A 113,607-nucleotide genomic window follows, 5' to 3' on the forward strand; every position below is an offset into this window, starting at 1 on the left:
ACGCCGTAACCACGGGAAACCCTGCCGTGACCAGGGGTCACCCGACTTTGCAATAGCCCTGCAGCGGAGACGGTCCGCGATTATGCCGGCCACGGTGAGGGCAGCGTCGGGGTTGTCACGGAGGAATGCCATGAACTCGTTTCGGTGGATGACGCGGATCACCGACGGGCGGCAGGCGGTAGCCGTCGCCGTCCTCGGTGTCTCGTTCAATGCGGATATCTCGCCGATGATGTCGCCGGAGACACGGATCGACAGCAGGGCGTGCCGACCGTCGGTCAATCCAGCGGTGACCTTGACCAGTGCGTCCTCCAGCAGGATCACATAGGACTCTTCAGCACCCTCCCGGAGAATGACCTGCGCTTCCTTGACGGAGCGCCGTACCCCGACCGACAGGAGGCGTACGCGCGTCGACGGTTGCAGCCGGGCCAGGAGGGTCCCCGGCGGCGACGGGGCGTTCTTCTCCATCTGCACCTCCTCGCGGCCCGAGAGCCATCATTCACGTTCAGCTTCAAGTTCGCTACTGTCCGAAGCGCGACTCAAGACGAGGTTCCTGCCACACCGGTGACGACCAGCAAGCTGCCGGCAAAGCCGACCGCCACCAGAAACCAGGGCATACAGTTCTTGATCAAGAGGTACTTGGTCAGGGCGATACGGGCGAGGACGGCTGCGAGGTCCCATGCCTCGTCTCGATGTTGTTGTACGCAGGCGGCCGACGGGCGCCCGCCAGCCGAAACGAGGTCCGGAAACCCGAACCGGTTGGCACCTCCCACACCGGTAATGCGCGGTTGGAACGCCATCGCAAGCCGGCAGGTGGCGACCACCATGGCGCCGAGCATGCCGGCCGCGAGGCAGACCGAGATCGCCACGACCGCAGGGGCGCCGTCGAGCATCGTCGGCAGTGCCTGGTCGGCGACCGTCGCCGCGATGGCACCTTCGATCGACAGCAGGGCCAGTGCCTTCGCGTCAGCGTGTTTGATCGATGTCTGCAGTGAGGCCACTATGGTCAAACTAACTTGCAGATCGCGCCACGCGTCCGGGCCGACGCCGCTGCTCGCCCTCTTCATCCGCTCCATACATCGAGTGAACGTGAGACCGGCGGGAGCCACAGTGTCGGAGCACCACTTGTCGCCCATTCGACTGTCGCGCTGATTCCATCCTTTTATGGGATCCCCATCGCCGCCGTTCTGTAGAGATGAGCATCGAACGGTTTGTCGCCCAGTAGGAGATGGAGAGCATGCCTTATCAAGGATCCAGACCGACGTGTCCTGGTCGCCGTGGACATGGAGTCCTACAGCCGTCGAGACAACGTCCTGCAGTACCGCGCGCAGCTGACCTTTCAGGAGGTCATGGCTGCTGCGTGCAGCGAGGTGGGCTTCGATCGCGCCAGTTGGCAGATCCAGCAGGGTGGAGACGGGGAACTCGCCGTCCTCCCGCAGGGGACAAGTGAACGGGCGGTCCTGGCCCGGCTGACCCCGGTTCTTGACCGACTGTGGTGCGCCGCCAGCTGGGGCGACGGCTGCGCCGACTGCGGGAGGAGGCGGCCCGCACCGAGCAGGAGGTGGAGCGGGCGAAGGTCTGTTCGCGTACGACGTTGTGGCGCATCGAGAACGGCAAGTTTCCGGTCAAGATGAACACCGTTCGCGGTCTGTGCTGGTTCTACGGTGCCGACCCGGAGACGACGGACGCGCTGACCCGGCTCGCCGCCGCCAGTGATGATCACGGGTGGTGGGAGTCGCACGGCGACGCCGTACCAGATTGGTTCCGCCTGTACGTCGGCCTCGAAGCCGCCGCCACCGAGATCCACAACTACAACCCGGAGCTGATCCACGGCCTGCTGCAGACGCCGGACTACATGCGTGCGGTCTTCCGCGCCGCCGACCCGCAGGCGACCGAGCAGAAGATCGAAGGTCAGGTGTCGCTGCGGCTGGACCGGCAGATCTCCTACTACGACCGCGAGCAGCCGGCCCGGATCGTCGCGGTCCTCGGTGCGGGTGCGCTGGCCCGCGAGGTCGGCGGACCGGCGGTGATGGCCGAGCAGCGCGCCCACCTGGCCGGGCTGGGTCGACGGGTACGGGTGGAGATCCGCATCCTACCCTGGTCGGCGGGTGCGCATGCGGCACCGTCGAATTTTCCGGCTGATCCGTGAGCAGTCGGTCCCGATCGAGGAGCACCTGCGATGAAGCCCGACACCCCCTGGTTCACCTCCAGCCGCAGCGGTGGCAACGGCGGCGAGTGCGTCGAGGCCCGCCGGCACGCCGGCCACGCCGAGGTACGCGACAGCAAGGACCGCACCGGCCCCACCCTCACCTTCACCACCCGCCACTGGGGCACCTTCACCACCGCCCTACAAACCGGCACCCTCCCCCACTGACCGCTACCGACCGCCCTGTCCCCCACCCCTTCCCGGGGTGGGGGACCGTCATCCTCCTGACGCTGGTGACGCGTAAACGTGCTTGACCCCGACCGCACCTGGGACGAAGCGAGCTACTCTGCACTGGGCAGGACGCCCGACCGGACAGAGCTGCTCGACGGCTGCTTGTGGACCAGCTCCGCACCGAGCAAGCGTCACCAGCAGCTTTCCTTCCTGCTGATGTCCGCGCTGTATCCGGCGGCCCGGTCTGCCGGCCTTAAGGCGTACGAGGCGATCAACGTCAGATTGCGTACCGATCGGATCGTGATTCCGGACCTCGTCGTCGCAGACACTGACAGCGAGGGATCCATTACCGACGCGGCTGAGGTCCTGCTCATCTGCGAGATCACGTCTCCGAGCAACGCCGCCACCGATCGACTGCTCAAGCTGCAGTTGTACGCCGCCGCCCGAATCTCGTGGTATCTGCTGGTTGAGCCAGAGTTGCCGAATCCGTCGGCGGTGACACTCCGGCTCTTCCGGCTCGACAACGAGCACTACGTCGAGCACCTGACCGCGACCAAGGACGACGTGTTGACCACCGATCAACCGTTTCAGTTCACCCTCGACACGGCCGCACCGCTCGACGAGTAGACACCCGGCCGGCCGAGCTATGGCGGTGGCCAGGTTCGGATTGGTTCACTGGGTCCAGACGGTGCCCCGTGCCTGGAATTCGAGGGCTCCCTCTACCCGGATGGCGACGTCCGCACCCAGCAGGCGCTTCACCAGGTGCAGCCCCAGGTCCAGGCCGGAAGTGATTCCGGCGGCGGTGACGAGGTCGCCGTCGTCGACCACGCGGGCGTTCTTGACGATGCCGCCGCGCGAGGTCAGCTGCTGCTTCGCGACGGTGTGCGTGGTGCAGGGGCGGCCGTCAACCAGGCCGGCCACGGCGAGGAGCACCGCGCCGGTACACAACGACGACATGATGAGCCTCGACCGGGGAGCCGCCGCCAGCGCGCTGGGCAGCGCCCCGTTTTCGATCTCCGCCCAAATACCGGGCTCGCCGGGTCGCCCGCCACCGGGCACGATGATCACGTCGGCCGCCTCGGGCTGCCAACCGCGCTTGACCCGTACCTCGGTGCCGAACGCTGCGGTGACCAGGCGTGGCCGACCGTGCACCATGTAGTTGACGTCGATCTCTCGCTCGCTGTACCAGCCGGCCAGCGAGAACACTTCCTTTGGGACGATTCGGGTACTGCCTGGCCGGCGGGTACGCCGTACAAGCTCACGGCTTCGTCGACCGCATGTCCAAAGACGTAGACCTGTTCACCACGATGCCTGCGGCCTCAGACTTCCCAGCTGCGGTTGCCGCCGTAGCGGCGGCGCTGCGCGCTGATGACCTTGACGTGACCGCCGAGCGGGAGGGCCCGTCCTTTGCCCGGCTCGGTAGCCGACGTCGAGACCGCAAGTACCAGCACTGTCGAGCGGGGAATCGACTGGCGCACATATCCGCCAGTCCAGCTCGCGATCGGTCCGGTCCTTCACCCGCAGATGCGGTGGCGAACAAGCTGTGTGCGCTCTTCGGACGCGCCGAGGTACGTGACTACATCGACGTATATGGCGTGTTACGGGACGGACGCTACTCTGGCAGCGAGATGCTGCGCGATCACGACCCAGGCTTCGATCGGCAGGTCTTCGCGGAAGCGCTCCGTGCAGTGCGCCGCTTCCCAGATTCGGCGTTCGACCCGTACCGGTTGAGCCCCGACGAGATCGTCACGCTGTGCAATCATTTGCTGGCCTGGGCCGACGAAATTGCCTGTCTCAACCAGTAACACCTATTCCTGCAGCTCGGATAGGGCCCTCCGACCAGCGCGGCGGAGCAGCCATCGCGGCTTGCCGCCAGCCAGCGCCACGACACTCACCTGCCGCACCACCCCAAGCACCGCGACTTCAGCGGAAGCCGGCCGCCAGGAACGCCCCGAGGCCGAGCAGCGCCAACGGCAACGCCGTGGCGAGGCTGAGGATCCGGCTGCGGGTGGTCCGACCAGCCAGGACGATCACCAGTACGCCGAGCACCGCCCGAACCACGACATGCGGGATCTGCTCGCTGCCGTAGCTGGGGTCACCGATCCGGGCCGCCTCCAACGCCGCCTCGGTACAGCACACCGCTCCCGGCAGGGCTGTACCGATGGTCTGCCGCCAGCCCGATCCGCGTGCCCAGACACCGCCGACACCGAAGACCACTCCGGCGAGGGCCCCGAAGGCCATCCAGAGCAGAGATGTCGGCGCCCACAGCAGCCACCAGTCGTCGCCCTGGATCAGCGCCGCCGCAACGTAGTAGGCGGGTACGGCGATCACCAGTCAGGCGGCAGCACCGGCAGCAGCCCGCAGCCACCCGGTACGGACCCAGTAGCCGAAGAAGAACGCGGCGACCGCCCACACCGCAGACGAGTTCCCCAGGTCGGCAAGCGGCCACCAAGGCATGAACTTGATCCATACGAAGTCGACGAAGCCCAACAGGAAGCCGCCGAGCACCGCGACGAGCGCGACGCGCCGATTGTCCGGATACATGCTGCCGGACCATACCGTGCCGCAAGCACGGGCGCTCCTCCTGCAGCGGGCACCCGCCGCACCGCCACCTGCCCACTCCGACGTCGCCACGCAACGCCCAGCTGCGGACACCCGCCGACAGCCCCACCGGCCCGCACCCCGTCTCCTGCCGCTGTCACCACCCGCCGTTACCCGGTCGTTGGCCGAGTTAGCAGACCGACCTGCGCTGCTGTGTCCGGGCGAGCAAGCGTGGTGAGATCAGGCGATGATGCGACCTCTGCTCGACGCCGGACACCGGCTGTACGCCCGCCGGCTGCGCGCCCAGCTCACCGCCGGCGAGCTGCCCCGCCACCTCGCCATGGTGATGGACGGCAACCGGCGATGGGCCCGGCAGATGGGCTTCGACGACCCCAAGGTCGGCCACCGGCACGGTGCCGAACACCTCGACGAGGTGCTGAGCTGGTGTGCCGAGATCGGCATCCGGCACGTCACGGTGTTCGTCGCCTCCGTCGACAACGTCCGCAAACGCGCCTCCGACGAGGTCGACAACCTGATGGGCATGATCGAAACCGTCGTCACGGATCGGCTGACCCGCGACGGCAACATCTGGCAGCTGCACCTGGCCGGTCGGCTTGAGGTGCTGCCCGACTCGACCCGGCACGCGCTGAAGCTCGCCGAGGAGGCGACCCGGCAGCGGGAGACCGGCCACCACTTGACCGTGGCCATCGGCTACGACGGCCGGGAGGAGATCGTCAACGCCGTACGGTCGCTGTTGGACGACCAGGCACGGTGCGGGGCGACGCTGGACGACATCGCGCAGCGACTGACCGCCGACCAGATCGCCGCCCACCTGTACACCAGTGGGCAACCGGACCCGGATCTCGTCATCCGCACCAGCGGAGAACGACGGGTGTCCGGCTTCCTGCTGTGGCAGGCCGCTCACTCCGAGCTGCACTTCTGCGACGTCTACTGGCCTGGCTTCCGCAAGATCGACCTGCTGCGGGCGCTGCGCTCGTACGCCGCCCGCAAGCGGAAACCCTGACCGCTACCGCCAGGTCGGCTCCAGGCGGACCAGGCCGAAGCCGCAGCCGCGCTGCACACCGACCCCGCTGTACGGTGCCAGCCGCATCAGCCGGTCCACCGCCCCGACCAGGGCGGTCGGCCCGTCGCAGACGTAGCGGATGCGACCCAGGAAGCCCGACACCGTACGCCCGTTGACCTTGACCACGTCGCTGGCGCCGTCGATGTCGCTCACCCACAGCGTGTCCCGGTCCGGCCGCTCCCCGGCCCGCCGATGCCCGGCCCACCGACACCCGGGAGCGGAAGCACCAGCTCCGGCAGCCCGGCCGGGGCGTTCGCCCGCCACACCGCACGCAGCCCGGCCACCTGCCGCGCCCCGGTAACGAGCGCGCCGACCTGACCACCGAACCGGATCACCGCCCCCGTCGCCGCCCCGGCCCGCAGCTGAGGGCGGGGGTCGAGACAGGATCAAGTGAAGGCCAGATACCTCAACCGGCGGTTGATAGGTACCTGGCCTTCACTTGATCCTGCGCATGGTGTGGCGGGTTGGTCGGTCAGGCGGGTGGGTCGAGGCGGGCCAGGTGCTCGGCGGACAGTTCGAGGTCGGCGGCGGCCGCCGAGTCACGGATCGTCTCCGGACGCGACGCCCCAGGGATCGGGACCACGACCGGCGCCTTCGCCAGCAGCCAGGCCAGGCAGACCTGCTGCGGGCTGACCCCGTACTCCTTCGCGACCTGCGCGAACGCCGCGAACCGCGACCCCAGGTCGGCGGCGCTGGCGATGCCGCCGAGCGGGCTCCACGGCAGGAACGCGATGCCCAACTCGGCGCAGAGCGTCAGCTCCGGCTCGCTGGAGCGGAAGGCCGGGGAGAACTGATTCTGTACGCTGACCAGCCGGCCGCCGAGGATGTCGTTGGCGAGCCGGATCTGCTCCGGGTCGGCGTTGGAGATGCCGGCGAGCCGGATCTTCCCGGCATCGAGCAGGTCCCGGATGGCGCCGATCGAGTCCGCGTACGGCACGGTGGGGTCGGGCCGGTGGAACTGGTAGAGGCCGATCGCTTCGACGCCGAGCCGTTTCAGCGACGCCTCGCAGGCGCTCTTCAGGTACTCGGGCGAGCCGTTCTTGGTCCACGAGCCGTCGCCGGGCCGCAGGTGGCCGCCCTTCGTGGCGATCAGCACGTCGGATGTGTCACCGCCGAAGGTCGCCACGGCGCGGGCGATCAGCGACTCGTTGTGGCCGACGTCGTCGGCGTACAGGTGATAGGCGTCGGCGGTGTCGATCAGGGTGACACCGGCGTCCAGCGCGGCGTGGATCGTGGCGATCGACCGCTGCTCGTCAGGCCGGCCCTCGATGGACATCGGCATGCCGCCGAGGCCGATCGCCCCGACGGCGACGTCACCGATGTGACGGGTGTGCATGAGGTCTCCTCTGCGGGATGGTCCGTGGGCGCGGTTGTCGTACCCCACGCGCCCCGGGTTCCACCCTCTTACCCTGCGGTTAAGCTGTCCAACAGAAGGATCCGATCTCGGCGATCAGTTTAGGTGATGAATCGTGGAGCTGCGTCAGCTCGAGTACTTCGTGGCGGTCGCCGAGGAGCGGCACTTCACCCGGGCCGCCGAGCGGATGCACGTCGCGCAGTCCGGCCTGTCGGCCTCCATCCGCTCGCTGGAGCGTGAACTGAGGGCCAGCCTGTTCGTCCGCAACACCCGCAGCGTCGAGCTGACCAACGAGGGCCGGGCGCTGCTCACCCAGGCCCGGCACGCCCTGGCCAACGTCGCCGCTGCCAAGGACGCGGTGGCCGAGGTTCGGGGGCTGCTGCGCGGCAACCTGGCGGTCGGCACCCTGCAGTGTCTGGGCGCTGTCGACCTGCCGGCGGCACTGGCCCGGTTCCACGCCGCCCACCCCGGCGTCGAGATCCGACTCCGCCAGGGCGGGTCACCGGACCTGGTCGAACGGGTCCGCACCGGCGACCTCGACCTGGCGTTCGTGTCGACGCCGGCCAGCGCGCCGACCGGCGTCACGCTGGCCCCGATCCGGGCCGAGCCGATGGTGCTGGCCTGCGGGCCGGAGCATCCGCTGGGCGATTGCGCCGAGGTCGACCTGGGTGAGCTGTCCGGCGGGACCTTCGTCGACTTCTCCCCCGGCTGGATCAGCCGGGACGTCGTCGACCAGGCAATGGTCGCCGCCGGCGTCGACCGGCGGGTCGCCTTCGAGGTCAACGACGTGCACTGGCTGCTCGACCTGGTCAGTCACGGGCTGGGCGTCGCCGTCGTACCGCAGTTCTTCACCACCAAGCAGACCGCCGCGCGCTTCGTGCCGATCACCGACCCGCCGCACTGGAACGTCGCGGTGGCCACCGCGAGCGGCCGACACCCGAGCACCGCCGCGACCGCACTGCTGTCCATCGACGGCCTCCGCCCCCGATCCTGACCCGGGGTGGTCGTCCGCCACGCCACCCGATCGAGCACGCCACCCGATCGAGGGAACCCACATGGTTGTCTCGGAGCCGGTTTGACGACAACGGCGGTTCCCTCGACTTCACGCACCGACGTTCCGGGCTCGGAAGCCACAGCCACCGTCGCAAGCCACAGCCACCGTCGCATACTGTCGGTCGTGGAAGCCACAAAACCGACATCCCCGGCCATGCCCGCCGCACCAGGCATGAAGGTCTCTCGCCTCGAATTGTTCTACGACCTGGTCTTCGTGTTCGCCTTCATCCACGTGACCACTGCCTCGGTCGAGGATCTCGAACCGTTCGGACTGGTGGCGATCTTTCTGCTCCTGTCGGTGCTCTGGCTGGTCTGGTCCCGGTTCGCCCTGCTGGGAAACAATCTCCGGGCCGACTGGGGAATGATGCCGATCCACGGCTTCACCATCATGGCGATCGTCTTCATCGCGGTGGCGACGCTGCCCGGCATCGGCGACGAACCGCCGCAGGCACAGCCCGGCGTTCCACAAATCATTCCCGGCGAGTTCATCTTCCCCACCTGCTACCTGCTGATCTGGTTGCTGGAAGCCGCGGCGCTGCGCGGCGCCGCGAGGAGGCACCCCGAACTGCTGGGCACCTGGTGGAGGGACACACCGCTGCTGGCCGCCAGCACCGCGCTGCTGTTCGCCGCCGCGGTGGTACCGCTGTTGGGGTGGCCCGGCGAGGGCACCGTCACGCTCCTTCTGCTCTGGATGCTCGGCGTCGGTGTCGCGTACCTGACCACCGTCCGCCTCGAACCATTCGCCGTGGTCTCCGCCGGACACTGGACGGAACGGCATGCGCAGATCGTCCTCATCGGGTTCGGTGAGGCGCTGCTGTCGCTCGGGCTCGGCTCCGGCGCCTCGATCGGGGCGCCGGGCACCGTCCCGGTGATCACCGCGACGCTGCTCGGCATCGCCCTGATCTGCGCCCTGTGGTGGGCCTACTTCGACACCCGGTCGTACGCCGCCGAGCAGGTGCTGCACCACACCCATGGGGTACGCCGCGACCGGCTCGCCCGCGACGCGTACACCCTGCTGCACCTGCCCATGTTGTTCGGCATCATCCTGCTGTCCCTCGGGTTGAAGCAGACGCTGGCCTTCCTCGCCGGGGCGTCGTCGACCGACCACGACGCCCCGCTCGAGCCGATCCACCTGCGCGCGCTCTACGGCGGGGTCCTGCTCTACCTGGTGGCGTTGTCGGCCTTCCAGCTGCGGACCGTCCGCAGCGTCGCCGCCAGTCTGGCCGTCCCCGTCCTGCTGCTCGCCGCGCTGCTGCCGGTGGTCCACCGGGTCCCGGCGTTCGCGGCGCTGCTGCTGCTCACCGCGATCACCGTCGCCGGGATCACCGCCGACAGCCGGCGGTCCGGGGCCTGGCGGCGCCAGCTGCGCGAACACCGGCTCGCCGAGCAGCAGGCCCTGGAACGTGAGGAGAGCGGGTGGCGACGCCGCCACGGGTGACGGCCGTGGCGGCACCTGCGGTGTGCGCCACGGGTCGCTATTCCCCACCGGCCACGGAACTGACGGCGATCTGCCGTCCGGCGGCGATGGTCCGGATGACGCCGACCATGTCGATGGCTCCGTCGCCACGGCCGACCGCGTCGGCGTAGAGCGCCCGGCACAGCTCGCTGAGCGGGACGCCTGCCCCAGCCACGGCGGCCGCGTCGACGATGAGCTCGGCGTTCATCTGCACGTCGGCGATGGCCGCCTGCGCGGAGAGGTCGTCGGCGACCAGCTTCGCGGTCTTGACCCGGGAGATCGGCGAGGACATCTGACCGGCATCGAGGATGCCACGCAGCAACTCCCGATCGAGACCGTGCCGGTCGGCGAAGTGGAACGCCTCGGCGAGACCGGTCACGAGGGCGATCAGGAAGACGTTGGCGGCGAGCTTCATCGTGAGTCCGGACGGCACCGGTCCGCAGACGGTGACCTGCGCGCACATCGGGTCGAGCAGCGCGACGGTGCGCCGGACGACGTCGGGGCGGCCCGCCACCATCGCGACCAGTTTGCCGTCCTCCGCCGGGCGGCGGGAGCCGGAGACCGGGGCTTCGACGTAGTGTCCGCCAGCGCTTTCGACCTCGTCGGCCAGTGCCTTGGAGTACTCGGGGGAAAGGGTTCCCATGTTGACGATCGTGCGTCCGGCGACGAGGTGGGCGATGCCGCCGGGGACGTCACGGAGGACCTGATCCACGGCGGCCGCGTTGCGCAGCATCACGATCACCGTGTCGCACTGCGCGAACACCTCCGGGACGTTCGCAGCGGTGCGGGCGCCGGCGACCGCGAGTTCGTCGTCGGACTTCGGGGTACGGCTCCACACGGTCAGCCCGACACCGCTGCGGGCGAGCCGGCGGGCCATGGGCAGCCCCATGATGCCAAGGCCGAGAAACCCGACCCGGCCGAGCGGGGCACCGGCACCGCCACCAGGCAGCGGCTCGCCGGTCGACGACTCACCGGTCAGCGATTTGGCGAACCAGTGGTGCGCGTACGGCTCATCGTTGAACGGGGCCACCTCGTCGTACCCGGCGGCCCGGTACAGGCCGATCGCCTCGGTGAGGGTCCGGTTGGTTTCCAGTCGGGCGACGCCCGCTCCGAGCGTCACGGCGGCGTCCTCGGCCGCGGCGAGGAGCCGTCGCCCGATCCCCAGACCGCGCAGTTCGGACGACACCCAGAGCCGGCGAATCTCCGCAGTCGCGTCGGCCACCCGGGTGACGCCGACGCATCCGACGGGTCGACTCCTGAACGTGGCGAGCAGGAACAGCCCGGAGGGTGGACGTAGGACATCATCGGTGGTCGGCCGGGTCCGCTCAGGCCGGAACCCGCCGTCGAAACGGTCGTCGAGCGTACGGCGGTACGCGTCGACCGCCCACCGCGCCGGTTCCGATGCCGGGTCGGCGGCGGCGATAGCGACCGTGGACGCGGCGAACAGGCGGCGTACGGTCTCGGTCGCGGTAGCGAGCTCGTCGCGTTGGTGTTCGGTCAGTGGCGCCAGGATCGTCCCGACGAGTTCGTCGGAGAGCTGATCCAGCACCGCCAGCTCCGCCATCCCCGACGGGGTGAGGGTGGCCCGGCGGACCCGGCTGTCGTGTTCCGAAGGGGAAACGACGACCAGTCCTTCCTGCTCGAGTGCGCGCAGCTGCCGGCTGGTGTAACCGGAGTCGAGTCCGAGGCGGCTGCGCAGCTCACGGACCTCGATGCCGTCGGTGCCGATCTCCCACAGCAGACGATCGAGGCTGAGCGGTCGGTCGCGTGCCAGGTAGCGGTCCTCCAGCACGCCGAGTCGTTCGGTGACGTCGCGGTTGAACGCGCGGATGGTCTGGATCCGAGATTCCAAGCTCACAATCTCTGACTATAGTCAGAGATATCTCCGCTGCCGTCTACCGGGGCGTGTCCAAGGGGATACCCCGGCCGACCGTTGACACAGATCGGTGGCCGCCATGGCTTGAAGGGCCACTACAGCCCGGCCGTCACGATCACCTGATCCATCCGGTCGGGGGATGCGATCGGCGTGCAGCCGGCCGCTGACCCGAGGAAACCAGCCATGGAATCCAAGCACCGCGCGACGGCGTACGCGCTCGGCCTGGCCGCCGCGCTGGCATCGGTGACGTACGGTGGCCTACCGGCCGCAGCCACAAGCGGCACACCCGGCCGACCGTCGGGCAGCGCAGTCTCGTCCTGATCAGGCTCGTCGGCGGTTGGCCGCAGTTGGCAACGGGCACCAACCACTTGCCCGCCGGGTCATCGGTGGCGACGTATCCCAACTACCCGGGGTCGAACGACAGTCCCACCCAGACCGTCGCGTTCCGCATCGTGGTGACCGAGGACTGCACCGGGTTCCGCCGCTGGCCCGACGAGCGACAACCGACCGGCAAGGACCGGTCGGTACCCGGTGTCAGGTGGGGCGGCCCAGATCGAGGTGCGGGATCGTGAACTGCGCACCGAGCTGGAAGTAGATCGGCCACACATGCCGCGGCCAGCGGTACTGCCGGGCCGACCAGATGCCGAGCCCGACCGAGATCTCCTGCGGCAGTTGCGCGCCGAGCAGGACGATCGCCTCCGGAGCGGCGGCGGCCTGATCCGCCACCCACTGGGCCGCCGCGGCGACGATCGCCGGATAGTCCGCCCACCGGTGCTGGGTCTCGCCGGGCGGCGGCAGGTAACGCCACTCCCGTAGCTCCGTCGACACCATCGCCGGCAGTCCCAGCCCGACCGCGTCGTGCAGCTCGAAGACGACCGGTTCGCGGCTGCCTGCCGCCGCGTCGTCGTGGGCGGCCCGGTCGGTGACGTCCACTGGCAGGCTCGGCAGCAGCCCGAACCGGTTGTGGTTGGTTCGCAGCACCAGCAGCAGCACCTCCGGCACCGACACCAGTGCGGTCCCCGGCGCGATATCGGGCACCGGCTCCTGCCCGGCCGCCGGGTCCGGCTGACCGTTGCGGCTGATCTGCAGCCGCACCTGGTGACGTCGCACGTTCAACTCGCCGAACAGCCCGTCGCCGGGGCGCTCGATCTGCTGCTGGAACGAATGTCCGTCGTCCTGCAGCGGTCGTGCCCGCACCGGCCCCTGCCGGCCGAAGCTGTCCCGCTGGCGGACCCGCACCGCCCGTCCCCGGCTGAACGCCGTCGTCCGCTGTCCGAAGGCGACCGCCACTGGCCACGGTGCCCACACGAACAGCGACCGGTCCAAGGCGGCGTCCCGGCCGTCCGGGTCGTGGTTGGCGACCTGGAAGTGCCGGACCACGGCGTCCATGTCACGGCCCCAGCGGGTCGCCTCCTCACCGTGCGGCCACACCGCCGTCCGGTCGAAGCTGCGCAGCGGCGGCACCGGCCGGAACACCGCGAACTGGTCCCGTACCTCGCTCAGGAAGCCTTCCTTCTGCTCCGGGGTCCACTCGGCGGCCGTCTCATTGACGACGTACGCGATGCCCCGGGTCTCCCGCAGCCGGTTGCGCCACCACCACAGCGCCGCGCCACCGGCGACCGCCGCCACCCCCAGACAGAGGAAGACGACCAGCCACCAGACCCGGTCCCGCCCCTGCGACCGGCCCTCGGCGGCCAGGTCAGGCGCGATCCCGCCGGCCGCGCTGAACGCGGCGGTGCCGACGGTGAAGAAGACGCCGATGAACCCGGTGCCGGCCGGACCCGCCAGCCACCTCGCGAAACGTGCCACAAACACGGTACGGCGGGCGCGTTGCGCCACTGTCGGCCGATTCCGCTCTACCTCAGACAAGGTCACCTCGCCGCTTTTCCACCGGTACGGTCAGCCGACCGTAACCACTGGATCGGCGTACGCAAGCCCCCGGCCGGATCTTCCGCCGCTGACGGGGCGGAAGATGGGCGAGATCACACCGGTCCGACCGGATGCCCGGTCGGACCGGCTGCGGCCAGAAACGCCGCAGGCGCTCCGACGCCGGAGTGCGGACGCTACAGCGGCCAGAGGATGGTCGGCAAGCCGGTGCCGGTCACCACGAACCCGATGGCGACGGACTGCCCCGGCGCAAGGGATCCGTTCCAGCTTGTGTTGATCAGCGTGTAATGCGGAGTGGTCGTCGCCACCTGGGTACTCCACGCACTGGAGATGGTCGACCCGGCCGGCAGCGTGAACGCCACCTCCCAACCGGTGATCGGCACGGTGAAGTCGTTCGTGACCACGATCTCGGCGACATAACCGGACGACCAGGAACTTGTCTGGGTAAATGTTGCCGTCGTCGCCTGCGCCGACGGCGCGAAGAACAATGTCGCGTAAACACCGATTGCCAGTGCCGCAACGAAGCCGAGCAGCTTCCGCATTGAGACCACCACCACCATCCACTAGTTCTGCCAAGTGACATGACCCTACGACCTTACATAGCCGCATTTCAATGCCACTTCTTGCGGCATAAAGCGATGCGCGAATCGCATGACAGACCGGGTCACCGTAGGATATATGCGAGTTTCATCCACGTATTCCGTAGGGCACCGAAAGCCCGTCGGGAGTCGACTGCCCACCAAACAGCGCGTTTGAACGATGGGCGTCTATGGCTAGTGGGCGGCAGCGGCAGTGCTGAAAGTCCGAGCCGCGGGCAAAACCGGCGCGGCGGCAGCACTCGCCGCAGTGACCGCTGCGGGCGTCCTGACCGCCCACCGTCGATGGCCGCGACGCCGACATCACCGTCAACACCGGCTCGTCGCACCAGACGATCGACGGGTTCGGTGCCGCCACCCCGATCTTCAGCAGCGGCGGCGACCAATGGACGACCAGCGACACCCAGACGCTCGTCGGCATGGGCCAGGGGCAGCTCGGTCTGTCGATCGTCCGGACCGTCGTGTCACCCGACGTCGAGAAATGCGCACTCCATCCGCGACCACGGTGCCGCCGTCCGGGACACCGAGCTGATGGTCGGTGAGTCGCTGAGGTTCAACCGCGCCTACAGCGACCCCACGCTGTACGACGCCGCCGCGCGCCCAGCGGGTTCACCCTCAACGGCGCCGCCTGCGGCTGAGCCCGGCGTGACGCGCCTGAGCCGTGCGCCGGCCACCTGCGACAACGAATCCACTCGGAGGTCGGACATGGACCGGTAATCGATCTAGCTTACTGTCAGCGCAGCGTCCACCCCGGGCCTCGCCCTTCGGCACCGGACCTGGTCGCACTGACCGAAAGGGAATCAATGCGCTGGCTTCAGACATCACGACGGCGCCTGCTGTCCGCCGCCGTCCTCATAGCTCTGCCCGCCGCTCTGGCGGTCGCCCAGTCACCGGCCACCGCCAGGCCGCTACCCTCGCCCAGCGGATCGGCGTTCGACACGCAACTGCTCGCCAAGGCCACCCCGGACGAGTGCTTCGCCGGTATCGGCCTGCCCTACCCGGCCGGCCCGGCGTGCGAGTCCGGCCAGGCCAAGGTCAACCAGGCGTACGTGTGGTCACTCACCCAGGCGCACGACCGGCTGTGGTTCGGCACCGGGTCGAACGTCAACTGCATCGTTACCGGGGCGACGCTCTCCCTGCCGAATCCCCGGATGACCGACGACTACGTGTGCGAGTTCGCCGAGAGCCAGGTCGCCAAGGAAAATCCGATCATGCCGGTCAGCGTCGGTGACCACCGGCAGCCCCGGGCGTACGTCTACGACCTGGCCTCCGGCACGTTGACCGAGAAGACCAGTGACATCACCTCCGCGTCGCCCGACGATCTGTCCCGGCTGCGCCGCACACTGGGTCTTCGGGCCGGCGGTACCCATCAGGGCGTGGTGCTGCTGGCCGGGCCGGCGCTCGGGGCCACGGTGAGCATGTTCGCTTTTGACACGGTGACCGGCGACTATCTCGGCTCGGCCAACTTCACCCAGTACGGCAACATCCGCAACTTCCTGGTCGCCGACGGCGTGCTGTACGCCGGGGTCGGTGTCGGCCCCAACGGTCGCGACGGCGGGCACATCCTGCGCTGGGCGGGTGACCGTACCGACCCGTTCAACTTCGTCGAGGTCGGGCAGTTGCCGGCGCAGGTCGCCGACCTGGAGTTGCACGGCGGCCGGGTCTTCGTCAGCACCTGGTCGGCCGCTGGCAGCGGGTCGGCCGGCGCGCGTACGGCCGAGAGCGGACGGTCCGGCCGCATCGGTGTCACCGACGAGCCAGACCCGGGCATCGCCGGGGTGTGGATGAGTCCTCCGCTGGCCGCCGCCGAGCCCGGTCTGACCCCGGACGACACCGCCGGGTGGACGCAGGTGTGGAGTGCCGCGTCCTACGAGCCGGATCCGGTGATCGCCGGCTCGTACGGACTCGGCGCGCTGGCCTCGTACCGTGGATATCTCTACTGGGGCACGATGCATGTGCCGATGAAGTCGACCGCGATGGTGGCCGAGGCGTACCCGCCGGTGGACGAGCTGGCGGCCCGCACGACGCTGGAGCGGTCGCAGCGGGCAGTGAGCATCTTCCGGGGCAAGCGGTTCGGCACCGCGACGCAGCGGGTCGATCTGTTGTACGGCGAGGCGGTGCTGCCGGCGTACGACGCCGACGCCAACGACGGCGCCGGTGCCTGGCGGTGGGCGCTGACCGGCTACCGGCCCCGGTACGGCCACATGGGCTTCGGCAACATCTACAACAACTACACCTGGACGATGGCGGTGTCCGGTGGCCGGCTGTTCGTCGGGACGATGGACTGGAGCTACCTCGCCAAGGACCTGCTGCCGCAGACCGCGGCCGGGATGGGCTATCCGGCGGCGGCCACCGCGTCGACCGCCGGGCCCGACCCGATCACCATCGACCCGCAGCGGTACGGCGGCGACCTGTGGATGTTCGGCTCGACGCTGCGGCCGGCAACGGCGGTCGACACGCAGGGACTGGCCGGCAACTACCTCAACTACGGCATCCGCACGATGGTGGCCGACGGATCGACGTTGTACCTGGGCATGGCGAACCCGATGAATCTACGGACCGATCCGACCGACGACGTGCCGGAGGGCGGCTGGGAGTTGATCAAACTGACCCCGGCTGCTTCCTGACCACGATCGACTCACTCCTCAGTGGGCACGCACCGCTCTACCTCGGGCGGTGCGTGCCCACTGTCGGTGGCCTAATTGACTGTTCGCTCATACCGCTCATGCGCTGGCAGTCGAGGTGCGCGGATCGCGGAACAACCGACGGCGAAAGTGGAGTGCGCCAATGCATCGCCCTAGGCTTTGGCGGTCCGGCCGCCGTACCGATGGAGGCAGAATGGTCAGCACCCGACGCACACTCGCCGGCACCACCGTGGCCGGCACCATGGTCGACAACGAGCTCTGGACGCCGTGGCGTTGCGAGCGGACCTGGCCCAGCAGCGATCCGGTCGACGTCAGCGGCGTCATCAGCTTCGGCGACTCACCGGCCGCCGAGCTGACCCAAATCGACCCCGAGGACGGCGAGATCACCGTGGTCGCCGTCGATGTGTGGGTTGACGAGCAGTACCAGCCACGTCGGGTGAAGCTCGTCATGGGCACGAAGAACGACATCACGATGAACTACCGACTACGGCAGGGCGGTCACCGTCGAGGCCCCGCCGGCCGACGAGACGGCGGACTTCGCCGAGACGATGCAGGACCTGCAAGACCTCGCCGACGAGCTCGGCGGCTGACCAGCGACGCGAGGCGCAACAGCGACGGCGACGGACCGACCGGGTCCCGGTCGGTCCGTCGCCGTTTCGGCTAGAGGTTCAGCGTCCAGCTGTCCAGGTAGCCGGTGTCCAGGCTGGCCGAGTCCTGCACCCGCAGCTTCCAGACTCCGTTGGCCACCTCACCGGACAGGTCCCGGGTGTAGGTCTGGAAGATGTTGTCGGTGCTGCCGCCCGACCGGCTGTGCAGCACGTTGATGCTGCCGTCCGGGGCGATCAGCGACACGGTCAGGTCACCGATCCAGGTGTGGAAGATGTTCACCTCGATGGTGCTGGTCAAGCTGGCGTTGCCAGGGCAGCCGGTGATGGTGATCGAACTCTCCACCGTACTGTTGTCGTTGATCGCGACGTCGGTCGAGTTGGTCTGCGAGCAGCCGGGCGGGCTGTTTACGGTGAGGGTGAACGGCGCCGACTGCGCCGTCTCCGGCCCGGTGCCCACCACGGTCAGCGGAAAGACGCCGGTGCCGACCCCGGTGGTGGTGGCGATGGTCAGCGTCGCCGACCCGCCGGAGGTGACCGACGGCGGGCTGAAGATGGCGGTCGCACCGCTCGGCAGCCCGGTGACACCGAGGGTGACGGTGTGCGGGGCTCCGATCACGGTGGTGGTGCTGACCGTCGCGGTCACCGAATCGCCCGGGTCGACCGCACCACTGGTCGGGGTGACCGCGAGGGTGAAGTCCTGGGTGGGCGGCTCGACGTCGCCGATGTACAGCAACTTGTTCGGTGATCCGCTGCCCGGGTTGCTGACTGCGTTGCTGGTGGCGTCGTCGACCAGCAGGTCACGGATCTGCTGCGGGGTATAGCCGGGGTTGGCCGCCAATGCCAGCGCTGCCGCCCCGGCGACGTGCGGGGCGGCCATCGAGGTGCCACTGATCGTGTTGGTGGCGCTGTTGGTGGTGTGCCAGGCCGAGGTGATGCTGCTGCCCGGGGCGAAAATGTCCAGGCAGGTGCCCCAGTTGGAGTAGCTGGCCCGGGCATCCGTGCTGGTGGTGGCGCCGACGGTGATGGCGTCGGGGGTGGCGGCCGGCGAGTAGTTGCAGGCGTTTGCGTTGCTGTTGCCGGCGGCGAGCGAGTAGACAACGCCGTCGGCGATGGAGCGGGTGACCGCGTCGTTGACTCCCTGGTCGAAGCCGCCGCCGAGGCTCATGTTGGCCACCGCCGGTTCGCCCGCGGCGTGGTCGGCGGTGACCCAGTCGATGCCGGCGATGACCCCGGCGTAGGTGCCGCCGCCGCTGTTGTTCAGCACCCGGACCCCCACCAGGGTGACATCCTTGGCCACCCCGTACGCGGTGCCGCCGACCGTGCCGGCGACGTGGGTGCCGTGCCCGTTGCCGTCGTCGGCGCTGCCGCCGTCGACCGCGTCGAAGCCGGTGACGGCCCGCCCGCCGAAGTCGTTGTGGGCGAACCGGATGCCGGTGTCGATGATGTACGCGGTGACACCGGATCCGGAGTTCGGGTAGGTGTAGCTGTCGTCGAGCGGCAACGCGGTCTGGTCGATGCGGTCCAGGCCCCAGGACGGGGTGGGGGTCTGGGTGGCGGCGAGGGTGACGGTGCGGTTCTGCTGGACGTAGTCGACCGCCGGGTGGGCGGCGAGGCGCTTGGCGGCCTTCTCGGTCAGCCGGGCCTCGAAGCCGCGCAGCGCGGTCGAGTAGGTGCGGGCCACCGCGCCGTCGTGCTTTGCGGCGAGAGTGCGTGCGGTACGCCCGACCCCGACGCTGTCCACTTTGCTCTCGTCGAAGACTACGACGTACGAGCCTGCGACGGTGTTCTCACCGCCCGCGTAGAGGATCTGGCCTTCCGCTGGTTCGGCGTTGGCCGGCGCGGCGAACGCCAGCGCGGCGGTCGCTACTGCGATGGTGGTAAGCCCGAGGCGCCAGCGGCGCCGGGGTGGCCGGGAGAGTGTCATCTCCCGCCTCCTTTCGATGCACGGCCGACCTGTTTGTGACAGACCGACCGGGTAACCGGGGTACCTGACTGACACAGATGTTAGGCGCAAAACAGATTGATGTAGAGGTATGTCATTCTGTCTTGTGCTCCCGTACGCTGGCACCTTTTGCCGATACCGCCAGAACTCCGCATCACTCGACATTGCATTGATGTCCATCGACATGGAGTCGACGCTGACCAGACTGGAATCAGTCGCCACCCGGTCGGTGGCCGGTCGGAAAATCGGAAGTGCCCGACTTCGGGCCGGAGCCGGGCCGGAGCCGGCCCGCGTCGGGACAGAAATCAGCCGATCGAAGGGTGTACGCCGGCGGCGTGCAGCACGGCGTGGTTGTTCTCCCGCAACTGGGCGAACGCCTCGACTTCGTCGACGAACGTGTCCCGCCGCACCGACGCCAAGGTGCCGGCGACGACCGCCGCCAGGTCGACGTCGGCCCGGTAGACGTACGACGCGTTGCCCTGCAAGGTGGCCTGCCAGGCCGCTGGGTCACCGGTCAGCCAGGCCGTCGCCACCCCACCCGGGTTTCGGACGATTATCCGCTCGCCGGCCCCGGCCAGGCCGAGCCGCGACCAGACCGCCCGGGAGGCGACGACGCCCGAACCGCACGACGGGGTCAGCCCGGCGCCCCGCTCGTACGTCTGCACGTAGATCTCGCCGTGGTCGAGCGGGAACACGAACGACAGGTTCGCCCCACGCGGTACCAGGTCAGTGGCGGCGGTGATCCGCTCCCCGGTAGCGACCAGCTCGGCCTCGTCGAACTTCTCCACCACCGCGACCAGGTGGTCGTTCGGTACGGAGAGTGCGGTCAGTCCGTACGTGGGGTGCAGCGCCGGCAGCGGGGTGTCGACGTGCGGCTGCGCCACGGCGACCACCGGCTCGGCGGGATCGAAATCCACCTTCGGCATCTCGACCGCGGTCTGCCGGACTCCTTCCGGCGTCGACTCGGCCCGCAGCACCACGAAGTCGCTGTCCCCGGCCCGGACCACCGCCCGCTCGGCGTCGCGGGTGTCCAGCACCAGCCGTCCGACGCAGCGCATCCCGTTGCCGCACAGCTTGGCGAACGAGCCGTCCGGGTTGAAGAACATTGCCTGCGGCACCGCCGGGCCGAAATCGACGAAGTAGACGCCGTCGCCGCCGCCGAGCGGCCCAGACCGGTCACAGAGCCGGCGGACCAGGTGCGGCACGTCCGCCTCGGCCGCGTAGTCGCCCGGCCGGCCCTCGACGACCAGGATGTCGTTCTGCGAGCCGTGCGCCTTCAGAATCGGCAGGCCTGACCTCATCCGTACGCACTCCCCCGCTGTCACTCGCCGCCGCGACCGGCCGGCACCGGCGACCAGTCTACGGTTGCGCCACCGTGAACGCCGTCGCGACCTACCGGTATCTGAACCCGTCCGCCCGTCGCCGAGGTGGCCCGCACCCGCTACCACCGGCCCATCGACCCGGCCAGCCTCGACCCGGTGGTCACCGGCGGCCGCGACCGGCTGCGGTTCGAGTCCTTCTCCGGCTGCTGCGGGGTGTACGCCCGCCTCGACGTCACCCCGGACGACCTGACGGCGTCTATGATGGACAGTTTGGTCGTGGAGCGGAAGGTGCCGCTGCCCGCCGCTGGCTACGCGGCTTCGCCGAGGTGCAGGTGATCGCGGCGGGGACGGACCTGCGGGCGAAGATCCCGGCCGCCGAGGCTGCGACGTTGCTGCGCCGGCTGCCCGGTGCCGGCGACCGGTCGGTGCTGTGGGTGTACGGACCGCCGGTGGCCGCCGGCGCGGCACCGGCGGCCACCGTGTGAGAGCTGGACCTGGCCGGGATGGGCCTGTCGCTGACCCTGTCACCGGAGCCGGCCCGGCGTTTCTCCGGCGAGGGCGGCGTCCTGCCCGCCCTGGCCGGCGACGAGGTCGCCGACGACGCCGAGCTGATCGGCGAACTGCTCGACTGGGATCCGAGCATCGACGTCGGCGCGCTGGCCGAGGCGTCCGGCCTGGCCGCCGCCCAGGGTGCGCGCGGCGCTGAAGCTGCTCGGCACCGCCGGTCGGGTCGGCTACGACGTCACCCGGGCCGGCTCCAACCGGCTGGTCGCCGCCTCCCGGTAGCCGGCTGGCGGCGACCGCCGGTCACCGCACCGTCGGGGTCAGTCCTCAGCCCGCCAGCGGTAGTACTCCTTGGCGACCGCGTCCACCGGGCCGCGCCAGGCGTCCTGGTTGTACGGGCTGATGTACGGGCTCAACTCTTCCATGATCTTGCCGAACTTCGGCTTGTCGTGGATCCGCGCGTCGTCGGCGGTGTGCGGGACCGAACGTTCCAGCAGATGCACGTAGACGTCGTCGATCGAGTAGAGCCAGCGTGCGGTCACGCTCATCTCGACCGGCAACGTGCCGGCGTCGGATTCGGTGAAGATCCGGGCGACGTTGTCCTCCGCGCCGGGCTTGATCCGCCCGACGATCACGGTCAGATGCCGGCCGGCCGGGTCCGGGCCGGCCCCTCCCGCCGGGCTGCTCCCCTCCGCAGCCCAGCGGTAGAACTCCTTGGCCACCGAGTGCGACGGGTTCTGCCAGTTGCGCGGGTACGGGGTGACGTACGGGCCGATCGCCTCGGCGATCTCCTTGAACGCCGGCAGCCCCCGGGTCTGCCCGGAGACCGCCGGGTCCTCGTTGCGTTCGACGATGTGGATGTAGAGGTCGTGGTGGGACAGCAGGATGCGCCCGATGACGCCGAAGTCCTGCGGCCGGGTGGCCTTGTCGTAGTGGCCGAAAGTCTTGGCGATCTTGTTCTCGCTGCCCGGCACCATGCGGCAGACGATCACGTTGCGGAAGACCATGACAACTCCTCGCAGAACGGTGGGGATCAGCCGGGTCGGTTCGCCCGGTGACCGGTGGTGGGTCAGCCGGCGGCGGTGAACCGGACCGGCAGCTCGAGCAGCCCGCGAAACGGCGAGGCTGCCGGGAGTCGACGCAGTTCGGCGGCGGGTACGGCCAGCCGCAGGTCCGGCAGCCGGCGCAGCAGCCCGCCGATACCGGTCCGGGCCTCGATGCGGGCCAGCGAAACCCCCAGGCAGTAGTGCACCCCGTGGCCGAAGCCCAGATGGGGTCCGCGTTCGCTGGTCACGTCGAGGCGGTCGGGGTCGGTGAAGTGGTCCGGGTCGCGGTTGGCCGAGTTGAGCACCACCCCGACCGCTGCCCCGCGGGGGATGCGGACACCGTCGTACTCGACGTCCTCGGTGGCCACCCGAGGGCTGGCGATCGGCAGCGGGCCGTCGAAGCGCAGCAGCTCCTCGACGGCCGCCGGCAGCAGCTCGGGCCGGGCCCGCAGCAGCTCGTACTGTCCAGGGTTGGTCAACAAAGCCAGCATGGCGTTGCCGAGGAAGTCGGCGGTGGTCTGGTGACCGGCAAACAGCAGCAGGAACGCGGTGGAGACCAGCTCCCGTTCGGTGAGCGCCCCACCGTGGTCGCAGGCGTCGATCAAGGCGGTCAGCATGTCGTCGGCCGGCGTCGCGCGTTTGGCCCGGACCAGCCCGGTCAGGTAGTCGTGCAGCTGTGCCTGTACCTGCTGCACCGCCGCCCGCTCCTGGTCGGGCGGTCGACTGGCCGAGCCGGAGGTCCGGATCACCTGGGTCCAGCCGAGCACCTGTTCGTGGTCGGGTTTCGGCACGCCGAGCAGCTCGCAGATCACCACCATCGGCAGCGGTACGGCGAACTCGTGCATCAGGTCCGCCTCGCCTCTCGGCGCGAACTTGTCGAGCAGATCGTCGACGACCTGGCCGATCCGGGGCCGCAGGGCCTCGATCCGCCGGGGCGCGAACGCCTGCGACACCAGCCGCCGCAGCCGACTGTGCTCCGGCGGATCCGAGTTGAGCATGTTCTTGTTCAGGCCCTCCGAGTTGGGCCCGAAGAACCGCAGGTAGTGGCCTTCCGGGCCGTACAGGTCCTTGGACAGCCGAGGGTCGGTCAACGCCGCCCGCGCGTCGTCGTAGCGGGTGATCAGATAGGAGTCGAACCGAGGTGAGGCGACCAACCGGACCGGGCACTGCGCACGCATCCGGGCGTAGGTGGGGTACGGGTCGGCGGCGTAACCGTCGGTGTAGAACTCCGCCGCCGGGACGGCTGGCTCGTTGGACCCGACCGGCTCGGCCGGTCGTGGGTCGGCGGTCATCGCGGCTCCTTTCGTTCGCTCGGCACGCTGTGCAGCACCTGGTAGGTGTGCCGCTGCGCGGATTCACGCAACTCCCGGATCACCCGCAGCAGCCGGTCGCGCTGCGCACTGCGGCCGAACGCGTCGAGGCGTTCCCGGTCCGCCCAGTCGGTGATGATCAGGTAGCTACGGGGATCGTCGGCGTCGCGGACCAGGTCCTGGCGCAGGCAACCGTCGAGCATGCGAATCTGATCGGCGATGGCCTGCCACTCGGTCTCGAACCGCCGCTCGCACCCGGGGCGGGTTCGCATCGACAGCACGGCACGGACTGGGCCGGCCGGGTCTATCTGGTCTGTCCGGCCCGTCTGGCCCGTGTGGTTCGGGGAAGCGGCGGTCACCGGGCACCGCCGTTGAACACCAGGTGCAGGTGGTGGCGTAGTGCCTCGACGTTGATCGGCTGGCTGCGGAAACCGACGTAGCCGTCCGGCCGGATCAGGTAGGCGGCGGCGCCGGCGGTGCCGTACCCGGCCCGGAACCCACCGGCGGCGTCGTGCAGCACCGGTGGATGGTCCGCTGGCGGGGCTGGCGTGTCCGGGCTGAGCAGCAGGTAGACCTCGACCTCGCCGTACGTCCGCTCCGGCAGGTCGGCGCTGAGCTTGTCGATGGCGGCCAGAGTGGCCTCGTCCGCTGTCCGGTCGGCGTAGAGCAGCAGGGTGTGCCGGGTCCCCCGGGTCAGCTCGTGCAGCCGCATCGGATGCCCGACACCGCGCCGACGCAGGCCGGACACGTCGGGAGCGCGCTCCCCCGGGGCCGGGCCGGTGCGCAGCGCGTCCACGGTGGCCAGCGACTCGCCGACCAGTGGACTGTCGGCGTAGCTGACCAGCATCGACATCTCCTGCAGGAACTGCCGTTCGAGGTCCTCACGCTCCAACTCGTCGGTGAAGGCCAGCCGCACCGCCCGCCCGACGACCTCCTCCCCCTGTGGTCGACGCTCGATCTCGTAGCTGTCCAGCAGGCCGGGCGCGGCGACACCACGGACCGCCAGCGCCAGCTTCCACGCCAGGTTCCAGGCGTCCTGAATGCCGGTGTTCATGCCCTGGCCGCCGGCTGGTGGGTGCAGGTGGGCGGCATCGCCGGCGACGAAGATCCGCCCATCGCGGTAGCGGTCGACGATGCCGTGACTGATCCGGAAAATCGACGACCACCGCAGGTTGGCCGCGGTCGTACCGGCCGGCGCGAGCTGGTCCAGCACTGCCTGCACGTCGGCGAGGGTCGGTTCGCCGAGTTCGGCGCTGAACCCGGGCGGGGCGTTCTCGCCGCAGGTAGCGGCGAAGTAGCGCGGCGGCGCCATCGTCGCGATCCGGTAGCGGGATTCACCCCGCAGCGGTACGCAGACGAGCATGTTGTCCAGCTGGCCGTCGGTCTCGTGGATGAACCGCAGCAGGTGGTTGGCGGGCATGTCCCAGCCCACGTCGACGTCGCCGAGCATGAACAGTTGCGGGAAGCGGCCCAGCCCGCCGGTAAAGGTGAGGCCGAGTAGTTGGCGTACCCGGCTGTGCGCGCCGTCGGCACCGACGAGGAACTTGGCGCGGACCGTTTCGGTGCCGCCGTCGGCGTGGGCGAGGTTGGCGGTGACCCCGTCGTCGTCGCTGGTGAAGTCGACCAGTTCGGTGCCGCGCCGGGGCCGTACGCCGAGGGTGGCGAGCCGGTCGGTGAGAATCCGTTCCGTTTCGTACTGCGGCAGCCCGAGGTGCGCGTACGGCAGCCCGGGCAGCTCCCAGCTGCCCCGGTGCACCTGGTGCCCGTTGACGAAGACCGCCTGACCGACCAGCCAGCTGCCGGCGTTCATGGCCTCTCGGTCGACGCCCTGGTCCGCCCAAATCTCCATGGTGCGGCAGTGCACCCCGATCGCCTTGTCTGCCTGGTCCGGTGGGCTGGTCAGTCTGTCGATGATCTGGCAGTCGACACCCCGGCGGGCCAGTTCGATCGCCGTGGTCAGCCCGGTCGGCCCGGCGCCGACCACCAGCACGTCGGTGCTGTGTGCCGGTGCCGCTGGCGGGTCGTTCGACGGGTCGGCGGGGTGGAAGATCCGGGGCCGGATCCCGACGAGGAACTCCGCGATCGGACCGGCTTCGGCCCGCTCGTGGTCGGGGTCGGAGATCCATCGGCGGAACTGCTCCTGACTGCGCCACTCGGCGAAGATGTGGTGCACCGGGGTGCCGGGTTCGCGCAGCAGCTCCTCGCGCAGGTAGCCATCCACTCCGGACATGCGGGTGACGACCTCGACGTGCCCACGGTGAAATTCGTCGATCCGGTCGACGGGAACGACGATCGCCACGTCGACATAGATCCGGGCGTCGGTGCCGGCCCGGCCGTGCATCACCCGGTAGCTGCCGACGGCAGGCGGTTCGCAGGCGGCCTGTACGGCGTCGGCCCACCGCCGGGCGACGGGTCCGTCGAGATAGTCGCGCAGCGCGGCGTCGTCCGCCCACTCGGTGACCACGACGAAGGTACCCGGATCGGTGGCGTCGACGAGCAGCTGGCGTAGTCGGTTCCCGGGCATCGCACCGATGTCGTCGGCGACGGCGCGCCACGCCGACGCCACAACCGTCTCAAATCCGCTGCGGGCGCGGACCCGGAGCATCGTCCTGATCATTTGGTCCCCCTGAACGGCGTGCGGTGGACCTGACCTTCGCCAACACCGCGTCACCCGACCGTCAACACGGCACGGGGCACTGTGGGCGGCCGGTGACGCGCCAGCGACCCATCGGGGGAACGATCTACAGGTGTGCGCTCAGCCGGCCGCATCGGCGGTGAACAGCGCCGCCTGTTGCGGGTGCAGCAGCGGTGCGGGCAGTCCGACCTCGGCCAGCACCCGGCCGGGCAGGGTCACCTCACCGGGGTGCAGCCAGGCCGGCGGCCGCACCTGCAGCGTCGCCGGCGCCGGGCCGATCCGCAGTGGGCTCACCCGGTAGCGACGCTGCGGGTCGAGGCCGGGCAGCCGCAGCGGCACCGGCAACGCCGACCGCGCCGCGTCGAGCGCCACCAGGGCGTACACGCCGGTGTGCCGGTCGGCGTCGACGACCCCGTACAGCTGCCGGGCCGGATCGGGGCTGTCGGCGCGCACCAGCGTCCCGGTGTGCAGCAGTGGCCGCAACCGCCGGTACGCGGCGACCCACTCGGCGACGTCGGCGCGCTCGGCGTCGGTCGCGGAGGTCAGGTCCCATTCGATGCCGGCGTGTCCGAACAGCGCGGTGGCCAGCCGGAAGCCCAGATCGGTGGCCCGGCCGGTGACGTGCGCGGTGCCGGCACCCAGATGCCCGCCGAGATACTCCAGCGGCATCAGCACGCTGGTCCAACGCAGGATCCGCTGCCGGTCGAGCGGGTCGTTGGTGTCGGAGGTCCAGAACCGGTCGACCAATTCACCGATGCCCAGATCGATGCGGCCGCCACCGGAGGCGCAACTTTCAATCTCCAGGTCAGGGTGGGCCACCCGCAGGTCGGCCAGGAGCCGGTAGAGCGCCGTGGTCTGCCGGTGCGCGCCGGCTGCGGCGAGCAGGTCCCGGTTGTGGTCCCACTTGAGGTAAGCGATCGGGTACGCCTCGAGCAGCGCGCCAAGCCGCCCCCGTAGATACCGGTAGGCGTCCGGGTTGCCCAGATCGAGCACCCGCTGGTGCCGCCAGGTCGGAGCGTGCGCCGGCCCGAGCAGCCACTCGGGGTGGACGCGGCCCAGCTCGGAGTTAGGGCTGACCATCTCCGGTTCCACCCACAGCCCGAAGTCCATGCCCCGGGAGCGGACCCGGTCGACCAGCGGCCCCAGACCAGCCGGCCAGCGCTGCGGATCGACGGCCCAGTCGCCGAGCGCCCGCCGCTCGTCGACCCGACCGGTAAACCAGCCGTCGTCGAGGACGAATCGTTCGACGCCGACCTGCGCGGCGGCGTCCACCAGCCGGGTCAGCCGGTCGAGATCGTGGTCGAAGTAGACCGCTTCCCAGGTGTTGAGCACCACCGGCCGAGGCCCGCGCAGCGGCCGGCGGGCCCGGATCCAGCCGTGCAGCCGCGTGGAGAGACCGTCGAGGCCGTCGGCGGAAAAAGCGGCGACCGTCCACGGGGTGGTGTACTTGCCGTCGGGCGGCAGGATCAGCTCGCCGGGGGCGAGCAGTTCACCGGCGCCGAGCAGGCTGTGCCCGGTTGCCTGGCGTTCGGCGTACAGCTGCTTGTCGCCGCTCCACGCCAGGTGCACCGCCCACACCCGGCCATGCCGGAACCCGAAGCCGGCGGTGCCGGCGACCATCAGGAACGGGTCGTCGTGCCCGGGCCGGCCATGGCGGGTCTGCCGCATCCATGTACCGTCGCGCAGCCGGCCGCGCTGCGGACGTCGCTCGTGGGCCCACAGCCCGGTGAAGTCCAGCACCTCCGCAGCCTGCTCCGGCACTGGCAGCACCACGTCCGACGCGGCCAGGTGCAGGTCGACCTCAGAGGTGTTGCGTACCTGGTGGCGGATCCGTAGAACGCCCTGGTCGCTCAGCGAGACATCGGTGCTCACCCGCAACCCGTTGGCGGCGCAGTCACAGTCGACCACCAGATCGCGGGGGCCGGTCCGGCTGACCGCTCGCAGCCGCAGGTCGTCAACGGGCCGCCCGGACCCGGACCAGTGTCCGGCGATGCCGGGCCGGCCGGTCCAGCCCTGGCCCGGGGTGGGCAGCAGGGTCAACCGCAGCGGCTGATCGACCGCGCTGGGCGGCACCGGCGGGACCGCCGCGTCGGCCAGGTCGGTCAACTCGCCCTCGGTCAGGTCGCCAAGGTCGCCGCCCCAGTGCAGGACGACCGGTGGGTGCGGGCCACGGGCGTCCAGCACGAGGCTGGTGCCCGCGGCCCGCAGGTACATGATCAAACGGTTACTCCGTGACCGGGATGGACTGCGACTTCAGGGTATCCACCGTCGAGGCCTGGGCGGCGGTCAGTGCGTCCAGCAGGGTGCCCTGACCGGAGACCGCCGCCTTGAAGCCATCGGAGGCGTCAGCGTAGGTCTGGGTCATCGTCGGGCCCCAGACGAAGTCCGCGGCAACCTGTTGCGACGCCTCGGCGAAGACCTCGTAGATCGGCTGGCCGCCGTAGAACTCCACGCCTTCGCGCAGCGCCGGCAGCTGGGTACCGGCGGTGGTGGCCGGGTAGATGTTCGCTTCTGCGTTGAGCAGGGTCAACGCCTCCTCGGAGGTGTTCAACCAGAGTGCGAACTGAGCTGCCTCGTAGACGTGCTCGCTGCCTTGGAACACGGCGATGGATGAACCTCCCCAGTTGCCGGCTACCTGCTCGCCAGCATTCCACTGCGGCATCGGCGCGACCGCCCACTTGCCGGCGGTGTCCGGCGCACCGGAGCTGATCGAGTTGGCGCCCCACACCGCTGATACCCAGGTCCAGACGGAACCGCTGTTGTAGGCGTTGTCCCACTCGGTGGTCCACGGCGGCTCGGCCGAGACGAGGTCTCGGTCGATGAGGTCCTGCCAGAACTCGGCGACCTGGGTGGTCTGCGGGTCGGTCAGGTCTACCGTCCACTGATCGCCGTCGTTGGCGAACCAGCGGCCGCCGGCCTGCCACGCCAGGCCGGCGAACTGGTTGATGTCGCTCTGCGAGAAGTTGGTGATGTAGCCGCCTGCTGCGCGGACTGTCTCGGCGGCGGCCGCGTACTCGGCCCAGGTGGTCGGCACCTCGATGTCGTTGGCCTCGAACAGGTCCGCTCGGTAGAACAGGGCCATCGGTCCGGCGTCCTGCGGTACGGCGTACGCCGAACCCTCCTCGCCGAAGCTGACCTGCCCCCAGGTCCAGTCGACGAACTGGTCCCGGGCGTCGAGCACGATGTCGCAGGCACCTAGGTCGACCAGGCCGTCCTGCACCCTGAAGCTGGGCAACGCGTCGTACTCAATCTGGCCCAGGTCCGGCGCGTTGCCGGCCCGCAGCTGATTGAAGAAGTTCTGGTAGGTGCCGCCGTTGCCGTTCGGCCCGGTCTGCACGTTGACCTGGATGTCGGGGTTCTGCTCGTTCCAGACCTCGACCACCTGCTCGATGCCGGGGATCCAGGAGGTGAAGTCGAGGGTGACCGGGCCTTCGGCCGGGCTGCAGTCGGCGCCGGAACCGGAATCGCCGGAATCGCCGGAGGAGCAGGCGACCAGCGCCAGCGTGCTGGCGAGCAGTACGCCGACTGTCGAGGCGGGGAATCTCATCGAAATCCTTCTCTCATTATCGGTGGATGGACGGGGGTCCGGCGAAAGGCGGGGTCACTTGACCGAGCCCGCCCCGAGGCCGGTCCGCCAGAACCGTTGGAGCAGCAGGAACGCCGCGACCAGCGGCACGATCGACAGCAACGCGCCGACGAGCACCAGACCACGCAGTTCGGGCAACTGGTTGACCTGGGTGTTCCAGGTGTAGAGGCCGAGGGTGACCGGGAACAGCCGCTCGTCGCCGAGCATGATCAGCGGCAGCAGAAAATTGCTCCAGACCGCGACGAAGTGGAACAGGAAGATGGTGACCAGTGCGGGCAGCATCAGCCGGGTGGCGACGGTGAAGAAGGTCCGTACCTCACCAGCGCCGTCGAGGCGGGCCGCTTCCAGCAGATCGTCCGGCACGCTCGCGGCGGCGTAGATCCGGGCCAGGTAGACCCCGAACGGGTTGACCAGGCTGGGCAGGAACACCGACCAGAAGGTGTTGGTCGCCTCGAACCGGCTGAAGATCAGAAACAGTGGCAGGGCGAGCGCGGTCGCCGGCACCAGCACGCCGCCGAGCACCACGTTGAACAGCGTCTCCCGGCCGGGAAACCGGTACTTGGCCAGGGCGTACCCGCACATCGCGGCGAGCAGAGTGCCGATCAGGGCGGCGCCGCCGGTGTAGGCGAGGCTGTTGAGAATCCACCGGGGGAACACTCCGTCGCGGTAGGTCAGCACCTCGGCAACGTTGTCGACCAGCGCGAAGTCGTCGAACCACAGGGGCGCCCCCTGAGTGACCCGCCCGCCGGGTTTCGCCGAAGCGACCAACAGCCACCAGATCGGCACCAGGAAGTACGCGGTGCAGACCAGCATCACCAGGGTGGCGGCGGACCGCGACAGCATCGAACTCCGCAGCGGCGTACCGCCAGGCGAGTGGCCGGCGGGGGTGCGGGCTGGGGCGCTCATCGCACGCCCCGACGCTGGGTGAACTTCAGGAACGTGAAGGACAGCGCGAAGGTCGCCAAGGCGAGCACCACCGAGAAGGCCGCAGCCAGGTTGAAGTTGGGGATCGACGAAGTGGAGTAGACGGTCAGGTTCGGGGTGTAGGTGCTGGACACCGCCGAGCTGAAGGTCCGGAACACCTGCGGTTCGGCCAGCAGCTGCAGGGTGCCGATGATGGAGAAGACGGTGGTCAGCACGATCGCCGGCATCACCATCGGAATCTTGATCGACCAGGCGATCCGGGCCGGGCCGGCACCGTCGAGCCGCGCCGCCTCGTAGATTTCCGGCGGGATCGCCAGCAGCGACGAGTAGATGATCAGCATGTTGTAACCGACGTAGACCCAGGTCACGACGTTGGCGATGGACCACAGCACCAGGTCCGCGCCGAGCAGGTCCGCCCGACCGGTGACGGCGGTGAACGGCGACAGGTTGGGCGAGTACAGGAAGCCCCACATGATCGCCGCGACGACGCCGGGCACCGCGTACGGCACGAAGAAGGCGAGCCGGAAGAAGCGCCGACCGCGGACCAGACCCGAGTCGAGCAGCAGGGCCAGCAGCAGGGCGAGGCCGAGCATCACCGGCACCTGCACCGCGCCGAACAGCAGCACCCGGCCGATCGAGAACCAGAAGGGGCTGTCGGTGAGCACCCGCTGGTACTGGGCGAGCCCGCCGAAGACCTCCCGGGCCGGACCGAAGGTGCCGGTGCGTTCAACCACGTACAGAGACTGGACCACGGCATAGCCGATGGGGACGGCGTAGAACAGCGCGAAAAGCGCCCCGAACGGCACCACGAATATCGCGATGGCGCGCTTGTGCGGTACGGGTGCCCGGCGACGGCCGGTCGCCGTCGACCGCACCGTACGGAATCTGCTCACCGAGCCGGCTCCTCTCTGACCACCCGGACCTCGCCGGGGCCGACCCGCAGCTGCCCGTCGACCGGGGTCCCGGTGACGAGCTCGTAGCCGCTGGCGGCGTGGCGAATTTCCCGACGGCCGTGGTTGACGACGAACAGGTAGCTGCGGTCGGTACCGACGCGCCGGACCACCTCGACCGAGCCGTCGTTCTCCGGACCGTGCGGGGTCACCCCGGCCCTGTCGGCGGCGGTACGCAGCACGTCCCGCAGCCCATCGGAGGCCAGCGCGGTCGCCACGTACCAGGCGGTGCCGGCGCCGTGGGCGTTGCGGGTGACGGCCGGGGTGCCGGGCAGCGGGCCGTCTGCGTACCGGGCGAGGGGCGCGGCGGTGGTGGTTCGCAACCGCTCGGTCCACCACCGGGCGCGGGCTCCGTTGTCCAGGGTGACCTCGACACCGGGCAGCAGCGGGACGAACTCCTCGCCGACCACGCCGAGCAGCTCGCGGAAGGCACCGGGGTAGCCGCCGAGGCGGATCCGGTCGTGTTCGTCGACGATGCCGCTGTAGAAGGTCACCAGCAGGTGGCCGCCCGCGTCGACGTACTCGGCCAGCGCGGCGGCCTGCTCATCGGTCACCAGGTGCAGACACGGCACGACGACCAGCCGGTAGCCGGCGAGGTCGACGTCCGGCGCGACGACGTCGCAGGTCACGCCGAGCTCCCGCAGGCCGGTGTAGGCGGCGTGCACCTGGTCGAGGTAGCGGATCTCGGTCGACGGGCGGGCCGGACCGTCGGCGGACCACCAGGACTCCCAGCTGAACAGCAGGGCCGCGTCGGAGCGCACCCGAGTGCCGGCGACCTCACCGACGCGGTCCAAGACCTCCGACAGCCGCAGCACCTCCCGCCAGGTGGTGGTGTCGGTGCCGGCGTGCGGCAGCATCGCCGAGTGGTACTTCTCAGCCCCGGCGGCGGAGGCCCGCCACTGGAAGAAGCAGATCGCGTCGGCGCCCCGGGCGACGTGGGTGAGCGAGTTGCGGATCATCTGGCCTGGCTCCTTGGCGAGGTTCCAGGGCTGCCAGTTGACCGCGCCGGTCGCCTGCTCCATCAGCATCCACGACGCTCCCCCGGCTAGCCCACGGCTGAGGTCGGCGGCGAAGGACAGTTCCGCGACCGGGTCGCCGAGCCGGTGGTCCAGATAGTGGTCGTTGGCCACGACGTCCAGGTCAGGCGCCCAGGACCAGTAGTCTAGATCTCTGATATGGGCGGTTACCATCAGATTCGTGGTGATCGGCGCGGTGCTGTGCCGGCGCAGCACCGCCGCTTCGGCGCGGTAGTGCTCCAGCAACTGCGCGGAGCTGAACCGGTGAAAGTCCAGTAGCTGCGCCGGATTGGGCACTGACAGGTTCGCCCGGGGTGGTTCCACCTCGTCCCAGTCGCCGTAGCGCTGACTCCAGAAGGCCGTGCCCCAGGCGTCGTTGAGCGTGTCAAGGCTGTCGTAGCGCTTTCGCAGCCAGCTCCGGAAGGCGACCGCGCTGGCCTCGTCGTAGCACAGCGCGTTGTGGCAGCCAAGCTCGTTGGACACGTGCCACAGCGCCAACGCGGGGTGCCCGCCGTAGCGTTGGGCGACCTGCTCAACCAGCGCCAGGGCGTGCCTGCGGAACACCGGCGAGCTGGGGCACCACGCCTGCCGACCACCGGGGAACCGGGTGGTGCCGTCAGCTGCCTGCGGCAGCAGCTCGGGGTGCCGGGTGGTCAGCCAGGGTGGCGGGGAAGCAGTGCCGGTGCCGAGGTTGAGTTTGATGCCGGCGTCGTGCAGCAGGCCGATCACCTCGTCGAGGGCGGCAAAGTCGTACTCGCCCGGCCGGGGCTCGATGCTCGACCAACCGAAGATGTTGATGGCTACGAGGCCGATGCCGGCCTGACGCATCAGCGCCACATCCTCGCGCCACACCGCTGCCGGCCACTGCTCCGGGTTGTAGTCGCAGCCCAGCGTGATGCCGCGGATCGACGGCAGCAGTGGTGCGGCCGGCCGGTCACGGGGCGGTTTCATCGGGGTGTCCTCGCTGCCGGAACGAACTGACTCTGTGCACGTGCACACATTTCGCCGGGCGAACAGTCGGCGAACGAATGTGTGAACGTGCACACGTTAAGGGCGCGTTCCGTCGCAGGTCAAGGGCCGGCCGCTACAGTGTTCGACGTGAACCGGCCGAGACCGACGACGAAGCGGGCGACCGTGCACGACGTCGCCGCAAGCGCCGGTGTGTCCCGGGGCACGGTCAGCCGGGTCCTCAACGGCGGCTACGTCTCCCCCGCCGCCCGCGCCGCGATCCTCGCCGCCATCGCCGAGGTCGGCTACGTCCCCAACACCGCCGCCCGTAACCTGGTCACCCAGCGTTCCCAGGCAGTCGGCTTCATCGTGCTCGAACCGCACTCGTTGTTCATGGAGGACCCGAACATCGGAGCCCTCATGCTGGGCGCCAACGCGGTGCTCTCCGTCGCCGAGTATCAGATGGTCAACCTGGTGGTCGACTCTGACCGGGACACCAAACGGGTTGCTCGCTACCTCAGCGGCGGCTTCGTCGACGGCGCGCTGATCGTCTCGGCCCGCGCGCACGACCCGATCACCCGGGTCGTCACCAACCTGAAGCTGCCGGCCACCTTCGTCGGGCATCCGCCCGACCTGGCGCAGGAGATCCCGTTCGTCGGCGTCGACAACGTCGGCTCAGCGCGCGAGATCACCACCCGCCTGGCCGCCACCGGCCGGCGACGGATCGGCATGATCGCTGCTGCCCTGAACCGGGACTCCGGTGCCGACCGGCTCACCGGCTTCCGCCAGGCTCTCGGCGACCGGTTCGACTCCCGCCTGGTTGCCGAGGTCCCCTTCTACGACTATTCGTGCGGCGTCAACGGCATGCGGGCCCTCCTGGATCGGGCACCCGACCTCGACGGCATCTTCGCCGCCTCGGATGTGGTCGCCGCCGGAGCGATCCAGACCCTGCGTGAGGCCGGCCGGACCGTGCCGGCCGATGTCGGGGTCGTCGGATTCGACGACAGCGCCTGGGCGCTACGCACTAACCCGCTGCTGTCCACCGTGCACCAGCCGGCGAAAGAGATCGGCGCCCGCGCCGCCGACCTGGTGCTGCACCAGATCGACGGCAACTCCATCGCATCCGGCGGGACGCTGCTGCCGACCCCCGTCGTATGGCGCGAGTCCGCCTGAGCGGCGTCACCCGGAACCGAACCCGGTTGCGCGTTTCCAGGCATCGCGGGCACCGATCGACAGCGAAACGCTCGCCGCACCGGCATCCGCAACCGGGAATTGACGATGATCCGTGCTACAAACTCATCTGGCACCTAGCAGTGCAGTGCAAATGCGAAAGGGGCAACCTCGTTGAGAATCACTCGATTTTCCACAGGCGGCAAAGGCGGGGCCCACCGCGCCGTCGAACCACGCTCGGTCGGCAACCGGAAACGGAGGATCGCGCTCGGTTCGGTGGTCGCCGCAGCCCTCCTGGGCGGTGCCACGATCGCACCGCAGGCGTACGCGACGACGACCTTCGACGGGCCGGGCATCCGCACCGACGTGGTGGATGCCGTCACCGGTGAGCCGGTGACCGGCATCTGCGTATTCGCCGTTCCGGTATTCACGTTCAGCTTTCCTGCCGTCTGTCCGACCCGCAGCGACTCGCGGGGCCTGGTGAATGTCTCGGTTCCCGGTCCGGGTTCATACAATCTGTTCGCGCTGCCCGACTCGGGTAGCCAGTACGGCGCCCAGTGGGTCAGCCAGGTCGGCGGCACCGGCACCCAGAAAGATGCGCGGTGGTTCACCTTCTCCGCCGACGAGGTGCGGCCCGGACCGACGATCCGCCTGGACCCGCGCTCGATGATCGTCGGCACGGTGCTGGGCGCGGATGACGAGACCGTGACGAACGGTACGGTCGGCGTCGTCGCGCCGGTCGCCGACGGTTCACGGGATCCGCGCTACTCGCCGATCGGCGACAAGGGAGCGTTCGTCATCGACTGGCTGGGGCCGTACGAGTGGCCGCTGCTGTTCAACGCCGACGGTTACCCGTACCAGTGGAGTGGACACGTCGGCAACCGGCTGCGCGCCGATCTGGTCACGGCGGACGTCAACGCCCCGCCGTACGCGTACCAGATGGAGGCTGGCACCTCGGTGAGCGTTGAGACCGCCGACTCGCCGCAGGTTCCGGGCAAGCTGACACTCCTCAATGTCAGCACAAAGGACCCGGTCGGGCTCGCCGAGCTGGCCGACAGGGCGACCGGGGCGTCACTCCTGGTCCTACCGCGACAGCAAGTCAAGATCCACTGCGTCTGCGATGGAGAGCACCGCTGGCATGGCGGTACCGACTTCAGTAGCGCCACCGGGGAACCGATTCGCGCCAACGGTCCGCAGAGCATCACCTTCGCCCCACCTGCCTGATCCATCATCGATCGTCCGGCTGCGGCCTGCTGCTCCATCGTGGAGCAGCGGGCCGCAGTCCGCTAGACAGCAGGTCATAGTTACCCTGGAGAGTCAGTTGACTACGTGAAGTACACTTAGCTGTCTACGATCTTCCAACCATGGGGAGGGCGTACGACATGCGGTGGTGGGCAAAGCTGGTTCTGACGGTCGCGATGCTGACCACGGCGGCGGGATGCGCGCCCGCTGTCCGGTCCGATATCGGAGATGGCGACCTGACCAACAACTGGGCTAGGATCGCGACACCGAAAGTGTTCGTACCACAGGCCGGCGAGTGCCATCCGATCTCCGCCGGTACCGTCGGCCAGGGCACCGAGTACAGACCCGTCGACTGCGGACAGTCCCACGAGGTGGAGACGGTCTTCGTCGGGATCTTCACCGGGGTGCACGGCGTAGCGGACCACTCCCCCGCCCCCGGCTCGTCCAGCCGGCGGGCCGCCCGTACCGACTGCGACCAGCGGGTCCACGAATTCCTCGGCGACGACTGGCAGGCCGGCCGGCTCCGGCTCGAAGTCGTCGTCCCGTCCACCACGTCCTGGAACGGCGGCGCCCGCTGGTACCGGTGCGACGTCGGCGAGGTGGTCAGCATGCAGGACCGCACCTTCGTCGCCCGCACCGGGAGCCTCGCCGGCGCCCTCGACCAGCCGAACCCGCTGCGCTGGGGCTGCTTCAACCCGAGCGCCAACGCCGCCGGCGACGTCGGAATCCTCAAACCGGTGGCCTGCACCGAACCGCACCAGAGCGAATTCGCCGGGCTGTACCTGGAAGCCGACCTGCCCTACGACGACTTCGCCGCGAACGCCGACCAGGTACACGAACGGTGCCGCCGAGTCGTCGCCAATTACGCCGGCCTACCCGTCGACGACGACCTGCGACACCGCTTCGGCACCATCTACGACTACCCGTTCAAGGACGAGTGGGACGACGGCAACCTCGCCGTACGCTGCCTGCTCTGGCGCGACCAACCACCGCTGACCCGATCGGTACGCGACGGCGGCACCGCCGCCCTGCCGGTCCGTCAGGGCTGACCGACCCGACGCAGCAACGCCACGAACATCGCGTCGGTGCCGTGTCGGTGCGGCCACAGCTGCACCGACGGCCCGGCGCCGAGCCCCGGCATACCCGCCGGGAGCAATGGCCGGGCGTCGACGAAATCCACCGGTACGCCGGACCTACGGGCCGCCTCGGTCACCGACACGTGCGTCTCCACCCGGTGTGGTGAGCACGTCACGTAGGCCACCACGCCACCCGGCCGGACCGCCCGCAGCCCGGCGGCGAGCAGCTCCCGCTGCAACCGGGTCAACGGCGGCAGGTCCGACGGCTGACGCCGCCAGCGCGACTCGGGACGGCGGCGCAGCGAGCCGAGCCCGGTGCACGGCGCGTCCACCAGTACCCGGTCGAACGACGACTCGGGCAGCTCCGTCCCGGCACCCACCTGACGACCGTCGGCGACGTGCACCGCCACCGGCAGCCCGCGTACCGCCTGCTCCACCAGCCGGGCCCGGTGCTCGGCGACCTCCACTGCGGTCACCTCGGCGCCGCGACCGGCGGCCAACCCGCCGAGCAGCGCTGCCTTGCCCCCCGGCCCGGCACACAGGTCCAGCCACCGCCGGTCCGAACCGGACACCTCGGCGTCGGCCAACGCCGCGGCCACCAGCTGCGAGCCTTCGTCCTGCACGTGCGCCCGGCCCTGACGGACCGCCGACACCTCGCCCGGCGCGCCGCCGGGCAGATAGACGGTGTACGGCGAGAACGCGCCCGGTGCCCCGCCGGTGGCGTCCGCCAGCTCGACCGCGTCGACCCGGCCCGGTCGGGCACACAGGTGCACCGGTGGCGGCTCGTTGTCCTCGATCAGCAGCCGGGTCGTCTCGGTCAGGCCGTCGGCGGACTCCTCACCGAGTGCCTCCGCGAACGCCCGGACGATCCACGGCGGATGATGGTAGGTCACCGCCAGGTGGCCGACCGGGTCGGCCTGCTCGTCCGGTGCCAGCTCCGCGAGCCAGTCGTCCAGGTCCCGGGTGGCGATCTCCCGCAGTACGGCGTTGGCGAACCCGACCGCTCCCGGCGCCACGTCGTGCACCAGATCCACCGTGGCCGACACCGCAGCGTGCGCCGGAACCCGGGTACGCAGCAGCTGGTACGCGCCCAGCCGCAGCGCGTCACGGGCCGGCGGATCGATCCGGTCCACCTCCCGCCCGGCCGCACGGGCGATGATCAGATCGAGGGTGCCGACCATTCGCAGCGTGCCGTAGACCAACTCGGTGGCGAAAGCGGCGTCACGCCCCCGCAGCTCCCGCTCCCGCAGGATTGTCGGCAACACCAGATTGGCGTAGGCGTCATCGCGGTACACCGCCGCGACGGCATCGTACGCCGCGTCCCGCGCCGGGTCGGCCCGTCGGCGGCGGCCACGCTGCCCACGGTCACGCTGCCCACGGTCGCCCCGACCGTTCGCGATTGCGGGGCTCACTCGCTGCGCTCGCTCATTCCTCGCGCTCACCCGAAGAACTCGCCGGTGGTGATGCGGGTGCCGCGCGCCCAGTCCGCCGCCGACATGGCCTTCTTGCCGGCGGCCCGGACCTCGCCGAGCGCGACCGGCACGGTGGCCGTGCCGACCAGCAAGCGGCTACGTTCGGCCAGCGCCTCCCCCGGCTTCAACTCCGGGCCGTCCGGCACCGGCCGGACCGGCCCGAGTTTGACCCGCTCGTCGCGGAACGTGGTCCAGGCGCCCGGCGCCGGGGTGCCGGCCCGCACCCGCCGGTCCACCGCGAACGCCGGATCGGTCCACCGCACCCGGACGTCGTCGACGGACAGCTTCGGGGCCAGTGACACCCCGTCACCCGGCTGCGGCACCGCCCGGGCGGTGCCGGCGGCGATCCCGTCAAGCACCGCGACCAGCAACTGCGCGCCGCTGGACGCCAGCCGCTGCAGCAGGTCGCCGGCGGTGTCCGTGTGGCCGACCTGGTCGGTCACCGTGCCGAACACCGGGCCGGTGTCCAGACCCTCCTCCAGCTGGAACACGCTCGCGCCGGTCACCTCGTCGCCGTGCAGCACCGCATGCTGCACCGGAGCCGCCCCACGCCAGGCCGGCAGCAGGGAAAAATGCAGGTTGATCCAGCCGTGGGCGGGGATGGCCAGCGCGGTCGGCGGGACCAGGGCACCGTAGGCGACGACTGGTACACAGTCCGGGGCCAGCTCGGTCAGCCTGCTGAGGAACTCCGGCTCCCGTGGGCGTTGCGGGGTCAGCACCTCGATCCCCCGCTCGTCGGCCCAGACGCCGGCCGCGGAGCGGACCAGCCGGCGGCCCCGCCCGGCAGGAGCGTCCGGCCGGGTGACCACCGCGACGAGGTCGTGGTCGCTGGCGGCGATCGCGTCCAGCGCGGGGACGGCGATCGCCGGAGTACCGGCGAAGACAAGTCGCATCGCCGTCACCCGCCCAGACCGAACGGGCTGGTCGCCGCACCCGGCCGGAACAGGCCACCGGGTGAGCGGTGCGGACTGACCTTCACCGTCGGCGGCGCTGCGGCGTCGTACCAGTCGGCTTCGCGGATTGCCTTCATCGCCTCCTTGCGGGTGACGGCGTCGAGCCGGTCCAGGAACAGCACCCCGTCGAGGTGGTCCGTCTCGTGCTGGACGCAGCGGGCCAGTAGACCGCTACCGACGATCTGCATCGGGTCGCCGTACTCGTTGAAGCCCTTCGCGACGACGTTCTGTCGACGTTTGGTGTCGAAGTAGAGCCCCGGGATGGACAGGCAGCCCTCCGGGCCGTCCTGCTCCTCCTCGTCGGGGAAGTCCAGCACCGGGTTGACCAGGTGGCCCAGCAGGTCGTCGACGTGGAACGTGAAAACCCGCAGCCCGACTCCGAGCTGCGGCGCGGCGAGGCCGGCACCATTCTGATCGGTCATGCTGTCGGTCAGATCGGCGACGAGCCCGCGCAGCTCGGCGTCGAAGTCGACCACGGGCTCGGCCGCAGTGCGCAGCACCGGGTCGCCGAAGAGTCGGATGGGCTGGACGGTCACGCGGTCAGGCTCCTTGTCGTGGGCAAACAGTGCCTCCAGTCTACGGGCGCACGCCGGACGCCGTGACGGACGCGGTAGTCACTCGGGCGACCGTGACTGTCCCGCACCGGGTTTGCTGGAGGCATCAAAACCTCGTCATCGCCAAGATGGTCAAGGCCACCGCGAACGCCTATCTGGCCACCCGCATCTCGTTCATCGACGCCGTAGCCGAGATGAGCGCCGCTGTAGGTGCCAACATCAGCGACCTCGCCGACGCAATCGGCCACGACGCCCGGATCGGCCATCACTACCTCACCCCCGGACTCGGCCTTGGTGGCGGCTGCCTGCCCAAGGACCTCCACGCCTTCACCCAACAGGCCACCGCCGCCGACATCACTCCGGCCGTGAAATGCACCGCCTCCGGGGCGCCGGTCGGCCAATGACCCGGACCGGCCAACCTCATCACCTCGGCGGTCACCGCAGCCAGCCTCGACACACTGTCCGTATCGGGAACGAACACCACCGGCATCCCCCACCGGCCACCCTCGACCGGCGGCGTGTCCCGGTAGTGCGTCCCAGACAGGACCGCGTCACGACCCTGAACGAATAACCGGTCGAACGCCGCCGCGTAGGAGGCATCCGCCGCCGCCCTGTCCGAACCCCATGATTGCCTCGTCCTCGTCACCCGGCGCAGCCTACGCCGCCAAGCCCATACCCAGACGAACTCCCGTGCACGTCCCTCGTCTGGCCAAAGCCAGCTAGAGCAGGTCGAGCGGGTCGATCTGGATGCGTACCGGCTGGCTGGCCCGGCGGGCGGTGCGGGTGCCGGCCGCCACCCGTAGCTGCCGGGCCAGCTCGGCCGCCTGCGACCGGCGGACCCGGATCAGCATCCGTTCCTGGCCGTCGGTCGCCGGCACCGGACCGAGCAGTTCGGCGCTGTCCGGCATCCGCAACGCGGCCAGCAGTTCGGCCACCGCCTCGGCCGGGCCGGTCACGCTGGCCATCCGGGCCGCTGGCGGGAAACCCAGCTCCCGCCGGTCGGCCAGCTCGCGGGCGGCGAACCAGCCGGGATCCCAGCGCAGCAGTGCCTGCACCGGGGCGAGCCCACCGTCGGCGACCACCACCACCTGGCCGCCGTCGGCCGCCGGCCGGGCCAGCGCGGCGGCGGACAGCCAGCGACGTAGGGTCTCCTCCGCCGCCCGCAGGTCGGCCCGGGTCAGCAACGCCCAGGTGTCCAGCAGCAGTACGGCGCCGTAGCCACCGGCGGCCACCGGCTCGGCGCCGGGGGTGGCGACCACCACCGCCGGCTCGGCCGGCACCGCGGTGAGGACCTCGTCGCGGCCGGAGGTCCGCACCGTGGTGCCGGGGAACGCCCGGCCGAGCTCTTCGGCGGTACGCCGGGCACCGGTGACCGCCGCCCGTAGCCGCCGCCCGTGGCAGTGCGGGCAGGCGTAGCCGGCGGCCGGTCGGCCGCACCAGCGGCACTGGGCGGTGGCGGTCGCCGCCGGCAGGGCCAGCGGGCCGGCGCAGTGCGGGCAGCGGGCCGGGGTCCGGCAGTCCGCGCAGGACACCGCCGGCAGGTAGCCGCGTCGGGGCACCTGCACCAGCACCGGCAGCCCGGCCTGCAACGCCATACGGGCGGTGGCGAAGGCCAGGCTGGGCAGCCGGGCGGTGGCGGCACCGGCGTCGCGGGCCAGCTGGGCATCGTCGCCGGCCGGGGTGACCCGTGGGGCACGTCGCCGGACCGTCGCCCGGGCGGCGATGATTTCCCGGGCCCAGTCGGTTTCGACGAGTTGCTGCGCCTCACCGGAGCGGGCGAAGCCGCCGAGCAGCGCCGCGACCCCGCCCAGCTGTGCCCGGGTGAGCAGTACCTCGCGGGCGTGCGGGTAGGGCGCACGCGGTTCGGCGTGCACGTCGTCGCCGTCGTCCCAGATGGCGACCAGTCCCAGATCGGCAACCGGGGCGAACATCGCCGCCCGGGTGCCGACGACCACGTTGACCAGGCCGCGTCTCGCCGCGAGGAACGCCCGGTAGCGCCGGGCCGGGCCGAGCGCCGCGGTGAGCACCACGTGTCGACCGGTGCCGAGGACCCGGCGCAGGGCAGCGTCGAGCCGGTCGACGTCTCGTCCGTCCGGTAGCACCGCGATCGCGCCCCGACCGGCCCGTACGGTGGCGGCGATCGCCTCGGCGTACCGGGTCGGCCAGTCCTCGCCAGGCAGCGGTGCCCAGACGGCGCGGGCCGGCCGGCCGTCGGCGACGGCACGTAGAAACGCGGGTCCGGACGGGTACGCCGCCCATCCGTCGGCGTCGGGTGGCACAGCGTCGGGTGGCACAGCGGCCGGACCGGGCTCGGGTTCGCTGGGCTCCTGCTCGACGCGGGCGTGTCTCGGCGGCACCGCCAGCCGCAGTACGTCGGCCAGGTGCCCGGCGTACCGGTCGGCGACGGTGCGGGCCAGAGCCGCGATCTCGGCGCTGAGTACCCGTTCCGGCGAGACCAGCTTGTCGAGGAAGGCGAGCTTGCCGTCGTGACCGGAGGCGGCCACCCGGTCCAGCACCCACCCGGCCACCAGCTGTCCGGCGAACCGGACCCGGACCCGGGTGCCCGGCTGCACGCCGTCGTCGAGCTCCGCCGGGACCAGGTAGTCGAACGGCCGGTCCAGGTGCGGCAGCGGCACGTCGACGCAGATTCGCGCGACCGGCAGCCGGTCGGCAGGCTGCCGGTCGTGTCCCGTTCGGGTGCTCACCGGGCCATCCTGCCCGGCCGCCGGGGTGACCGGCGACCCGCCACCCCCGGCGGTACGGTCAGCGGCGGTGGGTCAGGCTCCGGCGGCGGACTTCAGGTCAGCGGCCCGGTCGGTGCGTTCCCAGGCGAACTCCGGCAGCTCCCGACCGAAGTGGCCGTAGGCGGCGGTCGGCCGGTAGATCGGCCGCAACAGGTCCAGGTCCCGAATGATCGCGGCCGGCCGCAGGTCGAACACCTCGCCGATCGCCCGTTCGATCCGGTCCACCGGCACGTTCTCGGTGCCGAACGTCTCCACGAACAAGCTCACCGGGTGGGCCTTGCCGATCGCGTACGCGACCTGCGCCTCGCACCGCTCCGCCAGTCCTGCCGCCACCACGTTCTTGGCCACCCAGCGCATCGCGTACGCCGCCGAACGGTCCACCTTCGACGGGTCCTTACCGGAGAACGCGCCGCCACCGTGCCGGGCGTACCCACCGTAGGTGTCCACGATGATCTTCCGGCCGGTCAGGCCGGCGTCGCCCATCGGTCCGCCGATCTCAAAGCGCCCGGTCGGGTTGACCAGCAGCCGGTAGCCCTCGGTGTCCAGGCCGAGGCCCTCCAGCTCGGGGGCGATCACGTGCTCGCGCACGTCCGGGGTGAGCAGTGACTCCAGCGAGATGTCGGCGGCGTGCTGGCTGGAAACGACCACGGTGTCCAGCCGCACCGGCCGCAGCCCGTCGTACTCGACGGTGACCTGGGTCTTGCCGTCCGGCCGCAGGTACGGGATGGTGCCGTCCTTGCGGGTCACCGACAGCCGTCTCGCCAGCCGGTGCGCCAACGCGATCGGCAGCGGCATCAGCTCCGGCGTCTCCGAGCAGGCGAATCCGAACATCATGCCCTGGTCGCCGGCGCCCTGGGCGTCGAGCGTGTCGTCGGCCGACTCGCCGACCCGGCGCTCGATGGCGGTGTCGACGCCCTGGGCGATGTCCGGCGACTGTGCGCCGATCGACACGCTCACGCCGCAGGACGCGCCATCGAACCCTTTCTTGGAGGAGTCATAGCCGATCCCGAGGATCGTCTCGCGAACGATGGCCGGGATGTCCGCGTACGCCTGGGTGGTCACCTCCCCGGCGACGTGCACCTGGCCGGTGGTGATCAGGGTCTCGACCGCGACCCGGGACCGGGGGTCCTGGGTCAGCAGCGCGTCGAGGATCCCGTCGCTGATCTGGTCGGCGATCTTGTCCGGGTGGCCCTCCGTGACAGACTCGGAGGTGAAGAGACGGCGTGCCACGGTACTCCTTGAATCCGAAAGCAATGGTTCCCGGCAGTCTAGTCATCCACGTTGGGGTCTGGCGCCGTGCCGACGAAGGAATCCGGCGGTGCGCCGACCGACGTAGCGCAGCTCACTGCGACAGTCGGGCCACCACCAGATCCCATATGTCGTCGGCGAGCTGCTCCTTGCCGCGTTCGTCGAGCACCGCGACCGGACCGTCGGCGTCGAGCACTGTGGCCGAGTTGGCGTCGGCGCCGAACACCCGGTCGACACCCACCTGGTTGGCGACGATCAGGTCCGCGTTCTTGCGCGCCAGCTTCGCCCGGGCGTTGGTCAGCAGGTCACCGGTCTCTGCGGCGAACGCGACGAGGAGCTGTCCGGGTCGCTTTGCCGCGCCGAGTTCGGCGGCGATGTCCGGGGTGGTGACCAGTTCGATCACTGGCGGTCGCCCGCCGTCGCCCTTCTTGATCTTCGTGGGTACGTAGCTCGCCGGCCGGAAGTCGGCTGGCGCCGCCGCCATCACGACCACGTCGGCTTCGGCCGCCGCGGCGAGCGTGGCGACCCGCAACTCCTCGGTGCTGCCCACCCGGATCAGCCGGACACCGGCCGGATCGGGCAGCGAGACGTTCGCGGCGACCACCGTCACCTGCGCGCCACGGGCGACGGCGGTACGAGCGACGGCGTACCCCTGCTTGCCGGACGACCGGTTGCCGAGAAACCGCACCGGGTCGAGCGGTTCGCGGGTGCCGCCGGCGGTGACCACCACCCGCCGGCCGGTGAGGTCGGCGCCGACGAGGCCGGCGGCCGGGTCGACGGACCGGGCCAGGAGCCGGCGGGCGACGGCGAATATCTCCCCGGGGTCGGGCAGCCGGCCCTTGCCGGAGTCGGAACCGGTCAGCCGGCCGGTCGCCGGCTCGATGACCAGCACACCGCGACGGCGCAGCAGCGCGACGTTGTCGGCGGTGGCCGGATGCTCCCACATCTCGGTGTGCATCGCCGGGGCGAGCAGCACCGGGCACCGGGCGGTCAGCAAAGTGTTGGTGAGCAGGTCGTCGGCGAGCCCGTGCGCGACCCGGGCGATCAGGTCCGCTGTGGCCGGGGCGACCAGCACCAGGTCGGCCTGCTGGCCGAGCCGCACGTGCGGCACGTCGTGGACGTCGCTGAAGACGTCATCGGCGACCGGCTGTCCGGACAGCGCCGACCAGGTCGGCGCGCCGACGAAACGCAACGCCGCCGCAGTCGGCACCACCTTGACCTGGTGGCCCGACTCGGTCAGCAGTCGGAGCAGCTCACACGCCTTGTACGCGGCGATCCCGCCGCCGACGCCGAGAACGACCCGGGGCGGGACGCGGGCCGGCGTACCGGCGCTCAGGGCTGGTCGGTGGGCTCGGCGGTGAGCAGGTTGGAGTTGATCTCTCGCATGGCGATCGAGAGCGGCTTCTCCTGCGGCGTGGTCTCCACCAACGGTCCGACGTACTCCAGCAGGCCCTCACCGAGCTGGCTGTAGTACGCGTTGACCTGGCGGGCACGCTTGGCTGCGAAGATCACCAGGGCATACTTCGACGAGGTCTTCTCCAGCAGCTCGTCGATGGGCGGGTTGGTGATGCCTTCCGGGCTGGCAATGGATCCCACGGGATGCAACCTCTGTGTCGTCGGGCTCTGTCGCTGGGTGCTGTCAGGCCGGGCGGTGTGACTGGGCGTCGGTCAATAATGACGAACCGAGCAATCCTACCAGCTCGGTTGCGGCTCGCTCGACCTCGTCGTTCACCACCGTGACGTCGAACTCCCGCTCGGCGGCCAGCTCCTCGTCGGCATGCTCCAGCCGGCGACGGATCGTCTCCTCGTCGTCGGTCCCCCGACCGACGAGGCGCCGTTTCAGCTCCTCGACGCTGGGTGGCGCGAGGAAGACCAGCTGGGCCTCGGGCATCGCCGCCCGCACCTGCCGGGCACCCTGCAGGTCGATCTTCAGCAGCACCGGCTCGCCGGTGCTTAGTCGTTGCTCGACCGCCGAGCGCGGAGTGCCGTAGAGGTTGCCGGCGAACTCGGCCCACTCCAGCAGCTGCCCGGTGGCAGCCATCCGCTCGAACTCGGGTCGGTCGACGAAGTAGTAGTGGACGCCGTCGACCTCGTAGTCCCGCATCGGGCGGGTGGTCACCGAGACGGACAGCCAGATCCAGGGCGAGCACGCCCGGATCAGCTCGATCACGCTGTCCTTGCCGACCCCGGAGGGGCCGGAGAGGACCGTGAGCCGAGCTGCCGGGCGCGCGTCGTCATACATGGTCACTGCTTGTTTCTACACCCTGCCGCGAATCAGTTCGCGGCGAACTCCCCGAGCAGTGCCTTGCGCTGCTGGTCGCCGAGGCCACGGAGGCGACGACTGTCGGCGATCTTGAGCTTCTCCATGATCTGGGTCGCCCGGATCTTGCCGATGCCCGGCATCGCCTGCAGCACGGCGGAAACCTTCAGCTTGCCGACAACGTCGTCGGACTCCGCCCGGTCGAGCACGGCGGCGAGGGTGGTCTTGCCCTGCTTGAGTTGCTCCTTCAACTCAGCACGGGCCTTACGGATCTCCGCGGCCTTCTCCAGCGCGGCTGCGCGCTGTTCGGGGGTCAGTGACGGGAGCGGCACCAGTTCTCCTCAGGTCCCTATCGCGACGGGCGGACCGCACCGCCGCTCTGTGAAACGTGGTGTGGCCGGGAACCAAAGGGGCATGTGGTTCCCGGCGCGGGGAAAACTAGCGGTCAGCGACGTTTTCGGCAACGTGGCCGCACCACGATCACGCGGGGGTAATCGATCGCTTACTCAGATCAGGACCCCGAGAGCCTCCCGACACTTAACAAGCGTCTGTTCGGCCGCGGCCCGCAACGCCGACGGATCCGGGCCGGCGTTCAGCACCTCACGGGAGTACGACGGAAGGACTGCGGAAAGCGCTTGCTCGAACACTGTCCGCAGGTCCTCGGGCCGTCCACCTTGCGCACCCAGCCCCGGGGCAAGCATTGGACCATTGACGTGCGACAGTTCATGGCCGGTGTCACCAACGGTCGCACCGACCACCAGACCGAAACTGCCAATCGGCTCCGCACCCACGTTGAGCTGCGAAATCTCATCGATCACCGTCTGAGCGACGGTGCGTCCATCGGACAGCCGGGCGTGCTGCACGGCCCGCCCCTCGGGATTCGAGGTCAGCGCGACCACGAAGACGCCGCCGCCGTGCCGGCTGGCAAGATCGAACATCGGAGCGAGCGCCCCGACGCCCAGATACGGGTTGGCCGTGACCGCGTCGACCGCCAACGGGCTCGCCGGATCGAGGTAGGCGGCGGCGTACGCGGCGACCGTCGAACCGATGTCGCCGCGCTTCACGTCGAGCAGGACGAGGGCTCCAGCCTCGCGAAACTGTCGGATAGTTGACTCTAGGACACCGATGCCCGCAGCCCCGAACCGTTCGAAGAAGGCCGATTGAGGCTTCACCACTGCGGCCACGTCGCCGAGTGCGTCGACCGCCGTCGCAGCGAACCGGGCCAGCCCGTCGACGTCGTCCGGCAGCCCCCACCGGGTCAACAGCTGCGGATGCGGGTCGACACCCACGCACAGCGGGCCCCGGACGCTGACGGCCCGGTGCAGTCGCTGACCAAAGGTTTCCATCGACTCTCCCTTCCTCGGCGGTACCACCGGGTGGACCTCAGCGCGGTACCGCGACGGCCGCAGCCGCCATCGCGCGGGCGATCCGCGCAATGTCATCGTCGTCCGCCGGATAGGGCGGCATGGTGTAGATCAGGTCCCGGAACGGCCGCAGCCACACCCCGGCGTCCACCGCCGCCGCGGTCGCCGCCGCCAGGTCGACCGGCCGGTCCAGCTGGACCACCCCGATCGCGCCGAGCACCCGGACGTCGCGCACGCCGGGCAGCGTCGCGACCGGAGCCAGGCCGTCGCGCAGCCCAGCCTCGATCCGCCGTACGGCGACCTGCCAGGCCGCGACCGGCCTGGACCCGACCGTCGGCACGGCGGCACGCAGCAGTCCGATCGAGGCGTTGGCGACCGCGCAGGCCAACGGATTACCCATGAAGGTCGGCCCGTGGGCGAGGACCCCACCGGCGGAGATCCCGGCGGCCACCTCCGGGGTGCACAGCGCGGCCGCCAGCGTGAGGTAGCCACCGGTCAACGCCTTGCCCAGGCAGAGCACATCCGGTGTCACCCCGGCGTGCTCGGCGGCGAAGAACGCGCCGGTACGGCCGAACCCGGTGGCGATCTCGTCGAAGATCAGCAGTACGTCGTGCGCGGCGGTCGCCTCACGCAGGGCGCGCAGGTACGCCGGATGGTGGAACCGCATGCCGCCGGTGCCCTGCACCACCGGCTCGACGATCACCGCGGCGATCTCGTCCGCGTGCCGGGCCACCGCGTCGACCAGCTCGGCCAGGTACCGCTCGTCCGGCGCCGCAGCGAAGTCGCCCGGCGGGGCGGGCACGAACACCTGCGCCGGCAGCACTCCGCGCCACAGGTGGTGCATCCCGCCCTCTGGATCGCAGACGCTCATCGGGTGGAAGGTGTCCCCGTGGTAGCCGCCGCGCCAGGTGGCCAACTTGCGCCGGCCGGGCCGGCCCTGGCCGAGCTGGTACTGCAGGCCCATCTTGATCGCGACCTCGACGCTCACCGAGCCCGAATCACAGAGGAAGACGTGCTCCAGGCCGGGCGGGGTGATCTCCACCAGGGTCTGTGCGAGGCGGACCGCCGGCTCGTGGGTGAGCCCGCCGAACATCACATGCGCCATCCGACCCAGTTGGTCGGTGACGGCCGCGTCCAGCACCGGGTGCCGGTAGCCGTGCACGGCGGCCCACCACGACGACATCCCGTCGACCAGTTCCCGCCCGTCGACCAGCCGCAGCCGGACCCCGGCGGCGCTGTCGACCAGCAGGGGTGCCATGGCCGGGGGCAGCGCGGCGTACGGATGCCAGACGTGCCGACGGTCCAGCTCCCGCAACCGATCGGCGCGGTGGCTGTCGCCGGGCACCGGCAGCTGTGCGCTCGTCGGCCCCGGGCCCGCCGGACGCGGTACGCTCATCGGCCCCGGACCTGCCGGGCGATCGCCCGGACCAGCCCCGGACCCCGGTAGAGCAAGCCGGTGTAGAGCTGCACCAGGCTGGCACCGGCGTCGAACATCCGGGCTGCGTCGTCCGGGTCGAGAATGCCGCCGACCCCGATGACCGGCAACCCGCCGTCGGTCTCCCGATGGACGAAGGAGACCACCTCGCGGGCCCGGCCGGTCAACGGACGGCCGGACAGCCCGCCGGCCTGCTCCGCCTGACCGGCGTCGTCGACGGCCAGGCCGGACCGGGACAGGGTGGTGTTGGTGGCGATCACCCCGGCCGCACCCCGGGCCAGACAGACCTCCAGCAGTTCGGCGATGGCCGACTCGGCCAAATCCGGCGCGATCTTGACCAGGATCGGCCGCTCCCCCACCAGCGCGGCCAGCAGGGTGTCGAGGTGTTCGCGGTCCTGCAGCTGCCGCAGTCCCGGGGTGTTCGGCGAGGAAACATTGATCACGAAGTACTGGCCGTAGCCGCTGAGTGCCTTGTACGCCGACAGGTAGTCGTCGACCGCCTCCTCGATCGGCACGACCTTCGACTTGCCGAGCGAGATGCCTAACGGCACCGGGCGGTCGGCGTGCGCCGGATGCGATCGGCCGAACCCGGCCCGCTCGTCCAGCCGGCCGAGCACCGCGAGCCGGTCGGCGAGCGCCTCGGCGCCGGCGTTGTTGAACCCCATCCGGTTGATTACCGCCTCGCTGGTCGGCAACCGAAACAGCCGGGGTCGGGGGTTGCCCGGCTGGGGACGCGCGGTGACCGTGCCGACCTCGACGAAGCCGAAGCCCAGCGCCGGCCAGGCGGGCAGGGCCAGGCCGTCCTTGTCCATCCCGGCGGCCAGGCCTACCGGGTTGGGGAAGTGGATCCCGAAGACGGTACGCGGCGCGGCTACCGCGTACCGGGTGCGCAACGCGGCCAGCGCCACCCGGCTGCGGGACAGGGCGGCCAGCCGACGCAGCGTCCATTCGTGGGCGGTCTCGGCGTCGCCGCCGCCGAGCCGGAACAACGCCGACCGGGCCAGCCGGTACCCGCCGGAGCGGGTCACCGGGCGGCCTGCCGGCCGACTGTCTCCGGGCGTAGCGCCGCGTGCAGCTGCTGCAGTGGCCGGACCGCCATGTCCCCGTTGATCAGCGCCTCGATGCCCATCACGGCGGCGGCGACGCCGGGCACGGTGGTCACGCACGGGGTGTCCGCGTTGACCGCCGCGCTGCGGATCTCGTACCCGTCGGAGCGGGCGCTGGCACCGGAACCCTGCGGCGTGTTGATCACCAAGGCGATCCCGCCGGAGGCGATCAACGTCACCGCGTCCGGTTGCCCGTCGCCGGACTCCTCCCAGTGTTTGCGGGTGAGTTCGCAGGCGATGCCGTGGCGGCGCAGCACCTCGGCGGTGCCGGCGGTGGCGACGATGTCGAATCCAAGATCGGCCAGCCGCTTCACCGGGAAGATCATCGCGCGTTTGTCCCGGTTGGCTACCGACACGAAGATCTTTCCGCTGGTCGGCAGGGAACCGTACGCGGCAGCCTGCGACTTGGCGAAGGCGTTGCCGTACGCCGGGTCGATTCCCATCACCTCGCCGGTCGACTTCATCTCCGGGCCGAGCAGCGAGTCGACGCCGTGGCCGGCGCGGGTGCGGAACCGCTTGAACGGCAGCACCGCCTCCTTGACCGCGATCGGCGCGTCCGGCGGCAACGTGCCACCGTCGCCGGTGGCCGGCAGCATCCCTTCGTCGCGCAGCTGCGCGACGGTGGCGCCGAGCATGATCCGGGCCGCCGCCTTGGCCAGCGGCACCGCGGTGGCCTTGGAGACGAACGGCACGGTCCGCGAGGCGCGCGGATTGGCCTCCAGCACGTACAGCACGTCGTCCTTGAGCGCGTACTGCACGTTGAGCAGCCCGCGCACCCCGACGCCGCGGGCGATCTGCTCGGTGTAGTGCCGGATGGTGGCCAGGTGCGGGGCGGCCAGGGTGATCGGCGGCAGCGCGCAGGACGAGTCGCCGGAGTGGATCCCGGCCTCCTCGATGTGCTCCATCACCCCACCGAGGTAGACCTCACCGGTGGCGTCGCACAGCGCGTCCACGTCGATCTCGATGGCGTCGTCGAGGAACCGGTCGACCAGCACCGGATGCTCCGGCGAGATGTCGGTGGCCCGGCCAATGTAGTCGCGCAGCGTCGCGTCGTCGTAGACGATCTCCATGCCGCGCCCGCCGAGCACGTACGACGGGCGGACCAGCACCGGGTAGCCGATCTCGTCGGCGATCGCCTTGGCCTGCTCGAACGACACAGCGGTGCCGTGCGCCGGGGCGCGCAGCGCGGCGCGGGCCAGGACCTGACCGAACGCCCCCCGATCCTCGGCCAGGTGGATCGACTCCGGTGGGGTGCCGACGATCGGCACCCCGGCGTCGGCGAGGCGCTGCGCCAGCCCGAGCGGGGTCTGCCCGCCGAGCTGGACGATCACCCCGACCACGCCGGGGCCGCCGGCGGCCCGGCCGGCGGCGTCCTCGGCCTGCCAGACCTCCAGCACGTCCTCGAAGGTGAGCGGTTCGAAGTAAAGCCGGTCGGCGGTGTCGTAGTCGGTGGAGACCGTCTCCGGGTTGCAGTTGACCATGACGGTCTCGTACTCGGCGAGCGCCATCACCGCGTGCACGCAGGAGTAGTCGAACTCGATGCCTTGGCCGATCCGGTTCGGCCCGGAGCCGAGGATGAGCACCTTTGGTCGGTCCGACGGTGCGACCTCGGTCTCCGCGTCGTAGCTGGAGTAGTGGTACGGCGTACGGGCGGCGAATTCGGCGGCGCAGGTGTCGACCGTCTTGTAGACCGGACGCAGACCGAGCCGGTGCCGCAACGCCCGTACCCCGTCCTCGCCGGCCAGCTCCGGACGCAGCGCGGCCACCTGCCGGTCGGACAGCCCGGCCCGCTTGGCCCGGCGCAGCAGCGCGGCGTCGAGCACCGGCGCGGCCTCGATCTCGCCACGCAGCTCGACCAGGCCGGCGATCTCCTCCAGGAACCAGGGGTCGGTGCCGCCGGACGCCTCGGCGACCTGGGCGACGGTGGCGCCCAGCCGCAGCGCCCGTTCGACGGTGTAGAGCCGGCCGTCATGCGGGACAGCCAGTTCGGCCAAAGTGGACTCGACGGTGGCCCCGGCCGGGTCGGGCACCGTCCAGAACCCGGCGGCCCTGGTCTCCATCGAGCGCATCGCCTTGTTGAGCGCCTCGGTGAAGTTGCGGCCCAGGCTCATCGCCTCGCCGACCGACTTCATCGTGGTGGTCAGCTCCGGGTCGGCGCCGGGGAACTTCTCGAACGCGAACCGGGGGATCTTGACCACGACGTAGTCGAGGACCGGCTCGAACGCCGCCGGGGTCTGCCTGGTGATGTCGTTGGGGATCTCGTCGAGGGTGTAGCCGATCGCCAGCTTGGCGGCGATCTTGGCGATCGGGAAGCCGGTCGCCTTGGACGCCAGCGCCGACGACCGGGACACCCGGGGGTTCATCTCGATGACGACCAGTCTGCCGGTGGTCGGGTGCACGGCGAACTGGATGTTGCAGCCGCCGGTGTCGACGCCGACCTCGCGCAGCACCGCGATGCCCATGTCGCGCATCTGCTGGTACTCCCGGTCGGTGAGGGTCATCGCCGGGGCGACGGTGACGCTGTCGCCGGTGTGCACCCCCATCGGATCGATGTTCTCGATGGAGCAGACCACGACCACGTTGTCGTTGCGGTCGCGCATCAGCTCCAGCTCGTACTCCTTCCAGCCGAGCACGCTCTCCTCGATGAGCACCTCGTGCACCGGGGAGGCGGCCAGCCCGGCACCGGCGATGCGCTCCAGGTCCGCCGGGGTGTGCGCCATGCCCGAGCCGAGCCCGCCCATGGTGAACGACGGTCGGATCACCACCGGCAGCCCGAGTTCGGCGACGGTGTCGTGCACCTCGGCCATGCTGTGGCAGACCCGGCTGCGCGGGGTCTCGCCACCTGCGGTGGCGACGATGTCCTTGAACAGCTGCCGGTCCTCGCCGCGGCGGATCGCGTCGACGTCGGCCCCGATCAGTTCCACGCCGTACTTGTCCAGCACGCCGGCGGAGTGCAGGGTGACGGCGGTGTTCAACGCGGTCTGCCCGCCGAGGGTGGGCAGCAGCGCGTCGGGACGCTCCCGGGCGATGACCAGCTCGACGAACTCGGGCGTGATCGGCTCGACGTAGGTGGCGTCGGCGAACTCGGGGTCGGTCATGATGGTCGCCGGGTTGGAGTTGACCAGCGACACGCGCAGCCCTTCGGCGCGCAGCACCCGGCACGCCTGGGTGCCGGAGTAGTCGAACTCGCAGGCCTGGCCGATGATGATCGGCCCGGAGCCGATCACCATGACATGCTGCAGATCTGTCCGCTTAGGCATGTTTTCCCTCGATCAGCTCGACGAACCGGTCGAACAGGTAGTCCGCGTCGTGCGGGCCGGCCGCCGCTTCCGGGTGGTACTGGACGGTGAACGCCGGCACCTCGTGGGCCCGCAGCCCCTCGACCACGTCGTCGTTGAGGCACACGTGGCTCACCTCGACGCCGCCGAAATCGGTGTCGATCACCGTGTTCAGCGGGGCGTCCACGGCGAACCCGTGGTTGTGGCTGGTCACCTCGACCTTGCCGGTGGTGCGGTCGAGCACCGGCTGGTTGATGCCACGGTGGCCGTAGCCGAGCTTGTAGGTGCCGAAGCCGAGGGCCCGGCCGAGGATCTGCGAGCCGAAGCAGATACCGAACAACGGCGTACGTCGGGCCATCACCTGCCGGGCCAACTCGACCGCGTGGTGTGCGGTGGCCGGGTCACCCGGCCCGGGTGAGAAGAACACCGCGTCCGGCCCGGTGGCCAGGATCTCGTCCAGCGTCGAGGTGGCCGGCAGCACGTGGGTGGTCACCCCGCGCTGGGCCAGCCGGCGCGGCACGTTGCGTTTGATACCCAGGTCCAGCGCGGCGACCGTGTAACGATGCTCGCCCTGGGCGGTGACCGTGTAGGGCTCGGCGGTGGTCACCTCGGCGGACAGGTCCGCGCCGACCATCTGCGGCGCCTGCCGGACCCGGTCCAGCAGCTCCTGCGGGTCGTCGGTCAGGGTGGAGACGCCGACCCGCATCACCCCCCGGTCACGCAGGTGGCGGGTGAGCGCCCGGGTGTCGACCCCGCAGATGCCGACCACGCCCTCGGCGGCGAGCCGGTCCTCCAGGTCACCGGTGGAGCGCCAGTTCGACGGACGGCGGGCCGGGTCGCGGACGACGTACCCGGCCACCCGGATCCGGTCCGACTCGTCGTCGTCGACGTTGACCCCGGTGTTGCCGATGTGCGGCGCGGTCTGCACCACCACCTGCCGGTGGTAGGACGGGTCGGTCAGCGTCTCCTGGTAGCCGGTCATGGCGGTGGTGAACACCGCCTCGCCGAAGGTCTCCCCGACCGCGCCGTAGCTCTCGCCGGGGAAGACCCGGCCGTCCTCGAGCGCCAGCAGCGCCGGATTCCGCCGACAGGGTGCCGCAGTGGTGTTGGTGGTGTCGTTCATCGCACGGCCTTTCCGTCGAGCACCGTTGCGTCGCCGCGCAGGAAGGTGGCGACCACCTGGCCGGGCAGCACCATCCGGGCGTACGGGGTGTTGCGGCTGCGACTGGCCGACTCGGCCGGGTCGACGGTGCGGCTGACGGCCGGGTCGATCAGGGTGAGGTTCGCCGGGACGCCCGGCGCGGGGTCGTGCCCGTGCCCGGTCAGCCCGGCGATCCGGGCCGGGGCCCGGGACATCCGCTCGGCGATCAGCTCCCAGTCTGGTGCACCGTCGTCGTCGTGCAACGCGGTCGTGAGCAGCACCACGGACAGGGCGGTCTCCAACCCGAGCATCCCGGGCCGGGCGTACGCCCATTCGCACTCCTTGTCCTCCACCGCGTGCGGGGCGTGGTCGGTGGCGACGATGTCGATGACGCCCTCGGCGAGCGCGGCGCGTAGCGCGGCGACGTCCTCGCCGGTCCGCAGCGGCGGATTGACCTTGAAGACCGGGTCGTAGCTGGTCGGTGCCTCGTGGGTGAGCAGCAGGTGGTGCGGGGTGACCTCGGCGGTGATCCGGACCCCACGGGCCTTGGCCTGCCGGACGATCTCCACACTGCCGGCGGTGGACAGGTGGCAGACGTGCAGTCGGCTGCCGACGTGTTCGGCGAGCAGCGCGTCGCGGGCGACGATCGCCTCCTCGGCGACGGCCGGCCAGCCGGTCAGGCCGAGCCGGGTGGAGACCTCACCCTCGTGCATCTGGGCGCCCTCGGTCAGCCGGGGCTCCTCGGCGTGCTGGGCGACGACGCCGTCGAACGCCTTGACGTACTCCAGGGCGCGGCGCATCAGCCGGGGGTCGGCGACGCAGTGCCCGTCGTCGGAGAAGATCCGCACGGCGGCGGCGGAGTCGGCCATCGCGCCGAGCTCGGCGAGGCGTTCGCCGGCCAGGCCCACGGTGACCGCGCCGATCGGCTGTACGTCGACCAGCCCGGCCTGGCGGCCGAGCCGCCAGACCTGTTCGACGACGCCGGCGGTGTCGGCCACCGGGGAGGTGTTCGCCATCGTGCAGACGGCGGTGTAGCCGCCGAGCGCGGCGGCCCGCGATCCGGTCTCCACCGTCTCGGCGTCCTCCCGGCCGGGTTCACGCAGGTGGGTGTGTAGATCGACCAGACCGGGCAGGGCGATCAGGCCGTCGGCGTCGAGCACCTGCGCACCCGGCGCGGTCAGTTTGGAGCCGGCGTCGGCGACCACGCCGTCGCGCAGCAGCAGGTCGACGGGGTCCCGGCCGAGGACCCGGACGCCCTTGATCAGGTACGCGCTCACAGCGAGGTCCTTTCGTCGTGTGCCTGGGGGCGATGGTGCCGGTGCGAATGTGGGTGACCGATGCGCCGCATCAGCCGCGGCCGCCGAGCAGCAGGTAGAGCACGGCCATCCGGACGCTTACCCCGTTGGCGACCTGTTCCACGATCGTGGAGCGGGGTGAGTCGGCGACCTCGGCGGAGATCTCCATGCCCCGGTTCATCGGTCCGGGGTGCATCACGATGGCGTGCCCGGGCAGCCGGCGCAGCCGGGCCCCGTCCAGGCCGTACCGGCGGGCGTACTCACGGGCGGACGGGAAGTAGGAGTCGGCCATCCGCTCGTGCTGCACCCGCAGCATCATCACCACGTCGGCGGTGGGCAACACGGCGTCGAGGTCGTAGCCGACCCCGACGCCGGGGGCGAGCGCGGTGGCGATGTCGACCGGGATCAGCGGCGGCGGCCCGACCAGGGTCACCTTGGCGCCGAGGGTGGCCAGCAGCAAAACGTTGGACCGGGCGACCCGGCTGTGCAGCACGTCGCCGACGATCACCACGTGCAGGCCGGCGAGCCGGCCCAGCCGCGCCCGCATGGTGTACGCGTCGAGCAGTGCCTGGGTGGGATGCTCGTGGGTGCCGTCGCCGGCGTTGACCACCGAGCCGTCCACCCAGTTTGCCAGCCGGTGCGGGGCGCCGGAGGCGGGGTGGCGGATTACCACCGCGTCGGCCCCCATCGCCTGCAGGGTGAGCGCGGTGTCCTTGAGGCTCTCGCCCTTGGAGACGCTGGATCCCTTGGCCGTAAAGTTGATCACGTCGGCGGAGAGTCGTTTGGCGGCGGCCTCGAACGAGATCCGGGTCCGGGTGGAGTCCTCGTAGAACAGGTTCACCACGGTGCGCCCACGAAGGGTGGGTAGCTTCTTCACCTCGCGGCCGGCCAGCGAGGCGAGTTCGACCGCGGTGTCCAGGATCCGGGTGGCGTCCGCCGCGTCCAGATCGGCGCCGGACAGCAGGTGCCTGATCATCGCTGGTCCCTCCCCCGCTGTGGGCCGTCCGCCGCCTGGGCCGTGCCGGGGGAACTGAACAGCCGTACCTCGTCGGAGCCGTCGACCTCGGCGAGCAGCACCTTGACGTTCTCGGTGAGCGCGGTGGGGATGTTCTTGCCGACGTAGTCGGCGCGGATCGGCAGCTCCCGGTGACCCCGGTCGACCAGCACCGCCAACTGCACCGAGCTGGGCCGGCCGAGGTCGCTGATCGCGTCCAACGCCGCCCGTACGGTCCGGCCCGAGTAGAGGACGTCGTCGACCAGGATGACCCGCTGGCCGTCGATGCCACCGGAGGGCAGCTCGGTGGGCCCGAGCGCGCGGGTGGCCTTCAGCCGGAGATCGTCCCGGTAGAGGGTGATATCGAGCACACCGACCGGGACGGCGACCCCTTCGAAGGTGCGGATCCGGTCGGCGAGCCGACGGGCGAGCGGCACGCCCCGGGTAGGAATTCCGAGTAGTACGGTGCGTTGCGCCCCGTTGGTCTTCTCCAGCACCTGATGGGCGATCCGGTCGACGACGCGTTGAATGTCGGCGCTGGTCAGGATGCTCTTAACAGACGGTGGCATCGTCGCCGATGATTGGGTGGCCGACGGGTAGGCCACAGCGGACCCCCTTCCCCGCCTCACGGGACGGGTCGTTAAAGGACGTCATGGGTACCGCCGGCCGGCACCCGGCTGGTCAGCGGTCACGCCGAACGTTACCAGCGTCCCGTTGCCGAGCCGATATCGGGCGCTGAGTGTCGCATCAGTAAGACGAAATTTGGGGCAAGTCGTCACGATCTTGTTCACTGGTAGCTATTCACCACTTGACCGCGCTTGCGAACCGCCGTACCGTCACGCTCCGTAGCGATCGCTGGGGAAAGCCCCGGGCAAAGCACTGGGAGAGTCCGTATGCCCTCTGAGTACGCCAAGTCGTTGGGCGCCCGCCTGCGCTCCATCCGTCAGCAGCAGGGGCTGTCCCTGCAGGGGGTGGAGGAGAAGTCGAACGGGCGTTGGAAGGCTGTCGTCGTCGGTTCCTACGAGCGTGGGGACCGGGCAGTCACCGTCTCCCGCCTCGCCGAACTGGCCGACTTCTACCGGGTACCCGTGTCGGAACTGCTGCCGGACGGCAGTGGGGTACGTCACGAGCCCACCAGCAAGATCGTCCTGGATCTGGAGCGGCTGTACGACGAGGTCGGCGAGGACCTCGCCTACGTCGCCCGGTACGCCCGGGCGATCCAGCAGCAGCGCGGTGACTACAACGGTCGGGTGTTGTCCATCCGCGCCGACGACCTGCGGGCGCTGGCGATCGTGTACGACTCGTCGCCGTCCGGCCTCATCGAGCGGCTGAACGAGCACGGCGTACTGGTCGCCGACCCGCGGGCGTTCTTCGCCTCCTGACGGCTGCGCACCCAACCGCCGACGGGCCCGATCCAGCGGGATCGGGCCCGTCGGCGGTGTCGCGTGGCACCGGCGGTCGTGGCGGTGCCCGCCGTGGCGGCGGGAGCCGCTAGTGCGGGGTGTACTCGGCGATCCGGTCCAGCAGACCGTTGAGGAACCGCGGCGAATCGTCAGTTGACATCTGCCGGGCCAGCTCGACCGCCTCGGTGATGGCCACCGGGTCGTCGATCTCGTCGACGTAGAGCAACTCGTAGACGGCGATCCGGGCCAGGTTGCGGTCGACCACCGGCATCCGGTCCAGCGTCCACCCCTCGGCGTAGCTGCCGATCAGCTCGTCGATCCGGTCCCGGTGGACCGCCACCCCCTCGACCAGACCGACCGCGTAGTCGAGATGCTCCGGACGCGGGGACAGCCGGGCCAGGTAACCGACCAGCACCTGCGCCGGCGGCAGATCGCGCATGTCCGCCTCGTAGAGCACGTCGAGTGCCCGTTTACGCGCCTTGCGGCGCGCCGGCATCGAGGTCTTCGGCCCCTCGGCCATCAGGCTCGGCCGAGGTAGCGGCCGTCGCGGGTGTCGACCTTGATCTTTTCGCCGGTGGTGACGAACAACGGCACCTGAACGGTGGCGCCCGTCTCCATCGTGGCCGGCTTGTTGCCGCCGGTCGACCGGTCACCCTGCAGGCCCGGCTCGGTGTAGGTGACCTCGAGGACCACGCTGGTCGGCAGCTCGACGTACAGCGGCACGCCTTCGTGGGTCGCCACGATCGCCTCGGCCTCGGGCAGCAGGTAGCTGGCTGCCTCGCCAACCGTGCCGCCGGGCACCATGATCTGGTCGAAGGTCTCCAGATCCATGAAGACGTAGTCCTCGCCGTCGGCGTACAGGTACTGCATGGTCCGCTTGTCGACGGTCGCGGTGTCGACCTTGGTGCCCGCGTTGAAGGTCTTGTCGACCACCTTGCCGGAGAGCACGTTCTTCAGGGTGGTGCGCACGAAAGCGCCGCCCTTGCCGGGCTTGACGTGCTGGAACTCCACGACGGCCCACAGCTCGCCGTCGAGGTTGAGAACCAGCCCGTTCTTCAGGTCGTTGGTGGTCGCCATTTCCTGCCTTGATCATCAATGTGCGGACGGATCTGCCAAGTCTATCGGGCCGGACCCGGCTCAGCCGGGACGGCCCGACCTCTACCCGACCCAACGCAGCAGGACACGGCCCGCGACCGGCGCCTGTCCCGGCTCAGCGGGGACTGGCTGCGGCCAACCGGGCGACGTGCAGCAGCGCCAGCCGGTAGCCGTCCACCCCGAGCCCACAGATCACCCCGGTGGCGACCGCCGACACCACCGAGTGATGCCGGAACTGCTCGCGGGCGTGAATGTTGGAGATGTGCACCTCGACGAGCGGTCCACGCAGCAGCGCGCAGGCGTCCCGGACCGCGTACGAGTAGTGCGACCAGGCACCCGGATTGAGCACCACGGCGGCCTCGGCGTCGGCCGCCGCGTGCAGCCAGCCGAGCATCTCGTGCTCGGCGTCGGTCTGGCGCACCTCGACGTCGAGCCCGGCGTCCCGGCCCACCTGCACACACATCGCCACCAGGTCGGCGTAGCTGGTCAGCCCGTACACGTCGACCTGACGGCTGCCCAGCCGGCCCAGGTTCGGGCCGTTCAACACGTACGTCCGCACGCCCCGCCACCTCCCGTCACGCCGCCACCTGCCGGTACGCCTCGGCGAGCAACGTGTCAGCCGGGCCGTCGAGGATTCCCGGCCGGGCCAGCGCGTCGAGCACCACCAACCGCAGCCGGCTTCCCCGGGCCTTCTTGTCCACCCGCATCGTGGCCAGCAGCCCCGGCCACGCCTCGGCCCGGTAGCTGGTGGGCAGTCCCAGGGCGGCGAGCACCGACGCGTGCCGGTCGGCGACCGTCGCGTCAAGCCGCCCGGCCAGCCGGGCCAGGGTCGCCGCGTAGACCAGGCCGACCGACACCGCGTGCCCGTGGCGCCAGCGGTAGCCTTCCACCTTCTCAATCGCGTGGGCCAGGGTGTGCCCGTAGTTCAGCACCTCACGCAGCCCCGACTCGCGCAGGTCGTCACCGACGACGTCGGCCTTGACCCGCACGGCGCGCTCGATCAGCTCCCGCACCTGCGGCCCGGTCGGGTCGGCGGCCGCCGCCGGATCGGCCTCGATCAGCTCCAGGATCGCCGGATCGGCGATGAACCCGCACTTGACCACCTCGGCCAACCCGGCGACCAGGTCGACCTGCGCGAGGCTGGCCAGCAGGTCCAGGTCGGCCAGCACCCCGGCCGGCGGGTGGAAGGCGCCCACCAGGTTCTTGCCGGCCGCCGTGTTGATCCCGGTCTTGCCGCCCACCGCCGCATCGACCATGCCGAGCAGGCTGGTCGCCACCGGCACCCAGCGGACCCCGCGCAGCCAGCAGGCGGCCACGAAACCCGCCAGGTCGGTCACCGCGCCGCCGCCGACCCCGACCACCGCGTCGGTACGGGTGAAGCCGGCCGCGCCCAGCTCCGCCCAGACCCGCCCGGCGACCTCGAGCGACTTGCCGGCCTCGGCGTCCGGCACCTCGACCAGCGACGGTTTGACCCCGGCCGCGGCGCAGCCGGCGGCGATCCGGTCGGCCTGGCCCTTCAGCGGAGGCGCGTGCAGCACCGCCACCCGGTCCGCGCCGGGCAGCAGGTCGGGCAACGTGTCGAGCAGCCCCCGGCCGACCAGTACGTCGTAGGGTCGGTCGCCGGGCACCGGGATGCAGGTCGTTGAGTTCATCGGCGCCGAGCCTAGTACCCGGGCCGGTCGGCCGGTGTGCGCAGCAGGGTGGCGATCTCCTCGGCGACCTGTTCCGGGGTACGGCCGTCGGTCGCCACCCGGTGCGTGGCCACCTGCTCGTAGAGGGGACGACGCTGCTCCAGCAGGTGTCGCAGCGTGGCCCGCGGGTTGATCGCCAGCAGCGGTCGGCCGGCGTCGAGGCCGACCCGGCGGACCGCGTCGGCCAGCTCGACGCCGAGGTGGACCACGGTGTGCCCGGCGAGCGCGGCCCGGGTCTCCTCGGCCAGCACCGCACCGCCGCCGAGCGCGAGCACGCCGTCGAAACCGCCCAGTGCCGCCCGGACGGCCGCCCGTTCCAGGGCCCGGAAATGCTCTTCGCCGTCGTCGACGAAGATCTCCGGGATCGGCTTGCCGGCCGCCGCCACGATGTCGGTGTCGGTGTCGCGGAACTCGCAGCCGAGCAGCCCGGCCAACGCCGTACCGGTGCTGGTCTTGCCCGCACCGGGTGCACCGACCAGTACGCAGACCGGGGCAGCCATCAGCAGATCACCGCAGCCATCAGCGGATCACCAGGTGGTCCAGGTACCCGGCGACGTTGCGGCGGATCTCGGCGACCGAGTCACCGCCGAACTTCTCGGTGGCCGCCTCGGCCAGCACCAGCGCCACCATCGCCTCGGCCACCACCGCGGCCGCCGGCACCGCGCAGACATCGGACCGCTGGTTGATCGCGGTCGCCGGCTCCCCGGTGACGACGTCGACGGTCGACAGCGCCCGATTCAACGAGGAGATCGGCTTCATCGCGGCCCGTACCCGCAGCGGCTCGCCGGTGCTGACACCGCCCTCCAGCCCACCGGCCCGGTCAGTCGCCCGGCGCACCCCGGCCGCGGTGGGGATGATCTCGTCGTGCGCGACCGAGCCCCGCGACCGGGCCTGCTGCCAGGCGTCGCCGATCTCCACACCCTTGACCGCCTGGATCGACAGCACCGCGGCGGCCAGCCGGGCGTCGAGCTTGCGGTCCCACTGCACGTGGCTGCCCAGCCCCGGCGGTACGCCGTAGGCGAGCACCTCGACGATGCCGCCCAGGGTGTCGGCGTCGGACTTGGCGGCGTCCACCTCGGCGACCATCCGGGCGCTCGCCTCGGGGTCGAGGCAGCGCAGCGGGTCGGCGTCGACCCGCTCGGCGTCCTCTGGGCGGGGCTGCAGCCCGGGTTTGGCGGCCACCGAACCGAGCTCGACCACGTGCGACACGATCTCGATGCCCAGTGCCTGCCGGCACAGCGCCCGGGCGACCGTGCCGACGGCGACCCTGGCAGCGGTCTCCCGGGCGCTGGCCCGCTCCAGGATCGGCCGGGCGTCGGTGTGGCCGTACTTCTGCATCCCGGCCAGGTCGGCGTGCCCCGGCCGGGGCCGGGTCAACGGGGCGTTGCGGGCCTGCCCGGCCAGCTCGTCCGGGTCGACCGGGTCGGCCGCCATCACGGTGCGCCACTTCGGCCACTCCGAGTTGCCCACCCGGATCGCGACCGGGCTGCCCAGTGTCACCCCGTGTCGCAGGCCGCCGACGATCTCGATCTCGTCCTGCTCGAAACTCATCCGGGCGCCCCGGCCGTAGCCGAGCCGACGACGAGCCAGCTCGCGGCCGATCTCGGCACTGGTCACCTCGACGCCGGCGGGGACGCCTTCGAGGAGTGCGACCAGCGCGGGGCCATGGGATTCACCTGCGGTCAGCCAACGCAACACGTCGGAAAGTGTGGCACGGCGTGGTCGGACCCCGGTGACCCACGTCGCCCGTGTCCCGCCCTCCGGACACCGACTGAGCCGCCCTAACGTACGGTTGGTCGTCTCGGGGGGTGGTGGTTTCGTGCCGTACGACATCCGCCGCCGACCAGCGGTGCTGCTCATCCTGCTCGGCGCGGTCACCGCGGTGGGGCCGCTGTCGATCGACATGTACCTGCCGGCGTTCCCGGCGATCAGCGACGACCTCGCCGCCACCCCGGCCCGGGTGCAGCTGTCGCTGACCGCCTGCCTGATCGGCGTCGCGTTCGGGCAGCTGGTCGGCGGGCCGGTGAGCGACCGGTGGGGGCGGCGGCGACCGGCGCTGGCCGGCTTCCCGGGCTACCGGAATGCGGGCCAGTGCTCCGGCCTTCAGGCCGGGGGTGAAGGCCCGCGCTGGGAGGGCCGCCAGGCCGGGGCAGTGCCTTGACCGGGACGGTTCTGCTGCTCGATGTACTGCTTGATGACGCTGCGCGGTGCGCCGCCGACAGACCCGGCGAAGTACGAGCCGGACCAGAGTTTGTTGGCCCGGTAGTAGTGGTGCACCAGGTCGGGGAACTCCTGCCGGAGGCGGCGCGAGGAGACCCCTTTGAGGCTGTTGACCAGCCTGGCCACGGCGACCTTGGGTGGGAAGTTGACCAGCAGGTGGACGTGGTTGTGTCCGCCGTTGAACTCGACCAGTTCGGCCTCGAAGTCGGCGCACACGTCTCGCATGATCGTCTCCATCCGGGTCACGTGCCGGTCGGCGAACACGTTGTGCCGGAACTTCGTCACGAAGACCAAGTGGACATGCATCGCGAAAGTGCAGTGCCTGCCGGTGCGGATGCCTTGAAGTTCGACCATAAACCAACATGATACAGTGATGGCCGTGCAGCTCCGTTACAACTACCGGATCACCCCGGACGCCGCCCAGCGCACCGCGCTGACGCAGGCGTTCGGGTGTGCCCGGGTGGTTTTCAACGACGGACTCAGGCTGCGTCAGCAGGCCCGCGAGGCGGGCGAGAAGTAAATCTCCGACGGCGACCTGTCGAAGTTGGTCATCACAGCGGCCAAGGCCAGCGAGGACCGGGCCTGGCTGGGTGAGGTGTCGGCCGTGGTGTTGCAGCAGGCCGTCGCCGATCTGAACACCGCGTACCGCAACTTCTTCAACTCGCTGTCCGGCAAACGCCGGGGCCGCAAGGTGGCCCCGCCCCGGTACCGGTCCCGTAAGGACAACCGGCAGGCGATCCGGTTCACGAAGAACTCCCGGTTCAAGGTCTGTGACAACGGCCGCCTGCGGCTGCCGAAGATCGGCGACGTTCCGGTGCGCTGGTCGCGCGGCCTGCCGTCGGATCCCACCTCGGTCACCGTGATCAAGGACACGGCAGGCCGGTACTTCGCCTCGTTCGTCGTGCAGATCGGCGAGGACGAGACGCTGCCGCCGGTCGACTCCGAGATCGGCATCGATCTAGGCCTGACCCACTTCGCGGTCATGTCCGACGGCACGAAGGTGACCGCACCGAAGTTCCTGCGCCGCGCGGCCCGCAAGCTCAAGCGGTTGCAGCAGGCACTCTCACGCAAGCAGAGGGGCAGCAACCGCCGCAAGAAAGCCGTGATCGAGGTGGCCCGCGCTCACGCGCGGGTAGCCGACACCCGGCGGGACTGGCAGCACAAGCTGTCCACGGCGATCATCCGCGAGAACCAAGCGGTGTACGTCGAGGACCTGTGCGTTGTTGGTCTCGGCCGGACTCGGCTGGCGAAGTCCGTGCACGATGCGGGCTGGGCCGCCTTCACCGGCATGCTGGAGTACAAGGCGGAGCGGTACGGGCGCGCGTTCGCCCGGGTGGACCGGTGGCTCCCGTCCACCCGGATGTGCTGCGACTGCGGCCGGATCAACGAGAAGATCGCGTTGAACGTCCGGGAGTGGGACTGCCCGTGCGGCAGTCACCACGACCGGGACATCAACGCCGCCATCAACATCAAGGCCGCCGGACAGGCGGACTTCAACGACCGTCGAGCGCACGTAAGACCAGGACTTGTCCCGGCGGCGCGCAGTGAAGCGGTAACCCACCCGGACGCCGCGTGTTCCACGCGTAGCGTGGAGGGAATCCTCGTCCCTTAAGGCGAGGAGGATGTCAAGTCGTCGTCTCGCTGGCGTGCGCGCTGGCCCCGAACGCCGAGGCACTGGCCGGGTTGCGGCTGCTCCAGGGCTTCGCCGGCGGGGTGGGGGTGGTCGTCGCCCGCGCGGTGGTCCGCGACCTCTACGCGGGTGCCGACGCGGCCCGGTTCTTCTCCCGCCTGCTGATCGTCTTCGGGGTGGCACCGATCGCCGCGCCGGTGCTCGGTGCGGTGGTGCTGCGGGTGACCTCCTGGCGGGGGGTCTTCGTCGCCCTCGCGGTGGTCGCCGCGCTGCTCGCCGTCGTCATGGCCCGCTGGCAGCCGGAGACCCTGCCGGAAGAGCGCCGGAACCCGGACGGTCTGGCCGGCGCCGCCCGCGCGGCCCGGCTGGTGCTCACCGACCGGGCGTTCATCGGGTACGCGTCGACCCAGGGTCTGGCGTTCGCCGGCATGTTCGCCTACATCTCCGGATCGCCGTACGTGCTGCAGGACGGGTTCGGGTTGTCGCCGACCATGTTCAGCCTGGTGTTCGGGGCCAACGCGGTCGGGCTGATCGCGCTCAGCCAGCTCAACGCCCGGCTGGTCGGCCGGTACCGGACCCGACCGCTGTTCGTCGGCGCGTTGACCGCCGGAGCCGGTGCCGCGGCGCTGCTGGTGGCCGGCGCGGCCACCGGTCAGCTGTGGCTGATCCTGCCGGCGCTGGCCGGCTACGTCGCCACGATCGGGATGCTGATGCCGAACGGGACCGCGCTGGCCCTGGAGGAGCACGCCCGGCACGCCGGCACCGCCGCCGCCCTGCTCGGCGCGGTCCAGTCGGGGATCGCCTCGCTGGCCGCGCCGGTGGTCGGGCTGGCCGGCACGGCCAGCGCCACCCCGATGGCGCTGATCATCCTCGGCGCGGCGGTGCTGTCACTGCTCGCTGTGTCGACAGCGCGGCCCGCATCGCCGGTACCGGCGCGGCGACCCCGGTGAACTGTTCGAACTGCCCGACCGCCTGGGCCAGCAGCAGATCCAGCCCGGAGACCACCCGGCAACCGGCGGCAGCGGCCGCCGAGGCCAGTGGAGTCGGCCAGGGATCGTAGATCGCGTCGAAGCAGACCGTGCCGGATGCCCACGGCAGCTGGCCGGCGTACGGGTCGGCGGCCCCCTTCGGCAGGGTGGAGACCAGTACGTCGGTGCCGGCCGCCGCCGTTGGGGCTGCCGACAGGTCGGCACCGGTCATCGACACGCCGAGCGCGCCGGCGACCGGCACCAGTTCGTCGACCGCCGCCGGTCGTCGGGCCGCCACGGTGACCGATGCGGCGGCCAGCGCGGCGGCGGCCGCCAACGCGGCTCGGGCGGTGCCGCCGGCACCCAGCACGGTGAACCGGGCACCGGTGCCGACACCGGCGTCGCGCAGCACCGCGACCATCCCCGCCACGTCGGTGTTGTCGGCGAACCAGGCGCCGTCGGCCCGGCGTACCAGGGTGTTGGCCGCCCCGACCGCGGTGGCCACCGGGGATGCCCGCCCGGCCAGAGCGAGCGCCGCCTCCTTCAACGGCATGGTGACCGACAGCCCGGCCCACTCCGGGCCGAGACCAGCAACCAGGCCCGCCAGCTGCGCCTCGGCGCATTCGATCGCGGTGTAGCTCCAGCCGGTCAGCCCGGCGGCCCGGTAGCCGGCGTTGTGGATCACCGGCGACAGTGAGTGCCCGATCGGCTTGCCGAGCACTGCGGCCCGCCGCCGGACGGCGGTGGACGGTCGGGGGGCGGACACCTCAGAGGATGCCGTTCTGCCGGGCGATCTCGATGTTCTGGTTGTGCTGGTCGAGGGTCTCGGCAAACGCCGAACGGCCCTCCTTGTCGATCGCCACGAAGTAGACCCAGTCCTCGTCCGGCGGGTTGATCGACCCTTCCAGGGCGGCCTTGCCCGGGTTGTTGATCGGCGTGGGCGGCAGCCCGCTGTGCGCGTGTGTGCTGTACGGATTGCTCTCGTCGTACAGCTCCTCGCGGGTCATGTCCTTGGACGCCTTGGTCTCCTGGCCGGTCAGCTCCCAGTAGTAGTTGACCGTCACATCGAACTGCAGGCAGCTGCACGGGAAGGTCTCGCTGTACACCCGGTTGTACGCCACCCGGGAGACCTTGGCGAGGTCCTCGGCGATGCCGGCCTCGGCCTGCGCCAGCGACGCGACGATCAACGCCTCGTACGGGCTGATCCCGCCGCGTTCGGCCTGCACCCGGTCGGCGTACTCCATCTCGCCGGTGACGGTCAGGAACCGGTTGACCATCACCCGGAGGATCTCCGGGGCGGTGACGTCGGGATCGAAGTCGTAGGTGTCCGGAAAGAGGAACCCTTCGGCGGAGACCGTCACCTCCTGCCCGTCGGTGCGGGTCATCCACCACTCGGGCACGCCCAGGGCCAACGGATCCTCGGCTGCGGTGGCGAACTCCTCCGCCGGGATGTCCGTCGACTCGGCCAGCAGCTGGTAGATCTGCTTGGCGGTACGGCCCTCCGGGATGGTCACCCGGTTGGATACCTTGTTCTCCAGGTCAAGCAGCAGGCTGAGCGCGGTCGCCGCGCTCATCTCCAGGCGCAGCGTGTAGAAACCCGGCTGGATGTTCTGGCTGCGGGAGTTGTCCCGGGCCTCGTTGACGAACGCCTTGGTGCTCTTGACCACGCCGGCGTCGACGAGGGTGTTGCCGATGTCGGTGGCGGTGTCGCCGGCCCGGACCTGGACCACCACCTCACCGGTGCCGCCGCCGGCGTAGTCCGGGGTGGCGAAGTAGCCCTGCACCCGGTCGAAGCCGTACCAGACGCCACCGCCGAGCATGCCGAGCAGCAGCACGGTGACCAGCAGCGCGGCGAAGGTCTTGCCGCGACCGCCACCGCCGGACGGCTTCTTGCGCCGCGCGCCCCGACGGTGCCGGCCTTTGTCGGCCCGGTCCTCGAAGGCGAGGTCCAGTTCGTCGATCATCACTTCTGCCTCCGCTGCGCATCCAGCCAGCTCTGCAGGATCTCCACGGCGGCCGCCTGGTCGACCACCGTACGTTGACGTCGTCCTCGGACGCCCCGCTCGGACAGCCTACGGCTAGCGACCACCGTCGACATCCTTTCGTCGGTCGTCAGGACTGAAATCGGCGATACCGCCACTTCGAGTAACCGCACGTATGCGCTGACCGCGTCGGCGGCCGGTCCGTGGCGACCGGCGAGGTTCACCGGCAGACCGACAATAACCGCACTGACCTCGTACTCACGGACTATCTGGACAATTTTCGCGATGTCCGTAGGCACGTCGGCCGGTGTCGTCGGGCCGCCGGTTGACAGGTCCCGCCGCACCGTCATCAACGGGGTGGCGAGAATGCCGTCCGGGTCGCTGATCGCCAGACCGACCCGGACCTGCCCCACGTCAACGCCGAGCCGGCGTCCACGGACGAAGGCGCTCACCTCGTACCGCTCATCTCAGGCCGTTCCGGCGATCGCCTTTTCGACCGCGACCAGCAGGTTCGCCGCCTCGGCCGCTGGCAGCCCACCGCCCTGCGCCAGGTCAGCGTTGCCGCCGCCCCGGCCGTGCAGCGCCCCTTTGACCAGGTCTGCGGCGGACACTCCACGCGACTTGCCGGCCGCGTTCACCGCCACCACCAGCGACGCCTTGCCGTTGGCCCGGGCCGCCACCGCGACCACCGCCGGTCGGGCCGGGTCGATCTTGCCCCGGATCTCCTGCGCCAAGGTCCGTACGTCGTTGCCGGCCGCGCCCTCGGGCGCCTCGGTGCCGACGTAGGCCACCCCGTGCACGTCACGCGCCTGGCCGGCGATCGCCGCCGCACCGCCGAGTACCAGCTGGGCGCGCAGCTTCTCCAGCTCCTTCTCCGCGTCGCGCAGCTGGGTGACGGTCTGCTGGACCCGGTCCGCGACCTGGTCGGCCGGCACCCGGTACAGCTCGGCGAGCCGCGCCACCAGCAGGTGCTCGCGGGCCAGGAAGTTGAACGCGTCGATGCCGACCAGCGCCTCCACCCGGCGCACGCCGGAGCCGATCGACGACTCGGAGAGAATCTTCACCACACCGAGCTGACCGGAGCGGGTCACATGCGTACCGCCGCACAGCTCCCGGGCGTAGTCACCGACCTCGACCACCCGGACCTCGTCGCCGTACTTCTCCCCGAACAGCGCCATCGCACCCAGCCGGCGCGCCTCCTCCTGCGAGGTGATGAACGCGTTCACCTCCAGGTCACGCAGCAGCACCTCGTTGACCTGCTGCTCGATGTCGTGCAGTACCGACGGCGCGACCGCGCCGGGGGTGTTGAAGTCGAACCGCAGCCGGCCCGGCGCGTTCAGCGACCCAGCCTGGGTCGCCGACTCGCCGAGAAAGTTGCGCATCGTCTGGTGCACCAGGTGCGTCGCGGTGTGCGACCGGGAGATCGCCCGCCGCCGCGGGATGTCGATCTCGGCGTAGCCGGACTCCCCGGCGCGCAGCTCGCCGCTGACCACCCGTGCCCGGTGCACGATCAGGCCCGGCACCGGCTGCTGCACGTCGAAGATCTCCACCCGGCCGGCGCCGACGGTGAGCAGGCCGGTGTCCGGCTGCTGGCCGCCGCCCTCGGCGTAGAACGGGGTGCTGTCCAGTACCAGCTCCACCACGTCGCCCTCACCGGCCGCGGGCAGCGCCGCGCCGCCGGCGCCGAGCAGCGCCCGGACCCGCGACTCACGGGACACTTCGGCGTAGCCGGTGAACTCCACCGGCCCGCCGCTGTCCAGCACCCCGCGGTACGCGGACATGTCCACGTGCCCGGTCTTGCGGGCCTGCGCGTCCGCCTTCGCCCGGGCCCGCTGCTCGGACATCAGCCGGCGGAAACCGTCCTGGTCGACCGAGAGCCCCTGCTCGGCGGCGATCTCCAGGGTGAGGTCGATCGGGAACCCGTAGGTGTCGTGCAGTTGGAAGGCCTGGTCGCCGGAGAGTTTACCGCCGCCGGCCGACCTGGTCTGGGCGATCGCCGTGTCCAGGATCGTGGTACCGGCGCGCAGCGTGGACAGGAAGGCGTCCTCCTCGGCGTACGCGTACGAAGAGATCCGCTCGAAGTCGGCGGCCAGCTCGGGGTACGACGGCGCCATGCAGTCCCGGGCCACCGGCAGCAGCTCCGGCAGGGCGCGCTCCTGCCAGCCGAGCAGCCGCACCGAACGGATCGCCCGACGCATGATCCGACGCAGCACGTAGCCGCGACCCTCGTTGGACGGGGTCACCCCGTCGCCGATCAGCATCAGCGCGGTCCGCACGTGGTCGGCGATCACCCGCAGCCGTACGTCGTCGGGGTGCGACTCGCTCGCCGCCTGGCCGGAGCCCGCGCCGTAGCGCTTACCGGTCAACTCGGCCGCCCGGTCCAGGATCGGACGTACCTCGTCGATCTCGTAGAGGTTGTCAACCCCCTGCAGGATCGACGCGATCCGCTCCAGGCCCATGCCGGTGTCGATGTTCTTCTTCGGCAGGTCGCCGACGATGTCGAAGACCTCTTTGCTCTGTACGTTGGTGATCTCGTACTGCATGAAGACGAGATTCCAGAACTCCAGGAAGCGGTCCTCGTCGACCTCCGGCCCGCCGTCCGGCCCGTACGCCGGACCCCGGTCGTAGTACAGCTCCGAGCACGGCCCCGCCGGCCCGGGGATACCCATCGACCAGAAGTTGTCCTTGTTGCCGCGGCGCACGATCCGCGCCGCAGGTACGCCGGTGCGCCGCCAGATGTCGGCCGCCTCGTCGTCGTCGAGGTAGACGGTGACCCAGATCCGCTCCGGGTCCATGCCGAACCCGCCCTGCTCCACCGGTTTGGTGGCCAGTTCCCAGGCCAGCGGGATCGCGCCTTCCTTGAAGTAGTCGCCGAACGAGAAATTGCCGTTCATCTGGAAGAAGGTGCCGTGCCGCGACGTCTTGCCGACCTCGTCGATGTCCGGGGTACGGATGCACTTCTGCACGCTCGTCGCCCGCTGGTACGGCGGGGTCCGCTGACCGAGGAAGTACGGCACGAACTGCACCATGCCCGCGTTGATGAACAGCAGGTTCGGGTCATCGATCGCGGGCAGCGGAGCTGACGGCACCACGGCATGGCCGTTGGCCTCGAAGTGCGCGAGGAACTGCCGCTTGATCTCCGCCGTTTTCACCGAACGTCCTCCTGGGGAAATATCTCCGCGTCACCGACGCTCGGGTCGCCCCGCAGGTCGGCGAACTGGTCGTCGAACGCCACGCCCTCGGCGAACGCGGCCTGGATCTGCTGCTCGCGCTCTGCCATGCCCTCGCGCACGTCCTCCACGAAGGTACGGACCGATTCGACGAAACCACCAGCGGATTCCGACAGCGAGGAGGCGATCCCGGACGGCGTGTAGGACTGGGCGGTCCGGGCCAGTTTGCGGACCACCACCGCGCCGACGGCGATGCCGACACCGAGCCAGAGCAGGCGTTTCATGACGGCGTCCTCCCGGTCATCCGGCGTTGCGCCGGGCTGCCCGGCGCCGCTGCTTCAGTTCCGCCCGTACGTCGCGCTCCTGCTCGGCGTGCCGACGGGCGGACGCGGCGCGCCGGACGCCGTACCCGAAGGCGGCGACCTTGACCAGCGGGTTCGCCGCCGCTGCCGAGACGACGGTGGCGAGGTTCGCCACGTTGGCGGTGACGTTCTGCGCGTGACCGGTCATCGTGTCGATCTTGGCGAGCTGGATGTTGACGCCGTCCAGCGTGGTGTGCACCTGCCCGAGCGCAGTGTTGACATTCTCCACCGAGGTGTTGACCTGGCCGAGTAGTGGACCGGTGCGGTCGTTCAGGTCGTTGATCGCCCTTGTCGCCGCGTCCACGGTGTGCCGCAGCCGCAGGATCGGCACCGCGAGCACCAGCACGAGCATCAGGAACGCTCCGGCCGCCACCAGCGCCGCGATCTGTCCACCGTCCATGCCTGTGTCCTCCTCTGTCACGACGCCTCGCCGCCGCTGCTCACCTGACGGCGGTCAGCTCGCGCCGCACCACCGTGCAGACCCTACCGTCAGTGATGGTCGTCCGCTCACGACGGTTCGACCTCCAGGTCCAGCAGCGGGTCGTCGGTGAAGACCGGATCCGGATCCTCACCGGTGAGCGATGGATCGGTGCTCGGCTGTGGCTTCATCCGGTCGTCACCGATCGCGTTGCGTACCTTGATCGACACGACCGAACCAGTGCAGGTCTCGGCCTCAGCGACCGGCGGCGAGTCGGCCGATTCCCCGTCGGTCGACCCACCGTCGGTCGACTCGCCGGATGGCGGCTCCACCGTCGGCCGCTGCAGTAACAGGTCGTCCGAGCAGGCCGGCGGCCGGACCCACAGGTCGAGGGTGAGTTCGTCGCGGGTCCAGCAGTTGTACTGGCCTTCGACCGGCTGGGACGGGCACAGCTCGGCGTCCCACGGCAGCCACCCGGCGTCGGTCAGTGCCGCAGTATAGACCTGGGCGGTCTCCTCGGTGCCGCGTTCGGAGGTCATCGTCCGCTCGCGGAACCGGCAGTCGATGAGGCACCAACGGCTCCCGCTGACCGCGTCGGTCCGCTCCTGCGCCGCCCACTCGGGCACGTCGAGTCGGTCAAGGGAGTTGAAGACCGGGTCGCGGGTCGCCGCCCGGATGCCGAAGTAGAGCGGGAGGGCGGCCAGCACCACGACGGCGACCATGATCAGGGCCATTGCCCGCAGCCGACGCTGCTGCAGGTTCGGGCGACCCTGCTCGGAACCCGACTGGTCGGCACCGGACTCCTCAGGGCCGGAGTGCTCGGGTTCCGACCGGTCAGGCCGGTACGGCCCGGACCGGACCGGCGAGCCACCCCCACCGGACACCGGGGCGACACCTCCCGGGACCGGCACGGCTCCCGGGACCGGCACGGCTCCCGGGACCGGCACGGCTCCCGGGACCGGCACGGCTCCGCCGGACACCGGGGCGAGTCCGGCCGGCGGCACCGGCCCACCCGGCCGCACCGGCACCGACGCCGACCGGGCCACCGTCGCCCCGGCCCCGGAGACCGGGCGGGGCGGGGCGGGCGTCGGCCGATCGTGGTGCGGCGGCGCGGCGGCACCGGCAGGTCCACCGGACACCGGCCGGCCAGGTGCCGGCGCGCCGGGCATCGTCGCGATGCCACCGGACCCGGGTTGAGCTGGTCGGCCGGGTTGAGCTGGTCGGCCCGGGGGGCTGGGGCGGCCGAAGGTGCCGGCCTCGTTGGGACGGCCCGGCGGGTCGGATCGACCCGGCTGGCCTGGGCGGATCGGACCGGTGGCGTACGGGTCCCGTCGATCGGTGGCCGGCGGCCCGGTCACCGGTGGTCGCGGCCTGCCACCGGCACCGGTCGGCACCGGCCCGGCTGCCGGGACCGTCGCCCGGCCGGGACCAGGGCGGGTGGCGGTCGGCGGGTCGGCCGGATGGACCGGCGGTCCTGCCGGGCGGGTTCCCGGACGGGGCGGCTGGTCGGTGCCCGGGCCAGGCTGCAGACCCCGGGCCGGTGGCACGGCACCGCCCGGCCCGGGGACCACGGGAGCGGCCAGGGGGCCGCCGGGGCCGCCCCGGGATGGCTGGCCAGGGATCGGCGCGGACCGCGCCGGGCGAGGCCCGCCCGAGGTCGGCCGGGCCGGCTCGAACGGCTGGCCGGCCGAGGCATGCCGGCCGGCCGACGGCCGCGATGGTGCCGGGCCGTCCCCCTCGCGGGTCTGACCCGCCCGGTCCGCCCCGGTGGCCGGGCCACGTTGGGGCGTCTCCGGGCGGCGTTGCCAGCCGCTGGTCTCGTCCGCCGGTTCCGGGGCGCGTCGACGTCCGCCGGACGACCTGACCGGCGGAATGATCCGGGTCTCGTCGCGTCCATCGGCACGGGGGCCGGACGTTGGTCGGGTCGGGGTGCCCGGCGCGGAACGGGGCCCGCCGAAGGCGTCGGCGGATGGCCGCTGCGGGGCGGACGGCGGCAACGGCGGTGCGTTGCCCGACTGCGGCACAACCGTGTCCGCCGCTGGCAGGCGTTGCGGCGGTCGCTGGTACCGGCCCGGGGTCGGGCTCGGCCCACCGGATACCGGGCTCGGCCCACCCGGGGCGGGGCTGACGGGCCGAGGTCGGGGTCGGGGTTCGGACGGTTCCGCGCCAGCCGGGGACACCGGCTCGGCCGGCCCTGGACCGGTGCGCGGCTGCGGACCCGGAGGCGGCTGCGGGCCGGCACCCGGCTGCGGACCCGGACCCGCAGGCGGCTGCGGATGTGGACGGGACGGGACGGCGGACCGGGAAACCGCCGAGCGGGACGGCGGGCCGTCCGTCGGGGAGTCGCCGGATGCCCCGGCGCCGCCGGGTCCGATGTCGATCCGCTGTTCCTTGGCGGTCCGCAGATCGTCCAGCCAGCCAGTCTCCTCGCCGCTGACCTCTTCCTCGACCGGTGCCCGGCCCCACCGGCGGCCCTTCGGCTTGCCCTCACGACGCTCGTCGGGGTGATCGGGGCGGTCAGAACCGCGCGCTCTCACTGCTGTACCTCCCCGGCAGCAACGCTGCCGCTGTCATCGGGCACCGGACCAGCCTCGGACGCTGGGACGGATGGATCAGGTTCGGCAGCACCAGCGGACGAGCCGGAGCCGGTGCGTCCAGCGGGCGCGCGGGTGTCGGGCGGCAGGCCGCGCACGATCCGGCGGAGCACCGGCAGCCGCGCGGAGACCGTCCGTTCGGCGCCATGCTCGGTCGGGCGGTAGTAGTCGACACCGGCGAGCTCGTCGGGCGGGTACTGCTGGGTAACCACCCCCCGGTGGTCGTCGTGAGGGTAACGGTAGCCGCCTCCATGGCCGATCCGCCGCGCGCCCGAGTAGTGGCTGTCCCGTAGATGTGCCGGCACCGTCCCGCCCCGGCCGGCCCGTACGTCGGCGACGGCCGCCGCCAGCGCTGCCGTGGTCGAGTTGGACTTCGGGGCGGTGGCCAGGTGGATCACCGCCTGGGCAAGGTTGAGTTGTGCCTCCGGCAGCCCCACGTACTCCACGGCGTGGGCGGCCGCGGTCGCCACCGACAGCGCAACCGGGTCGGCCATCCCCACGTCCTCGCTGGCGAAGATCACGATCCGTCGGGCGATGAACCTGGCGTCCTCCCCGGCGACCAGCATCCGGGCCAGCCAGTGCAGCGCGGCGTCGACGTCCGAGCCACGCATGCTCTTGATGAACGCGCTGGTCACGTCGTAATGGGCGTCGCCGTCGCGGTCATAGCGCACCGCAGCGACGTCGATCGCCCGCTCGGCGGTACGCAGGTCGATCTCTCCGGTGTCGGTCGCGGTGGCCGCCGAGGCCGCCGCCTCCAGGGCGGTGAGCGCCTTGCGCACGTCGCCACCGGCCAACCGGACCAGGTGGTCCTCGGCCGGCGGGGACAGCCGCAGCGCGCCGCCGAGTCCACGTTCGTCGGTCACCGCGCGCCGGAGCAGATCACGGACCGCCTCGTCGCCGAGCGGCCGCAGGGTGAGCAGGACACACCGCGACAGTAACGGCGAGATGACCGAAAAGTGGGGGTTTTCGGTGGTTGCCGCCAGCAACGTCACGGTACGGTCCTCGACCGCCGCGAGCAGCGAATCCTGCTGGGTCTTACTGAAGCGGTGCACCTCGTCGATGAACAGCACCGTCGGCAACCCGCCGGTACGCCGTTGCCGTCGGGCCTCGTCTATCACCGCGCGGACGTCCTTGACTCCGGCGGACAGCGCCGACATCGCCACGAAGCGACGGTCGGTGGCCCGGGCCACCAGGTGGGCGATCGTCGTCTTGCCGCAGCCCGGCGGCCCCCAGAGGATGACCGACATCGGCGCGGTGCCGGTCACCAACTGCCGCAGCGGCGCACCCGGGGCGAGCAGATGCTCCTGGCCGACCAGCTCGTCGAGGCTCGCCGGACGCATCCGTACCGGCAACGGCGCCGATGTGGTCGGGCCGGAGCCGGAGTCTCCCGCCACCACACCGCCCGCCGGCGACGCATCGCGGCGGTGCTCGGCGGGGGGGTAGGAGAAGAGGACGTCGGACTCCATCAGCAAGACAGTACCGGCCCGATCTCGGACGCCGGAAATGCACAGAGATCGGGTTAGTGAACAGCCGGGTCAGCTGCGCCGACGGCGCCGGGACCAACCGCCGCCGGTGCCACGACCGACCCCGGCGAAGAACAGGGTCAGGCAGAGCAGGCCGATCAGCACCATGGTGTTCCAGTTGAACAGGTCGGGCGCACCGAGATCGGTGTCGAGCAGGTCGAGCAGCAGGGCGAAGCCGAAGACGACAGCCGCAGCGATGGCGAACATCAGATCCTCCTGGGGGTTAAGTCGGTCGGCCGATCCATACCCAACGGCCGCGCCGGCCAATCCAGCTTGGACCAGGCGAGACCAGGTACAGCGGTGCGGCCGCGGCCAGCACGGCCGCGCCGACCAGCATCGCCAGGCTGACCGAGGCGGAACCGGCGATGGCCATCAGCACCACCCCTCCGAGGGCACCAGCCGGTTGAGCGACCATCGAGTTGAGCGAGACGACGCTGGTCCGGTGCGGTCCGTCCACCTGCCGGTGCAGCAGGCCCAGGTGCACCGGGTTCGACGCACCGTGGATGGCGTAGCAGGCCAGATAGGCCACGATCACCCCGACCGGCCCGGCAAGCAGCGCCATCGCGACCACGGTCACCCCTTGCAGAATCCGGAACGCCGCAGCGGTCACCGGTGCGCCGAGCCGCCGGCTGAACGCCGGCACCAGGGCCGCGCCACCGGCCGACGCCAACCAGGCGACCGCGCCGACCGGGCCGAGCAGCGCCGCCGCCCGGTCGGCGTCGCCGGCCACCTCCGCCAGCCGCACCGGCATCAACGTCTCGAAGGAGATCATGCCGAATCCCCAGAACAGCTCGACCGAGATCAGGGCGAGCAGAATCCGGGACCGCCGCAGCAGCCCCAGTGCGCCGAGCACAACGGACGGCACCTGCCGGACCGAAGCGGTGAGCGTCAGTGCCCCGCCCGCCGGCCGCACCTCGACCAGCAGCAGCGCCAGGCCGACCAGGCCGACGACCTGCAGCACCCCGGCAACCACGACCGGCCCGATCAACGCGCTGACCGGACCGACCGGCCCAAGCGCCACCAGCGCACCGCTGACCAGGGCGCCGGCGGCGATCGCTAGACCGCCCACAACTCCCCCGTGGCTCAACCCACCTTCGTATCGTGCATCGGGGTCGGTGGCGAGCATGGCGTCGACGTACCAGGAATCCAGCGGCCCGCTCTCCAATGCCCGGTAGAGGCCCTGCAGCAGCATCACGGCGAAGAACAGGGCGAAGGAGTCCGCGACGACCAGCAGCGCCAGCGCCAGCAGGTTCGCCGCCGCCGCGCCGATCAGCACCGGCTTGCGACCAACCGCGTCGGCCAGGCCGCCGGTGGGCAGCTCCAGCAGCAGTACGGCGAACCCCTGCGCGGCGACGACCAGGCCGATCTGCGGCAGCGTCAGTCCGCGCTCCAGCATCAGCAGCACCGTGACGGGGATCAGCAGTCCGGTCGGTGCCCAGCGCAGGCCGTGCAGGATCAGGTAGCGCCGGCGCACCTGCCGGGCGGCCAGGGCGGTCACGGCTGGTCTCCGACCAGCTCATTCCCGGCCGACCCGGCCCGGTCCGCGCCACCGCCCTTGGCCACGCGTGGGAAGGCGTACATGTACAACATCACCTGCTCGGCCGGCCCGTCACCCGGGCCGGGATCGGTGCGGTACCGCTCGATGACCTCGTCGAGGTCGGCGTTGAGTCGCCGCAGCTGGTCGACGGTGAGGGTCAACCGGGTGTCGGAGTACTCCGCGGCGTCACGCCATTCGGTGGAGTAGCCGTCCCGGGCGGTGTGCCAGTCCTCCGCCCAGCGGACGAACTGCTGCACGAAGTAGCTGTTCAGCCAGTCGGCCGCGGCGCGGGCGTCTGGGTCGTCATCGAAGGACGTGTTGCGCCACGAGCTGACCTGGTGCACCGCCCGCCACCACCGCTCCCGGCCGGTGCCCCGGGCCGGCTCCTCGCGGACCAGCCCGGCGTCGGCGAGCTTGCGCAGGTGGTAGCTGGTGGCGCCGGTGTTGGTGCCCAGTTCGTGAGCGAGGCTGGTGGCGGTCGCCGGGCCGTCCAGGCGCAGCGCGCCGAGCAGCCGCAACCGCAGCGGGTGGGCCAGGGTGCGGACCTGGTCCCCGGTTAGCCAGACCGTCGACTGTTGCTCTTCCATATTCTGCACAATAAACCTGCAAATAAAGTGTGCACAATATATGTGCATAGTTTCTCTGGAACCGGTGGGGGCATGGGCCGCAGACATGCGTGGGCCCGGGGTGCACGTGCACCCCGGGCCCACGGCCGAAGGACAGTTACCCGGTCAGGACGGCTCCACCAGGGCTGCCACCCCGGCCGTTCCGGCTGCTGGGGTCGGCGCGACACCGGCCGGTGGCTTCGGCCTGGCGTCCACCCCGGCCTCGACCCGCTGCTGCGCCGTGATCGGCGTCGGCGCCTGGGTCAGCGGGTCGAACCCGCCACGCGTCTTCGGAAACGCGATCACCTCACGGATCGAGTCCACGCCGGCCAGGAGCATGCAGATCCGGTCCCAGCCGAACGCGATGCCGCCGTGCGGCGGCGGGCCGTACTTGAACGCCTCCAGCAGGAAGCCGAACTTGTCGGCCGCCTCCTGTTCGCTGATGCCCAGCAGGTCGAACACCCGTCGTTGCACGTCGGCCCGGTGGATACGGACCGAGCCGCCGCCGATCTCGTTGCCGTTGCAGACGATGTCGTACGCGTACGCCAGGGCCTCCCCGGGCGCGCCGTCGAAACGGTCCAGCCACTCGTCGGTCGGCGAGGTGAACGGGTGGTGCACCGCCGTCCAGCCGCCCTCCTCCGTCGGCTCGAACATCGGCGCGTCCACCACCCAGCAGAACGCCCACGCGCTCTCGTCGACCAGGTTGGCCCGCTGGGCGATCTCGATGCGGGCCGCGCCGAGCAGCTCCTGCGCCTCCCGCCGGTTGGTCGAGGCGGCGAAGAAGATCGCGTCGCCGGGCTTGGCGCCGACCGCGTCGGCCAGCCCGCCCAGGTGCTCGGCCGACAGGTTCTTCGCCACCGGGCCGCGCGGCTCACCGGTTTCGGCGTCCAGCACCACGTACGCCAGGCCCCGCGCACCGCGCGCCTTGGCCCAGTCCTGCCAGCCGTCCAGCTCCTTGCGGGTCTGCGCGGCACCGCCAGGCATCACCACCGCCCCGACGTAGCCGCCCGCGTCGATCGCCCCGGCGAACACCCGGAACGCCGTGCCGCGCAGGTAGCCGGTCAGCTCGGTCAGCTCCACGCCGTAGCGCAGGTCCGGCTTGTCGGAACCGTACCGGTCCATCGCCTCGTGCCAGGTGATCCGCGGCACCGGTCCGGTGATCTCGTGCCCGGCCAGCTCCCGCCACAGCGCGCCGACAATCGACTCGCCCAGCTCGATCACGTCGTCCTGGGTGACGAACGACATCTCGATGTCCAGCTGGGTGAACTCCGGCTGCCGATCGGCCCGGAAGTCCTCGTCGCGGTAGCAGCGGGCGATCTGGTAGTACCGCTCCATCCCGGCGACCATCAGCAGCTGCTTGAACAACTGCGGCGACTGCGGCAGGGCATACCAGGTGCCGGGCTGCAGCCGCACCGGCACCAGAAAGTCGCGGGCCCCTTCCGGCGTGGACCGGGTCAGCGTCGGGGTCTCGATCTCCACGAAGTCACGGTCGTGCAGCACCGTACGGGCGATCTGGTTGGCCCGCGACCGCAGCCGCAGCGCCCCGGCCGGACCGCTGCGACGCAGGTCCAGGTAGCGGTACCGCAGCCGGACGTCGTCGCCGGCGTCGACCTGGTCGTCGATGGGCAGCGGCAGCGGCGCGGCCTCGGACAGCACGGTCAGCTCGGTCGCGGTGACCTCGACCTCGCCGGTGGCCAACTCCGGGTTGTCGTTGCCCTCCGGGCGGCGGTCCACGACACCGGTCACCCGTACGCAGAACTCGTTACGCAGCGCGTGGGCCAGCTGCATCTCCTCGCGGAACACCACCTGCGCCACGCCGGAGGCGTCGCGTAGGTCGACGAAGATGACCCCGCCGTGGTCGCGCCGGCGGGCCACCCACCCGGCAAGCGTCACCGTCGTGCCGGCGTGCGTGGCGCGCAGGCCGCCGGCGTCATGGGTACGAATCACGGCACGGAACTCCTCATCGCGGGTATGGGACTGCTTCCGCATTGTGTCAGCCCGTCCGGTACCGGTCCGCGCCGATCCCGACCCCGCCGGCACGTACCATCACCGGGCCCGACACCATCGCCACCGCTCGCCGCCGGTCCCGGAGTTCACATGCTGCTGCTGAGTTTCGCCGCCGTACTGCTACTCGCCGTGCTGGTGTCGGCGCTGGCCCACCGCACCATCCTGTCCACGGCGGCGTTGTTCCTGGTCGCCGGCTTCCTACTCGGGCCGCAGACCACCGGCGTGCTGGACGTGCAGGCCGACTCGTCGATCGTCAACACCCTCGCCGAGCTGGCGCTGTTCGCCGTGCTGTTCACCGACGGGATGCGGGTCGGCTGGCAGGACCTGCGCTCCGCCTGGCGGCTGCCCGGCCGGGCGCTGGGCTGGGGGCTGCCGCTCACCTTGTTGATCACCGCGGTGCTGGCCCACTACGTAGCCGGGCTGGGCTGGGCGGAATCGCTGCTGATCGGCGCGGTGCTGGCCCCGACCGACCCGGTGTTCGCCGCCGCGCTGGTCGGCAACGAGAAGGTGCCGTACCGGCTGCGGCATCTGCTCAACGTCGAGTCCGGGATCAACGACGGCCTCGCGTTGCCGTTCGTGATCCTGTTCCTGGCGATCGCCACCGGCTCCGGCGACCTGCACCTGAACGAGCTGGCCACCGAACTCGCCGTCGGCCTGGCCATCGGAGTCGCCGTTCCCGCACTGGCGATCGCCCTGGAACGGACCCGGTGGTTCTCCGCGTCGGCCCTGTACGCACCGCTCAACGGGGTGGCGATCGGGCTGCTGGTGCTGGCTCTCGGCCAGGCCACCCACGGCAACCTGTTCCTGGCCGCGTTCGCCGCCGGCAGCACCATCGCCACCTTCGGCCCTCGTCAACGGGCCGCCTTCGAGCACTTCGGCGAAAGCGTCTCCGAGCTGCTGAAGCTGGCTGCCCTGCTGGTCTTCGGCGCGCTGATCTCGATCGAGTTCCTCGGCGAGATCTCCTGGCCGGGGTGGGTCTTCGCAGTGTTGGCCATCTTCGTCGCCCGGCCGGTGGCGCTGGCCATCGCATTCATCCGCTCCGGGTTGGCGCCCCGGGAGCAGGCGGCGGCCATGTGGTTCGGGCCGAAGGGCTTCGCCTCGGTGGTGTACGGCCTGATCGTGCTCAAGTCCGGCATCGACGCCGCCGACGAGGTGTTCCATCTGGTCGCCCTGACCATCGTGATCTCGATCCTGCTGCACTCGTCGACCGACGTGGTGATCGCCAACGCCTTCGACGACGAACGGGAGACGCCGGCCTGGCACGACCGCTTCCGGCGTACCCCCGACACCCCCGACCCGCCTGCGGCTGCCGGCACCGACCAGGACGGGGGCCATCCGAACTGACGACGGATGGCCCCGTCATGGAATCATGGACTCATCCCGGAATCTTCCAGGCATCCATCCGCAGGCTGACCGCTCCGTCAGCGGACACTCCAGTGATCTCCAACTTGACGACAAGCTGCGCAATGCCCGAGTTGATGGCCGCCGCACGGCTCGTCCAGAGGCAGAGCACCACGCCCTGGCGGACCGGCACCTGGGCCTCGGCACCGAGGGGCGCGATGCGGATCTGTTCCGAGCAGTCGTGCGGGGTGAGTCCCGACTCGGCTACCTGGCTGCCACGTACGTCCTGGCCGAGCACCAGGTTCGCCGGTGCGTTGCTGTAGCCGCCGCGTAGCGTGATGTCCGCCACGGCCGCCGGAGCATCGGCCAGTGGCTCGTCCAGATCGGCGTGCATGCTCCTGTTGTTGCCGGACAGTCGCAGCGTCAACGTCTGCTGCGAGTAGTGGACCACGTACTGAGTCTGCGCGTCGAGCGGCGGCTGCGCGGTCGGATCAACTGACGGATCACCGCCGGGCGGCGTGGTGGGCTCCGACCATTCCGGCGTCGCGGGCCCGTCGGGAGTCGCCGGCGCCTCGATCGTCGGCGCGCTGCCCGGCCCCGGCTCCTCGTCACCACCGGCCGACGTTGCCATCGCATCGACACGGTCCGCCGTCCGCAGGGCGATCACGATCGACGTGGCGGCGAACACGAACGCGGCCGCCGCGAGCACTACCGCCCCCGCGACCAGCAACCGCTGGAGCCTGCCGGCCACTTGACCCGGCCGGCGAGCACCGGGAGCCTTTGGCGCATTATCTCCGGAAATCGACATCTGATTCCTCCATACATCCTCGTCCAGGCACTCTCGACAATCACTCGGGGACCCCATGGGCGCACACACGATCCGTTGTCGACACGCCTGGAGGGCCACCGATCCACTTGATTGATCGAGTAAGGTAATGGTGGCATGCTGCCGCAATCATCTTCCGCTACCCCGATGGACGAACCATGCCCGACAATGGCAAATCTGCAGGTGAAGGCCCCTCCCGACCGCATCGGCCAGTGCGGAAAATATCCGAACGGCTGGCGCTGGCCGGCCTCGTGGTCGCCATACTTGGGGTGATCGTCGCAGTGTTCGACTGGCGCTTTCCGGTCGGGCAGCAGGAGACGCCTGCGCCGACCGCGTCCCCTGGCGCCCCAGTGACGGTGCCGGCGGCCACGTCGCCCGACGCCACCCAAGGCGACTCCCCAGGCACGACCAGGGTCGAATATCTTTCCGCACTCCAAGCCCACGCTGGCACCACCAATTTGGTGGAACTTCCACGGGAGCTACGGGAGAGCGCCGGATTCGAGCGCGCAATCGTGATCAAATGCCCGAGCAACCAGAGCAATGACAAGATCACCAAGGTCACCTATCAACTTCTCGGCCGATTCGACACCTTTCAGGCGACTGTTCGGCCACATTTCGACAGCCAACCGGAGGCCCAGATGCACGTCGAGGTCCTGGTTGGCGAACGTGCCCGTGACGGTGGCCTGGTGTGGGACGTCGGCGGCAGGCAGTATCAGGCGACCGCCGAACAGCCGGGCCCGATCAGCGCGGTCGTCGAGGGCATGCAGGAGCTGGAAATCCAGGTCCAGTGCCAGTTGCCGGACGGGGTAGCGATCCTGGTGAACGCTGCCCTGCACGAATGACCGCCGCCGCCCACCGCCGCAGGTCCCGCCGCCGACCCAGTGAGCCCGATACGCGTACGTAACGTGATTGAAATGTCAGAATGCCAGCATCTGCCACGACCCAGGTCTCGATCGCTCATGGAGGTCCGGCTTGTTTCTCACCCGGCACGAGCAGGAGCGACTGCTCATCCACGTCGCAGCCGACGTGGCCTGGAAGCGCCGTGAGAGGGGCATCCGGCTCAACCACCCGGAGGCGACCGCGGTGATCACCGCCTTCCTGTTGGAAGGTGCCCGGGACGGCCGCAGCGTGGCGGAGCTGATGGAGGCCGGGCGCACCGTGCTCGGCCGCGAGGACGTGCTCGACGGAGTGCCGGAGATGCTCCCCGAGGTGCAGGTGGAAGCCACCTTCCCTGACGGGACGAAGCTGGTCACCGTACACGAGCCGATCTCCTAGGAGCGAGATTGACTGCACCTTCCGCGCCGTCGGGCACCGACGGCGGCACAGTCGTTCCCGGTGAGCTGATCCCCGGCGACGGGCCGGTCACCCTCCATCCCGGCCGTCCGGTGCTGACCCTGCCGGTGGTCAACACCGGCGACCGGCCGGTGCAGGTCGGCTCGCACTACCACTTCGCCGAGGCCAACCCGGCGTTGGACTTCGACCGGTCCGCCGCGTGGGGGCACCGGCTGGCGGTGCCGGCCGGCACCTCGGTGCGCTTCGAGCCCGGCGTCGACCGGGAGGTCACCCTGGTGCCGTTCGGCGGCCGACGGATCGTCGCCGGGCTGCGCGGCGAATGCGCCGGCGAGCTGGACGGACGCGCCCCGGCCGACGCTGCGGGCACCGGGCGCGGCCCGGCCGACCAGGCGGGCACCGGCGAGACGGGAGACACGGCGTGAGCACCCTGGACCGACGGCGGTACGCCGCCCTACTCGGCCCGACCACCGGTGACCGGATCCGGCTGGCCGACACCAACCTGCTGATCGAGGTCGAGGAGGACCGCTGCGCGCCGCCCGGCGGCGACGGCACCCCGGCGTACGGCGACGAGGTGGTCTTCGGCGGCGGCAAGGTGATCCGCGAGTCGATGGGCCAGTCCCGGGCCACCCGGGCCGAAGGGGCACCCGACACGGTGATCACCGGCGCGGTGGTGCTGGACCACTGGGGCGTCGTCAAGGCCGACGTCGGCCTCCGCGACGGCCGGATCGTGGCGATCGGCAAGGCCGGCAACCCGGACACGATGGACGGGGTGCACCCCGACCTAGTGATCGGACCGGGCACCGAGATCATCGCCGGCAACGGCAAGATCCTCACCGCCGGGGCGATCGACAGCCACGTACACCTGATCTGCCCGCAGCTGCTGGAAACCGCCCTCGCGAACGGGATCACCACCATCATGGGCGGCGGCACCGGGCCGGCCGAGGGCAGCAAGGCGACCACGGTCACCCCCGGTCCGTGGCACCTGGGCATGATGCTCGCCGCGCTCGACCCGTGGCCGGTCAACGTGCTGCTGCTCGGCAAGGGCAACACGGTCAGCGAAGAAGCCATGTGGGAACAGCTGCGCGGCGGTGCCGGCGGGTTCAAGCTGCACGAGGACTGGGGCACCACCCCGGCCGCGATCGACGCCTGCCTGCGGGTCGCCGACGCCTCCGGCGTGCAGGTGGCGATCCACACCGACACCCTCAACGAAGCCGGGTACGTGGAGTCCACCCTGGCCGCGATCGCCGGCCGGTCGATCCACGCGTACCACACCGAAGGCGCCGGCGGCGGGCACGCGCCGGACATCATGCGGGTCGCGGCCGAGCCGAACGTGCTGCCGTCGTCGACCAACCCGACCCGCCCGCACACCGTCAACACCCTCGACGAGCACCTCGACATGCTGATGGTCTGCCACCATCTGAACCCGAGCGTGCCGGAGGACCTGGCGTTCGCCGAGAGCCGGATCCGGCCCAGCACGATGGCCGGCGAGGACATCCTGCACGACCTCGGCGCCATCTCGATGATCGGCTCCGACTCGCAGGCGATGGGCCGCATCGGCGAAGTGATCATGCGGACCTGGCAGACCGCGCACGTGATGAAGGCCCGACGTGGGTCGCTGCCCGGCGACGGGCCGGCCGACAACATGCGGGCCCGGCGGTACGTCGCCAAGTACACGATCTGCCCGGCGGTGGCGCACGGCGTCGAGGGCGAGATCGGCTCGGTCGAGCCGGGCAAGCTGGCCGACCTGGTGCTGTGGGATCCGGCGTTCTTCGGCGTACGGCCGCATCTGGTGATCAAGGGCGGCATGATCGCCTGGGCGCAGATGGGCGACGCGAACGCGTCCATCCCGACCCCGCAGCCGATGCTGCCGAGGCCGATGTTCGGCGCGTACGGCGCCGTGCCGGCCGCGACCAGCCTGGCGTTCGTCGCGCCGGCGGCGATCGACGCGCTGCTCGGTGACCGGCTCGGCATCCGTCGCCGGCTCGCCCCGGTCGCTGACACCCGGCGGCGGGGCAAGGCGGACATGCCGCTGAACGACGCGACCCCGCGGATCGAGATCGATGCGGACACGTTCACGGTGCGCATCGACGGGGAGACGGTCGAGCCGGCCCCGGCGACGGAGCTGCCGATGGCGCAGCGCTACTTCCTGTTCTGACGACCGGCCGATGATGACGTGTCCCGTCCGGACCCGCCGATGAGTGGGCTTGCCACGCTGCTGGTGCTGGCCGACGGCCGGCTGCCGGCCGGCGGGCACGCCCACTCCAGCGGGCTGGAGGCGGCCGTCGTCGCCGGTCGGGTCCGCGACCTGGCCGGCGTGGCGGCGTACCTGACCGGCCGGCTCACCACCGGTGGACGTACCGCCGCCGCGTTCGCCGCCGCGGCTGCAACAGCCGCGACCGCCGCCGGGGCGACCGCCGCCGGGGCCGACCCTGGCCGGCTGGACGCGCTCGACGAAGGCATCGACGCCCGCACCCCGTCACCCGCGGTGCGCCGCGCGTCGCGGGCCCAGGGTCGGGCGTTGCTGCGCGCCGGACGCGGCATCTGGGCGCTGCCGGCGGGCGGACCCCGGGACCGGCACCAGCCGGTCGCGCTCGGCGTGGTCGCCGCCGCCGCCGGCCTCGGCCCGGCCGAGGCGGCGCTGGCGGCCGCGTACACCACCGTCACCGGACCGGCCAGCGCCGCCGTGCGACTGCTCGGCCTCGACCCGTACGCGGTGCACGGCCTGCTTGCCCGGCTCGCGCCGGACATCGACGCGGTCGCCGCCGGGGCGGCCGCCCTGGCCGACCGGCCGGTCGACGACCTGCCTGCCGGCTCGGCCCCGATCCCGGAGGTCGACGCCGAACACCACGCCACCTGGGAGGTGCGTCTCTTTGCGTCCTGAACCACACACCCACGTCCACGGCGGGTCCGCCGAACCGCACGCGCACACCGACGGGGAGGTACCACACACTCATCCTGATCCGGGGGTCGACCCGCACCCGCCCCGGCTGCCGGACGGCTCCCCCGCACTGCGGATCGGCATCGGCGGTCCGGTCGGCTCCGGCAAGACCGCGCTGGTCGCCGCGCTGTGCCGGGCGCTCGCCGAGGAGCTGCGGCTGGCCGTGGTCACCAACGACATCTACACCACCGAGGACGCCGACTTCCTGCTGCGCAACGGCGTACTGCCGGCGGAGCGGGTCCGGGCGGTGGAGACCGGCTGCTGCCCGCACACCGCGATCCGCGACGACATCTCCGCCAACCTCGACGCCATCGAGGACCTGTCCGACCAGTTGGGCACCCTCGATCTGGTGCTGCTGGAGAGCGGCGGGGACAACCTGACCGCCACGTTCAGTCGGGGCCTGATCGATCGGCAGATCTTCGTGGTGGACGTGGCCGGCGGCGACAAGGTGCCCCGTAAGGGCGGGCCGGGAGTGAGCACCGCCGACCTGCTGGTGATCAACAAGACGGACCTGGCGCCGCTGGTCAACGCCGACCTGTCGGTGATGGAGCGCGACGCCGCCGCCCGCCGGGGCGAGCTGCCGACGGTGTTCCTGTCGCTGGTGCAGGACCGGACGGCGACGCCGGTGGCCGACTGGATCCGGGGGCTGCTGCGGACCCGCGCCCAGACCCCGGCGGAGGTCGCCGGCTGATGCGGGCCCACGCCCGGCTGGTCGCCGAGGTCGACGCCGCCGGGCGCACCCGGCTGGTCCGCCTACGCGGCGAGCCGCCGCTGGTACTGCGCCGCACCGGTCCGTCGGCGGCCGGCGGCGGCGACGGCGGCGAAGTCCAGGTGCATCTGGTCGGCGCGGCGGCCAGCCCGCTCGGCGGCGACGACCTGCGGCTGGACGTCGAGGTCGGGCCGGGGGCGCGGGTGCGTCTGCGTACTGTCGCGGCGTCGCTGGCGTTGCCCGGACCCGGCGGCCGGCAGTCGACGCTGGAGATGCTGGTCCGGGTTGCGACCGGCGGCGAGCTGCGCTGGCTGCCGGAGCCGCTGATCGCCGCCGCCGGCTGCCACCACCTGTCCCGGTCGGTGGTGGAGCTGGCCGACGGCGCGGCCCTGGTATGGCGGGAGGAGCTGGTCTGCGGGCGCGACGGCGAGCCGTCCGGCGACGCCCGGATCGACACCACAGTTCGGTACGCGGGCCGCACGGTGCTGCGTACCGACCTGGCGGTGGGGCCGCACGCCGACGGCTGGGCCGGACCGGCGGTGCTCGCCGGAGCGAAGGCGACCGGTTCGGTGCTGGCGGTCCGGCCGAAGTGGGCGGCCGGCGGGCCCCCGGCAGCCGCTCCGCTCGGCCCCGGTGCGGCCCGGCTGCCGCTGGCCGGCGGACCGGCGGTGCTGGTCACCGCGACCGGTCCGACCGCCCGCGGCGTCCGCGCCGAACTCGACCGAGTTGAACCGGACCACGCCGGGGCTCAGCCACCGACGTAGGCCGCGAGGTGCTCGCCGGTCAGCGTCGAACGGGCCGCGACCAGGTCGGCCGGGGTGCCCTCGAAGACGATCCGACCACCGTCGTGACCGGCACCCGGCCCCAGATCGATGATCCAGTCGGCGTGCGCCATGACCGCCTGGTGGTGCTCGATGACGATCACCGACTTGCCGGCGTCGACCAGCCGGTCGAGCAGGCCGAGCAGCTGCTCGACATCGGCCAGGTGCAGGCCGGTGGTCGGCTCGTCGAGAACGTAGACGCCGCCCTTCTCCGCCATGTGGGTGGCCAGCTTGAGCCGCTGCCGCTCGCCGCCGGACAGGGTGGTGAGCGGCTGACCGAGGGTGAGGTAGCCGAGCCCGACGTCGGCGAGCCGACGCAGGACGGCGTGCGCGGCCGGGGTGCGGGCATCGCCGGCCACGAAGAACTCCTCGGCCTCGGCCACCGACATCGCCAGCACCTCGCTGATGTCCCGACCGCCGAGGTGGTACTCCAGCACCGCCGACTGGAACCGCCGCCCCTCGCAGTCCTCGCAGACAGTGGCGACGCCGGCCATCATCGCCAGGTCGGTGTAGATGACCCCGGCACCGTTGCAGGTCGGGCAGGCGCCTTCGGAGTTGGCGCTGAACAGCGCCGGCTTGACCCCGTTGGCCTTCGCGAACGCCTTGCGGATCGGGTCGAGCAGCCCGGTGTACGTCGCCGGGTTGCTGCGCCGTGAGCCACGGATGCCGGTCTGGTCGATCGACACCACCCCCGCGTCGGCCGGGGTCGACCCGTGCAGCAGCGAGCTCTTGCCGGAGCCGGCGACGCCGGTGACCACGACCAGCACGCCGAGCGGGACGTCGACGTTGACGTCGCGCAAATTGTTGGCGTTCGCGCCACGGATCTTCAGCGTGCCGGTGGGCTCGCGGACTGACTTCTTCAGGCTGGCCCGGTCGTCAAGGTGGCGGCCGGTCACGGTGACGCTGGCCCGCAGCCCGTCCACGGTGCCTTCGAACATCACCTCGCCGCCGGCGGTGCCCGCACCGGGACCGAGGTCGACGACGTGGTCGGCGATCGCAATCGTCTCCGGCTTGTGCTCGACGACCAGCACCGTGTTGCCCTTGTCCCGCAGCCGCAGCAGCAGGTTGTTCATCCGGGTGATGTCGTGCGGGTGCAGCCCGATGGTCGGCTCGTCGAAGACGTAGGTGACGTCGGTCAACGACGACCCGAGATGCCGAATCATCTTGGTGCGCTGCGCCTCGCCGCCGGACAGGGTGCCGGCCGGGCGGTCCAGGGAAAGGTAGCCGAGGCCGATCTCGACGAACGAGTCGAGGGTGTGCCGCAGCGCGGTCAGCAGCGGGGCGACCGACGGCTCGGTCAGATCCTGGACCCACTCGGCGAGGTCGCTGATCTGCATCGCGCAGGCGTCGGCGATGTTGATCCCGTTGATCTTCGACGACCGGGCCGCCTCGTTCAGCCGGGTGCCGGCGCAGTCCGGGCAGGTGGTGAAGGTGATCGCCCGTTGCACGAACGCCCGGATGTGCGGCTGCATCGCGTCGACGTCCTTGGCCAGGAACGACTTCTGAATCCGCGGGATCAGGCCCTCGTACGTCACGTTGATGTTGTCGACCTTGATCCGGGTCGGCTCCTTGTAGAGCAGGTCGTGCAGCTGCGACTTGGTAAAGTTACGGATTGGTTTGTCCGGGTCGAAAAAGCCGCAGCCGCTGAAGATTCGCCCGTACCAGCCGTCGACGCTGTAGCCGGGGATGGTCAGCGCGCCCTCGTTGAGCGATTTGCTGTCGTCGTACAGCGCGGTCAGGTCGAAGTCGGTGACCGACCCCCGGCCCTCGCAGCGCGGGCACATGCCGCCCAGCCGGGTGAAGGTCTGCTTGGTGGTCTTGCTGGCGCCGCGTTCGACGGTGATCGCCCCGCTGGCCCGCACCGAGGCGAGGTTGAAGGAGAACGCGTTGGGCGGGCCGACGTACGGCTGCCCGAGCCGGCTGAACAGGATCCGCAGCATCGCGTTGGCGTCGGTGGCGGTGCCGACCGTGGACCGCGGATCACCGCCCATCCGCTCCTGGTCGACGATGATCGCCGTGGTCAGCCCGTCGAGCACGTCGACCTCGGGCCGGGCCAGCGTCGGCATGAACCCCTGCACGAAGGCGCTGTACGTCTCGTTGATCAGGCGCTGCGACTCGGCGGCGACCGTGCCGAACACCAGCGAACTCTTGCCCGAACCGGAGACCCCGGTGAACACCGTCAGCCGGCGTTTCGGGATCTCGACGCTGACGTCCTTGAGGTTGTTCACCCGCGCGCCGTGCACCCGGATCAGGTCGTGACTGTCGGCGGGGTGCGGGGTGGACGGCCGCTCCCCCGACGCGGTGGCCCTGCTCATCGGATTCCCAATCTATCGAGTCTGCTGGATGCGGATCAGGTTGCCGGCGGGGTCCCGCACGGCGCAGTCGCGGACCCCGTACGGCTGCTCGGTTGGCTCCTGGACGATGTCCGCGTCGCCGGCCTGCAGCCGATCGAAGACCCCGTCGAGGTCGCTGGTGGCCAACAGGATGCCGGCATAGGTGCCCTTGGCCATCATCTCGGTGATGGTACGGCGCTCGTCGTCGGTGATGCCGGGGTCGACACCCGGCGGGTGCAGCACGATCGCGGTGCCGGGCTGGTCAACCGGGCCGACAGTGAGCCAGCGCATTCCGTCGTAGCCGACGTCGAGGCGCAGCTCGAAGCCGAGCAGGTCGCGCCAGAAGGCCAACGCGGCGGCGGCGTCGGCGTGCGGCAGGAAGCTGGAGTGAATCGTGATGTCCATGGCGGTCACGCTAGTCGCGCCGCCGGGGGCCGTGCTTCTCGATTCCTGATCGGTCTGGTGACCTGTTTTGCCAGGCAGGCGGGCATCTCCGGGCGGGCGGAGCCGGCCCGGCGCCGGTAGACGCTGGGCGGGACGCCGACCAGCTCGGTGAACCGGGTGCTGAAGGTGCCCAACGAGGAACAGCCGACCGCGAAACAGACGTCGGTGACGCTCAGGTCGCCCCGGCGCAGCAGCGCCATCGCGCGTTCGATGCGCCGGGTCATCAGGTACGCGTACGGCGACTCGCCGTACGCGCGCCGGAACTCGCGGCTGAGGTGCCCGGCCGACATGTGCACGCCACGGGCCAGGGCCTCGACGTCGAGTGGCCGGGCGTACTCCCGGTCGATCCGGTCGCGCACCCGGCGCAGCAGCGCCAGGTCGCCCAGGTGCTGCTCCTGTCTCATGCTGCCGGTCACCCGCGCGATGCTGCCACACCCCGCCGACAGATGCCGCCCGGTGCGGCCCAACCTACGGTGCGGCGGGAGCGTAGCGCGCGTTCGGCATGTGAACGACACGCAGGAAGGCGGGCAGGCGCCACGGTCGCGGCCCGCCGACGACGACGTCGCGACGCATCGCGGCGACGGCGGGACCGGTCCGACCGAACAGCATCAGGTTGAACCGGGCCGGACGGAACCGCAGCCGAACGTCGACCGGATCGTCCGGTGGGGCGAGCCGGATCCGTCCGTCACCGAGCACGACGGTCGCGGTCGGGGTGTACGCGGAACGGAACTGCACCGCGATCGGCCGTTTCGGCATTGCCCGCGAGGTGTCCAGCAGGACGCCGTAGTCGTGGTGCAGCATGCCGAGAAAGAACTGGTCGAAGTACAGCGACGCGTAGTCGTCGGGCATCGACCAGGGGCGGCGCAACACCCGGGCGATGTCCCAGCCGTGCACCAGCAGTTCGTTGACCAGGTGCGCCACCATGCCGGCGATCGGCACCCGCGCGTCACCCAGCCACTGGACGGTCTTCTCCGGCGGCAGCCGGGTGGTCGCCGCGAGGACCGCGTCGGTCGCCTCGCCGAGCAGCTCGGCGAGGCGAGCCGGGTCGCGTTCGGTGAAGTGCCGCAGCACGTAATCGTTGACGTCGGCGACGGTGTCGACGTTCGCGGCGGACAGGGCCGCACGGATGTCGGGGATCTGCAGCGGCGGCTCGTCACCCTCGACGAGGGTGACGTACAGCATCGCGATGCTCACCACATGCGCGGCGGTGTCCGACACCGTCCAGTCGCGGGTCGCCATCGCCTCCGGCTCACTGTCGACTGTCAGCAGTGATCGGAATCGGTCGGAGGAGACACTCAGCGCCGTCCGGGCGAGGGTCCAGCGGTCGACGGGCACGACGAAGCTCATCCGGTGATCGTGGCACCGGCAGCATCGACAGTGTTCCTTGAAGTTGCGCGATTCAGGCGCGATTTCCGACGAGCCGGCCCTGGCCGGTGTCGCGCCTGGCGACGACCCGGGCGAGGGTGCGCAGCATGGTACGGATGAAGCAGTCGAAGCCACGGTCGGGCAAAATTCGCCGGGCCGCCAGGATCACCTTCGCGCCACGGCCGACGGGGTAGCGGGTCCGTGGCCGGCGAGCACGGACCGCTCTGGCGACGGCGGCGGCGACCACCGACGGCGGCGATGCCGGGCCGCCGTCCTCGACCGCGAGGATGACCGCGCCGAGTGCGACCTGATCGGCGTACGGGCCGTGCCCCGAGGTGGCGAGGAGATGCTGGCCGGCGATGGCGGGCCACTCGGTTTCGACTTCGGCGTCGCGCACCCGGACCTGCTCCGACTGCTGCAGTGGCACACCCTCGAACGTCCCGGCGAGCTCGCCCGGATGGAGCAGAACCACCAGACGACGCGACGCAAGCTGGCCGCCCTGGCCGAGGCCCAGGCCGCCGGCCGGGTCGACGACACGCTCCCGCCCGCCGAACTGCTCGCCGTCGTCCTCGCCGTCGCCCGGGCTTACGACGATCCGGCACCGACTGTCCACCGGCCCGCAACATCGGCACGAGTGTGCCGGGAACCAGCGAGGCCATCGCGCCGACTACTCCTATCGAACGCCAGGACGTATTATCGACCTACATCTATCTGGAGTCCTCGTGCCGCGACCCCGCATGCTTGCCGCCGTCCTCGCCGCGTCGATCGGACTCACCACAGCCTGCAGCGCGGACTCCGGTGGTGGCACCACCTCGACGACGTTGCGGATCGGGTTGGGCACCGAGTCGGGTGCACTGGACCCGCACGCGTTCACCGGCAACTTCTTGCTCCTCGACGCCATCTACGAGCCGCTGGTCAGCTACGGCGAGGACGGGCAGCTGGAGCCGGGCCTGGCCGAGTCCTGGACGGTGACACCGGACGGCCGGCAGGTGAGCTTCGACCTACGCGACGACGTGCACTTCACCGACGGAACGCCGGTCGACGCCGCGGCCGTCAAGTGGAACTTCGACCGGTGGGTGGGCAACGAACGCTTCTCGTTCATCCGGGCCTCGCAGATCGTCTCCGCTGTGGACGCCCCGGACCCGGACACCGTCGTACTCACCCTGTCCGAACCGTACGAGCCGCTGCTGCAGGAGATGTCGATCGTCCGTCCCGTCCGGCTACTCAGCCCGCAGTCCGCCGGCACCGACGGCACCTTTCAGGACCCGGTAGGTACCGGAGCGTGGATACTGGTGTCCAACGGCGCCACCGGCACAGTGCTGGAGCGCAACGACGACTACTGGGGGCCGAAGCCGAGTCTGGAGCGGCTCGAGTTCAAGGTGATCCCAGATTCGCAGGCCCGCGTCGACGCGCTCACCAACGGGGAGATCGATCTGATCGGCGGTGCCTACCTGGCCCCGATCACGCCGGTAGAGGCGCAGTCCTTGCGCGAGCGGGCCGGCGTACGACTGCTCACCGGCGCGGCCGACGTCTCGATCCTGCTCGGGTTCAACCCCGAAGGCCCCGCCGGCGACCGGGCGGTGCGGGAAGCCGTCAGCCGGGCGATCGACACCGAGGCCCTGGCGACCGCGTTGTTCCTGGGCCATGCGGAACCGGCCCGCCGGGTGTTCCCGCCGAACGTGCCGGACTCCGGGACGGATCTGCCGGTCGCCTTCGACCGGGCTGCCGCAGAGGAGGTACTCGACGCCGCCGGCTACCTCCGCGAAGGGGAGATCCGGACCCGCGACGGGGAGCCGCTGTCGTTGCGGCTGCTCATTCCCGCCGCACCGGCAGAGGGGCAGCTCGATCCGCGCACCATGGCCGCCGCGATCGCCGACGCCCTGCAGGAGGTGGGGATCGGCGTGGAACTGGTCCCGGTCGATGCCGCCGTCTACTACGACGAACGCGCCGAAGGCAGGTACGATCTGACCTTCTTCGAGACCCTCGGCGCACCGTACGACCCGTCCAGCTCGGTCGTGTCCCTGTTCACCAACGGGGCGCGGGCGCCACTGTGGGTGACGCCGACCATCGAGGACCTGGTCGACAAGGCGCTGTTCGCCGCCGACCCAGCCGCTCGCACCGAGGCCTATCAGGACCTCTACGAGGCGGTGGCCGCCGACACCGGGTTCGTCCCGTTGGTGTACCGGCCCCGGCTCTGGGCGGTGCGCGACGAGGTGAACGGCTTCGCGGTGCCGCCCACCGACGTGGATCTCGAACTGACCGGGGTCACCGTCGGGTGAGCGCGTCCCTGCGGCCACGGTCCGTCGACGGCCACCTCTTACGGTGGACCGTCGACACCGTCGGTGTGCTGCTCGCGCTGTCGGCCGGAACGTTCGCGCTGGTGCTGCTGGCCCGTGGCGATCCCGCCGCAGTGCTGGCGGCCACCCGGGCCGGCCGGCCGGCGACGCCAGAGCAGGTCGAGGCCGTCCGCTCCGAACTGGGGCTGGACGCTCCCGCCCCGGTACGGTACCTGCGCTGGCTGGCTGACGCGAGCACCGGCGACTTCGGACTGTCGCTGCGGACGAATCTGCCGATCGGCCCCGAGATCGCCGACCGGCTGACCGTGACGGCGGGCCTGGTGGCGGGATCGGTCGTGGTGGCCGTCGTGGTCGGGATGACCGTCGGAGTCGCCGGGGCGGTGGCCGGGCGGGGGCCGCTGCGCGGGGTCCTGCGGGTCGGGGCGCTGCTGGCGACGTCGGTGCCGGCGTTCTGGCTGAGCTACCTCCTGGTTCTGCTGCTGGCCCTACGGTGGCAACTGGTGCCGACGTCAGGCATGGCCGGTCCCTCGACCTGGGTGATGCCGATGGCGGTGCTCGGGCTGCCGGCGGCCGGAGTGCTCAGCCGGGTGGTGGCGGTCACGTTACGAGAAGCGATCGACCGGCCGTACGTACTGGCGGCGATGGCCCGGGGCAGCGGGCCACTGTCGATCGTGCTTCGCGACGGGCTGCCGAACGCGGCCGGGCCGATCCTGTCCGTCGCCGGGATGATCGTCGGCGGCCTGCTGGTCGGCACGGTCGTGGTGGAACAGATCTTCGGCTGGCCCGGTCTCGGGGCGTACTTCGTCCACGCGGCCGCCACCCGGGACGTCCCAGCTCTGCAGGCCAGCGCGCTCGTGCTCGGCGGAGGCTTCATCCTGGCCAACCGGCTCGCCGACGTCGCGCAGGTCCTCGTTGATCCCCGGTCCCGTCGGACCTCCGGTGTCAACACCGACGTCACGGCGTCCTCGTGGAGTCGGGGCGGCGGGCACCCGCACCGGGCCAAGTCGGAGACCGGATGACGGTCGTACGCGGTAGGCGGAAGATCCCCGCGCCGGTCCGGACGGCGCTGGTCGGCCTGCCGTTGGCCGGGTTCGCGGTCGTGGGGCTGCTGGCACCGGCGCTGGCACCGGCCGACCCGGCGGCCAACGATCTGGCGGCCAGCCTGCTGCCACCATCGGCGGACCATCCGCTCGGCACTGACCAGCTCGGCCGCGACCAGCTCAGCCGACTCCTGCACGGCGCACGAATCTCACTCGCCGTCACGGCGGCGGTCCTGGCGGTCTCGATGACCGTCGGGGTGCTCGCCGGCACCGTCGCCGGATACCTTGGGGGCTGGGTCGACCGGATCGTCGCCCGGATCGTCGACATGGCGGTCTCGTTGCCGGGAATGCTGGTGGCGCTGGCGGTCATCGGCATACGCGGCCCCGGTGTGGAGAATCTCGTCGTCGCGATGTCGCTGTGGGCGTGGGCCCCCTATGCCCGGATCGCCCGCGCCCGCGTCGCGGGTCTACGGGCCAGCCCGCACCTGGACGCGCTACGGCTGCTCGGCGCCGGCCCGGTGCGCGTCATCGGCCGTCATCTGCTGCCGCCCGCCCTCGCCCCGTGCCTGGTCTACGCCAGCACCGACGTCGGCTCCATCGTGCTCGGCGTCGCCACGCTGAGTTTTCTCGGCCTCGGCATCCCACCACCGCAGGCGGAGTGGGGCCAGATGCTCATCGAAGGCCGGCCCTACCTGGCCTCGGCCTGGTGGCTGGCCTACCCGCCCGGCATTGCGATCACCGCCGTCGTGTTCGCGAGCAACCTGCTCGGCGAACGGCTGGCGGTCGGCGACGAACGGCCGTCGGTGCTGCGCTGGGTCCTTCCGTCCCGGCTGCGCTTGCCGCGCCCCCGGCGACCGGCACCCGGAACGCCGGCCACAGCCGAGTCGAGGAGATCAGCCGAGTCGAGGACCACGGTCGACGACGACATGCTGCTGCGGGTGCGCCACCTGTCCGTCGCCTATCCACGCGACGGCGGCATCCGACGCGCCGTCGCCGACGTCTCCTACGCGGTACGCCGCGGCGAGACGCTGGCGATCGTCGGCGAATCCGGCAGCGGCAAGACCACCTCGGCGTTGGCGCCGTTCGGTCTGCTGGACCCGGACGCGTTCGTCACCGGTTCCGCGCTGCTGCGGACCGGATCCGAGGCACGTGAACTCGTCGGACTCACTGTTCAGCAACGCCGCCACGTCAACGGCCGCCGGGTCGGGGTGGTCTTCCAGGACAGTCTCGCCGTATTCGATCCGCTGCGCAGCATCGGTGCGCACGTCGACGAGGCGGTCCGCAACGCGGGCGGCCGGGGTCGGCGATCCGCGGTCCGCCGGATCAGCGAGGAGCTGCTGCGCCTGGCCGGTCTGCCCGACCCGGCGACGGTCGCCGGCCAGTATCCCCACCAGCTCTCCGGCGGAATGCGGCAACGGGTCCAGATCGCCGTCGCGATCGCGGGTGAGCCGGAGCTGCTCGTCGCCGACGAACCGACCTCCGCGCTCGACGTCACCGTCCAGGCACGGCTGCTCGACCTGCTCGGGCAGCTCCACGACGAGTTGCGCATGGCCATGGTCGTCGTCAGCCACGACCTGGCGGTGGTCACCCGGCTGGCCGACGCCGTGGCCGTGATGTACGCCGGCCGGATCGTGGAGTACGGGCCGCTCGACTCCGTGGTCCGTCACCCCGACCATCCGTACACCCGGGGTCTGCTCGACGCCGTGCCGCGTCCCGGTGTGGCACCGGGCACCCGGTTCCGCACCATGCCGGGACGCTCCGGTGCCGGGCCGGACGACGCGTCAGGTTGCGCGTTCGCTCCCCGGTGTCCGATCGCCGTAGCCGGATGTGGGCACGAGCAGCCGACTCTGCTGCCGGTGGAACCCGGCCCGGCGCACCGGTCGGCGTGCCCCCGTACCCGTGCGGCCGGAGCGTCGCCGCCCCTTCTGGCACTCGGCGATCTGGACGGAAGCTGACCGATGCTGCAGATCGAACAGCTCACCGCCGACCACCCCCGGCGGCACGGCCGGGGCCGGCAGAGTGTGGTCGAGGACGTCACGCTCCGGGTCGCCGCCAGCGAGATCGTCGGGCTCGTCGGCGAATCGGGCTGCGGCAAGACGACCCTCGCCCGCGTGGTCACCGGACTGCACCGGCCCCGGGCCGGATCGGTGCGGTTCGACGGCGCCGACGTCCACGCCCTGCGCGGTCGCGCGCTGCGGGCACACCGGCGACAGGTCCAGATGGTGTTCCAGGACCCGTACCTGACCCTCAGCCCCGCTCAGACGGTGCGCCAGGCCCTCGCCGAGCCACTGCACATCCACCGGATCGGCAACGGCCGGTCCCGCGCCGCACGGGTGGACGAGCTGCTCGACCTCGTCGGGCTCGGTCCTGCGGTCGGCGGACGCCGGCCCCGGCAGCTGTCCGGCGGTCAGCAGCAACGGGTGGCGATCGCCCGCGCGCTGGCGCTGGGACCACGCTTGCTGGTGTGCGACGAACCCGTCACCGCGCTCGACGTATCGGTGCAGGCGAAGATCCTCAATCTGCTGTGCGATCTGCGCGACCGGCTCGGTCTGGCCTGCCTGTTCATCTCCCACGACCTCGCCGTCGTCCGGCAACTCGCCAACCGCGTCGCGGTCATGCGGCACGGCCGCATCGTCGAACAGGGACCGACCGGGCAGGTCACCGGCGACCCGCGCCACCCGTACACCCGGGCGTTGCTCGCGGCGACCCCCGCCATCGACCTCGGCGGCACCGACCGGTCTTGACGTCACGCGTCCGGCCCGGCCGGCTTGTCGTAGACGGTGACGTGGGTGCCGGTGCCGAGGTAGGGCTGCCGACGCCAGCCACCCCACCGGTGTCGACGGCGCAGGCCGGCGAGGCGGGCCATCAGGTCGAGTTCGGAGGGCCAGGCGTAGCGCATCGACACCGGGGCAAGCCGCATGCCGTCGTTGCTGATCAGGATGTGCTGTCCGTCGAAACGCTGGTCGACGGGGTCGTGGCGGACCGCGACCAGGCGGACGTGGTCGTGGTCGACGCGGTGGGCGTCGACGCTCTGCTGCCGCTGGTAGCGGGCGAGGTCGGGCACCAGACACTCCAGCACGAACAGCCCGCCGGGCAGCAGCCGCCGGGCGACGTTGGCGAAGCACCGTACCTGGTCCTCCTGGGTCATCAGGAAGAAGAAGGTGGTGAAGACGACGAACACCATGGCGAACTGATCGTCGGTGCCGGGATCGACGTCGGCCATGTCGCCGATGGTGACAGGAATCCGGTCACCGCCCGGTTTGGCCCGCATGCGGGCCACCATCGCCTCGGAAGCGTCGATGCCCCGCAGATCGATTCCTCGACCCGCCAACGGGATCGTGACCCGGCCGGTGCCGACGGCCAGTTCGAGGACCGGGCCGACCGGACCGTGCCCGATCAGGTCGGCCAGGCAGTCGACGACGTCGGTCGGGTCAAGGTCGGCGTGCCACTCGTCGTAGACGTCGGCGTTGCGGTCGCCGTAGGTCTCCGGTCCGTACGTGCTCATGGGGCTCCTGTCCGGGTCTTCAGTCCAGCGGTCGCATCTCGTGGGTGACGGTGCCGGCGGCGGCCAGCGAGTGGTAGAGGCCGATCTCGGCGGTGGACCCCTCGGCCATCACCAGGGCGGTGCAGCCGCGTTGGTCGGCGAGGTGGACGATCCGGTCACCGGCCTGGGCGGTCGGAAAAAACTCCGGGCCCCCGGGGAACAGCGGTAGCCGCTCGGGTCCGCGCCAGCCGGCGAGTCGGCCCGGCGCTGGTGGGTGCAGGAACGTCATGCCGTAGCCACGGTCGGCGCCCAGTGGGGCGTCGAGCAGCCGGGGCCGGCGGCCGAGCGCGATGTCGGTCACCGCGGCGTACACGTTCACTCCGAGCGACCGGCACATCATCTCCCCGATGACCGCGCCGGCGATCCGGCCGTTGATCTCCACGACCTCCGGGCCGGCCGGAGTGTGGGCGAACTCGGTGTGTGCCACGCCGTCGGTGAATCCGACCGCGGCGAGGACCTCGCCGATCCAGGTCGCCAGCCGGTCCGACTCGGCCGGCGGGAGCGCGACTGGAAAAGCGACGGCCTCCTCCCGACGGACCGGCTCGGGGGTGTGGATGTGCACGGCGATCCCGAGCAGTCTGGTGTGCCCGCGCCAGCTGACGGTCTCGGCGCTGTACACCGGGCCCGGGAAGTACGGTTCGACCACCAGGTGTCGACCAATCAGGGCGGCGTCGGCGACCTGGCGGGCGGTCCGGTCGCGTTCGGCGTCGTCGCGGACCAGCCACACCGACCGGGACGAGGTACCCGCCGAGTCCTTGACGATCACCGGGTAGCCGGTCGCCGCGACCGCTCCGACAACCGCCTCTCCGGCGGGCTCCACGCGGAGCGCGTCGGCGCGGCTGAGCCCGGCCCGGTGCAGCAAAGTACGGACCTGCGCCTTGTCCCGTAATCTCCGCGCCATCTGTGGCCCGAGCGTGGCCAGGCCGTACCGGGCCGCCAACGTCGCCCCGGGCAACATCCACGTATCGGTCGAGTTGACCAGGCCGGCGAGGTCGGGCAGTCGGTCAAGGGCGGCGGCACAGGCGGCCACATCGGTGGTGTCGACGTCGATCACCGTCACGTCGTCGGGTCCGAGCCGGTCGAGTTCGTACGCGTAGACCGACCGGTCACCGGTGAGCAGGCACAGCCGGTGTCCGCCCTCGGCGGCGGCGTCACGCAGCCGGGTGAGGCCGAACGTCAGCGACTCCAGCGACACGATGGTCACGTCCCCGCCTCCTCGGCCCGCCGGGGACGCGTCGCCTGCACGGGACGGCTCGCCTGCACGATCAGCCGCTGCGCGTGATTGTCGTACGGTTCACCGGCGAAGCCGCCAAAGCAGGTGATGCCGGTGAATCCGGCGGTATCCAGCATGGCGCGGATCTCGGCGGCGCTGTAGACGAACTGTTCGAAGTACGCGTGCCGGGCGGTGTCGCCCCGGATCAGGGTCCAGTCGCTGCGGAACCGGGTCCAGTCGTCCAGGACGGTATCCCGCATGACCAGGTATCCGCCGTCCACCTCGACGATTTTCGGGGTTCCCGCCCACCGGGCGAAGATCTCCTTGCTGAACAGGTCCAGCAGCAGGCGACCGCCCGGCACCAGGCTCTGCCAGGCATTGCGCAGCACGAGCTGATTCTGCGCCGGATCGGTGAAGTACCCGAACGAGGTGTACATACTGATGATCAGGTCGTAGCGGTCCCGTTCCACGAACTCCCGCATGTCGGCACGGACCAGACGTACCGGCACGCCGGCCTGGGCACTGGCCCGGTCGGCACGGTCCAGCATCGCCGCGCTGAGGTCCACCCCGGTGACCCGGGCACCGCGTGCGGCGAGCGGGACGGCGTAGGTGCCCGGACCGCAGCCGAGGTCGAGCACGCTGGTCCCAGCCGTGACCTCCAACAGCGGAGAGGTCGCCACCCAGCTCCGGGCCTCCTGCTGACGGTGCGGGGCGAACAACGCGCCAGCGAAGTCCACCCAGAACCCGTCGTCTGCAAACCACTCCATCGGCAGCTCCGAACTCGCGCGACGACTGACGCCTTACAGGTCGCTCGACGATGTACGGAAGTTCCCCGTTGATCGAAGAAAACTGACCACTCACGCAACGGGGTAGAGCACAGGAACCAATCCGCCTTCCGGCGCGACCAACCTGTCAGCAGAACAACTCGACACGCCTCCACACCGGATCGACAGGAGCCTTCCACCAAGACACGCACATCCACCAGGGACAATGCGACAAACGTCAGAGGAGCGATCAGCCCATGCCGTCCACGGGCCCGTCGACGACCCCGCCACCGGTGCACTCGCACGTCACCGACGCCATCAAGGCACCGAGCCTCATCCGCCTGTCGGACACCATGGTCCTGGCCCGGTTCGAAACTCTGAAGGTCTACGCCGCCCTCGGCGCGGTACGGGCGCTGCTGGCGGCGGGGACCGTCCGCCCCGGCGACACTCTCGTCGACAGCTCCAGCGGCATCTACGCCCTCGCGCTGGCCATGGCCTGTCACCGGTACGGACTGCACTGCCACATCGTCGCCTCGACCACGGTGACCCCGACCATCCGGTCGCAGCTGGAGATCCTCGGCGCCACCGTGCACCAGATGCCCGTCGAGAGCGATCTGCGACTGGACCAGCACCGACGGGTGGCGCTGGTAAAGGAGTTGCTGGGTGCCAACCCCGGCATGCACTGGATGCGCCAGTACCACGACCCGCTACACCGACTCGGCTACGCCGAACTGGCGGCCCTCGTCCGGGCCGCCGTACCCCAGGTCCCGCTGACCGTCGTCGCCAGCGTCGGCACCGGCGCGTCCAGCGCCGGGCTGATCCAGCCGATTCGCTCCCACGAGCCGTCGACCCGACTCGTGGGGGTCCAACCGTTCGGCAGCGTCAGCTTCGGCAGCGAACAGTTTCCGGATCCGGACGCGATCATCGCCGGGATCGGCAGCGCCATCCCCTTCGACAACATCCGCCACGAACTGTACGACCAGGTGCACTGGATCGGCTTCCGCCATGCCATGGCCGGCACCATCGCGCTGATGCGGTCTCATGCGGTCTTCGCCGGCCTCTCCACCGGCGCGGCGTACCTCGCAGCGCGGTGGGAGGCCCGACGCCACCCGGAACGGGTGCATCTGCTGATCGGAGCCGACACCGGCCATCGGTACGTCGACAAGGTCTTCGCCCGCCACCGCGAAGCCCTCGACATGGAGACGTTGGAGCCGGTGGAGATCGCCTCTCTCGACGAGCTGGCCCCGCCCTGGTCGACCATGCCGTGGGCGCGACGTGCCCATCCGCCGTCAGCCAGCCAGGACCTGCGCCCCGCCGCCGTCACCGCCGGCCCAGGAACTGACCGGACCGCAACCGACCGGACCGCGTCGGCCGGATGAGCGCGGCTAGGAACCCTGCGGCGGTACGCGGCGTCCCAGCCATCGCCCGACAGTGAGCACCAGCACCGGAAGGACGACGCACTGGGCCGCGACGAACAGCCAGAAGCCGGGCAGGAACCCGCCGCGTTCGAACGCCCCGTACACACTGCCCCCGGCGACGCCGCTGAGGAACGAACCGACCCCGACCGCGAGCCGTTGCTGACCGAAGGCCACCGTCGCCGACCTTCTCGACCCCGCCAACGCTTCGAGGTCGTTTTTGAGGAACAACACGGCGCTGCCGACGCTGATCGCGGCGACCCCGCCGACGACCGCCGGACCGTTTCCACCTGCGAACGCGGCCATCCCGGTCGCCAGGGCACCGAATCCGATAGCCATCGCCGCCGGGTAGCTCATCCTCCCCACCCGCTCGGCGACCATGGGCTGTACCACCACCAGGCCGAGCGAGTAGCCCATCATCGCCGCCCCGAACAACAGGGTCGCCATCCGGCCCTGGGCGTAGCTGGAGAGGTACTGGTAGAACTGCATGTGCACGTAGAACGACACGGCGGTGACGACGAACGGCAGCACCGCCACCCCGTGCAGCATCCGCCGGAACGGCTCCACCGGTGGTGCGTCGGCGACCCGCCGCTCCCGGCGGAGAAAGACGTGACCGAGCGCCACACCGGCGTACACCGTCGTCACGGCAGCGAACATCACGGCCGGACGGTGCACGAACAACGCCCCCACCACCGGCCCCACCGCGATGCCGAGGTTGCCTGCAGCGTTGCCCGCCGACACCAGCCGGGGTCGCTGCTCGTCGCCCACGTCGTGCAGCAGATAGCTGCGGTACGCCGGCGAGTACAGTGATCCGCCGCCGGAGATGAGCAGCAGGCCCACGACGGTGAGCATCGGGACCTGCTGTCCCGCGAGGAACGCCGCCCCACCGAGGCTGTACAGCAGCAGCGCGGCGACCAGGGACCGTTTCAGGCCGATCCGCTCGGCCACCGCGGCGGTCGCCGGAGCACTGGCGAACTGCACCAGGGTCGCCGACCCGAGCACCACCCCGACCTGCGCCATGCCCACGTCCAGGCGTTCCCGCAGCAGCACAGCCAGGTACGGATAGATCGAGAACGAGCCGACGTTGACCAGGAATCCGCCGATCAGCACGGCCCACTGGGCGCGGGTGAAGGCGCGCCCGCCCGGTGCCGGCCAGCGACGGGTGTCTGCGGCCGCGCGGGGGGTGGCCGGTGCTGTCATCAGTCGGCCGACCCGCCGCCGGACCGGACGCCGACTCCGGTCGACGGGTCGACGACGCCGACGGCGTGCTGGTCGGACGGCAGCACACCCAGCCCTGGGGCGTCGCCGAGGACGATCCGCCCCTGGTCGAGGCCCAGGCCCCGGAACGGGGGATCACGCAGCAGGAACTGGCTGTCGATGTCGATGCGGTCGGCCAGCGGCGCCAGCAGGGCGGCCTGACTCAACGCGAGTTCCGACTCGCAGTTGCAGCTGAGCATCACCGACAGACCCGCCTGGCGGGCGGCCTCCATCACCCGTCGGGTGGCCCGCACCCCACCGGACTTGGCCAGCTTGACCACCACCCCGTCGGCCAGGCCGGCGGCTGCCCGGGCACTGTCCACGTCGGTACAGCCCTCGTCCAGGAAGACCGGCAGCCGGTCGGGCAGCTCACGGTAGCGGCGGTACGCCTCGACCGCGTCTCTCGGGAACGGCTGCTCGACGAGCTGGATGTCGAGGGCACGCAGGGCCGGGGTCAGTTCCTGCGCGGTCCGCAGGTCCCACGCCTCGTTGGGGTCGATCCGCACCGGCAGGTCGGTGACCGCGCGGACGGCGGCCAGCCGGTCGAGGTCCTCGGCGCCGCGCACCTTGATCTTGAACGCGCCGACCGGCGGCGCGTTCGCGACCAGCTCCAGGGTCTGCGCGACGCTGCCGAGCCCGATCGTGTACCCGGTCGGCTCGGGCATGGTGCGCGGTACGCCGTACAACTGCCATGTCGGCACGCCGGCGGACCGGCCCACCCAGTCGTGCACCGCGCCGTCGAGTGCCATCCGCGCGCCGACCGGTCCGTCCCAGTCGGCCACCCGGTCCAGGACCCGGTCCGGATCGGACAGGTCCGGGCCGAGGACGTCTCTGCCGTGTTCGGCGACCGCCGCGACGACCTGCTCGACGGTTTCGCCGTGCGCCCAGGCCGGTGTGCCCTCACCCAGGCCGGTGACGCCGTCGTGGACGACGGCGACGAGGCAGGTGTCCGTCGAGTCGTAGGAGTGCTGTGAACTCCGGAACACCGTCAACAGGCGCAGGGTCATCCGACGGACGTCGAGCTCCATGCGGATCAGCTTGTCACGCACCACGCCGATAATCCACGGTTATCGATCTGGCGTCCGGGTCAGGGACGGCAGAGGATCTCGCCGTGCAGGATGGCGAACCAGCCGTCGGGCGCGTCGGCCCAGCGGAGCCAGCCGGCGGAGAGGCGCTGCAGGTCGGCGGGGGCGGCGGTGCCGGCGGCGAGGATCTGCCGGGCCATCTCGGAGGCGACGATGCGCTCCGACCACATGGTCCCCCACCAGCGGCGGTCCTCGTCGGTGGCGTAGCACCAGGCGGAGGCGCCGGGCGTGACGTCACCGAACCCCGCGGCCCGCGCCCAGGAGAGCAGGCGGCGACCGGCATCCGGTTCGCCGCCGTTGGCGCGGGCGGTCGCCCGGTAGAGCGCGAGCCATTCGTCGAGCTCGGGTACGGCGGGGTGCCAGGCGAAGCGGTCGTAGTCACTGTCGCGTGCCGCGACCACTCCCCCGGGCCGGCAGACGCGGCGCATCTCGGCGAGCGCGCGGACCGGGTCGCCGACGTGCTGGAGGACCTGGTGGGCGTGGACCACGTCGAACGCGTCGTCGGGGAAGGGCAGATCGTGTACGTCGGCCGTGGTGAAGTCGACAGTCGTGACGCCCCGGGCCTGCGCCTCGGCGCGGGACAGGGAGAGCGCTTCGGCGGTAACCTCGGTGGCGGTGACCCGGCCGGGAGCGACGAGCGCGGCGAGGTCCATGGTGATGGTGCCGGGACCGGCGCCGATGTCGAGCAACGCCTGGCCGGGCCGCAGGTGCGGCAGCAGGTACGCGGCCGAGTTCTCGGCGGTACGCCAGCGGTGGGAGCGCAGCACCGACTCGTGATGACCGTGCGTGTATACAGCTGACATGCTCCGACGATAGACCGGCCGTCTCGCAATTCGGGAGCAGCTTCCCACATTATGGCCACTGCGGGATCACGACGGTACGCGGCTCAGCTGACCCGGGGCGGCCGGTTCTCCTGAATCCACCGCTCGACATCGGCGCGAAGCCAAACCTCACCCTGTTTGAGCTTCGCAACCGGCAGCGGGAAGGTTCGAGACCTGGTGATGGTGTACGTGCGTTGACGGGACAGCGGGCCGCCTGGCTGGCCCAGCATCTCGGCTATCTCAGCGCTGCCGACCAGGTCGATGTCCACACTCTCGCAAGTTAGGCTGCAGGCAACCGCACTTGACGGTTGCCCGTAATTGTTTCACCCTGTTGGGTATGACTGGCAGGGGTGACGGCCGACGGGCCGGGGCGTACAACGGGAGAGCCGCCCGGACGGCGGGCATCAACGCGCAGGCCGGCGGGACGGCCCTGCTGCGGCGGCAGGTGGGACGGTGCCTGGCGGCGTTGCGGTACGAGGCCGGGCTGTCCCAGGACGTCGCCGCCGACAAGCTGCGACGCGGCAACAGCACGCTCTGGCGAATCGAGGCCGGCGACCCGCGGGTGCGCTGGACCGAAGCGGACATGTCAGCGATGTGCCGGCTGTACCGGGCCGACGACGAGACCCGGGAACGGCTGCTCGCCCTCGCGGCGGAGATCGACCGCCCCAGCGGCGGGCGCTGGTGGCACGACGGGCTGGCCGGACTCCGATCGACGCCGACCCGTACCCGGTGTTCGAACAGTCCGCGACGCTCATCCGCTGCTACGGCCAGGCGACGCTGCCGGACCTGCTGCAGACCCCGGGGTACGCCGAGGCGCTGCTGCGCTGCCCGGCCGGTCTGCGCAGCGACGACGACATCGCCGCCCGCCTCGACCAGCTGGCGGCGCGGCAGCGGCACCTGCTGACCCACCCGCATCCGCCGGCGGTGCAGGCGATCGTCGGCGAGGGGGCGCTGCGGCGTACCGTCGGCAACGACGCGACGGCGCGGGCGCAACTCGACCACCTGCGGGCGCTCGCGATCAGGCCGGGGATCTCGGTACGGGTGCTGCCGCTGGCCGGCGGCGCGCACGCCGGCATGACCAACCCGTTCACCCTGCTGCGCTTCGCCGCCGCCACGACGGTCCCCGGACGGCGGCCGGCCGGGTCGGGGCTGGTCCGGCTCGACACCCTGACCGGGACGATGCACCTCGACCAGCCGGCGCACGTCGTTGCGTACGAGCGGGTCTGGTCCGACCTGGCCGCCCGGGCGCAGCCGATACCCGACGGCAACGGGTCGGCAAAGTGACCGAAACCACAGCGGCGTCTACTCCGGGGTGACTCACCAACGGTGAGGCGCACCTAGGGTTCCGCCGCCGCCGGGCAGCCAGGCACGGGCAGCCGGGGACGGGACAGGTCCGAGAGGTGCAGGCGTCGGGCCGCCAGCGTGGCGGGCGGCGTTCCACGGCGGGACAAAAGCCCGGGAGGCAGCCGGATGTCTGGCTGTGCCTCAGCCAGGCCCTCATTCGGAGGTGCCCCGTGGGCTTGCACCACCATCATCACCACAATCACCAGCACCGCGACCAGCAGCCCAGCGACCAACCCGAGCTGCACGGCAACTACGGCCCGGAGGCAGCGTACGCGGTCGCCCGCGAGGCCGAACTGCCCACCACCAAGTGGGAAGAGGAGATCGCCCGGGGCCTGGAGTACGGCCTGCCCGGTGCCGATTCGATCGTCGACAAGCGGATCCCGACGTTCTCCCGTGGCGAGCTGCCGCACTTCGCCGGGATCAACACCTTCCTGAAGGCACCGTACGTCGAGGACGTGCGCCGCTGCGGCGAGTACGACGTGGCGGTGCTCGGCACGCCGTTCGACGGTGGCACGACGTACCGCTCGGGAACCCGGTTCGGGCCGCAGGGTATCCGCAAGATCTCCGCGCTGTACGGGCCGTACTCGTTCGAACTCGGCGTCGACCTGCGCGAGTCGATCACGATCGCCGACCTCGGTGACGTCTTCACCATCCCGGCGAACATCGAGAAGACCTTCGACCAGATCTCCAAGGCGGTCAGCCACGTCTACTCCTCCGGGGCCTTCCCGGTGGTGCTCGGCGGGGACCACTCGATCGGCTACCCGACGGTGCGCGGGGTCGCCGAACACCTCGACGGCAACCTGGGCATCATCCACTTCGACCGGCACGTCGACACCCAGGAGACCGACCTCGACGAGCGGATGCACACCACCCCGTGGTTCCACGCCACCGACATCCCGAACGTGCCGCCGAAGAACCTGGTGCAGATCGGCATCGGCGGCTGGCAGGCGCCCCGCCCCGGGGTCAAGGTCGGCCGGGAACGCGGCACCACGATCATGACGGTCACCGACTGCGTCGAGATGGGCATCGAGGCCGCCGCCGAGAAGGCCCTCGAAGTCGCCTGGGACGGCGCCGAGGCGGTCTGGCTGTCGTTCGACGTGGACTGCCTGGACGCCGCGTTCGTGCCCGGCACCGGCTGGCCCGAACCGGGCGGCTTCCTGCCCCGCGAAGTCCTCAAGTTCATCCAGCTGATCGCCGAACGGCCGTTGGCGGGCATCGAGGTGGTGGAGTGCTCGCCGCCGTACGACAACGCCGAGATCACCTCGCTGATCGCCACCCGGGTCATCTGCGACACCCTCGGCTGTCTGGTCCGCGCCGGGCACCTGCCGCGCCATCGAGCCACTGAGCGCTGAGCCGACGCGGCGCCGATCCCCCGTAGTTTCCCTTCCGCAGGAGGACATAGAGATGCGACGTACCCCCAAATTTTCCCGCCGTTCCACCACCCGGAGGCTGATCGCCGCCGCCTGCGCGACGACGCTGCTGGTGAGCGCCGCCGGCTGCGCCGACGACGACGGTTCCACCACCGACGGCGACGGCTCGACCACCGTACGGCTGGGGTTCAGTGCCTGGCCGGGCTGGTTTCCCTGGCAGGTCGCGCAGGAGCAGGGGCTGTTCGGCGACAACGGCGTCGAGGTCGAGTTGACCTACTTCGACAGCTACACCGACAGTCTGACCGCGCTGGCCACCGGCAATCTGGACGCCAACAGTCAGACCCTCAACGACACCCTGTCGTCGGTGAGCGGTGGCGCAGCGCAGACCGTGGTGCTGGTCAACGACAACTCGACCGGCAACGACCAGATCATCGCCGCGCCCGGGATCGACTCGGTGGCCGATCTGGCCGGCAAACGGATCGCGATCGAGGAGGGTACGGTCGACCACTACCTGCTGCTGTTGGCGTTGGCCGAGGCCGGCCTGAGCGCCGACGACGTCGAGATCAGCCCACTGCTGACCGACGCGGCCGCCGCCGCGTTCCTGGCCGGGCAGGTCGACGCGGTGGGCGCGTTCGCCCCGTTCACCACCACCGCGCTGGGCCGCGAGGGCAGCCGGGCGATCGCCACCTCGGCGGAGCACCCCGGCGCGATCCCGGACCATCTGGTGTTCGACTCGGAGTTCGTGGCCGCGCATCCGGAGCAGGTCCAGGCGGTGGTGGACACCTGGTTCGACACCCTGGACTGGATCGCCGACAACCCGGACGAGGCGGTCGAGATCATGGCGGCGCAGGCCGGGGTCAGCGTCGAGGACTACCGCACGTACGACGCCGGGACGACGATCTTCGACCTGGCCGACAACCAGGCGGCGTTCGAACCGGGCGACACCCCGGCCAACCTGGACTTCCAGGCCCGGTCGATCGCCGAGTTCCTGGTGGCGACCGGTCTGGTGGACGAGGCACCGCCGCTGGACGGGCTGCTCGACGGGCAGTTCGTCGCGGCGGTGTCGCCGTGACCGTCACCCGGGAACCGGCTGCGGCCACCGACCGCGCGGACCGGGCGTCGTGGGGGCCGCTGCCCCGGCGGCGTCCGGCCCGCCGGGTCCCGGCGCTACTGGCCATCCGGACGCCGATCCCGGCGACCGGCCGGTGGACGCTGACCGTCGCCTCGATCGTGGTGCCACTGGCCGCCTGGCAGATCGGCAGCATGCTGGTCGACGGGCAGCCGGACTTCCTGCCGTCGCCGCTGGAGTCGGTGGCCGCCGGGGTGGAGATGGCCCGGACGGGTCAGCTGTGGACCGACACCGCAGCGACCGTCGGCCGGGTGCTGCGCGGTTTCGGCTTGGCGGTGGCGGTGTCGGTGCCGCTCGGACTGCTGATGGGCAGTTTCCAGGCCGGTCGGGCGGCGCTGGAGCCGATGATCGGCCTGCTGCGGTACCTGCCGGCCAGCGCGTTCATCCCGTTGCTGATCATCTGGCTGGGGCTGGGCGAGCCGTCCAAGGTCGCGTTGATCTTCATCGCGACGGTCTTCTTCAATACGTTGATGACCGCCAACGTGGTCCGCACCGTGCCGGCCGGGCTGATCGACGTGTCGTACACCCTCGGCGCCCGCCGGTTCGAGGTGCTGCGCAAGGTGATCGTGCCGCACTCGCTGCCCGGCATGATCGACGCGATCCGGGTCAACGCGGCGGCGGCGTGGAACTTCGTGGTGGTCGCCGAGCTGATCAACGCCCAGTCCGGGCTGGGCTACCGGATCGTCCGGTCGCAGCGGTTCAATCAGCTCGACAACATCTTCGCCGTACTGATCGTGATCGCCCTGATCGGGGTGGCGATCGACCTGGCGCTGCGGACGACCCGCGACCGGGTCGGGAGGTGGGCATCGTGACCGTGACCGAAGGTTCGGTTGCCACTTCGGGCCCAGGCCCGTCGCTGGTGCGCCTCGACGGCGTCGGCAAGGACTTCCGGACCATCGCCGGCGGCTCGCTGCGCGCACTCGACGGCGTGGATCTTACGGTACGTCGGGGCGAGTTCGTCTGCCTGGTCGGCGCATCCGGGTCGGGCAAGTCCACCCTGCTGTCGCTGATCGCCGGGCTGTCCACGCCGAGCCGGGGCACCGTGCTGCTCGACGGTGCGCCGGTCACCGGGCCGGGTCCGGACCGGGGGCTGGTGCTGCAGAGCGGTGCCGTGTATCCGTGGCGGACGGTGGAACGCAACGTCGCGTTCGGGCTGGAGCTGCTGCCGGTCAGTCGGGCCGAACGGGCCCGGCGGGTCGCCTGGTACCTGGCTGAGACCGGGTTGACCGGGCTGCGACACGCGCTGCCGAAGCAGCTCTCCGGCGGGCAGCGACAGCGGGTGGCGATCGCCCGGGCACTGGCCTGCGAACCGCGAGTGCTGCTGCTCGACGAGCCGTTCGGTGCCCTCGATGTGCAGACCAAGGAGGACATGCAGTTGTTCGTCCGCCGGGTGTGGGCCGACACCGGCACCACCGTGGTGATGGTGACCCACGACGTCGAGGAGGCGGTCTTCCTCGGCCAGCGGGTGGTGGTGCTGGCCAGCGACCCGGGCCGGGTCGCCGCCGACCTGCCGGTGCAGCTGCCGCCGGACCGCGACGGCACACCCCGGGACCTGGCCGTGAAACGGCTGCCGGAGTTCCTGACGCTGCGGGCCGAGGTGGAGGACCAGGTCCGCGCCTACCACCAGCGGCACGCCGCCACCGGGTCCGGCGGCTGACGGTGACCGCCGGCTGACGTCGGCCGGGTTCGGCGGCTCGGGCTCAGGCAGGGCCGATCAGGTCCCACCGGTTGCCGGCGATGTCGACGAAGACCACCACCCGGCCGTACGGTTCGGTGCGCGGCACGGTCACGAACCGCACATCGTGGTCCACCATCCGCTGGTACGCGGCCTCGAAGTCGTCCACCCGGAGGAAGAAGCCGACCCGACCGGCCGTCTGGTTGCCAACCGCCGCCCGCTGGCGTCGCCGTCGGCGCGGGCCAGCAGGATGCCGGTCTCGGCACCGGGCGGCCGCACCACCACCCACCGCTTGGGGCGACCGTCGTTGGTCGTCGACGGGGAGTCCTCGACCAGATCGAAGCCGAGGACGGTGGTGAAGAAGTCGATGGCCGGGTCGTAGTCGTCGACGACGATGGCGGTGAGCGAGATGTGCACGCCCGCAGCGTAGGGCTTCAGCGGGCCGGTTCGCGGCGGCGGGCACCGGGGCCGGGGCGGGGAAGTACGTCGCGGGGGTCGGCGACGTCGTGGCCGGCGGCGCAGCGCATCGTGACGCCGACCTCGGCCCCGCAGTCGCGGTGCGCGACGGCGAGCGGGGAGCCGTCCGGGTCGACGCAGTACCGGTCGCCCCACTGCAGCAGGGCGACCAGCACCGGCCACAGGTCGAGGCCCTTGCCGGTGAGCCGGTACTCGTAGCGTTGCCGCTCCCCCGGTTCCTGGTACGGGTGCCGGCGCAGCAGGCCCTGGTCGACCAGCATGGTGAGCCGGTTGGTCAGCACCTGGCGGGGCACGCCGGTGCGCTCGCGCATCTGGTCGAACCGGCGTACGCCGTTGAAGACCTCGCGGAGCACGACGACGGTCCACCGCTCGCCGATGATCTCCATGGTGCGGGCGATGGTGCAGTTGTCGATGGACCAGTCGAGTGCGGTAGGTCTCACCCCGACCAGGCTAGGTCTTGTTGACAGACCTAGCAACCGACTGCCAGGCTGCGTCTATGACACAGACTCAGCAGCCGGCGCCGGACGCGGCGCAGCGCAGCCGCACCTTCTCGTGGACCGACCCCGCCACGGTGCGGCTGGCGGCGTTGAACGGCCTCGACGGGCTGGGCCAGTTACAGGCGATGGCCTCCGGTGAGATCCCCGCCCCACCGGTGATGGTGATGCTGGGCCTCGAAGGCTTGGAGCCCGAGCACGGCCGGGTGGTCACCGTGCTGACTCCGCAGGAGTTCCACTACAACGCCCTGGGCACGGTGCACGGCGGTATCATCTCGACCCTGCTGGACACTGCGGCCGGCTGCGCGGTGCACTCGGTGCTGCCGGCCGGGACGAGCTACACCTCGATCGACCTGAACGTGAAGTTCCTGCGACCGGTGACGCTCGCCTCGGGCACGCTGCGCTGCGAGGGCACCGTGGTGCAGCGCGGTCGGCGCACCGCGTACGCCGAGGCGAAGCTGACCGACGCCGCCGGCCGGCTGACCGCCCACGCCACCTCGTCCTGCCTGCTGTTCGAGCTGCCACCGACCAGCTGACGGCAGGACTGGCCGACCGGTGCCGGCCGGGTCACACCGACAGCAGTTGGCGGACCGACTCGTCGCGCAGGTCCGCCTTGTCGCCGGCCCGGACCACCTCGCCGGCGTCGAGGATGACGAACCGGTCGGCCAGCCGCAGCGCCAGTTCGAGGTACTGCTCGACCAGCAGGATCGCCAGCCCGGCCTCGGTGTGCAGCCGTTCGATCGCCTCCTCGATCTCGATGATGATCGACGGCTGGATGCCTTCGGTCGGTTCGTCGAGCAGCAGCATCTTCGGCCGGGTGACCAGGGCACGGGCGATCGCCAACTGCTGCTGCTGGCCGCCGGAGAGGAACCCGGCCCGGCGGCGCAGCAGCCCGCGCAGCGCCGGGAACAGGTCCAGCGCCTCGTCGACCGCCGCCTTGTCGGTCCGGGCCGCCTCGACCGCCACCTGCAGGTTCTCGGCGACGGTCAGCTGCGGGAACGTCTCGTGGCCCTGCGGGACGTAGCCGAGACCGAGCCGGACCCGTTCGTGGGTGCGCAGCCTGGTGATGTCCCGACCGGCGAACGTCACCCGGCCGGACCGCACCGGCAGCACCCCGGTGATCGCCTTCAGCAGGGTGGTCTTGCCGACCCCGTTGCGGCCCATCACGCAGACCAGCGACCCGGCCGGGGCCTGCAGGTCGACCCCGAACAGCACCTGGGCCCGACCGTACGCGACGTCGAGCGACTCGACGGTCAACATGGCACTCACGACGACGCCTCCTGAGCGGCTGACGGTCCGGCAGCGGTCGACGGGACGGAAACAGCCGACGGTACGGCGGGTTCAGCACCCTCCTCACCGGAGCGCCCCAGGTAGACCTGCTGCACGCGCGGGTCGGCCTGCACCTGAGCGACGGTGCC

The 113,607-nt window shown here is 70.9% G+C and carries 112 protein-coding genes and 5 pseudogenes (1 of these 117 only partly in view); 43 read left to right on the forward strand and 74 right to left on the reverse strand.

The genetic code is table 11. The features are described 5' to 3' along the window. Both ACFHW1_RS15520 and ACFHW1_RS15525 read right to left on the reverse strand, forming a co-directional pair. Positions 1 to 465: Crp/Fnr family transcriptional regulator (locus ACFHW1_RS15520; protein WP_416615659.1), on the reverse strand; the 465-nt coding region annotated here is incomplete at its 3' end. Between the two features lie 71 nt (positions 466 to 536). Next, complete coding sequence (locus ACFHW1_RS15525) at positions 537 to 1,073, reverse strand: hypothetical protein (RefSeq protein WP_416615660.1); 537 nt, start codon at positions 1,071 to 1,073, stop codon at positions 537 to 539. A gap of 419 nt (positions 1,074 to 1,492) precedes the next feature. Between ACFHW1_RS15525 and ACFHW1_RS15530 the strand changes: the two genes are divergently transcribed. From ACFHW1_RS15530 to ACFHW1_RS15540, 3 genes are all read left to right on the forward strand, one after another. Beyond that, positions 1,493 to 2,146, forward strand: a complete 654-nt coding sequence (locus ACFHW1_RS15530; RefSeq protein ID WP_416557082.1) for a DUF5753 domain-containing protein — start codon at positions 1,493 to 1,495, stop codon at positions 2,144 to 2,146. 30 nt (positions 2,147 to 2,176) lie between these two features. After that, positions 2,177 to 2,371, forward strand: coding sequence for a DUF397 domain-containing protein (locus ACFHW1_RS15535; protein WP_416567739.1), 195 nt, complete (start codon positions 2,177 to 2,179; stop codon positions 2,369 to 2,371). A 78-nt stretch (positions 2,372 to 2,449) separates the two neighbouring features. After that, positions 2,450 to 3,001 carry a Uma2 family endonuclease gene (locus ACFHW1_RS15540; protein ID WP_416589986.1) on the forward strand — a complete coding sequence of 184 codons (552 nt, stop codon included), beginning with the start codon at positions 2,450 to 2,452 and terminating at the stop codon, positions 2,999 to 3,001. Between the two features lie 45 nt (positions 3,002 to 3,046). Here ACFHW1_RS15540 and ACFHW1_RS15545 read toward each other — a convergent pair whose 3' ends face one another. Next, complete coding sequence (locus ACFHW1_RS15545; RefSeq protein ID WP_416615661.1) at positions 3,047 to 3,580, reverse strand: DJ-1/PfpI family protein; 534 nt, start codon at positions 3,578 to 3,580, stop codon at positions 3,047 to 3,049. Between the two features lie 323 nt (positions 3,581 to 3,903). On the opposite strand from ACFHW1_RS15545, the gene ACFHW1_RS15550 reads away from it, so the two are divergent. Then, positions 3,904 to 4,179, forward strand: a complete 276-nt coding sequence (locus tag ACFHW1_RS15550; RefSeq protein ID WP_416615662.1) for a hypothetical protein — start codon at positions 3,904 to 3,906, stop codon at positions 4,177 to 4,179. Between the two features lie 118 nt (positions 4,180 to 4,297). On the opposite strand, the pseudogene ACFHW1_RS15555 reads toward ACFHW1_RS15550, so the two are convergent. Beyond that, positions 4,298 to 4,918: pseudogene (locus tag ACFHW1_RS15555) on the reverse strand (DUF6518 family protein). A gap of 244 nt (positions 4,919 to 5,162) precedes the next feature. Between ACFHW1_RS15555 and uppS the strand changes: the two are divergent. After that, positions 5,163 to 5,939, forward strand: a complete 777-nt coding sequence (uppS, locus tag ACFHW1_RS15560; protein ID WP_416557034.1) for a polyprenyl diphosphate synthase — start codon at positions 5,163 to 5,165, stop codon at positions 5,937 to 5,939. Positions 5,940 to 5,942: 3 nt separating this feature from the next. Here uppS and cas6 read toward each other — a convergent pair whose 3' ends face one another. Together cas6 and ACFHW1_RS15570 are read right to left on the reverse strand one after the other, a co-directional pair. Next, positions 5,943 to 6,152: a CRISPR system precrRNA processing endoribonuclease RAMP protein Cas6 gene (cas6, locus tag ACFHW1_RS15565; RefSeq protein ID WP_416589989.1), complete on the reverse strand. Its 210-nt coding sequence runs from the start codon at positions 6,150 to 6,152 to the stop codon at positions 5,943 to 5,945. Positions 6,153 to 6,471: 319 nt separating this feature from the next. Next, complete coding sequence (locus ACFHW1_RS15570; protein ID WP_416557031.1) at positions 6,472 to 7,335, reverse strand: aldo/keto reductase; 864 nt, start codon at positions 7,333 to 7,335, stop codon at positions 6,472 to 6,474. Between the two features lie 133 nt (positions 7,336 to 7,468). Between ACFHW1_RS15570 and ACFHW1_RS15575 the strand changes: the two genes are divergently transcribed. Together ACFHW1_RS15575 and ACFHW1_RS15580 are read left to right on the forward strand one after the other, a co-directional pair. Beyond that, positions 7,469 to 8,347, forward strand: a complete 879-nt coding sequence (locus ACFHW1_RS15575) for a LysR family transcriptional regulator (protein ID WP_416567733.1) — start codon at positions 7,469 to 7,471, stop codon at positions 8,345 to 8,347. Between the two features lie 183 nt (positions 8,348 to 8,530). After that, positions 8,531 to 9,844 carry a low temperature requirement protein A gene (locus ACFHW1_RS15580; protein WP_416557029.1) on the forward strand — a complete coding sequence of 438 codons (1,314 nt, stop codon included), beginning with the start codon at positions 8,531 to 8,533 and terminating at the stop codon, positions 9,842 to 9,844. Between the two features lie 37 nt (positions 9,845 to 9,881). Here the strand turns inward: ACFHW1_RS15580 and ACFHW1_RS15585 are convergent, their stop codons facing one another. Then, positions 9,882 to 11,720, reverse strand: coding sequence for a GNAT family N-acetyltransferase (locus ACFHW1_RS15585; RefSeq protein ID WP_416557028.1), 1,839 nt, complete (start codon positions 11,718 to 11,720; stop codon positions 9,882 to 9,884). A 201-nt stretch (positions 11,721 to 11,921) separates the two neighbouring features. On the opposite strand from ACFHW1_RS15585, the gene ACFHW1_RS15590 reads away from it, so the two are divergent. Continuing rightward, complete coding sequence (locus ACFHW1_RS15590; RefSeq protein ID WP_416557027.1) at positions 11,922 to 12,059, forward strand: hypothetical protein; 138 nt, start codon at positions 11,922 to 11,924, stop codon at positions 12,057 to 12,059. Positions 12,060 to 12,085: 26 nt separating this feature from the next. Continuing rightward, a complete protein-coding gene (locus tag ACFHW1_RS15595; RefSeq protein ID WP_416557026.1) occupies positions 12,086 to 12,310 on the forward strand; it encodes a hypothetical protein in 225 nt (74 codons plus the stop codon). Here the strand turns inward: ACFHW1_RS15595 and ACFHW1_RS15600 are convergent. From ACFHW1_RS15600 to ACFHW1_RS15610, 3 genes are all read right to left on the reverse strand, one after another. Next, on the reverse strand, positions 12,273 to 13,547 hold the full coding sequence (locus ACFHW1_RS15600) for a hypothetical protein (RefSeq protein WP_416567730.1): 1,275 nt from the start codon (positions 13,545 to 13,547) through the stop codon (positions 12,273 to 12,275). The two genes, ACFHW1_RS15595 and ACFHW1_RS15600, sit on opposite strands and share 38 nt — an antisense overlap. A gap of 254 nt (positions 13,548 to 13,801) precedes the next feature. After that, on the reverse strand, positions 13,802 to 14,167 hold the full coding sequence (locus ACFHW1_RS15605; protein WP_416557024.1) for a cellulose binding domain-containing protein: 366 nt from the start codon (positions 14,165 to 14,167) through the stop codon (positions 13,802 to 13,804). A 145-nt stretch (positions 14,168 to 14,312) separates the two neighbouring features. Continuing rightward, a complete protein-coding gene (locus ACFHW1_RS15610; protein WP_416557023.1) occupies positions 14,313 to 14,624 on the reverse strand; it encodes a hypothetical protein in 312 nt (103 codons plus the stop codon). A gap of 400 nt (positions 14,625 to 15,024) precedes the next feature. On the opposite strand from ACFHW1_RS15610, the gene ACFHW1_RS15615 reads away from it, so the two are divergent. Both ACFHW1_RS15615 and ACFHW1_RS15620 read left to right on the forward strand, forming a co-directional pair. Next, positions 15,025 to 16,848: a hypothetical protein gene (locus tag ACFHW1_RS15615; RefSeq protein WP_416557022.1), complete on the forward strand. Its 1,824-nt coding sequence runs from the start codon at positions 15,025 to 15,027 to the stop codon at positions 16,846 to 16,848. Positions 16,849 to 17,059: 211 nt separating this feature from the next. Then, positions 17,060 to 17,530, forward strand: coding sequence for a hypothetical protein (locus ACFHW1_RS15620; RefSeq protein WP_416615663.1), 471 nt, complete (start codon positions 17,060 to 17,062; stop codon positions 17,528 to 17,530). Here the strand turns inward: ACFHW1_RS15620 and ACFHW1_RS15625 are convergent. Both ACFHW1_RS15625 and dapF read right to left on the reverse strand, forming a co-directional pair. Next, positions 17,527 to 19,398 (reverse strand): S8 family peptidase, encoded by a 1,872-nt coding sequence (locus ACFHW1_RS15625; protein ID WP_416615664.1) that lies wholly within the window; start codon positions 19,396 to 19,398, stop codon positions 17,527 to 17,529. The two genes, ACFHW1_RS15620 and ACFHW1_RS15625, sit on opposite strands and share 4 nt — an antisense overlap. A gap of 323 nt (positions 19,399 to 19,721) precedes the next feature. Beyond that, the gene (gene dapF, locus ACFHW1_RS15630) at positions 19,722 to 20,717 is read right to left on the reverse strand and encodes a diaminopimelate epimerase (RefSeq protein ID WP_416615665.1); all 996 of its coding nucleotides are present in this window, start codon (positions 20,715 to 20,717) and stop codon (positions 19,722 to 19,724) included. A gap of 126 nt (positions 20,718 to 20,843) precedes the next feature. On the opposite strand from dapF, the gene ACFHW1_RS15635 reads away from it, so the two are divergent. After that, on the forward strand, positions 20,844 to 21,074 hold the full coding sequence (locus tag ACFHW1_RS15635; protein ID WP_416557018.1) for a hypothetical protein: 231 nt from the start codon (positions 20,844 to 20,846) through the stop codon (positions 21,072 to 21,074). Beyond that, positions 21,071 to 21,223: a hypothetical protein gene (locus tag ACFHW1_RS15640; RefSeq protein ID WP_416615666.1), complete on the forward strand. Its 153-nt coding sequence runs from the start codon at positions 21,071 to 21,073 to the stop codon at positions 21,221 to 21,223. The genes ACFHW1_RS15635 and ACFHW1_RS15640 overlap by 4 nt, the downstream gene beginning before the upstream one ends. Positions 21,224 to 21,262: 39 nt before the next feature. Here the strand turns inward: ACFHW1_RS15640 and ACFHW1_RS15645 are convergent, their stop codons facing one another. The 10 genes from ACFHW1_RS15645 to ACFHW1_RS15690 form a co-directional block, all read right to left on the reverse strand. Beyond that, entirely contained in the window at positions 21,263 to 21,457 is a 195-nt protein-coding gene (locus ACFHW1_RS15645) for a hypothetical protein (protein ID WP_416590000.1), read from the reverse strand. Between the two features lie 105 nt (positions 21,458 to 21,562). Further along, complete coding sequence (locus ACFHW1_RS15650) at positions 21,563 to 22,249, reverse strand: TcmI family type II polyketide cyclase (protein ID WP_416557015.1); 687 nt, start codon at positions 22,247 to 22,249, stop codon at positions 21,563 to 21,565. Positions 22,250 to 22,311: 62 nt separating this feature from the next. Next, positions 22,312 to 23,580, reverse strand: a complete 1,269-nt coding sequence (locus tag ACFHW1_RS15655; RefSeq protein ID WP_416557014.1) for a cytochrome P450 family protein — start codon at positions 23,578 to 23,580, stop codon at positions 22,312 to 22,314. Then, on the reverse strand, positions 23,577 to 23,879 hold the full coding sequence (locus ACFHW1_RS15660) for a putative quinol monooxygenase (protein ID WP_416557013.1): 303 nt from the start codon (positions 23,877 to 23,879) through the stop codon (positions 23,577 to 23,579). Before ACFHW1_RS15660 ends, ACFHW1_RS15655 begins: the two co-directional genes overlap by 4 nt. Before the next feature lie 74 nt (positions 23,880 to 23,953). Then, entirely contained in the window at positions 23,954 to 26,215 is a 2,262-nt protein-coding gene (locus ACFHW1_RS15665) for an FAD-dependent monooxygenase (RefSeq protein WP_416557012.1), read from the reverse strand. 138 nt (positions 26,216 to 26,353) lie between these two features. Then, entirely contained in the window at positions 26,354 to 28,447 is a 2,094-nt protein-coding gene (locus ACFHW1_RS15670) for an alpha-galactosidase (protein WP_416557011.1), read from the reverse strand. A gap of 10 nt (positions 28,448 to 28,457) precedes the next feature. Further along, positions 28,458 to 29,780, reverse strand: coding sequence for an ABC transporter substrate-binding protein (locus tag ACFHW1_RS15675; protein WP_416557010.1), 1,323 nt, complete (start codon positions 29,778 to 29,780; stop codon positions 28,458 to 28,460). A 54-nt stretch (positions 29,781 to 29,834) separates the two neighbouring features. After that, a complete protein-coding gene (locus ACFHW1_RS15680) occupies positions 29,835 to 30,725 on the reverse strand; it encodes a carbohydrate ABC transporter permease (protein ID WP_416615667.1) in 891 nt (296 codons plus the stop codon). After that, entirely contained in the window at positions 30,722 to 31,636 is a 915-nt protein-coding gene (locus ACFHW1_RS15685; protein ID WP_416567725.1) for a carbohydrate ABC transporter permease, read from the reverse strand. Before ACFHW1_RS15685 ends, ACFHW1_RS15680 begins: the two co-directional genes overlap by 4 nt. Then, the gene (locus ACFHW1_RS15690) at positions 31,633 to 33,660 is read right to left on the reverse strand and encodes a beta-galactosidase (protein WP_416557007.1); all 2,028 of its coding nucleotides are present in this window, start codon (positions 33,658 to 33,660) and stop codon (positions 31,633 to 31,635) included. The genes ACFHW1_RS15685 and ACFHW1_RS15690 overlap by 4 nt, the downstream gene beginning before the upstream one ends. Before the next feature lie 147 nt (positions 33,661 to 33,807). On the opposite strand from ACFHW1_RS15690, the gene ACFHW1_RS15695 reads away from it, so the two are divergent. The 3 genes from ACFHW1_RS15695 (at position 33,808) to ACFHW1_RS15705 (ending at position 37,118) form a co-directional block, all read left to right on the forward strand. After that, positions 33,808 to 34,830, forward strand: coding sequence for a LacI family DNA-binding transcriptional regulator (locus ACFHW1_RS15695; protein WP_416557006.1), 1,023 nt, complete (start codon positions 33,808 to 33,810; stop codon positions 34,828 to 34,830). 273 nt (positions 34,831 to 35,103) lie between these two features. Continuing rightward, complete coding sequence (locus tag ACFHW1_RS15700) at positions 35,104 to 36,051, forward strand: hypothetical protein (protein WP_416615669.1); 948 nt, start codon at positions 35,104 to 35,106, stop codon at positions 36,049 to 36,051. A 290-nt stretch (positions 36,052 to 36,341) separates the two neighbouring features. Then, the gene (locus tag ACFHW1_RS15705; protein ID WP_416557004.1) at positions 36,342 to 37,118 is read left to right on the forward strand and encodes a septum formation family protein; all 777 of its coding nucleotides are present in this window, start codon (positions 36,342 to 36,344) and stop codon (positions 37,116 to 37,118) included. Here the strand turns inward: ACFHW1_RS15705 and ACFHW1_RS15710 are convergent. The 3 genes from ACFHW1_RS15710 to def are packed head-to-tail and all read right to left on the reverse strand — an operon-like array spanning position 37,109 to position 40,106. Then, positions 37,109 to 38,587 carry an RsmB/NOP family class I SAM-dependent RNA methyltransferase gene (locus ACFHW1_RS15710; protein ID WP_416557003.1) on the reverse strand — a complete coding sequence of 493 codons (1,479 nt, stop codon included), beginning with the start codon at positions 38,585 to 38,587 and terminating at the stop codon, positions 37,109 to 37,111. The genes ACFHW1_RS15705 and ACFHW1_RS15710 overlap by 10 nt on opposite strands. Further along, positions 38,584 to 39,510, reverse strand: a complete 927-nt coding sequence (gene fmt / locus ACFHW1_RS15715) for a methionyl-tRNA formyltransferase (RefSeq protein WP_416557002.1) — start codon at positions 39,508 to 39,510, stop codon at positions 38,584 to 38,586. Before fmt ends, ACFHW1_RS15710 begins: the two co-directional genes overlap by 4 nt. A gap of 5 nt (positions 39,511 to 39,515) precedes the next feature. After that, a complete protein-coding gene (gene def / locus ACFHW1_RS15720) occupies positions 39,516 to 40,106 on the reverse strand; it encodes a peptide deformylase (protein WP_416557001.1) in 591 nt (196 codons plus the stop codon). Between the two features lie 146 nt (positions 40,107 to 40,252). Here def and ACFHW1_RS15725 point away from each other — a divergent pair, with 146 nt between their 5' ends. Beyond that, a complete protein-coding gene (locus ACFHW1_RS15725; RefSeq protein WP_416557000.1) occupies positions 40,253 to 40,528 on the forward strand; it encodes a hypothetical protein in 276 nt (91 codons plus the stop codon). 315 nt (positions 40,529 to 40,843) lie between these two features. Here the strand turns inward: ACFHW1_RS15725 and ACFHW1_RS15730 are convergent, their stop codons facing one another. The 14 genes from ACFHW1_RS15730 to pyrR form a co-directional block, all read right to left on the reverse strand. Then, a complete protein-coding gene (locus ACFHW1_RS15730) occupies positions 40,844 to 42,772 on the reverse strand; it encodes a primosomal protein N' (RefSeq protein ID WP_416557040.1) in 1,929 nt (642 codons plus the stop codon). Between the two features lie 129 nt (positions 42,773 to 42,901). Next, entirely contained in the window at positions 42,902 to 44,098 is a 1,197-nt protein-coding gene (metK, locus tag ACFHW1_RS15735) for a methionine adenosyltransferase (RefSeq protein WP_416556999.1), read from the reverse strand. A gap of 112 nt (positions 44,099 to 44,210) precedes the next feature. Beyond that, positions 44,211 to 45,452: a bifunctional phosphopantothenoylcysteine decarboxylase/phosphopantothenate--cysteine ligase CoaBC gene (gene coaBC / locus ACFHW1_RS15740; RefSeq protein ID WP_416557039.1), complete on the reverse strand. Its 1,242-nt coding sequence runs from the start codon at positions 45,450 to 45,452 to the stop codon at positions 44,211 to 44,213. After that, positions 45,449 to 45,712 (reverse strand): DNA-directed RNA polymerase subunit omega, encoded by a 264-nt coding sequence (gene rpoZ, locus ACFHW1_RS15745; protein WP_123601182.1) that lies wholly within the window; start codon positions 45,710 to 45,712, stop codon positions 45,449 to 45,451. Before rpoZ ends, coaBC begins: the two co-directional genes overlap by 4 nt. 43 nt (positions 45,713 to 45,755) lie before the next feature. Further along, complete coding sequence (gene gmk, locus ACFHW1_RS15750) at positions 45,756 to 46,358, reverse strand: guanylate kinase (RefSeq protein WP_416556998.1); 603 nt, start codon at positions 46,356 to 46,358, stop codon at positions 45,756 to 45,758. Between the two features lie 32 nt (positions 46,359 to 46,390). Then, positions 46,391 to 46,708 carry an integration host factor, actinobacterial type gene (mihF, locus tag ACFHW1_RS15755; RefSeq protein ID WP_123601181.1) on the reverse strand — a complete coding sequence of 106 codons (318 nt, stop codon included), beginning with the start codon at positions 46,706 to 46,708 and terminating at the stop codon, positions 46,391 to 46,393. A 174-nt stretch (positions 46,709 to 46,882) separates the two neighbouring features. Then, complete coding sequence (gene pyrF, locus ACFHW1_RS15760; RefSeq protein WP_416556997.1) at positions 46,883 to 47,722, reverse strand: orotidine-5'-phosphate decarboxylase; 840 nt, start codon at positions 47,720 to 47,722, stop codon at positions 46,883 to 46,885. Positions 47,723 to 47,759: 37 nt separating this feature from the next. Further along, complete coding sequence (locus tag ACFHW1_RS15765; RefSeq protein ID WP_416556996.1) at positions 47,760 to 49,136, reverse strand: adenosylmethionine--8-amino-7-oxononanoate transaminase; 1,377 nt, start codon at positions 49,134 to 49,136, stop codon at positions 47,760 to 47,762. Then, positions 49,133 to 50,203, reverse strand: coding sequence for a quinone-dependent dihydroorotate dehydrogenase (locus ACFHW1_RS15770; protein WP_416556995.1), 1,071 nt, complete (start codon positions 50,201 to 50,203; stop codon positions 49,133 to 49,135). Before ACFHW1_RS15770 ends, ACFHW1_RS15765 begins: the two co-directional genes overlap by 4 nt. Then, positions 50,200 to 53,541: a carbamoyl-phosphate synthase large subunit gene (carB, locus tag ACFHW1_RS15775; protein WP_416556994.1), complete on the reverse strand. Its 3,342-nt coding sequence runs from the start codon at positions 53,539 to 53,541 to the stop codon at positions 50,200 to 50,202. Before carB ends, ACFHW1_RS15770 begins: the two co-directional genes overlap by 4 nt. Continuing rightward, complete coding sequence (gene carA / locus ACFHW1_RS15780; protein ID WP_416556993.1) at positions 53,534 to 54,682, reverse strand: glutamine-hydrolyzing carbamoyl-phosphate synthase small subunit; 1,149 nt, start codon at positions 54,680 to 54,682, stop codon at positions 53,534 to 53,536. The genes carB and carA overlap by 8 nt, the downstream gene beginning before the upstream one ends. Then, entirely contained in the window at positions 54,679 to 55,977 is a 1,299-nt protein-coding gene (locus ACFHW1_RS15785) for a dihydroorotase (RefSeq protein ID WP_416556992.1), read from the reverse strand. The genes carA and ACFHW1_RS15785 overlap by 4 nt, the downstream gene beginning before the upstream one ends. A gap of 70 nt (positions 55,978 to 56,047) precedes the next feature. Then, complete coding sequence (locus ACFHW1_RS15790) at positions 56,048 to 56,971, reverse strand: aspartate carbamoyltransferase catalytic subunit (protein WP_416556991.1); 924 nt, start codon at positions 56,969 to 56,971, stop codon at positions 56,048 to 56,050. After that, positions 56,968 to 57,594, reverse strand: coding sequence for a bifunctional pyr operon transcriptional regulator/uracil phosphoribosyltransferase PyrR (pyrR, locus tag ACFHW1_RS15795; protein ID WP_416556990.1), 627 nt, complete (start codon positions 57,592 to 57,594; stop codon positions 56,968 to 56,970). Before pyrR ends, ACFHW1_RS15790 begins: the two co-directional genes overlap by 4 nt. A 288-nt stretch (positions 57,595 to 57,882) precedes the next feature. Between pyrR and ACFHW1_RS15800 the strand changes: the two genes are divergently transcribed. After that, entirely contained in the window at positions 57,883 to 58,371 is a 489-nt protein-coding gene (locus ACFHW1_RS15800) for a transcriptional regulator (protein ID WP_123601171.1), read from the forward strand. A gap of 109 nt (positions 58,372 to 58,480) precedes the next feature. On the opposite strand, the gene nusB is transcribed toward ACFHW1_RS15800, so the two are convergent. The 6 genes from nusB to aroC all read right to left on the reverse strand — a co-directional run bounded on the left by nusB (position 58,481) and on the right by aroC (position 62,876). Next, complete coding sequence (gene nusB / locus ACFHW1_RS15805) at positions 58,481 to 58,888, reverse strand: transcription antitermination factor NusB (protein WP_416557038.1); 408 nt, start codon at positions 58,886 to 58,888, stop codon at positions 58,481 to 58,483. Positions 58,889 to 58,911: 23 nt separating this feature from the next. Next, a complete protein-coding gene (efp, locus tag ACFHW1_RS15810; RefSeq protein WP_416556989.1) occupies positions 58,912 to 59,469 on the reverse strand; it encodes an elongation factor P in 558 nt (185 codons plus the stop codon). Between the two features lie 133 nt (positions 59,470 to 59,602). After that, the gene (gene aroQ, locus ACFHW1_RS15815; RefSeq protein WP_416556988.1) at positions 59,603 to 60,046 is read right to left on the reverse strand and encodes a type II 3-dehydroquinate dehydratase; all 444 of its coding nucleotides are present in this window, start codon (positions 60,044 to 60,046) and stop codon (positions 59,603 to 59,605) included. A gap of 16 nt (positions 60,047 to 60,062) precedes the next feature. Further along, positions 60,063 to 61,139, reverse strand: coding sequence for a 3-dehydroquinate synthase (gene aroB / locus ACFHW1_RS15820; RefSeq protein WP_416556987.1), 1,077 nt, complete (start codon positions 61,137 to 61,139; stop codon positions 60,063 to 60,065). Positions 61,140 to 61,150: 11 nt separating this feature from the next. Beyond that, the gene (locus ACFHW1_RS15825) at positions 61,151 to 61,678 is read right to left on the reverse strand and encodes a shikimate kinase (RefSeq protein WP_416556986.1); all 528 of its coding nucleotides are present in this window, start codon (positions 61,676 to 61,678) and stop codon (positions 61,151 to 61,153) included. Between the two features lie 19 nt (positions 61,679 to 61,697). Then, a complete protein-coding gene (gene aroC, locus ACFHW1_RS15830) occupies positions 61,698 to 62,876 on the reverse strand; it encodes a chorismate synthase (RefSeq protein ID WP_416556985.1) in 1,179 nt (392 codons plus the stop codon). A gap of 94 nt (positions 62,877 to 62,970) precedes the next feature. Between aroC and ACFHW1_RS15835 the strand changes: the two are divergent. After that, positions 62,971 to 63,255 (forward strand): annotated as a pseudogene (locus tag ACFHW1_RS15835) (MFS transporter); the annotation flags it as partial. A gap of 26 nt (positions 63,256 to 63,281) precedes the next feature. Here ACFHW1_RS15835 and tnpA read toward each other — a convergent pair. After that, positions 63,282 to 63,752, reverse strand: a complete 471-nt coding sequence (gene tnpA / locus ACFHW1_RS15840) for an IS200/IS605 family transposase (protein WP_416556984.1) — start codon at positions 63,750 to 63,752, stop codon at positions 63,282 to 63,284. A 19-nt stretch (positions 63,753 to 63,771) separates the two neighbouring features. Between tnpA and ACFHW1_RS15845 the strand changes: the two genes are divergently transcribed. Genes ACFHW1_RS15845 through ACFHW1_RS15855 form a run of 3 tightly spaced genes read left to right on the forward strand, consistent with a single transcriptional unit; the run spans position 63,772 to position 65,978 of the window. Beyond that, positions 63,772 to 63,918, forward strand: a complete 147-nt coding sequence (locus tag ACFHW1_RS15845) for a helix-turn-helix domain-containing protein (protein ID WP_416556983.1) — start codon at positions 63,772 to 63,774, stop codon at positions 63,916 to 63,918. Positions 63,919 to 63,942: 24 nt separating this feature from the next. After that, the gene (locus tag ACFHW1_RS15850) at positions 63,943 to 65,010 is read left to right on the forward strand and encodes an RNA-guided endonuclease InsQ/TnpB family protein (RefSeq protein WP_416556982.1); all 1,068 of its coding nucleotides are present in this window, start codon (positions 63,943 to 63,945) and stop codon (positions 65,008 to 65,010) included. A gap of 29 nt (positions 65,011 to 65,039) precedes the next feature. Further along, positions 65,040 to 65,978, forward strand: coding sequence for an MFS transporter (locus ACFHW1_RS15855; protein ID WP_416556806.1), 939 nt, complete (start codon positions 65,040 to 65,042; stop codon positions 65,976 to 65,978). On the opposite strand, the gene ACFHW1_RS15860 is transcribed toward ACFHW1_RS15855, so the two are convergent. The 12 genes from ACFHW1_RS15860 to aspS form a co-directional block, all read right to left on the reverse strand. Further along, positions 65,893 to 66,717, reverse strand: a complete 825-nt coding sequence (locus ACFHW1_RS15860) for a shikimate dehydrogenase (protein WP_416556807.1) — start codon at positions 66,715 to 66,717, stop codon at positions 65,893 to 65,895. The two genes, ACFHW1_RS15855 and ACFHW1_RS15860, sit on opposite strands and share 86 nt — an antisense overlap. Positions 66,718 to 66,763: 46 nt before the next feature. Then, entirely contained in the window at positions 66,764 to 67,960 is a 1,197-nt protein-coding gene (gene mltG, locus ACFHW1_RS15865; protein WP_416556748.1) for an endolytic transglycosylase MltG, read from the reverse strand. Then, positions 67,960 to 68,430, reverse strand: coding sequence for a Holliday junction resolvase RuvX (gene ruvX / locus ACFHW1_RS15870; RefSeq protein WP_416556749.1), 471 nt, complete (start codon positions 68,428 to 68,430; stop codon positions 67,960 to 67,962). The genes mltG and ruvX overlap by 1 nt, the downstream gene beginning before the upstream one ends. Positions 68,431 to 68,445: 15 nt before the next feature. Beyond that, the gene (alaS, locus tag ACFHW1_RS15875) at positions 68,446 to 71,130 is read right to left on the reverse strand and encodes an alanine--tRNA ligase (RefSeq protein WP_416556750.1); all 2,685 of its coding nucleotides are present in this window, start codon (positions 71,128 to 71,130) and stop codon (positions 68,446 to 68,448) included. After that, the gene (locus tag ACFHW1_RS15880) at positions 71,127 to 71,432 is read right to left on the reverse strand and encodes a hypothetical protein (RefSeq protein WP_416556751.1); all 306 of its coding nucleotides are present in this window, start codon (positions 71,430 to 71,432) and stop codon (positions 71,127 to 71,129) included. Before ACFHW1_RS15880 ends, alaS begins: the two co-directional genes overlap by 4 nt. Before the next feature lie 16 nt (positions 71,433 to 71,448). Then, the gene (locus ACFHW1_RS15885; RefSeq protein WP_123601158.1) at positions 71,449 to 71,910 is read right to left on the reverse strand and encodes a DUF948 domain-containing protein; all 462 of its coding nucleotides are present in this window, start codon (positions 71,908 to 71,910) and stop codon (positions 71,449 to 71,451) included. 107 nt (positions 71,911 to 72,017) lie between these two features. Continuing rightward, positions 72,018 to 72,686, reverse strand: a complete 669-nt coding sequence (locus ACFHW1_RS15890; protein WP_416556809.1) for a hypothetical protein — start codon at positions 72,684 to 72,686, stop codon at positions 72,018 to 72,020. A 1,775-nt stretch (positions 72,687 to 74,461) separates the two neighbouring features. Continuing rightward, entirely contained in the window at positions 74,462 to 75,988 is a 1,527-nt protein-coding gene (locus ACFHW1_RS15895; protein ID WP_416556752.1) for a replication-associated recombination protein A, read from the reverse strand. Between the two features lie 69 nt (positions 75,989 to 76,057). Next, on the reverse strand, positions 76,058 to 76,252 hold the full coding sequence (locus ACFHW1_RS15900; protein WP_416556753.1) for a hypothetical protein: 195 nt from the start codon (positions 76,250 to 76,252) through the stop codon (positions 76,058 to 76,060). A 16-nt stretch (positions 76,253 to 76,268) separates the two neighbouring features. Then, positions 76,269 to 77,543, reverse strand: a complete 1,275-nt coding sequence (locus tag ACFHW1_RS15905) for an MFS transporter (RefSeq protein ID WP_416556754.1) — start codon at positions 77,541 to 77,543, stop codon at positions 76,269 to 76,271. Then, entirely contained in the window at positions 77,540 to 78,169 is a 630-nt protein-coding gene (locus tag ACFHW1_RS15910) for a helix-turn-helix domain-containing protein (RefSeq protein ID WP_416556755.1), read from the reverse strand. Before ACFHW1_RS15910 ends, ACFHW1_RS15905 begins: the two co-directional genes overlap by 4 nt. 144 nt (positions 78,170 to 78,313) lie before the next feature. Beyond that, positions 78,314 to 80,134, reverse strand: a complete 1,821-nt coding sequence (aspS, locus tag ACFHW1_RS15915) for an aspartate--tRNA ligase (protein WP_416556756.1) — start codon at positions 80,132 to 80,134, stop codon at positions 78,314 to 78,316. A 150-nt stretch (positions 80,135 to 80,284) separates the two neighbouring features. Between aspS and ACFHW1_RS15920 the strand changes: the two genes are divergently transcribed. After that, complete coding sequence (locus ACFHW1_RS15920; protein WP_416556757.1) at positions 80,285 to 81,538, forward strand: cation:proton antiporter; 1,254 nt, start codon at positions 80,285 to 80,287, stop codon at positions 81,536 to 81,538. A 31-nt stretch (positions 81,539 to 81,569) separates the two neighbouring features. On the opposite strand, the gene ACFHW1_RS15925 is transcribed toward ACFHW1_RS15920, so the two are convergent. Then, a complete protein-coding gene (locus ACFHW1_RS15925) occupies positions 81,570 to 82,265 on the reverse strand; it encodes a hypothetical protein (protein WP_416556758.1) in 696 nt (231 codons plus the stop codon). 254 nt (positions 82,266 to 82,519) lie between these two features. Here ACFHW1_RS15925 and ACFHW1_RS15930 point away from each other — a divergent pair, with 254 nt between their 5' ends. The 7 genes from ACFHW1_RS15930 (at position 82,520) to ACFHW1_RS15960 (ending at position 88,065) form a co-directional block, all read left to right on the forward strand. Further along, positions 82,520 to 83,203: a hypothetical protein gene (locus tag ACFHW1_RS15930; RefSeq protein WP_416556759.1), complete on the forward strand. Its 684-nt coding sequence runs from the start codon at positions 82,520 to 82,522 to the stop codon at positions 83,201 to 83,203. 130 nt (positions 83,204 to 83,333) lie between these two features. Beyond that, the gene (locus ACFHW1_RS15935) at positions 83,334 to 83,636 is read left to right on the forward strand and encodes an urease subunit gamma (RefSeq protein ID WP_123601150.1); all 303 of its coding nucleotides are present in this window, start codon (positions 83,334 to 83,336) and stop codon (positions 83,634 to 83,636) included. Positions 83,637 to 83,644: 8 nt separating this feature from the next. Beyond that, the gene (locus tag ACFHW1_RS15940) at positions 83,645 to 84,076 is read left to right on the forward strand and encodes an urease subunit beta (protein ID WP_416556760.1); all 432 of its coding nucleotides are present in this window, start codon (positions 83,645 to 83,647) and stop codon (positions 84,074 to 84,076) included. Beyond that, positions 84,073 to 85,809 carry an urease subunit alpha gene (locus ACFHW1_RS15945; RefSeq protein WP_416556761.1) on the forward strand — a complete coding sequence of 579 codons (1,737 nt, stop codon included), beginning with the start codon at positions 84,073 to 84,075 and terminating at the stop codon, positions 85,807 to 85,809. The genes ACFHW1_RS15940 and ACFHW1_RS15945 overlap by 4 nt, the downstream gene beginning before the upstream one ends. A 39-nt stretch (positions 85,810 to 85,848) precedes the next feature. Next, on the forward strand, positions 85,849 to 86,535 hold the full coding sequence (locus ACFHW1_RS15950) for an urease accessory protein UreF (RefSeq protein ID WP_416556762.1): 687 nt from the start codon (positions 85,849 to 85,851) through the stop codon (positions 86,533 to 86,535). Continuing rightward, positions 86,525 to 87,283 (forward strand): urease accessory protein UreG, encoded by a 759-nt coding sequence (gene ureG / locus ACFHW1_RS15955; protein WP_416556763.1) that lies wholly within the window; start codon positions 86,525 to 86,527, stop codon positions 87,281 to 87,283. Before ACFHW1_RS15950 ends, ureG begins: the two co-directional genes overlap by 11 nt. Further along, a complete protein-coding gene (locus ACFHW1_RS15960) occupies positions 87,283 to 88,065 on the forward strand; it encodes an urease accessory protein UreD (RefSeq protein ID WP_416567719.1) in 783 nt (260 codons plus the stop codon). Before ureG ends, ACFHW1_RS15960 begins: the two co-directional genes overlap by 1 nt. Here ACFHW1_RS15960 and ACFHW1_RS15965 read toward each other — a convergent pair. The 4 genes from ACFHW1_RS15965 to ACFHW1_RS15980 all read right to left on the reverse strand — a co-directional run bounded on the left by ACFHW1_RS15965 (position 88,050) and on the right by ACFHW1_RS15980 (position 92,246). Further along, entirely contained in the window at positions 88,050 to 90,437 is a 2,388-nt protein-coding gene (locus ACFHW1_RS15965; protein WP_416556765.1) for an ATP-binding cassette domain-containing protein, read from the reverse strand. The genes ACFHW1_RS15960 and ACFHW1_RS15965 overlap by 16 nt on opposite strands. 12 nt (positions 90,438 to 90,449) lie before the next feature. Beyond that, positions 90,450 to 90,860 (reverse strand): VOC family protein, encoded by a 411-nt coding sequence (locus ACFHW1_RS15970; RefSeq protein ID WP_416556766.1) that lies wholly within the window; start codon positions 90,858 to 90,860, stop codon positions 90,450 to 90,452. Between the two features lie 5 nt (positions 90,861 to 90,865). Next, positions 90,866 to 91,303 (reverse strand): helix-turn-helix transcriptional regulator, encoded by a 438-nt coding sequence (locus ACFHW1_RS15975; protein WP_416615680.1) that lies wholly within the window; start codon positions 91,301 to 91,303, stop codon positions 90,866 to 90,868. Between the two features lie 64 nt (positions 91,304 to 91,367). Further along, positions 91,368 to 92,246, reverse strand: coding sequence for a maleylpyruvate isomerase N-terminal domain-containing protein (locus ACFHW1_RS15980; protein ID WP_416556767.1), 879 nt, complete (start codon positions 92,244 to 92,246; stop codon positions 91,368 to 91,370). 364 nt (positions 92,247 to 92,610) lie between these two features. Here ACFHW1_RS15980 and ACFHW1_RS15985 point away from each other — a divergent pair. The 5 genes and pseudogenes from ACFHW1_RS15985 to ACFHW1_RS16005 all read left to right on the forward strand — a co-directional run. Continuing rightward, a pseudogene (locus ACFHW1_RS15985) lies at positions 92,611 to 92,823 on the forward strand (hypothetical protein); the annotation flags it as partial. A gap of 163 nt (positions 92,824 to 92,986) precedes the next feature. Continuing rightward, positions 92,987 to 94,543 (forward strand): ABC transporter substrate-binding protein, encoded by a 1,557-nt coding sequence (locus tag ACFHW1_RS15990; RefSeq protein ID WP_416615670.1) that lies wholly within the window; start codon positions 92,987 to 92,989, stop codon positions 94,541 to 94,543. Next, complete coding sequence (locus ACFHW1_RS15995; RefSeq protein ID WP_416556811.1) at positions 94,540 to 95,580, forward strand: ABC transporter permease; 1,041 nt, start codon at positions 94,540 to 94,542, stop codon at positions 95,578 to 95,580. Before ACFHW1_RS15990 ends, ACFHW1_RS15995 begins: the two co-directional genes overlap by 4 nt. Continuing rightward, on the forward strand, positions 95,577 to 97,556 hold the full coding sequence (locus ACFHW1_RS16000) for a dipeptide/oligopeptide/nickel ABC transporter permease/ATP-binding protein (protein ID WP_416556769.1): 1,980 nt from the start codon (positions 95,577 to 95,579) through the stop codon (positions 97,554 to 97,556). The genes ACFHW1_RS15995 and ACFHW1_RS16000 overlap by 4 nt, the downstream gene beginning before the upstream one ends. 3 nt (positions 97,557 to 97,559) lie before the next feature. Continuing rightward, entirely contained in the window at positions 97,560 to 98,345 is a 786-nt protein-coding gene (locus ACFHW1_RS16005; protein WP_416556770.1) for an ATP-binding cassette domain-containing protein, read from the forward strand. 2 nt (positions 98,346 to 98,347) lie between these two features. On the opposite strand, the gene ACFHW1_RS16010 is transcribed toward ACFHW1_RS16005, so the two are convergent. From ACFHW1_RS16010 to ACFHW1_RS16020, 3 genes are read right to left on the reverse strand one after another with little or no spacing between them, the layout of a single operon-like run. Then, entirely contained in the window at positions 98,348 to 99,106 is a 759-nt protein-coding gene (locus ACFHW1_RS16010) for a class I SAM-dependent DNA methyltransferase (protein WP_416556771.1), read from the reverse strand. A gap of 19 nt (positions 99,107 to 99,125) precedes the next feature. Continuing rightward, positions 99,126 to 100,349 (reverse strand): ATP-grasp domain-containing protein, encoded by a 1,224-nt coding sequence (locus ACFHW1_RS16015; protein ID WP_416556772.1) that lies wholly within the window; start codon positions 100,347 to 100,349, stop codon positions 99,126 to 99,128. Next, complete coding sequence (locus tag ACFHW1_RS16020) at positions 100,346 to 101,125, reverse strand: class I SAM-dependent methyltransferase (RefSeq protein ID WP_416556773.1); 780 nt, start codon at positions 101,123 to 101,125, stop codon at positions 100,346 to 100,348. Before ACFHW1_RS16020 ends, ACFHW1_RS16015 begins: the two co-directional genes overlap by 4 nt. Positions 101,126 to 101,379: 254 nt before the next feature. Between ACFHW1_RS16020 and ACFHW1_RS16025 the strand changes: the two genes are divergently transcribed. After that, entirely contained in the window at positions 101,380 to 102,501 is a 1,122-nt protein-coding gene (locus ACFHW1_RS16025; protein WP_416556774.1) for a pyridoxal-phosphate dependent enzyme, read from the forward strand. A 6-nt stretch (positions 102,502 to 102,507) separates the two neighbouring features. Here the strand turns inward: ACFHW1_RS16025 and ACFHW1_RS16030 are convergent, their stop codons facing one another. The 4 genes from ACFHW1_RS16030 to ACFHW1_RS16045 form a co-directional block, all read right to left on the reverse strand. Next, positions 102,508 to 103,737, reverse strand: a complete 1,230-nt coding sequence (locus tag ACFHW1_RS16030; RefSeq protein ID WP_416615671.1) for an MFS transporter — start codon at positions 103,735 to 103,737, stop codon at positions 102,508 to 102,510. Next, entirely contained in the window at positions 103,737 to 104,843 is a 1,107-nt protein-coding gene (locus tag ACFHW1_RS16035; RefSeq protein ID WP_416615672.1) for a mandelate racemase/muconate lactonizing enzyme family protein, read from the reverse strand. The genes ACFHW1_RS16030 and ACFHW1_RS16035 overlap by 1 nt, the downstream gene beginning before the upstream one ends. A gap of 38 nt (positions 104,844 to 104,881) precedes the next feature. Continuing rightward, positions 104,882 to 105,682 carry a class I SAM-dependent methyltransferase gene (locus ACFHW1_RS16040; RefSeq protein ID WP_416615673.1) on the reverse strand — a complete coding sequence of 267 codons (801 nt, stop codon included), beginning with the start codon at positions 105,680 to 105,682 and terminating at the stop codon, positions 104,882 to 104,884. 83 nt (positions 105,683 to 105,765) lie between these two features. Then, positions 105,766 to 105,969, reverse strand: a complete 204-nt coding sequence (locus ACFHW1_RS16045) for a hypothetical protein (protein WP_348650086.1) — start codon at positions 105,967 to 105,969, stop codon at positions 105,766 to 105,768. A 68-nt stretch (positions 105,970 to 106,037) separates the two neighbouring features. Between ACFHW1_RS16045 and ACFHW1_RS16050 the strand changes: the two are divergent. The 6 genes and pseudogenes from ACFHW1_RS16050 to ACFHW1_RS16075 form a co-directional block, all read left to right on the forward strand. After that, positions 106,038 to 106,325, forward strand: a pseudogene (locus tag ACFHW1_RS16050) (helix-turn-helix domain-containing protein); the annotation flags it as partial. Between the two features lie 56 nt (positions 106,326 to 106,381). Next, positions 106,382 to 106,984: a DUF5753 domain-containing protein gene (locus tag ACFHW1_RS16055; RefSeq protein ID WP_416615674.1), complete on the forward strand. Its 603-nt coding sequence runs from the start codon at positions 106,382 to 106,384 to the stop codon at positions 106,982 to 106,984. Between the two features lie 230 nt (positions 106,985 to 107,214). After that, positions 107,215 to 108,396 carry an agmatinase family protein gene (locus ACFHW1_RS16060; protein ID WP_416567711.1) on the forward strand — a complete coding sequence of 394 codons (1,182 nt, stop codon included), beginning with the start codon at positions 107,215 to 107,217 and terminating at the stop codon, positions 108,394 to 108,396. Positions 108,397 to 108,448: 52 nt separating this feature from the next. Beyond that, on the forward strand, positions 108,449 to 109,486 hold the full coding sequence (locus ACFHW1_RS16065) for an aliphatic sulfonate ABC transporter substrate-binding protein (protein WP_416556780.1): 1,038 nt from the start codon (positions 108,449 to 108,451) through the stop codon (positions 109,484 to 109,486). Beyond that, entirely contained in the window at positions 109,483 to 110,355 is an 873-nt protein-coding gene (locus ACFHW1_RS16070; protein ID WP_282230397.1) for an ABC transporter permease, read from the forward strand. Before ACFHW1_RS16065 ends, ACFHW1_RS16070 begins: the two co-directional genes overlap by 4 nt. Continuing rightward, positions 110,352 to 111,200 (forward strand): ABC transporter ATP-binding protein, encoded by an 849-nt coding sequence (locus ACFHW1_RS16075; RefSeq protein ID WP_416556781.1) that lies wholly within the window; start codon positions 110,352 to 110,354, stop codon positions 111,198 to 111,200. The genes ACFHW1_RS16070 and ACFHW1_RS16075 overlap by 4 nt, the downstream gene beginning before the upstream one ends. A 43-nt stretch (positions 111,201 to 111,243) precedes the next feature. Here ACFHW1_RS16075 and ACFHW1_RS16080 read toward each other — a convergent pair. Together ACFHW1_RS16080 and ACFHW1_RS16085 are read right to left on the reverse strand one after the other, a co-directional pair. Then, positions 111,244 to 111,635: pseudogene (locus ACFHW1_RS16080) on the reverse strand (VOC family protein). A 17-nt stretch (positions 111,636 to 111,652) separates the two neighbouring features. Further along, on the reverse strand, positions 111,653 to 112,135 hold the full coding sequence (locus ACFHW1_RS16085) for a winged helix-turn-helix transcriptional regulator (protein WP_416556782.1): 483 nt from the start codon (positions 112,133 to 112,135) through the stop codon (positions 111,653 to 111,655). Positions 112,136 to 112,191: 56 nt separating this feature from the next. On the opposite strand from ACFHW1_RS16085, the gene ACFHW1_RS16090 reads away from it, so the two are divergent. Then, positions 112,192 to 112,725, forward strand: coding sequence for a PaaI family thioesterase (locus ACFHW1_RS16090; protein ID WP_281554496.1), 534 nt, complete (start codon positions 112,192 to 112,194; stop codon positions 112,723 to 112,725). Between the two features lie 31 nt (positions 112,726 to 112,756). Here the strand turns inward: ACFHW1_RS16090 and urtE are convergent, their stop codons facing one another. Together urtE and urtD are read right to left on the reverse strand one after the other, a co-directional pair. Continuing rightward, entirely contained in the window at positions 112,757 to 113,449 is a 693-nt protein-coding gene (urtE, locus tag ACFHW1_RS16095; protein WP_282234643.1) for an urea ABC transporter ATP-binding subunit UrtE, read from the reverse strand. A gap of 5 nt (positions 113,450 to 113,454) precedes the next feature. Continuing rightward, a protein-coding gene (urtD, locus tag ACFHW1_RS16100) for an urea ABC transporter ATP-binding protein UrtD (RefSeq protein ID WP_416556784.1) crosses the window boundary here: on the reverse strand, positions 113,455 to 113,607 show its end. Its footprint extends 669 nt past the window's final position; 153 of the gene's 822 nt are visible here — the last part of the coding sequence; its start codon lies beyond the right edge, outside the window; its stop codon occupies positions 113,455 to 113,457.

It is taken from the genome of Micromonospora sp. LOL_014 (assembly GCF_048060245.1).
GTDB lineage: Bacteria > Actinomycetota > Actinomycetes > Mycobacteriales > Micromonosporaceae > Micromonospora_E.

Bases quoted from the DNA above. Each gene is read 5' to 3' on its own strand.
- nusB (WP_416557038.1), bottom strand. From the start codon at position 58,888: ATGCCGGCGCGCCGCAAGGCGCGTAAACGGGCACTCGACGTGCTCTAC.
- ACFHW1_RS15845 (WP_416556983.1), top strand. From the start codon at position 63,772: ATGGCCGTGCAGCTCCGTTACAACTACCGGATCACCCCGGACGCCGCC.
- ACFHW1_RS15885 (WP_123601158.1), bottom strand. From the start codon at position 71,910: ATGGACGGTGGACAGATCGCGGCGCTGGTGGCGGCCGGAGCGTTCCTG.
- ACFHW1_RS16065 (WP_416556780.1), top strand. From the start codon at position 108,449: ATGCGACGTACCCCCAAATTTTCCCGCCGTTCCACCACCCGGAGGCTG.
- ACFHW1_RS15620 (WP_416615663.1), top strand. From the start codon at position 17,060: ATGGTCAGCACCCGACGCACACTCGCCGGCACCACCGTGGCCGGCACC.
- tnpA (WP_416556984.1), bottom strand. From the start codon at position 63,752: ATGGTCGAACTTCAAGGCATCCGCACCGGCAGGCACTGCACTTTCGCG.
- uppS (WP_416557034.1), top strand. From the start codon at position 5,163: ATGATGCGACCTCTGCTCGACGCCGGACACCGGCTGTACGCCCGCCGG.
- ACFHW1_RS15950 (WP_416556762.1), top strand. From the start codon at position 85,849: ATGAGTGGGCTTGCCACGCTGCTGGTGCTGGCCGACGGCCGGCTGCCG.
- ACFHW1_RS15975 (WP_416615680.1), bottom strand. From the start codon at position 91,303: ATGAGACAGGAGCAGCACCTGGGCGACCTGGCGCTGCTGCGCCGGGTG.
- ACFHW1_RS15960 (WP_416567719.1), top strand. From the start codon at position 87,283: ATGCGGGCCCACGCCCGGCTGGTCGCCGAGGTCGACGCCGCCGGGCGC.
- ACFHW1_RS15910 (WP_416556755.1), bottom strand. From the start codon at position 78,169: ATGGAAGAGCAACAGTCGACGGTCTGGCTAACCGGGGACCAGGTCCGC.
- urtE (WP_282234643.1), bottom strand. From the start codon at position 113,449: ATGTTGACCGTCGAGTCGCTCGACGTCGCGTACGGTCGGGCCCAGGTG.
- ACFHW1_RS15680 (WP_416615667.1), bottom strand. From the start codon at position 30,725: ATGAGCGCCCCAGCCCGCACCCCCGCCGGCCACTCGCCTGGCGGTACG.
- ACFHW1_RS15525 (WP_416615660.1), bottom strand. From the start codon at position 1,073: ATGGAGCGGATGAAGAGGGCGAGCAGCGGCGTCGGCCCGGACGCGTGG.
- ACFHW1_RS16000 (WP_416556769.1), top strand. From the start codon at position 95,577: ATGACGGTCGTACGCGGTAGGCGGAAGATCCCCGCGCCGGTCCGGACG.
- ACFHW1_RS16005 (WP_416556770.1), top strand. From the start codon at position 97,560: ATGCTGCAGATCGAACAGCTCACCGCCGACCACCCCCGGCGGCACGGC.
- ACFHW1_RS16090 (WP_281554496.1), top strand. From the start codon at position 112,192: ATGACACAGACTCAGCAGCCGGCGCCGGACGCGGCGCAGCGCAGCCGC.
- ACFHW1_RS15930 (WP_416556759.1), top strand. From the start codon at position 82,520: ATGCCCGACAATGGCAAATCTGCAGGTGAAGGCCCCTCCCGACCGCAT.
- ACFHW1_RS15895 (WP_416556752.1), bottom strand. From the start codon at position 75,988: ATGGAGTCCGACGTCCTCTTCTCCTACCCCCCCGCCGAGCACCGCCGC.
- mltG (WP_416556748.1), bottom strand. From the start codon at position 67,960: ATGATCGACGAACTGGACCTCGCCTTCGAGGACCGGGCCGACAAAGGC.
- ACFHW1_RS15690 (WP_416557007.1), bottom strand. From the start codon at position 33,660: ATGAAACCGCCCCGTGACCGGCCGGCCGCACCACTGCTGCCGTCGATC.
- ACFHW1_RS16040 (WP_416615673.1), bottom strand. From the start codon at position 105,682: ATGTCAGCTGTATACACGCACGGTCATCACGAGTCGGTGCTGCGCTCC.
- ACFHW1_RS15675 (WP_416557010.1), bottom strand. From the start codon at position 29,780: ATGAGATTCCCCGCCTCGACAGTCGGCGTACTGCTCGCCAGCACGCTG.
- carA (WP_416556993.1), bottom strand. From the start codon at position 54,682: ATGAACGACACCACCAACACCACTGCGGCACCCTGTCGGCGGAATCCG.
- ACFHW1_RS15590 (WP_416557027.1), top strand. From the start codon at position 11,922: ATGGAATCCAAGCACCGCGCGACGGCGTACGCGCTCGGCCTGGCCGCC.
- dapF (WP_416615665.1), bottom strand. From the start codon at position 20,717: ATGAGGTCAGGCCTGCCGATTCTGAAGGCGCACGGCTCGCAGAACGAC.
- ACFHW1_RS15625 (WP_416615664.1), bottom strand. From the start codon at position 19,398: ATGACACTCTCCCGGCCACCCCGGCGCCGCTGGCGCCTCGGGCTTACC.
- ACFHW1_RS16010 (WP_416556771.1), bottom strand. From the start codon at position 99,106: ATGAGCACGTACGGACCGGAGACCTACGGCGACCGCAACGCCGACGTC.
- ACFHW1_RS15650 (WP_416557015.1), bottom strand. From the start codon at position 22,249: ATGGTCTTCCGCAACGTGATCGTCTGCCGCATGGTGCCGGGCAGCGAG.
- efp (WP_416556989.1), bottom strand. From the start codon at position 59,469: ATGGCGACCACCAACGACCTGAAGAACGGGCTGGTTCTCAACCTCGAC.
- ACFHW1_RS15535 (WP_416567739.1), top strand. From the start codon at position 2,177: ATGAAGCCCGACACCCCCTGGTTCACCTCCAGCCGCAGCGGTGGCAAC.
- ACFHW1_RS15920 (WP_416556757.1), top strand. From the start codon at position 80,285: ATGCTGCTGCTGAGTTTCGCCGCCGTACTGCTACTCGCCGTGCTGGTG.
- ACFHW1_RS15980 (WP_416556767.1), bottom strand. From the start codon at position 92,246: ATGAGCTTCGTCGTGCCCGTCGACCGCTGGACCCTCGCCCGGACGGCG.
- ACFHW1_RS15765 (WP_416556996.1), bottom strand. From the start codon at position 49,136: ATGAGCGTACCGCGTCCGGCGGGCCCGGGGCCGACGAGCGCACAGCTG.
- ACFHW1_RS15800 (WP_123601171.1), top strand. From the start codon at position 57,883: ATGCCCTCTGAGTACGCCAAGTCGTTGGGCGCCCGCCTGCGCTCCATC.
- ACFHW1_RS16030 (WP_416615671.1), bottom strand. From the start codon at position 103,737: ATGACAGCACCGGCCACCCCCCGCGCGGCCGCAGACACCCGTCGCTGG.
- aroB (WP_416556987.1), bottom strand. From the start codon at position 61,139: ATGAACTCAACGACCTGCATCCCGGTGCCCGGCGACCGACCCTACGAC.
- ACFHW1_RS16020 (WP_416556773.1), bottom strand. From the start codon at position 101,125: ATGGAGTGGTTTGCAGACGACGGGTTCTGGGTGGACTTCGCTGGCGCG.
- ACFHW1_RS15605 (WP_416557024.1), bottom strand. From the start codon at position 14,167: ATGCGGAAGCTGCTCGGCTTCGTTGCGGCACTGGCAATCGGTGTTTAC.
- ACFHW1_RS15825 (WP_416556986.1), bottom strand. From the start codon at position 61,678: ATGGCTGCCCCGGTCTGCGTACTGGTCGGTGCACCCGGTGCGGGCAAG.
- carB (WP_416556994.1), bottom strand. From the start codon at position 53,541: ATGCCTAAGCGGACAGATCTGCAGCATGTCATGGTGATCGGCTCCGGG.
- ACFHW1_RS15570 (WP_416557031.1), bottom strand. From the start codon at position 7,335: ATGCACACCCGTCACATCGGTGACGTCGCCGTCGGGGCGATCGGCCTC.
- ACFHW1_RS15880 (WP_416556751.1), bottom strand. From the start codon at position 71,432: ATGAAACGCCTGCTCTGGCTCGGTGTCGGCATCGCCGTCGGCGCGGTG.
- ACFHW1_RS15665 (WP_416557012.1), bottom strand. From the start codon at position 26,215: ATGATCAGGACGATGCTCCGGGTCCGCGCCCGCAGCGGATTTGAGACG.
- ACFHW1_RS15725 (WP_416557000.1), top strand. From the start codon at position 40,253: ATGGTCAAGGCCACCGCGAACGCCTATCTGGCCACCCGCATCTCGTTC.
- ACFHW1_RS15790 (WP_416556991.1), bottom strand. From the start codon at position 56,971: ATGATCAGGCACCTGCTGTCCGGCGCCGATCTGGACGCGGCGGACGCC.
- ACFHW1_RS15970 (WP_416556766.1), bottom strand. From the start codon at position 90,860: ATGGACATCACGATTCACTCCAGCTTCCTGCCGCACGCCGACGCCGCC.
- gmk (WP_416556998.1), bottom strand. From the start codon at position 46,358: ATGTATGACGACGCGCGCCCGGCAGCTCGGCTCACGGTCCTCTCCGGC.
- fmt (WP_416557002.1), bottom strand. From the start codon at position 39,510: ATGCGACTTGTCTTCGCCGGTACTCCGGCGATCGCCGTCCCCGCGCTG.
- ACFHW1_RS15655 (WP_416557014.1), bottom strand. From the start codon at position 23,580: ATGACCGCCGACCCACGACCGGCCGAGCCGGTCGGGTCCAACGAGCCA.
- ACFHW1_RS15900 (WP_416556753.1), bottom strand. From the start codon at position 76,252: ATGTTCGCCATCGCTGCGGCTGTCGTCTTCGGCTTCGCCCTGCTGCTC.
- ACFHW1_RS15615 (WP_416557022.1), top strand. From the start codon at position 15,025: ATGCGCTGGCTTCAGACATCACGACGGCGCCTGCTGTCCGCCGCCGTC.
- ACFHW1_RS16025 (WP_416556774.1), top strand. From the start codon at position 101,380: ATGCCGTCCACGGGCCCGTCGACGACCCCGCCACCGGTGCACTCGCAC.
- ACFHW1_RS15965 (WP_416556765.1), bottom strand. From the start codon at position 90,437: ATGAGCAGGGCCACCGCGTCGGGGGAGCGGCCGTCCACCCCGCACCCC.
- pyrF (WP_416556997.1), bottom strand. From the start codon at position 47,722: ATGGAAACCTTTGGTCAGCGACTGCACCGGGCCGTCAGCGTCCGGGGC.
- ACFHW1_RS15670 (WP_416557011.1), bottom strand. From the start codon at position 28,447: ATGTACCTGCGGGCCGCGGGCACCAGCCTCGTGCTGGACGCCCGTGGC.